The organism is Pedobacter sp. AC212 (genome assembly GCF_979258625.1).
Window position 1 is genome coordinate 3,287,276 of record NZ_OZ409870.1, and the last position, 115,343, is coordinate 3,402,618.

A 115,343-nucleotide genomic window follows, 5' to 3' on the forward strand; every position below is an offset into this window, starting at 1 on the left:
ACGTGATCTGTTTAAACTATTTTGATTCGCATTTCCATATAAATAACCGTTCGTTACATCAATCAAAAATCTATCTTGCCATAAACGTACACCTACTCTATCATCACCTGTAATGCCGACATTTACTTTTAATTTAAGAAAATTAATAAACTTTAGATATTCGGCATCTTTAAAGAAATTCTCCTGGCTTACTACCCAGCCTAAACCTGCGTTTGGTGAAACACCCCAACGATTTCCAGTAGCAAAGTTAGAGGATGCGTCTAAACGAGTGATTACTTCCAAAAGATATTTTTTATCGAAATCGTAATTGAAACGACCAAAGAACGAGCGTTTTGATACTGCTGTTCTAGCCAAACTTACCTGCGTCAGTGTCGTAGCATCATATGCCCAATACTGATCGATATTGGGAATTAATTGATTACTGTAACGAACTGTAGATTGTTGTGTAGTACCTTCACTTTGCTCACCACCAACCAAAAGGTTAACTGAATGCTTAGCGATAGTTTTATTATATTGTAAAGTAAAGAAACCTTGATAACTACTATTTTCTCCTACAGCAGGTGTAATGGTTGATCCTATTGCAGTAGTAGGTTCTATATAACCTGAAGTGGGTGAAGTATTAACCAACTGATCGGTAAATAATTGACCATTGTTACCTGTTCTAACAAAATTACCCTGTCTGTAGGGTGGGATATACTGTGTGCCTTTTGAAGAACCACTTGACTGTGAAATCTGCAACTTAGCTGAAAAACCTTTTAAAAAAGTTGGTTCGTAGGTAACTGCAGCATTTATGCGGTAGTTTTTTGTGCTACTATTATTGTAATATCCCGATTCCACCACGGCTCCTGGATTTATCCTGCTATTATTAGCATTAAAATCAACATAAGTGCCGTTAATACTGATAGGTACCCATTTTGGAATACTCACAATTCTTTCGAAAAATCCGGCATCACTATCTGTAGCATTATGATGTTGTTCTCTCGTATTATAGTCAACATTAAAATTAATATCTGCTTTCAAGCCATTGGCTATGTTAGCTACTACACCACTTCTAAAACCATATTTATCAAACTTCATACCTGCGTAATTAGCATTCTCACTTTGATAATTACCACCAGCAAAAAAAGTAATCTTATCACTACCGCCAGAGATGCCTACATTATGTCTTTGCATGGTTGATGCCTGCCAAACTTCATCATACCAGCTTTTGTAATTTAGTGTTTTGATATAGTCTAAATCTGCTGGTAAGAAGAAATTCGAAAGTCCTGATGCTGGTCCATTCTGATAACGGTATGTATCGTTCAATAGCACTGCGTGATCATAGGCAGACAACATTTCTGGTACCTGCGCTGCATCTGATATACCCAAGTAACCATTGTAGGTTAAACTTGGCTTACCAATTTTACCTCTTTTAGTAGTAACTAAAACCACACCTTTTGCACCCGCTGCTCCGTAAATAGAAGCAGAGGCATCTTTTAAGAAGGTTAAATTTTCCACCATTGATGCGTCAATATTATCGAATGCATCTCTCGTTACGGTTATCCCATCAACTACATAAAGGGGTTCGTCGGTTGCGCCGTTTAATCGTGCTTGGTCCGATACAGTCGAGTTCCTAATATTTAATGTGATTGGAGCGCCAGGCCTACCTGATACCTGTCCTACACCAACACCCGCAATTCTATTCCTTAATGCGCCAGCTAAATTTGGTGCAGGAACATCTTGAATTTCGGCACCGGTGATAGTTGCTACCGAACCAAGTACTTCACTACGTTTTTTTGTACCATAACCAACTACTACAACCGCATCGTTATCCAAACTTTGAGCATCTTCAACGAAGCTAATGGTGAGGTTTGTTTTGCCGGCTAATGGCACTACTTGCCTTACATAGCCGATATACGAAAACACCAATGCATCAGTAGCAGGATCTGCAATTAATGCAAAATCCCCTTTATCGTTGGTGCTTACATTGTTGGTTTTACCCCGTATTCCTACAGTCACTCCAGGAAGCGGTTGGCCGTCCTTTTTATCAACAACCTTACCAGTAATTTGTCGCTGCTGTGCAAACAACGAAGTACTGATAATTGTCATGAGTGCTAATACCCAAGATAATTTGCGTAAAAATTTTAAGTTCATATTTATTATTTGGTTAGTTTTTAATACTAATTACATTCAATTGAGGGTTGAACAAGCCGGCTTGTATCAAATTTATTTTGTTAAATATGTTATTGTGAATCAAATTTTATTTTGACTTTACAGCTGAATTAATGTTTGTTTACTAATTGAGAGATGAGTGACTTGATACTATTTTGATCTTCCGTTGGTTATTGTTAGTTAAACAATAAATTCGGTTGCAGCTTTTTTTCTAAGTATGCTGATCGAATTTTAACTAAGATGGCTCATATCCCTTTGATTCTGTTAATGTTTGTTTTGGTTAGAAAGTATAATCAAACTATTAAAGAAAGCTTAATTACAAAGTCTTGATAAAATTTAAAGCTTGTTATTGTATTATATTATCAATAAATAGAACAAGCAATAGTTACCGTTATTACAATTTTTAATTAGGTTACAATATAGAAATAAAATTCATATATAAATGAAATATTCTTAAATAAAAAATGTTAAAAAATTTTGGCTGCTTAATTACGTTAATTAAGCAGCAGAAAAACTAATTCCCTTGCGCCTTTGCTTTTCGTCTTTTCTCCCACTCAATGCCCTCCTTTTTCAAATCGTAGCCGGCAGCAGAAAGGTAATTATTAATTCTTCCTTTATATTTACCAAACCAGGCATGTTTCTTATCTGATGATTCTGCATCCATTGCATATTCACGGGCTTCAGTGAGCCAAACCAAAATTTGTTTCTTCTGTTCTTCAGTAAGCGTTAAAATTTCTTCCTGGTAAGCTTTATAAGTAATTGGCAAAACGTTGTAAGTCATTCCGTTTTTCACCAAATCAATTTGATCCTGGCTTAAATGAGCAGAAAGCTTGCTGATATATTTATTATGAAGTTTGGCTAAGGATTCCATCACCCCTCTATTTTGCTTAACCAAAGCAGAATCTCTTTCTACCTTGTTGCCTTCCAGTTTGCTTTTAATTTCCTTTGCTTTTAAATCTCTAACAGCATAAATATCATTTAGGTTGCTGTATTGATCTCTGATAATGTTTCTAACCTTTTCCGCTTTTTTCGCATCTGCAATTCCCAGGTTTGCCACAATCTTATCAGCACGTTCGGTAATTGATTTAACGTACTTCGCTTTTTCTTCAGGAGTCATTTTTTGAGCAAAAGTTGTTGCTACAGTAGAAAACGTTAACAGCAAAGCTAATATTGATAATTTCATGTTTGAGTATATTTAAATTAAATTCTGTTTTTTGATAAGTTGACATCACCACAAAAGTGCACTTTTAAACCCAATTCGTCCAAAGCTGCAGCTTTTATTCTACAAGCTTCATGCGCATTGGCTTCATAATTTGTGTAAACCACCTGAATGTGGTTGGCCTGATGCCTGGCCATTAACTGATCGCGACTTACACCTTTTAATATGGCATGCATAATTGGCCACTCTGGTGTGGTTCCATTCCACCTTCTTTCAGTTTCCTCTTTCGGCAGGGCGACCACTTCTCCCACTCCTAAATCGCAATGTAATTCGTTATCCTTCACATATACCCTACTCCAAACGATAAAGCCCGGTTTACTCACGCCTTTTAAAGAGCCACCGCCCAGGCGAAAATACATTGCCGGTTGCCGATCACTACTGGCACCAGCGTAACCATCAATAAAATGTGCCGGTGGAGCAGCACCCGAAATTAAAAATAACCAGACAAAACCATCAACCTCGCCACCTTTGTAATATTCTCCCCAACGGATATCGTGTAAAGTGGTTTCTCCAGACATCCCTAACTCGTTCCAAAGCTGATAAGTTACCAAAGCATCTAAACCAGCACATTCATCAACTTCGTTAAAATGTGGTAATGCTTTTTGAGGATAAAGTTCTTTCCCTGACTTTGAATAAACCGGAGGACGATCTTGGTTATTGAGTAATCCCTCAACCAAATCGCTGGCAACCGTTAAATCTTTTAAACCCTGTTGGTATTGGATTCCAATGGTATCACAACTAAAATCATCGGCAATGCGCAAGGCTGCAATATACATTTTGCACTGCTCTAGTGTTTGTTTGCGGGTAAGTTGGGTCACTTCATCTGTTCCCCAATTAAATGTCATTCCTTTTTTAAGCAACCATTGAAGAACCTCTTCAGCCTCATTCTCGGTAACCTCTAACATCGATGCGTAAAGTGCCGATTGACTCAATCTTTCCTTAAAGAAACCGGTTTTATGGAGCAGCTCATCAGGGATGATGGCGTTGTACATTCCCATGCACCCTTCATCGAAAACACCCATTATAACCTTGCGTTCTTTTAACGAACGGGCAAATGCTCTTCCTACTTTTTCGTCTTCTGCCGGTATTTTGTTTAGCGCTAAGCTTTTAACATGACTTTGATTGTAAGTGATTTTACCAGTTGAAATCCATTCTTGTAAGCCATCGATCAAGAATTCATCGGTGAAATTTTCGCTCCACAAAGTGCTATAAGAAACGCCCGCTTTGGTTAAGCACCCATTTAAATTGAGCATTCCTACTAAACCAGGCCATTGCCCACTCCAGTTGGCTACCGTTAATATCGGACCTTTATGCGTGATTAAACCTGCAAGAACGTGATGAGAATATTGCCAAACACTTTCAGCAACTATTAAAGGTTGATTTGGATCAATATTTCTAAAAATATCCATACCCATTCTTTGCGAGTCGATAAAACCATGTTTTTTCTCTGAATTATATTGATGAGCTCTTTTAACTTTCCCACCTAGTTTTTCAATGGCAGCAGTTAAATCTTTCTCCATTGCAACTTGCGCCGGCCAGCAATTTTGATTTGCTGAAAGTCGTAAATCTCCGCTAGAAACAAGCAGAATTTCTCCTTGATAACCTTCTCTCATAATTTATTAATGAACAAAAAATTTATATAAAAATAATTTGTCAGCTTATATTTTGGTTAAACCTTATTGGGCTATATACAAAACTCAACAATAGAAAACGTTATTTAATAATAGTTTTTATCAATTTAATATAGGATGTTACCATAAAACTTACTAACTTTAAGTCAATTAGCAGCACGATTAAATAATAATGATATTTAATCTTAACCAAATATTAGTTCAATAAATATGAAACCTCACTTTCATAAAGTTCCCGTTACGCTTCAAAGTTCATTTAGTATCCGTCATGATATTAAACCTGATTTTGGAAATATTTGGCACTATCATCCAGAACTGGAATTGCATTATGTAATCAAAGGAGAAGGTGTTCGGTTTATTGGAGATAACATCAGTAATTTTGAGCCTGATGAAATGATTCTGCTAGGCGAAAATTTACCTCACACCTGGCGCTGTAAGGATGAGTACTTTCAAAATAACCGGGAGCTTAACACCGAAGCAATGGTGATCCATTTTTTGCCCGATTGCCTGGGAAAATATATGCTCAATTTACCCGAAGCCTATTTATTGCCAAAACTATTTGAAAAAGCGAAAAGTGGAATGGTTATTAATGGAACGGCAAAAGAAAAGTTGGTTAAGCTAATGCGTTCTGCTATTGATGCGACAAATTTAGACCGCATCATTATTCTGTTATCAATACTGAAAACATTGGCCGAAACTGACGAGTATTCGACCATCGTGACGAGCAAAAATACTTTCTATCAATCGAACGAATCGGAGACTTTGCGTATCAATAAAATTTGCAATTATACTTTAAGCAACTATAAAAAGGACATTACACTTGAAGAAGTAGCTAATTTGAGCAATTTGAGCGTAACCTCGTTTTGCCGTTATTTTAAGTTGATGACCAAAAAGACTTTCTATGATTTCCTGATTGAGATTAGGGTAAGCCACGCCTGCAGGTTTCTAATAGAAAACAAGCTCCCTACCGAAATGATCTGTTTTGATTGCGGTTTCAACAACGTTTCGAACTTTTACCGGCACTTTAAGAAAGTTACCGGGATGACGCCGCTGGACTATAAACGAAAGTACTTGAATTAGCATCATAATTTCTGGGCTGCAGATTCGCAGATTGATTAAGAATAATTAATAATGATTTTTCAATTCACCTGATACGTAATCACAAAAAATTGTTGAATTTTGAATACTAAAGTGCAGAGATTAATACTAACAATTATCATTTTCGAATCTGCGGCCAAACTAAATAAATACCTGAATATTTAAATCCGTTCTTAAAGCAGTGTAATCGTCATATAATTTCTCTACCTCCTTAACTATGGTCGGTGTAAATGACCCTACATTTCTCCTCGTAAATGTTGAAATATTTAACCCTCGTTTTTGAAGAAAATATTTCGAAACTATTGGATAAACATTGTGCATTACATCCATATTATCGATTAAAAATTGTTGAACAGCATTTACTTCTTGAACCAGACTTTCGTCATTATAGTGGTCGCAAAGCCATACGATTAACTCTGGAAAATAATTGCCCTGAATGCAGGATAAACCAGACGACCCCGCCTTTAAAGATTCTACCGCATGAACAATATATGCATCGTATAAACCAAAAGCATTTCCTTCTGTTAACCGAAGTTTTTCTTTAATCTGTGTTAAATCCAGACAGGTATCTTTGTGATAGATTACTCTCCCTGTCGATACAAAATCTGCCAACTGTTCAGGTTTCAAAACTCTTTTGTAAGGCACAGGACATTCATAAAAGCCCATGGGAATTTTGCCAGTTTGATTCAGCAAGTCATAAACCCGATCATTAAAAACAGCGTCGCTCTCCCGCTCGTCTGCCAACAGACCTGTGATGGCAATTACAGCTTCAACGCCTAAATCACTCACTTCTTTAACAAAATCTGCTTGTTTGGCAATTGCACCACCAAAAGTTCCTGTTGCCACCACTGGCACCGAACCGTCTGCTACTTTTATTACATGTTTAATGGCTTGGATACGTTCCTTATCAGTTAATTCAAACATTTCGCTCGAAAGGCAATTGGCAAATAAACCAGAAGAACCCGCTTGCAAATAGATTTCGGTTAATTGCGTGAGGGCAGGATAATCTATCTCGCCGTTGCTTAAAAAAGGTGTGAGCATTACCGGGATGAACCCTTTTTGTGCATTTTCCATTTAATATTGATGTAGGATTTAATATGATAATTTGTGCAAATCCAGTGATGTTAATTTGCAGTTTCTAGTTTTTTCTTCTTGATTTTGGTAACGAAAATTCCAACTAAAAATATGGTCAGCGTGCCGATTACGATAATCATGTTTTTATGCAAGGGGTTCCTGAAATTTTCATATTCCGGTGGCAATAGGGTGGAAAATGTCATCCAGATAATAACTACAATTCCGATGATGGTTGCGATTATCGCTTCGTGGTTTTTTGTTTGTTTACTAATAATTCCAAGTAGAAATAAACCCAGCATACCAGCAGCAAATATCCCTGAAAGTTCCCACCAAACATCTAAAATGCTTTTAACGCCAATCATTGCAATTCCGGCAATCATCCCCAATAAGCCAAAACCAATCGTTGCAATGTGTAGCAGCGACAGGTTCTGTTTTTCCGTTACGTCGGGTTTGATGTAACGCTTGTAAATATCTTCAGAGAAAACCGTTGCAGATGCATTCATACCGGAACTGATGGTACTCATTGCCGCCGATAAAATTGCTGAAACGATTAATCCAACCAACCCCACCGGAATTTTGGTGACCATGAAATGCGGCATAATCTTATCGCCATAATCTGATGGAAGCAATGCATTTTGAAGTTTCAAAACCTCTGAGGCACTTGTACCAACGGGCAATCTTTCAAGTGCTACCTGATGTTTGATGGATTGCACCAAGTTGGGATTAACTTCATAGTAGGCAAACAAGCAAGATCCTATAATAAAAAACAATAGCGATGCTGGAATATATAACCATACACAAAGCCATATTGATTTAGATGCAGCTTTACTTGATGATGCGGTATGATAACGTTGAATATAATTCTGATCCATCCCGAAATTGTTCAGGTTGATAAAGAATCCATACAGCAACACCACCCAAAACGAAGAGCCGACAAAATCCATTTTAAAACTTCCCAGACTAAATTTATCTGCAGATTTACCAATTTCTACGATTTTAGAAACGCCGCCAGGCATATTGGTAATAATGAGGTACAGAATAAGTAGAGCGCCGAATGTTTTCACTACAGCCTGCACCACTTCTGTCCAGATTACTGCTTCAATTCCACCTAACACGGTATAAAAAATAATGCAGATGCCCATCACAATCATGATCATTTGCATGGAATAACCGGTTAGCGCCTGTAAACTTAACGCAATTCCGAAGAATATGGACCCCATTCTGGCGAGTTGCGTAAGTAAAAAACAAAGCACTGCGTAAACCCTTGCCCAAGCGCCAAAACGTTTTTCTAAATGTGTATAGGCAGAGATTTCTCCTGTATTGCGGTAAAAAGGAACAAAATATTTTGAGGCTACCCAAGCGGCAAGCGGCATAGAAATACTAAAAACAAATGCATTCCAGTTGCTTCCAAAGGCTTTCCCTGGAACACCCAAAAATGTATTGCTGCTTAAAAACGTAGCATAAATTGATAAACCTATTGCCCATCCGGGAATAAGGCCCGAAGCTTTTGTAAATTGTTCGGAATTTTTATTTTTTCGTGAAAAATAAACCCCAACTAATATCATCCCAACAAGGTATATGAAGATTATCGCAAGATCGAAAATAGGAAGACCTTTCATTACTTATTGGCTCGTTTATTAATTTGGTTAAAACAAATATGCATTTCTAAACATCAGCATTCATATAAGATTTTGGCTACATCTTGTACCATCTTATCTTTAAGAATAGTGTTACGGGTTGCGAGTTATCAGTTACAGGTCTGCAAGCCGAAAAATAAAAAAATCCTTAAAAAAAGAGCTGTTAAATAATAATTATAACTGAAGCAACTAATTTCTCAAGGATATTACCTACAACCTTCAACCCGTAACTAAACAAAAGCCCAAACAGGTAACTAATAACCGGTAACTCGCAACTGATGCTACCCTATTGTACATCCAAAGCATCAATCGCCAACTCTTTCGCATCTATTGCAATTAAACGAACTTTATAACTTCCTGCATTGATCATGCTGCCTGTATTGGTATTTAGATAATTCCATTTACCTGATTTTGTTGGGGCAAATTCGGCCTGTTCTGTTTTCATTAACGTGCCATCCGCAGAAAGAAATTCGATTTTAGCTTTTAAAATTTTTGAAAATGGATTATGGTATTTGATGGTTAAAGAATAAGTATCGGCCACTCCAACGCCTATCGACCATTCTAAAATTCCACCGCTACTTTCTTTAAAAATAACGCGTTGCTTATCCATTAAATTTTGCTTAACGATGCTCTGACCTGCTAGTTTTGCATCAATTGCTTTGTAGCTAGTCACCGTTTTTAAATCGTAAGCTGGCTCAAGTTCACTTGGTGGAACAATGGCTATCGTCCTCATTTTGCCACTCACTGAAACTTGGTCGTTTGCTGAAAACCTTTTACGGAAGACCATAAACTTTTCTCCATCGCTATTCGTAATCTGCGTTTTAGTATCCTCATAGTCGGCTGGCTTTTCATCGCTTTCATTTAAAGCCACGAAAACATCAGCTACTGCATTTATCTTAAAAACAAAATCTTTGTTGACTTTACTGGTTTGAATCCACTCTGCGCCATATAGATTTGGTGGCAAGGAAGTAAATTGCACAGACGAATCTATAAATTGTTTATCGCCAATATCCATCCAACTCTCTAATTTGTAATTTTTGCCAGGCTGAATGTTCACAATCGAATTAGACTGATTTTCAGTAATTTGAATTTTATCTAAGCTGGCAATGGCAATGGCTGAAATAAGCGCCTGCCCAACTTTGATCTGCGGAAAGGATATCGTCAACTGTCCAGCTTTGCTGAAAACCTTTACGGTTTTCTTTAAAACAGTATTAGAACCTGCTTCTTTCCAGATATCAACATCTTTTAGCACAGTTTTGTCGTTAATTGCTACATCAAACAACCGCATTTTTTCAGCATTCATGCCACCGCCGATTCCCAGCCAAGGTTCAATAAAATATAGCTCCACTAAATATTCGCCATCTTTTGGAACAGGAAAGCTAAACTTCAGCTGATCTCTACCATAACGGAAGGATTGGAAGAGCTTCCAATCTGAACTGCCCGCGATTGGCGAAAAGGTTCTTCGCTGACTAGCAAAAAATGAAGGTACTCCAGGAAAACCGGAAGTCCAGGAGGTTGAACCGTAATTTTTAGTATTGGAAACTAACTGTTGATCTGCCAACCATTGGTTTCCAAAATGATCTTGATAAGATGGTCCACCACAATTTAACCGATATAAATAGTTGTACTTATCTTGAGGTTTTAAAACATCGGTATTAATTACCAAGCGATCAAAGTTTGGAGATTTCGGAAGGCTATTTAACACCATTTGATCTTTGGCGACAGCCTTTCCATCAACATATCCCACTGCGTAAAGCACATTATATTTAATATTTGGCTTATTCCATTGGAAATGTGTTCCGATAGCGCCACGTTTTTGCTTGCCTAATGATGCTCCATTGATATCGTTAAAAAGCTCTACCTCATTGCAGTTGGAATAAACCACAATGCTGTCTTTTATCCCTGGTTTCGACCAGCGATTTGGCCAGGTATGAGAAACAATATAAACCATGGGTTCGGTAGCTTTTGGCGCATAATTGGCTCTGAACATGTAAAAAACGTCAGTCGGCTCTTCCCATGGGGTAAACATTCCTTTATAATTTACCGGACCAATGCGATCTAAATCTCGCAAGCCTTCTCCCCCCTGTACCCGACCCGGATTATCATGTGAACTGTATAACCAGAAGAAATGACCCGCAGTTTGATCTTTTACCGTTTCTGCCAAACGAACTTTCGTTTCCATTAAATCGGTCATTTTGTTTTCAGTAAAACCTTTCCCGTTTGCATCAACCTCATGAAGATCTATCGTTCTCCATGCACCATATTCGCCAACCAAAACCTGTCTTTTTAAATCTTCTCCGTAAGTTGCAGGATTGCCACCGTAAGTTCCTGTCCAATTTTGCGGCACATCCCAATCGGTCCCTTTGCCCCCATTGCAAGTGGTTACTTTTCTTTGCGATGATGCCGTTGGATCTAATTTTCTGATCAGTTCGGTGCATTCCCTTGCAAAATCTTCGGGTAAAGTACTCTCATTTTCTAAGCCCCACAATACAACCGAAGGACTGTTTCTTCGCTCCTTAACCCAGTCGACCAGTAATAATTTAAAGTTTTTTCGAAACTCTGGCGTATCATACCAGATATGAGCAGCCATTTGGGTCCAGCTTAAAATACCCAGCTCATCCCAATAGGTTTGATAAAGTAAATTATGCGGTTGATGCGCATCCCGGAATGCGTTGAAACCCGCAGATTTAATTTGCATTACCCGCGAACGAATCTGCTCATTGCTAAAAGCATGACTGTTGCCAATTAAGTGCTCATATTCTGCAATTCCATTAATAAAAACTGGCTTTCCATTTAAAAAAAATACTTTTTGATTTGCTTGTTCACCAATTGGCCAGCTGATCCATCTGATTCCATAAGGCGTTTTGATTTCATCTATTACCTTACCATTTTCGGTAATGGAAGTTTTTAAGGTGTATAAATATGGGTTCTCGAGCGACCATAATTTGGGATTAATAATCTCATCCGTTTTTTGATTTATTACAACCTCTTTGCCTGCAGGGATAACTATTTTTTTAGGCAGTGCTTTTTCAATAGTGCCTTCAGCATCTAACAACTGGTTGTATATCGTTACTGATTTAGGTTTTGAACCGTAATTTTTGACAGTTGTAGCAAAATTTAGCAGAGCAGATTTTTCAGAAATCCGATCATTATTCCAGATGTGAACACCAAAAGGCTCAATTCGCAACTCATTGGTTACGATGAGATGTACAGGTCTGAAAATACCCATAGGTTGCGAACCTTCGGAAAAACCCCTTTCGGTAGAGCAACCGCCATCTACCCAGGGTAAATCCTGGATGTTTGCAGGGTGATCCGCCCTAACAGCCAATAAGTTTTCCTGATTATTTAATTTGATAACATCGGTCACATCTAAAGTAAACGTAGTTCTTCCACCTACATGATAACCAACTTTGTTTCCATTTAGCCAAATGGTGGCGTAAGAGCCAACACCTTCAAAGTATAAGAAAAACCTTTTGCCGGTTTTAAGTTCGTTGCTTTTGAAGGTTTTTCTATACCAGGCGTAACCATGTTTATTGCCATGAAGTTTTCTTTGATATCCTTCGTATTGGTCCCAGTTGTGGGGAACGTTTACGGTTTTCCAGTTATTGGTTTTATAGGTGGTATTTTCAAACCCATTGTAGGCATTGATGTTTTTCTCATCAGCAATGCTTACCCAGTTGGCATTAAGTAGAATGTCTTTTCGGTTGTTTTGCGAGAAAGCACCGGATGCTAAACAAAGGAAAATGGCAAGAAATGATACTTTTAAATTTTTCATACAATAACATTATGCGTTATCCCGAGGCACGAAGCAATCTTATTCATTAATTTAATTTTGCAATTGCTTTAAGATTGCTTCGTGCCTCGCAATGACGATTTACATAAGATTTAAAGCGTTTTTAAATCCCCACTTAACTTATAAACTCCACCTGGCTGGGTCGAAATACTAATGGTTTGATTTTTATAGCGAATTAAACATGTTCCGCCAGCGTTAGAATTCACCTCGAGTGCTTCCAGTTGTCCATCCTTCCACTTAATATCTAGCTCGAAACCACCTCTGGCTCGCAAACCACTAACATCTCCCTGAGGGATTTCTGTTGGTAAGGCGGGTAAAATATCGATAAAGCCCTGGTGGCTTTGTACAATCATTTCTGCGATGCCGGCTGCACCACCAAAATTTCCATCGATCTGGAATGGTGGGTGAGCATCAAATAAGTTTACATAAGATCCGGCTCCACTTTTCGCTGGTTTCAGCAGCATTTTTACCAGTTCCATGGCATGGTCGCCATCTTTAAATCTCGCCCAAAAGTTAATTTTCCATGCTAAGCTCCAGCCTGTGGCCTCATCGCCGCGATAAAGCAGAGATTGTTTTGCGGCATTCATCATCTTTTCATCCTGAGTCCAGGTGATGTCATTTCCAGGAAATACACCCCATAAATGGGAAACGTGACGATGTTTATTTGTGGTGTCGTCTTTATCCTCTAACCATTCTTGCAACTGCCCGTATTTTCCGATTTGATTAGGTGCAATTAACTTCAGCTTTGCTGCCAATGAATTTCTCAAATCAGGATCAACACCTAAAATATCGGCAGCAGCAATGCAATTTTTAAATAAGGTACGGATGATTTGATGATCCATCGTTGGTCCGGCCACTAAGCCGCCGTTTTCTGGCGAGTTGGAAGGCGAACTGATTAACCAACCTGTTTTCGGGTCTTTAACCAAGAAAGTATCAAAAAACAACGCCGCTCCTTTCATCAAGGGATAAGCTTCTTCACTTAAGAATTTTTTATCCTGGCTAAACGCATAATGTTCCCACAAATGCTGACTTAACCAGGCGGCACCGCTTACCCAAATTCCATGATTGGAGGCATTGATAGGTGCCGTAGCATTCCAAATATCAGTATTGTGGTGCAAAACCCAGCCCGGTGCATCATAATACTCACGAGCGGTTTCTGCGCCCGCTTTTGCCAAACCTTCAATCTTCTTAACCAAAGGCTCATTTAATGGCGAAAGATTTAGAATTTCCGTTGGCCAGTAATTCATCTCCATGTTAATGTTTGTGGTGTATTTACTCCCCCATGGTGGCGTAAGTAAATCATTCCAAATCCCTTGAAGATTTGCAGGTTGTGTACCTGGTCGTGAACTAGAAATCAACAAATACCGACCATATTGCATGTAAAGTGCAGAGAAAGCAGGATCATTAGACGTTGCAAATTTTACTAAACGTTCATCAGTCGGCAGTATCTCATTTTCTGAGGTACCAAAATTAACTTTGAATTTATTATAGTAACTCTGGTATTCCTGAACATGATTTTTCTTCACTTCTTCGTACGACTTACCTTTCAACAAAGTTAGCGCTTGGATATTTGCCTTGGCTGGATCGCCAGAAACGTTTTGAGCATCTATAAAATTAGTTCCCGCTGTTAAGTATAATGTGGCTTCATCAGCATTGATTACCTCAATTTTTTTACCGATTGTTTTTATCGATCCATTTTTAACCTGAATATTCAACCTGCTTTCACCCCTCAATACGCCATCTTTCACATTTACGGTAAGTGAAAGTGTGTTATTCGGCAATACTTTTACCCCAGACTTTTGATGTAAACTAGAAAAAGCAGCAGTGAAACTAATTGATTTTTTACGGTCGGCAGTAAGATTTATCACGATCGCCCGGTTAGGCTGACTTGCGAAATACTCCCTAATAAAATTAACTCCATTTGCCTGATAAGCAGTGCGAACGGTTGCAGTGGCTAAATCAAGGGAACGCTTGTACTTGCTAATTGAACCTTGCTGAGCAAACTGTAAATTCAAATCGCCAAAAGGCTGATAACTGGCCTGATACTGTGGAACGGCTGGAGGATTTTGATCCTGAATTTTATATTTCCAGGTTTTCACTAACGAAACGCCCTGTTCAATTGTTGCACCTACGGGATAAACACCAATCTTTTTACTCGTATCCTTATATCCACCTATCCCACCACGATCATAGTAGTTAAGCACCTGGATCGCAATTACGTTCTTACCAGGTTTAATCAGTTTTGCAGGTACAGTATATCTTCTGGCATCGGGGCCATCGGTATTGCCAACCAATTGGCCGTTTACGTAAGTAACGTCCTGATCAAAAATTTTGTTAAGATCGAGCACCAAATCTTTACCCGCCCAGCTTTGTGCTACATCAAAGGTTGTCCTAAACCACACTGAACCATCCACATTAGCTAAACCCACAGTTTCCCAACCTTCGTAAGCGGGTACCGCAATCGTTTTCCAGAGTTTGTCGTCATAATTCGCTGAAGCAGGGTTTCCGGTCATTCCCTTACCTTCTTTCATTTCCGCTACCCATGCTTTACGATCACCTGCTTCGCTTTGCAGGCCCATAAATTCTTTCTGAGCAAGTGCTTCAGCCTCTTTTTGCTTCCCCTCGAAAAGTAGTTTTCTAATCTCCTGAAGATATTTATAGGCGCCCTTCCGATTGTAGTCGCGAGGCTTTCCGGTCCATAAAGTTTCTTCGTTAAACTGAATATGATCGTAAGTTACACCTCCATAAATCATTGCTCCAATTCTGCCATTTCCAATTGGTAAGGCATCGGTCCATTTCTCTGCAGGTTGTTTGTACCAGAGTTCCTGCTTGGCTTGTTGTGCAACAGAAACCTTGATGGTACATAAGAGCGTAGCTATTAAAATAATCGATTTAACTTTCATCAGGTTCTATTGTCCTTTATCACCAGAAACATAGTCTATCGCTTCGAAGGCGTCTTTTTCTTTTCTTACACCTACCCTGGCGTTTCTAAAATTGTTATTTCCTAAAGAGATATTTTTCGTTCCGGCACCGCTTAACCTTAAATAAGTGCCTGTTCCTACCACTGGAAAAGAGTTGTAAAGAAATAAATTACTTACATTTTTTAAGTCTACCACTGCTGCATCGTTATGCGGAGTATAGGTTTTAAGATTATTAATTACCAGATTATTTACTCTTGATGCCTTTAAAGAAGCACCCATTTCTGTGTTCACCTGTACATTATGAAATTCAATTTTATTTGAAAAACTGATATCAAAACCAGTTTTTGCATCCATATTAATATCGTTAAACGTGATATTTTCAATCGGCATTTCTTCTAAACCATTGAGGTAAGCTGCCTGGTTTACCTGGCCTGTGATATTACTGAAGTGGATATTTCTGAATTTTGGGGTTCGATCAGACACCGGTTCTACATTCGTTTTAGCATACTGCATATCTAAAACAATAGCTTGCTGCTTAATATCTTTCATGATGATGTTGCTCACCCGAATTTCTTCCACTACACCACCCCTTCCTCTTGCAGTTTTAATTCTGATTCCTCTATCCGTTCCATCAAAAACGCAATTAGATATGGTAATTTTCCGCACATCGCCAGACATTTCGCTGCCAATCACCACACCGCCATGACCGGATAACATCGTACAATTGGTAATTACATAGTTTTCGGCTGGAATTGCCATTCTTCTTCCAGGTTTATCCTTACCCGATTTAATCGTGATACAGTCATCGCCAACGCTAATATGGCAATCTGAAATGTGAACATTTTTGCAAGATTCCGGGTTAATTCCATCCGTATTTGGGGAGTGCGGATTATTGATTGTTACCGCATGGATCTTTACATTTTCGCAAAACTCAGGGTTAACCGTCCAGAATGGCGAATTCCGTATGGTAATGCCCTCAATCAATACGTTTTTACAAAACATGGTTTGAATAAACGGCGGACGAAGAAAACCTCGTTTCATTTGCTTCGGATCGTCTGGCAACAAAATGTCTTTGTTTAATTTATCGAATTCATATTGCCATTTAGATCGAGCTTGCCCCTCTTTATAACCTTCCACAAAATCCCACCACTTCTTGCCATGGCCGTCAATTAGTCCACGCCCTATGATGGAGATATTCTCCGCTTTGTAAGCATAAAATAATGGCGAGAAACTTTTAACGTCTACACCTTCATATCTACTTTCCACCATTGGCAGATAATCATCAAAGTTATCGCTGAAGTGCAATTCAGCACCAGCATCTATAAAAATGGTGATATTACTTTTTAAATGTATTGCACCAGTTAAGTATTTTCCTGCTGGGAAATAAACCGTTCCACCACCTGCTTTTGATGCCGCATCAATTGCCTTTTTGATGGCAGCAGTAGCCAATTTACTACTGTCGTTTTTCGCACCATATTTGGTAACATTATAAAACGATTGTGCGTTAACGGATAAATAAAAACCTGTTAATAGTAAAAAGATTAGCGACTTTAGGATGTGTTTCATTTTGTTTATTACTATTTATATTTTTAATTTATGATGTGATCATTTACAATTAACTAAGCCTAAAGCATAACATGCTGCTTTCAAATTTCTGCCGTCGCGAAAAGGAGGAACTGCCAACCCACATACTGGCTTCAGCTCTCTTTAGTTCATCTCAACTTTTACAGGCTTCAATGTTTTAGATCTATAAATTTCTTTTCCATCAACATACACCGCAAAACCTTTTCCTTTATTGTACTTTTTCCCGGTTTTATCCCAGATTAAAGTCACTATTTTATTATGGTAAGTTAGATTATCCAAAGCAAACCAATCCCATTTATTTTTCGGAATTAATGGATAGATTTCTAACATGTTATCCTGGCGAGGTTTTACTCCAATCAGATCGTTAATGATTAAATCGTTAAAAGTGGAGTGATTATAAAAACTACTTCTAGGATTATCGCCTTTTAGCCATTCTCCCGTTTTTTCATCCTGATATTCGCCAATATACCGTTTACCGTTTTTCACATGAGAAGCCGCGTATTGATGCAATTCCTGATAAAAGACCTGTGCATTCATTTTACCGTGATTTTTGTAATTGGTAAGCAAATTCGAAAGCCCTTTTAAGGTTTGCGAGCTTGCAAAAGGCCAAAGTGCACCATCCCATTCGCAGCTATGACCCGTACCACGGGTTCTAAAAGTTGGCTCCCGACGCTCGGCAGTGGTTAATCCCCATGGCGCTTTAAACCCAGCGGTATCCAGTAATTGATTCCATGCCTTTGCGTATTCTGCCTTATCATCAGGCAGGTTGAAGTCCCAGGGTGTAAAACCAATGGCTTCGCGTACATCAGACGAACCACCTTTTGCTTTCCTGGTTTCAAAAAATGATTCAGATGAATTCCACAAACTATCCTGCACTAAATTTTTAATCGCTTTAGCCTTTGATTGATATTTTGAAACCAAAGCCTGATCGCTAAACATTTCAGCAATCTTAGCTAAAGCCACAGCATTTCCATACATGTAACTGTTAATGGTAGGGCGTTGATTTTGATCCTTCCTTGATCCACTCACTGACTCTTCCATTCCATCTTTCACATCATGTTGCCAGAACAAGCCATTTTTAAGTTGTCGCTGAGTTTCCCATTTGGCATAATCTTCATCAAGTGCCGGAAGAATTTCTTTTAAAAAACCCTGATCAGGTTTTACCAGATAGTTCTGATAAACGGCATCATCAACCCAACTGCTAAATTGGTGAAAACGTTGCTTTGTTTGACCAGCATCGGCCTTATAAAGCCAAAATTTGATATAATCTTTTAAATAGCTATTGTCTTTTAACCAACGGCCTTCATAAATATGATGCCCTAAAGCACAGCTGATGGAATTATATTTTCCAGCATGTTTTACAGGTTCAATAAATTCGGTAAAAATGAATCCTTCCGGTGTCTTAACCAAATGCTTTCTAAAGGTCCACCAACGGTAATAATAATTTTGTTCCAGAACAGAATCAGGGCATTCGAATAAAGGCGCCTGATCTGCCAGCCATTTAAAAGCATCCGCATTTGGAATATAATTTTTTACTGCTTCGTCATCAATTGAATTAAAATACGATACATATTTATTTAATTTCTCAGTGCCTAAAATAGATTTTTGCTGTGCAAAGCCTGCAAACGCCATCACCGATAAGGAAATGGTCGCTATAAAATTTCGTGTATTTCTCATTATTCAAATAACCAGTCTATATCTTTTCCTCTACCATCTAAGCCTGCATTGAAGATACGCAGTTCTTGTTTATCATCAATAAAACCTAATATTAAACATTCGCCTTTACCCAGATTTAACGTATGCGTTCCTGCCGGGAATGAATAAGCATGTACGTTTGCCGGTGGAAAGCCGTTTAGCACCAAAGCATTCGAAATTTTAATTTCCGACTGGCCATAGTTGTTTGCACTTGCATCGGTTTCCAACTGCGGTGGCGCCAGGTATTTCGGATTTTTCTGATTGAAAAATCCCACCAACAACTTCACAGGCGCTTTGGTCGAAAATCTGATTTCGGTACCCGTTTTAACCTGCTTTTCCTTTGAAATTTTTATTCCTTTCAAACCGATTAATTGTTCGGCAACTTCTTTAATTTGAACGGTGGTATCTGTAAATACCTCCACATTTTTGTTGATGATGTAGTTTGCAGATTCGTTAAGCACATTTACTTCAGCAGCTTTGTAAGGCATAACTTTAGCAACAGCTGCTCCGCTTAATGATTTTAAAGAATCGATGCTTTTCTTAAAATGGTTTAATTCTTTTGTAAAAACAGGCAACATTTCTTTCCAATGGATAAAAGTTTTATCAACTCCTCGCATCGGAATTTTTCTTTGCTTGGTTTGCATGCTATTGGCATATAAATAACTGCTTTCAGTAAGCTTAACCAGTTTAGCATAATGATCCACACTTTTTTGGAGAAAAGGCAATGCCTGCTCTAAATCGGCAACGTTGTTAGAATATTTATACCTCAAAATCCATAGTGCTGATTTTACCTTTTCTGCATAGAAATTAGCCATTTCATCATAGCAATACATGTCGTTTTTTAGGCGATTAAATTCTTCAACATCTTTGGTTGCTTTTACCTTTTCGATAGATGCCAATGCCTTTTTACCATGTTCCACCACTTCTTTAGCAACCTGAACAGGCGTTTCGCCAATGTGACCTTGTTTTTTCCATTCCTTTTCGGCGTACTCAATAATCATCTCGCCTTCCGGCGCTTCCGATTCGTACATTAATGTAAATAAACCGTAACGGAAAGGGTTAATTAACTGCGTCATCAGCATACCTAAAGTTAAGGTTTGGCGGTTGCCATCGGTAATGCCGTACCGACGCAATAATTTTGGCGATATCTCTCCAGACTCTTCATAGGCATTCAAAATTGATTTTCCATCCGCCAAGCTCGAGCCATATTTATCAGCAAGCTGCTTGCCCCAATAATTAATTTCCTGTGGGCGATCACGTTCTGATTTCCAGGCATATCTTGCCCATTCCTTGTACCAAATCCAGTCGCGATCTACCTCTAAAATCCTTCCTTTCACATCATCGGCGGCATAAGGCCAATCCCAATAGCTGTGCTGAGGATACAAATGCAAACCTTTCGCGTTGTATATCTTATTCATCGCTATAACCGATTTCTTAATAAAATCTGCAGATCCATATCTAAAAGGTTCCAGATTTGCCAGGATGTGAACGTTTGAAATGTTCACCGTGCCTATGGCTGCCAATTTACGATTGAGCTCTGCCCATGCACCACGAGGTTCGTAAGTTGTTAAAGCCTCGCCATTGAATTTATTTTCGGTATATAAGTTTTTATAGAAAGGTAAAGCCGCTTTCATCACAGCTGGTGCATCGGTATCATGCGCCCGTAAAACAATTGGTGGCTCCTCTTTAATTCCGGCTGCCTTCAAACCATCCTTCACTCCAGGTATAATCGTTTTGGTAAACCAATCAATATCATCCTGGCCGACACCTTCCATAGCCTCGCCTAGTGCCACCATTAAACCCACATTTGGATATTTCGCTACAAAAGCAGAAATAGATTTCTGTGTATAATCAGCAATCAAAGGTATAATCGGGCGGTTCCTGTCTTGGGTCTTCAAGCCATGCTTGTCTGCAAAAGGTTTCGGAATAATGATGTTATAAAACATCTGAATAACCCAAATTCCACGCTTATCAGCCTCACTGGTTAGAAAACGGAAGATTTCTTCGTTCTTTTTTAAAGTCGCATCATCCACTTCAACCGCATAAGGATATTCTTTAAGCCTTAACAGGGACGAAAATGGATGCCCGTTCCATAAATAAAGAGAATTATAACGGTTTTCAACCATCATATCCAAATATTTTATCCATAGCTTTTTATCATATAACCATGGAAAAGACTCCTCCGTATAAGGATATTCATAAACATCATGACCCGGGAGATAATCGGGCTTTTGGAGGCCAATGCAAGTTCCCCTTAACACCATTTCCGGATGATCGGTATAGGAAAGCTTTGCTGGGAGAACTTTGTTTTCAGCAATTTTATCGATCAAATCCAAACAACCATAAAGGGTTCCTGAATGGTCTGCACCTATAATATAAAGTGTCCCATCCTGATCATAAGAGATAGAAAAACCTTCTTTACCAGCTGTAAAAGCCTTTTTGACAATTGAAACCGGGAATTGCGGTTTAAAAATTTTGTCGTCTGCAGTGCCGATAACAATAGAGTTTTTACCCTTTACAAACTTCTGGCGATAATCAATCACACTAAACTTAACGTTATAACCATTTGCAACTAACGCATCCGTCAGGCGTTTCAAGCCAAACTTTTCACGTGTACCACTTTGCGAGGATAAATAGATGGTTTTTGATTTTGCTACTGGCGTTACTGAATTCGCTATCGCACTGCTGGAAATAAAAAGGAAAATAAAAATCAGAAAATTTCTCATTCGGTTGGCTCTAATAACAAACCTTGAAAACAAGGCTAAGGGAATAACATTTGGTTAAAAAGCTTATTTAAATATAAATAAATTATTCAAATATAAGTATTATAGCCTTTAGATTTTGTAATATTTCTGCAAGGTAAACCATCTTTTAATAACTTTAAAGGCAATATGACAACATCAGCAAGTATTTTGATAAGAAGATCAAATTTTTAATCAAGAATATCTGCTTTATTTGTAAGTATAAAAACAACAACAAAGAGAAGCGTTGTATATATTTGCTTCTTACTCCGATTTCGATCAGGATTTTAACCAAATTATCAATTATTAATCTGAAAAAAAAATATGTTTTCATTACAAAATAAACGAGCTGTAGTCACAGGTGGTGGAAGTGGAATTGGAAAAGCCATAGCGACCATATTGGCAAAACAAGGTGCAGAAGTGCACATCATCGAGCTGGGTGTAGAACAAGCTGCCGGAGCGTTATCAGAAATTGAAGCGGCTGGCGGAAAGGCTTTTAGTTATGCTTGCGATGTCGCTGATCATCAGGCAGTAAAAGAAATTTTTAATCAAATCGGAGCGATTAACATTTTGGTAAACAACGCTGGAATTGCCCATATTGGTAAGGCCGATACCACTGAAGAATCGGATTTCGACAGGGTAATGCGTGTAAATGTAAAAGGCGTATATAATTGTTTATACGCGGCTATCCCACAATTGCGGGCAGCTGGCGGTGGTGTAATTATCAATATGGCTTCCATTGCTGCATTAATCGGCCTGCCCGATCGTTTTGTTTATAGCACTGCAAAGGGTGCAGTTAAAGCGATGACGATGAGCGTTGCAAAAGATTATATCAGCGAAAATATCAGATGCAACTCTATTTCTCCAGCCAGGGTGCATACCCCTTTTGTTGATGGGTTTCTACAAAAGAACTATCCGGATAACATCGATGAAATGTTTGAGAAACTTTCGAAAACTCAACCGATTGGAAGGATGGCGAAGCCGGAGGAAGTTGGTGCCCTTGCCTTATATTTATGTAGTGATGAGGCTTCTTTTATAACTGGCTGCGATTATCCTATTGATGGCGGCTTTACCACATTAAATAATTAGATACAATATAAATACTTCCTAAAATGAAATTAATACGATTTGGCGAACCAGGATTTGAGAAACCGGGTGTGATTATCAATGAAAAATATTACGATGCTTCATCATTGGTAGAAGATTATAACGAAGCCTTTTTTGGTGGCGACGGTTTAGAGAAATTAAAGAAAGATCTTGAGTCGGCTGATTTACCAGAAGTTGATCAAAATGTACGTTTGGGAGCAGCCCTTGCTCGCCCATCAAAACTTATTTGCGTAGGCTTAAACTATAAAGATCATGCTGCAGAAACCAATGCAGCCATTCCAACTGAACCTATTTTGTTTTTTAAGGCAACCTCGGCAATCGTTGGTCCGAATGATGATTTAGTGATTCCAAAAAACAGCAAAAAAACTGACTGGGAAGTGGAACTGGCTATCGTGATTGGCAAAAAAGCCAGTTATGTTTCAGAAGAAAACGTTTTAAATCATGTTGCAGGTTATGTTTTGCATAATGATTACAGCGAACGCGAATTCCAACTGGAAAGAAACGGGCAATGGGTTAAGGGTAAAAGCTGCGACACATTCGCCCCTATCGGCCCATTTATTGCCACGCAAGATGAAATTGCTGATGTCCACAATCTTCGCCTGTGGTTAACCGTAAATGGTAAAACCTTACAAGATGGAAACACATCAAATCTGATTTTCAATGTTCCTTTTATGATTTCATACATTAGCCAGTTTATGACACTTTTACCTGGCGACGTGATTACTACCGGAACACCTGCAGGTGTTGGTTTGGGCCAAAAACCTGAACCATGGTATTTAAAAGCAGGTGATGTGGTAGAATTGGGTATTGATGGCTTAGGCAGCAGCAAACAAACTGTTAAAGCTTACAGCGGAAATTAACATGAAAAGATACTGCTTTACGCTCGATTTGATTGATAATGACGAACTAATTGCTGCTTACAAGCAGTATCATCAATCGGTTTGGCCTGAAATTTTAGAAAGCATTAAATCTTCTGGGATAGATAACATGGAAATTTACCTTTCCGGAACCCGCCTTTTCATGGTGATGGATGTAAACGACAGGTTTACTTTTGAAAAGAAAACAGCAGCCGATTTAAAGAATTCAAAAGTGCAGGAATGGGAAGCGTTGATGTGGAAATATCAGCAAGCCTTGCCAGGTGCTTTACCCGGCGAAAAATGGAGATTGATGGACCAGATTTTTAAACTATAACAATTTTTATGATTGACTCTCACGTACATTTCTGGAATTTCGACCCGGTTAGAGACAGTTGGATTTCAGAGGAAATGAATGCCATCCGCAAAGACTTTTCTCCAAAAAATTTGATGCGCACTTACAATGAGCTTCAAATTTCTGGTTGTGTTGCGGTTCAGGCAAACCAGTCGGAAGCTGAAAATGATTTTTTGCTTACACTTGCGGAGCAAAATGACATGATCAAAGGAATAGTGGGATGGGTTGATTTGAAAGACAAAAATTTACCAGATCGATTAAGTCACTGGAAAAATTTTAAAAAGATTAAGGGTTTCAGGCATGTTTTGCAGGCCGAAAGCCACGAATTTATTGTCGATCCGAAATTTGTTAATGGCGTAAAGCAGCTTAATGAATTTGCATTAACCTATGATTTACTTTGTTACCATAACCAATTGGAAAGCATTTTGGAGCTTGTTGACCAACTTCCAGATCAACCGCTGGTTTTAGATCATTGTGCTAAACCCGATGTAAAATCTCAAGATCTCAAAACATGGTCTGGTCATATCAAAACGCTTGCGCAAAACACAAATGTATCATGTAAAATTTCTGGATTATTAGCAGAAGCGGATTGGAAAAACTGGAAGGAAGTCGAAATATTTAATTGTTTCGATGTGATTTTCGAAAATTTTGGCTGCCAGAGGGTGATGTATGGCAGTGATTGGCCGGTAATGCTCATCAGTCGCCCATACCAGGATTGGTTTAACCTGGTAAGTAAGTATGCGGTTCAATTTACTGATGCCGAAAGAAAACTTATTTTTGGAGAGAATGCAAGTGCTTTTTACAAACTCTGATCATTTAAACCAGGCCGATAGAGCAGGATGGAAAATTTAATTTAAAATATTAGTTTTCGCCTCTCGAACCAAACAATAGATAATGAACAAATTAATATGAGTAAAAAGATCACATTCCCTTATAATCCACAATATCCCTCCATTGCCGATTTAAGAGTTAAGGCGAAGTCAAGAATTCCAAAGTTTGCTTTCGACTATCTTGAAGGGGGTTGCAATGAAGGACTCAACCTCATTAGAAACGAAAACGATTTTGATGACATTTATTTAAAGCCAAACTACCTAAAAGTGGGTGGAGATATTGACATGTCTGTCGAACTTTTCGGTCGCCGTTATAGTGCGCCATTTGGAATTTCGCCGATTGGTTTGCAAGGTTTAATGTGGCCAAACGCACCGGAAATATTAGCGAGGGCCGCAGCAAAAGCCGATATCCCATACACGCTGAGTACGGTTTCTACCAGCAGCATCGAACGTATTGCTGAAGTATCGGATGGAAAAGCCTGGTTCCAATTATATCATCCGACAGAAAATAGCCTAAGAGATGATATTCTTAAAAGATTAAAGGCAGTAGAGTGCCCGGTTCTGGTCGTTTTAGTTGATGTACCGGCTTTTGGATTACGATACAAAGAAATTAAGAGCGGACTTTCCATCCCACCAAAAATGTCTATAAATAATATTCTGCAAGCTTTTGCCCGCCCATTATGGGGAATAAAAACGCTGCAACATGGCATTCCTTCTTTCGCGACATTAAAACCTTATATGGAAAAAGGCATGGATATGTCGCAATTGGGGCAATTCATGAACAAGACCTTTACCGGAAAAGTTGATATCGAAAAAGTTTCGGCTATCCGCGAGATTTGGAAAGGCCCTTTGGTACTTAAAGGAATTGCTACCGATGAAGACATGCAGGCAGCGATTCAAATTGGTGTAGATGGTGTAATCGTGTCTAACCATGGCGGCAGGCAAATTGATGCAGGCGAATCTTCGATTAATTCGTTAATCAAACTCGCCGCTAATCCGGCATACAAATCGAAGCTTAAAATTATGATGGATGGAGGTATTCGTTCAGGTGTAGATTTAGCAAGGGCACATGCCGTAGGTTCGGAATTTAATTTTATGGGCCGCCCTTTTATGTATGGCGTAGGTTCGCTTGGCAATGAGGGTGGCGATCACACCATCAATATGTTCAAGACGCATTTGTATCAGATTATGCAACAGTTAACGATTGAGAAAATTACTCAGTTTCCTGATCGGTTGTTGAAACCTTAAATGAGATTTGCGATTTAATTAACCACAGATGAACAGGATAGGTATAGATAAAATTATTTTTCAAATAAAATCTGTGTTTATCTATGTGCATCTGTGGTAAAAAAGCTTAAGTTGATGAAATTGGGGTTTACTTAGAAAACTTATAAGTAGAGCTGGTTTTGTAAGTTTCACCAGGTTTTAATACCGTTGAAGCAAAGTTCGGGTGATTCGGTGCATCTGGGAAATGTTGTGTTTCCAGGCAAAAGGCCGAACGGTGAGGATACGATTTTCCGCCTTTACCATCTTTATCTGCACCTGTCAAAAAGTTTCCGCTGTAAAACTGTAATCCCGGCTCAGTGGTAAAAACTTCTAATATAATTCCTGTCGATGGACTTGTAACCTTTGCAACAGCAGTTTTGCCATCATTTGCTTTAAGTGCAAAATTATGGTCGTAGCCTTTACCGTACTTTAATTGCTGGTCGTTTTCATCAATTGATTTGCCTATGGTTTTGGCGGTATTAAAATCAAAAGCAGTGCCTTTAACTGGCTGTAACTTACCTGTAGGAATCAACGTTGAATCAACAGGTGTATAAGCATCAGCAGCAATCATTAATTCGTGATCTAAAATCGTTTTGTTTCCTTCACCATTTAAATTGAAGTAGGCGTGATTGGTTAGGTTAACCACCGTTGCTTTATCTGTTGTAGCAGTATAATCAATTGTTAATGAATTATCCTCCGTTAGGCTGTAAACCACTTTCACATCAAGCTTACCAGGATAACCCGCTTCACCATCTTTAGAAATGTAATTAAGTTCTAATTTTTGTCCATCTAACTGCTTGGCTTCCCAAACTTTTGAAAAGAAACCATCTGCTCCGCCATGTAAAGTGTTTACCCCATCATTTAACTGAAGTTGATACTCCTTACCTTCAAGGGTAAATTTTCCTTTAGCAATTCTGTTACCATATCTACCGATTAAAGCACCGAAAAAAGGCTCTCCTTTTTTGCGATAGGCTCCGATACTATCATATCCCAAAACTACATCGGTAAGTTTGTTATCTTTATCGGGTACCATAAGCGAAACAATTCTCCCGCCATAATTAGAAATTGTAACTACGGCACCTTGCTTATTCTTTAAGGTGAACAGCTTCACTTCCTTGCCATCAAGTGTGGTATTATATTTTGATGAATCAGCCTGAACACTTGTTTCATCCTTTTTTTCACTTTTTGGATTGCAGGAATATAATGTGGCCGCTAAGCAAATTGCTGCCATTGGAAAGCCTTTTAAAAAAATTCGTTTCATAAGATTTATTTTGGTTAAGGCTAAAGTATGAAAAATAAATTAACGTTATTCCAACGATTATCAATTAAATTTAAGGTAATATTGATTGGATTAGCTCACATCTAAAAATTTCACATAATTTAGCGGTTTATGCAAAATTTCGACTTCAAACCTAAAGCATTTCTGTTTGATTTGAATGGCACCATGATCAACGATATGCAATATCACACCATGGCCTGGCATTCCATTATGAATGAAGATTTAGGTTCAAATTTAGATTACGAAACCGTTAAGCAGGAGATGTATGGCAAAAACCACGAAGTTTTAGAGCGGGTATTTGGTCGCAATAAATTTTCTCCATCAGAAATAGAAAAGCTTTCTATGGATAAGGAGAAAAAATATCAGGAAGGCTATTTTCCGCTTCTGGCTTTAATTTCCGGACTAGACAACTTTTTAGAATTGGCCAGGCAGAAAAATATCGCGATGGCCATTGGTTCTGCAGCAATTCCGTTTAATATCGATTTCGTTGTTGATGGATTAAACATTCGCAATTACCTTAATGCGATAGTGAGTGCAGATGATGTTGCAATTAGTAAACCAGATCCTGAAACGTTTTTAAAGGCCGCTGCAGCATTAGATATCTCGCCGCAAGATTGTTTGGTTTTTGAAGATGCGCCGAAAGGCGTCGAATCAGCATTAAATGCCGGAATGAAATGCATCGTACTCACCACCACCCACAGCATCGAGGAATTTGATGGATACTCGAACATCTTGGGCTTTATTAGTGATTATAACGACGAAAAACTTAACTCTCTTTTTTAATGGGAAAATATTTAAATCAAAAACCTGTCCTTGTTGCTGTAGATTGCATTATTTTTGGTTACGATGGTGATCAGCTTAAATTATTAGTAATTAAAAGGGCGATTGAACCGGTCAAAGATCAGTGGAGTTTAATGGGCGGTTTTATCGGCGATACGGAAGATTTAGATGGCGCTGCAAAAAGGATTCTTTTAGAATTAACAGGCTTGCATGATGTTTACCTGGAGCAGCTCCACTCCTATGGTCGCCCAGACCGTGACCCCATTGAACGCACTATTTCGGTCGTTTATTTCGCTTTGATTGACATTAATAAATACAGCAAACAGATTAACGATCAATACCATGCAGAATGGTTTAAGATAAAAGAAGTACCCGAACTGATTTTCGACCATAACGATATGGTTAAGGCTGCCATGGCCAAGATTCGCTACCAGGCAGCACTGCACCCAATTTTGTTTGAGCTGTTGCCAAAGAAATTCACCATTCCGCAATTGCAAGCACTTTATGAGCAGGTTTACGACTCACCCATTGATAACCGCAACTTCATTCGTAAAATTACCGCCAGCGGACTGCTAATTAAACAAACCGAAAAAGATAAATCGAATTCGAGGCGTGGTGCGTTTTATTTCAAGTTGGATAAAAACAAGCACAAGGCACAATTTCAATCGTTTTTGAACTTTATTCCAAGGACTATAAAATAATTTTAAAAAATTTTTCGAACGTTATGCAAGCTTACAAAATTCAAAATCAGCGAGTTGGCTTTACTTTTTTTTAACCTTAAAATAATTTTTTAATAATTATTTAAATTTATTTGCTCGATTAATTTTTATCTCTATATTTGCACCTCCTTAAACAAAAGGAAATGATTCCGTAGCTCAGCTGGTAGAGCATTACACTTTTAATGTAGTGGTCCTGGGTTCGAATCCCAGCGGGATCACCAGAAAGCCTCACATTTATGTGAGGCTTTTTTGTTTCAAAGATATGTTAAACCGCAATTCTGAAAACTTAATTCATTTCAGACCAGATAAAATGATGGCAATTGTAATGAGTAATGTTAAGCACCAAACATCCCAGATCGAATTGATATCATTGAGCTTTTGATCAAATGCTCCATTACATCAAAAAAAAAGTTTTATCCAATAAATTATCATAGTCAAGAGAGCACGTTTTGTAAAACCATAGTATAACTTGCGTCCTGAAACGCCATCCCCATTCTCAAAAAACTACTTACGATCTCTTCGCCATTGCGTTTTATTAGTTACGCATTTACTGTACAACTATTTGTGAAACAGATCTTATTTAAAAATTATATTACGGCTTTAATGTTTTTAGCGCTGCTTCAATATCGATAGGCGGCCCTACAAAGGTATTATTGGCTAAAAGCGTTTTCAGTTCATCTTTAGTAAAAAGCTTACCCATCTGCTCTTCGTTCATGTACCCGTTGTGACAGAATACATCATAGAATTTTTCAAGCTCGGGAGAAATAGGTTGATGAATGGTAAGCATTTCTCCAGGATTCTCTACAAGGTGGTTGGCAAATGTATGGGCCGTTCCCCTGGGAATAAAAACTGTATCTCCTTTCTTGATCAGGGATACCTCTTCATTAATCTGGATTAAAAATTCTCCAGAAACCACATAGAATATCTCATCGTCTTTGTGGTGTATATGCAATGCCGGGCCACCAACTTCCTTATTCGACAAATCAGCACTGGCACTCATATACAGTTGATTTTCGGTATCTACTGAGGATAACATACAACGGCCGTAAGTCTCTTTGGGAGAAGTCTTCTTTCCGAAAAACCTACTCTCAGATGCCTTCACGATAAACCCTTTCTCAGGCTTTGCCCAAGCTTTTCTTTCCGTTAAAAAGTTAAGTTTTGCCAACGCGGTAAACGGAACCGTCAGCAATGAGGTCAGCAAAAATTTACGTCGTTTCATAGAATGTTGTTCTAAATATCTGTTAAAAGGACTCTTAATTAATGTTTTAAAGTATCCTCCTTACTTCTTAAAGTATTTTTTAATATAGATATTAAAATCCGGCAAGGATTTGTCCTCAAATATTTTCACTATCTGAGAAAACTGGATAAAAGCATATTTATTGGGGTCTTTTAATAATTCGACATAATGCTCCGTGATATACTTTTTTGCATCGACATTTTCCGGTATAGGATTTTTAACTTTGGTAAGTACCCTTTTTGCCATTTCATAACATTGTCGAAGCTCTTTTTGCTTTCCTTTGCTTCTCCAATATAGAAGAGCCAATTCGTTTGCTTCATACTCTCCGTCATAATTATTTTGGGGAACATTTCCTGTATGAAACTGCAATGCATGCCCCACTTCGTGGGGCAGAAAAAATCCGTAAAAAAACAGCGCAGCTAAAGATTTACCCTTCTCTGTATTTCCGCCCACTTCTGTGAGAAAACTCTCCATAGGCGGACCACCTATTTGCCAGGTTAACTGGTAGATCTTATTTGTCCTGGACCTGAATTGCCCAGGCATAAACGTTTTTGGGATTTCTGTAGTAAGTCCTTTGAAACTAAAAGAAGACTCAACAAGTTTTACCCGTTCTTCTATATCACGGATGATATCATCGTTTTGCTTTTTCAATGCAGCGGAATCGGTATAGATTTCAAAATATCTGTTCTGCGCTTTTGCTGTTAAACAGAGCCATGATAGTAATAAGATTGATATTATGTTTTTCATATTATATAGCTTTATGGGTTAACTAAACCTTATTTTCAGTGGACGTCTACAAGCTTTATTATTGTTTTTACTAAATCTAAGGAAACAATCTGTTGATTATGAGCATTTAGCATATTTATTTTTGTCATTATTCCTTAATCATTAAGCCATTTTCTGAATCAAAATAACTGAAATTCTCCTCAAGGTTAATCTTAAACACCACTTCTGAAGTGATCTATAAGCTTTTCTCTCCATTGCAGAATTCGCCAGAGACATTACCACCAATTGTAAATATCAATATATATCGATTACAATGAGGGTTTGCCAATAACTTTGTTAAGTTTTCATGATCTTGACTTTTAAAAGTTGGTTAAAAACCTGCTATTACAGCTAAAATTTCAGGATTAATTGCTTAGCTTAATTTACATGCCTTTGGGAAGATATTTTTAGACAATGATTGAAACATGTATTTTAACGAGTGGAAGCTATTATAAAATGAGTAAAGCCACAGTTATTAATTTCGCCTAGCTCCTACAATGCAAAGCTTATTTTTTTTAAAGTTGAGCTTTTGGCTTTTTGGTCCCACTGTGCTACTTACACTGTCTGTGCTATGGGCACAAAAAACCTAATACCATCGACAGTAATTTTAACATAAATTAGAGTTCTTCCAAAGGACTCCCTATTGCGTCTAATAAAGAAATTGACGCTAAAACTGTGGTTAGATTTCATAAAATCTTCTCCTTAATTTGCAACCAAAAAGACTACCAAAAAACAGCAGAAAAAAGCGGTAGACCTGATCGGTTCTATTTAAAAAAATTAATTACAAGAAAATTTCAGTTTTGTGAGATTATAAATTTACGAAGAATAATTTGGTAGTCTTTTTGGTTGCAAAATGTTTGACCCATATTGACCCATTTTAAAAAACAAAACCCCCTAAATTCATCATTTAGAGGGTTTTTGATACAAACTGTATCTGTAGTTGTCGGGATGGCAGGATTCGAACCTACGACCTCCTGCTCCCAAAGCAGGCGCGATACCGGGCTACGCTACATCCCGAACTTAGGTATCACCTTTTTTTAAACCTTTTTTTTTGAAAGTAGGTTTGAACTTTTTGTCGGGATGGCAGGATTCGAACCTACGACCTCCTGCTCCCAAAGCAGGCGCGATACCGGGCTACGCTACATCCCGAACTTGGTATCTTCTCTTGTTAAACCCTTTTTCGAAGGGTTGGCAAAGAAACGATTTTTAAATGATAAATCAATTTTTTTGCCAAATTATTTTTTCTTTTTGCGGAGAGGGCGGGATTCGAACCCGCGGTACCGTTACCAGTACGACAGTTTAGCAAACTGTTCCTTTCGGCCACTCAGGCACCTCTCCAACTTCCTCTACTTTCTGTCCTACCGACGTTGTTTTGAGGTCTGCAAATATAGTAAAACAACCTATTCTACAAAAAAAAATTACAAAACTTGTTGATAATCTATTCGCACATGATAGATACTCATTAGCATCGTCTTGAAAATCAATTTGATAGTTTCAATATCTTTTAATGTTAAATCGCAATTATCTAACTGATTTTGCTCCAATTTATAGTTAATAATCCGTTCAACAATATCATTTATGTTCTGAGCATCGGGATTTTTCAGACTTCTAGACGCTGCTTCTACCGAATCTGCTAACATTAGAACGCCTTGTTCTTTGCTAAAAGGGATTGGTCCAGGGTATCTAAAAATATTCTCATCAACGAATTTTTCTGGTGTGTTTTTTAAAAAAGACTGATAAAAATAATCCACCCGGGTATTTCCATGATGCGTTCTAATAAAATCTATAATAGCTTCAGGGATTTGATTTTTCCTGAGAATTTCAATTCCTTTATGAACGTGTTGAATAATAATCTGTGCACTTTGCTCGTAAGGCAGCTTATCGTGTGGACTTATAGCTGTATTTTGGTTTTCTATAAAATATTGTGGATTATCAACTTTACCGATGTCATGATAAAGTGCTCCTGCCCTAACCAAAACAGAGTTTCCTCCAATTTTGAAGATTGCCGCTTCTGCAAGATTAGCAACTTGTAACGAGTGTTGGAACGTTCCAGGTGCTTTGAAAGCAAGCTCGCGAAGCAATTTGTTATTTGTGTTTGTAAGTTCTATTAGGGCAACATCAGAAGTAATACCAAAAATACGCTCAAAAAGGTAAATTAAGGGGTAAGCCAAAAGGGAAAGTAAAACACTGAAAACAAAAGGAATAAAATTGATCCATTCAATTTCCCTGAAACTACCTTCTCTTAATAAAGCAATACCCACAAAAGCAACGAAGTATGAAAAAAGTATAAACATGGCGGAAACTAAAAACCGCTCACGTTTTACGAAGTTTTTAATACTAAAAATGGCAACCATACCAGCAGTTACCTGATAAAACACAAATTCAAAGCTGTTGGCTACAAAAAAACCAGCAATTAGAATCACTAACATGTGCAGGTAAAGTGCCAGACGTGTATCAAAAAGAATCCTTATTATGATAGGAACGACACAGAATGGAATATAATATAAACTTGGAATTTCCATCTTAATGGCCCAAGTAAGTGCCAAAAGCATTCCTGTAGTTACAATAAGTATTAAGGATAGCTGGCGATTATCAGCAAAAATATCTTTCCTGAAAAGAAACAGAAAGGACATCAGAATGGCTAGAATGAAACTTACGAGAACTACCTGACCAAAATAAACTAACACGCTACTACCTATGGTTTTCGTTTGCGCATCGTAAGTAGTTTTGTAAGATTCGAGTTTTTGATAAATTTCTTCATCAATCACATCATTTTTAGATACAATTAACTCGCCCTTTTGCACCATGCCTTTGGTAGTAGAGATATTGCTAATCGTATTATCTTGAATAACCTGAGTTAGCCTTTCATCAAAAACGATATTGGGAGCTATGTGATCCATTGCAAGGTTTGCTACCAGATCAACCATTACTTGACTCGTGGCCTTGAAATTAGCCTTGAAAAACAAGAGTGCACTTTCTGCAGTAAAAACGTCTTGAGTATTTCGAGTTTTTGACACGTTATTTTCCATTAAAGAAAAATCGTAATTTTTTGCGCCACCTTGATGTTTCACATTTAAGCCGATAACTCCTTTTTGATAGATGCTTTTTAAAAGGTTGTAAGCTTCAGTTTTAAACTGAAAACGATCTTTTTCATCAAGTTGCGTTGATTTCCATTTAATATCAAAGTCGTTCGAAAATTCTTCTAAAGCGTTATCGGAAATTGCTTTATCAAATTGGTAAACAGGCAGAATATTTTTTAGGGCATTTTTTTTATCATTACTAACCTGTGGATTGGTTTTTAATATGGCGAAACTAAATGGCGAAATCAGATCTTTATTTTTCCATACAGTGTTCTTTTCGAATTCATATCTAAAACGCGGCTGTTTAGGAAGAAAAAGCGTAATGATGAAAACTGTAAAAATCATCATCACATACTTCAAGTTTGATGAATATTTACGGTAAAGGATTTTGTGTGAATTTTTCTTGATTTTGGCCAAAACGATAGGATTATTGTGCTTTCAAAATTAACATTTTTATCTAATATACATTTTACTGAATTTGTTTGCAATTACCATCTTTTATAATTTACTTTATGATATCAAATTAATATCAATTATGTATCAAGAAAAAATTATCAGTCCTCCATCAGGTTATTTAACCTTTGTATTATTTTTAGCGCTTATTGGTGCTGCTATTTTTTGTTTCGTAACTGAAAGCTTTCTATGGGGAGGTTTACTACTGGCGCTAGATATTTTCCTAATCTTTCCAGGTTTCTTAATTATCAATCCGAATCAATCTATGGTATTAACCTTATTTGGTAAATATATTGGCACCGTTAAGGCCGATGGATTTTTTTGGGTTAACCCGTTAACTGCTAAAAGAAGGCTATCATTAAAAGCCAATAACTTAAACGGTCAGCAGCTTAAGGTAAACGATAAGCTGGGAAACCCGATAGAAATTGCTGCCGTTGTGGTATGGAAGGTAAATGAAACTGCAAAAGCTGTTTTTTCGGTAGAAAACTACATGCAGTACGTTAATATTCAAAGTGAAGCTGCTGTAAGACACCTCGCCAATATTTTTCCTTATGATCATTCTGAAGGTGAAGAAGATAGCATCACTTTAAAAGACGGTGCTGATAAAGTTAGTGAGTTGCTCGAAAACGAACTAAACGATAGGCTATCAAGAGCAGGCATTGAAGTTTTGGAAGCAAGGATATCACATTTGGCTTATGCACCAGAAATTGCCAGTGCCATGTTGCAACGTCAGCAAGCAACTGCCGTCATTGCTGCCCGGAAGCTAATTGTTGAAGGTGCCGTAGGCATGGTAGAAATGGCCTTGGCAAAATTATCACAAAAAGGAATTGTTGATTTAGATGAAGAGAGAAAAGCTGCGATGGTGAGTAATTTATTAGTTGTTTTATGTGGAGATCGCCATGTACAGCCCGTAGTAAACACCGGCACACTATACAATTAATGCCATGGAATTTGAAGAAAAACAACAGTTAAACCTGTGGTGGCTTTATATTTTAATCGGCGTGGATGCCATAATGGTAGGTTCTATTGTGCTGTTCGATAAGGGCGGAATGAACTTCCAGGATTTAAAAAATGCATATTTCGCTCCCATTTGGGCGATTTTACTTCCTTTTTTGGTAGTTTATATTATTCAAAAAAACGTTTTGACCTTGAGAATAAATCAAGACGGAATTTTTTATAAATACTTTCCCTTCAAAACCAAATTAACACCTATCGAGTGGAGTAGTGTAGAAAATGTGTACATCACAAAGTATGATGCCTTCGGCGATTATGGCGGTTATGGAGTGAAAAACAGACTCTGGTTTAAACGAAACGATAAGGCTTACCTTTTAAATGATCAATCGAGGGGGCTACAGATAGAATTTAAAAATGGGAAGAAGCTATTGTTCAGTTCGAATAAAATTGAAGAAATGGAATTATTCCTCATTAATTTGAAAACAAGATATCAAATACGAGCAATAAGTTAAGGATGGCAGAGAAAGATAAAAAAGCTTTTGTTTTGAGAATTAGTCCTGCTTTGTTAAAGGAAGTAGAAAGCTGGGCAGCTGATGAGTTTAGAAGTACAAACGGACAGATTGAATTCTTACTTAATCAGGCGCTTAAATTGCGAAAAAAGGGAAAAACAAAGGAAGACTAAAAACAAACCAATAACGGCTCAACTCATCATCATTTGAGATGGTGTCAACCGTTATTAATTTTAATGCGACTAAGCTGACATTTCCTTCATGCTAAAATGGCCCCGTATTCGTTATTGCAATATTAAAAAATGTATAACTTAGCGGACTAACCAAAAATTCATAAAAATATTTATTCATGAAAGAAGTTGTAATTGTATCAGCTACCAGAACACCCATTGGAAGCTTTGGCGGTTCATTAAATCAATTTTCTGCTACACAATTAGGTGGCTTTGCTATTAAAGCTGCCGTTGAGAAAGCTGGTTTAAAACCGGAAGATATAGAGGAAGTTTACATGGGCAACGTGTTATCTGCAAATTTAGGACAAGCCCCAGCTACGCAGGCTGCAAAATTTGCGGGTTTGCCAGATCTTCCTGCCACTACCATTAATAAGGTTTGCGCATCGGGAACCAAGGCGATTATGTTGGCCGCACAAAGCATTGCCAACGGTGATCATGAGATTATGGTTGCAGGCGGTATGGAAAGCATGAGCAATGTTCCTTATTATTTAGATAAAGCAAGGAATGGTTATCGCTTAGGCCACGGGCAGCTTACTGATGGTTTGGTTAAAGACGGATTGTGGGACGTTTACAATGATTATCACATGGGTTCTGCTGCTGAACTTTGCGCTTCAGAATGCAATATCAGTCGTGAAGATCAGGATAAATTCGCTATAGAATCTTACAAGCGAGCTCAAAGCGCACAAACCGAAGGGAAATTTGCAGTTGAAATTACTGCAATTGAAGTGAAAGACAGAAAAGGTGAAATAAGCCTAATTGATACTGATGATGAGCCAACTGCCGTAAAATTTGAAAAAATTCCCGGTTTAAAACCGGTATTTAAAAAAGACGGAACGGTTACTGCAGCCAATGCATCAACCTTAAATGATGGTGCAGCAGCATTGGTGTTAATGAGTGCAGATAAAGCGAAAGAAATGGGAATTAAACCATTGGCGAAAATTTTAGCTTATGCAGATGCACAACAAGCGCCAGAATGGTTTACTACTTCGCCATCAAAAGCGATTCCTCTGGCCTTACAAAAAGCCAATATTGACATTAAAGATGTCGATTATTTTGAAATCAATGAAGCGTTTTCTGTGGTATCAATTGCCAATAATCAACTGTTAGAACTGTCAAACGATAAAGTGAATATTAATGGTGGAGCAGTATCATTAGGGCATCCACTTGGTGCTTCTGGTGCTCGTATTGTGGTTACTTTACTTTCTGTATTGGAACAGAATAACGGTAAAATTGGCGTCGCCGGAATATGCAATGGCGGTGGTGGCGCAAGTGCCATCGTTATCGAAAAAATTTAAAATTTGCCGGGCTTTATGCCCGGCATTCTTAATGTAAATGAAAATACAAAAAATACATCTTTTATTAATTTTCCTGTTTGCCGGGCTTTATGCTGATGCCCAGCAAAATACAAAGGCATTTGAAAATTTCCAGGATACACTAGTTAAGATATCGAAGGCTACCACCGCAGAAACTTTTGATGTAAAGAAGCTAGAATTGAATGGAAAGTTTGTTAAAACGTTAGTTGATGCACTGAAGACACCTCATTCATTTGGTTTTTCTTTCGATTCATTAAAAAATGTTTCCATCATTAAATCTCCAGATCAGGCTTTTAGAGTAATTAGTTGGTACCTTTTGTTGGAAAATGGTACCTACCGATACTATGGAGCCATCCAAATGAATAGCAACAACGGTCCACTGAAACTTTTCCCTTTAATCGATCAAACCGAAAACCTGAATGATCCAAATATTATAACTGACAACCAAAAATGGTTTGGGGCCCGTTATTACGAGATTATACCTGTTAGCAGTGGTAGCCGCCTGCCCTATTACATCTTGTTGGGATGGAAAGGCAATAATCAAACGACCACCAAAAAGGTAATCGAAATTCTTTCCTTTAGTAAGGATAAGTTAACCTTTGGCGCAACAGTTTTCGATGGAAAAAACATAAAAAATAAAAACAGATTCATTTTTGAATACACCAAATCAAATGCGATGCTTTTGAAAACAGATCGGAAAGCAGGTATGATTGTATTTGATCATTTGGCGCCTTTCGATTCTCAGATGACTGGTAGATATGAATTTTATGGTTCGGACGGAACGTTTGATGGCTTTAAAATCATAGGTGGAAAACTAAAACTGATGGAAGGTTTAGAATTAAATAATAATCCAAATGAAATGGATGAGTTATACGCCGATCCAAAGAAAAATGTTAAACCAGAACGAAAGTTTTAAAATTTAACGCTGCTTAACAACATCATTACTATTGCTATACGGTAAAAATTTGTGAGTTTGCCAATCGCTACCTATATTGCGCCTTGCAAACAGGCTTAAACAACACACAAATTCTGAATTCATAAACTAAAACCAACAAATGTTTTATGCAAACATCCATTGAAACCAAAGACGATTTCTTTAGCAGCAAAGTATTGGGTCATCCGGCAGGGTTATTCGTGCTTTTCTTCACTGAAATGTGGGAGAGATTTTCGTACTACGGTATGCGTGCCTTACTTGTTCTATTTCTTACTTCTTCTATGTTTGGCGATAACCCAGGATGGGGCTGGCCAAGAGAACATGCGCTTGCAATTTATGGCTCTTATACTTCTTTGGCTTATTTAACTCCTATTTTGGGCGGCTTTATTGCCGATAGATTTATCGGTTATCGTTGGGCGGTTATCTTGGGGGCACTTTTAATGACCCTGGGACACCTATCCATGGCCTTCGAGTTCAATCCAATTTTCATGTACCTGGGATTATGCCTTTTGGTGGTTGGAAACGGTTTCTTTAAACCAAACATGACTTCGATTTTATCACACATGTACAAAAAACATCCAGAGAAAAAAGATGGTGCATACACCATTTTTTACATGGGTGTTAACTCTGGAGCATTTCTAGGAATGTTATTATGCGGTTACATTGGCGAAAATCCAAATTGGGGTTGGAGCTATGGTTTCGGTTTGGCCGGTATTTTCATGTTTGTAGGTATGCTTCAATTCTATTTCACTAAAAATATATTTGGCTCAATTGGGCTTAAACCTGAGAAAAACAATGTAGTTATTGATGAAGATGAAGACCCTGCAGAGGCAAAAAGAAATCCTTTCTCCCTATTCGATATCGTACTTATTGGGCTAATATCAATCATTGGGCTAATCTGGATTATAAATGATCCGGTATCAAAAATTACCGGTTCAACGGTGTTTAATTTCAAAATCGGCAGTTTAACGGGAGACAACTTTGCTATTATCATCGCACTGGCCTTGTTTATTTTTATCTTGATTAAAAGGATTGCACAATACTCACCTAAGCTAAGAGATAAAATGATTGTTGTAATCGTACTTGCTTTTATCACTATCTTCTTTTGGGCTTCGTTTGAGCAAGCCGGCGGTTCGATGACGATTTTCGCAAAAGACTACACGGCAAGGTTATTAGAAGGAAACGCTAAAATTATCTTCAATGTTGCCAATACATTGATTACGGTAGTTCCTTTGGTTATCATTACTTATGTTCTTTTTAGTTTATTCAGAAAAACATTTGCAAATTTCGCGTTGGGGAATATTATTCTTGCAGCCGGTTTTGCTATCATTTGGGGATTGGTAATTTATATGCTTAAAAACCAATACAGCGATGTTAAAGCTGAAGTTCCTGCAACTTGGTTTGGTGTGTTGAACTCCTTATTTATTATTTCCTGTGCACCTATTGTATCAAAACTTTGGGAGAGCAAATTCAATCCTACCGCCACTGTAAAAAACGGTATCGGAATGATTTTATTGGGTATCGGCTTCGCAGCGTTGGCTTATGGTTCGAGTTCAATTCCACCAGGTGCAAAAATTGCCTCGGTAAGTATGATCTGGTTAATTCTAGCTTACTTTTTCCATACCATGGGTGAGCTTTTTATTTCTCCTGTTGGCTTATCGTATGTTTCTAAATTAGTTCCGGGAAGAATGATCGGGATCATGTTCGGTATATGGTACTTAGCCATCGCCATTGGAAATAAAATTGCAGGTACAATGGGTGGAATGATTGATAAAATTACGGCGCAGTATTCGATGTCGACATTCTTTCTGATTTTCACATTGATTCCAGTAGGATTAGGTATTTTCATTATGTTGTTAACACCGATCATCAAAAAATTAATGCACGGGGTTAAATAGCATGCAAATCGTGACAGAAAAAACGCCTTCTATTGAAACATTAGAAGCGATTCAGAATTTTGATGGTAAATATCCGAAGCAACTTTGGTATTTATCATTAGTAGAGATGTGGGAACGCTTCTGTTTTTATGGGATGCGAGGTGTCCTGGCCTTTTTCATGGTTGATCAATTGGGATTAACTGATCAAAAATCGAATCTCCAATACGGTGCAATTCAGGCTTTCGTTTATGCTTTTACCTTTATTGGTGGCATCTTTGCCGATAAAATTTTAGGTTTTAGGAAGTCGCTCTTTTGGGGCGGATCGTTAATGATTATCGGAAACCTGGTTTTAGCTTTTTCTCCGCAGGATTTATTTTATGTAGGGATTACACTTTCAATCATTGGAACTGGTTTTTTCAAGCCAAATATTTCATCGATGGTTGGCGAACTTTACCATGAAAAAGACAACCGAAGAGATGCAGGTTATGGCCTTTTTTATGCTGGGATAAATGTTGGAGGCCTTTTAGGTGGCGCTATGTGCATTTACTTAGGTAAATATGTTTCCTGGCATTTGTGTTTTCTTTCGGCAGCTGTTGTAATGGCTTTCGGATTGGGAACATTTATTTTTACCAAGAAGTTTTTAGGTCCTATCGGAAATTCTCCATTGCTTAATCTAGAAAAATCCAAAAGAACTGCTTACGAAATAGCCGTTTACATAGGCTCGTTGCTTTGTATTCCATTGATCTTTATCATGGTCAAAAATACAGCCTATACTGACTATTTTATGTACACTATCGGCATTGTAGCTTTGATCTATTTTATCTACGAAACCGCAATGGTTAAAGACATTAAAGCACAATATAAACTGATTGCTGCATTTGTATTCATATTTTGCTACTTCATTTTTATGGCAATATCCGAGCAAAGTGGCGGTTCCTTATCTCTTTTTGCTAAAGACAATTTAGATCACAGTTTGCTTTTTTTTAACATCGATCCAAATGTGGTGAACAACAGCGTAAACTCATTCTTCGTAATTGTTTTCAGTCCTTTGGTGGGTTTGTTATGGATTGGAATGTACAAACGCAAAATTGAACCCAATACGGTTGTTAAATTTGGAATCGGTTTTCTGTTGTTGGCGCTTAGCTTTTATGTTTTTTACGCGACGAGATTCTTTTCCAATGAGCAAGGAATAAGTTCGCTAAATATTTTCACCCTGGCTTATCTCCTACTTACTTTAGGCGAGCTATGCTTGGGTCCAATTGGCATGTCGATTATCACGAAACTTTCGCCAAAGAAAATGTTTGGTATGATGATGGGCCTTTGGTTTCTCTCAAGCGCATTTGGCCAGCTTGCGGCCGGCAAATTGGGTGCAGAAATGTCGAGCATTGATAATGCTTCGTTAATGACAAAGCTGGTAGCTTACACCGAAGGGTATAAAGCATTAGCACTTTACTCGCTTATTGCAGGTATAGCCTTAATCGCATTTTCACAATTGGTTAAAAAGCTAATGGGAGAAGTAAGATAAATACATCAATACAACACAACCAAAAGCCTGAAAGAAAATTTCGGGCTTTTGGTTTTTAATAACTAATTTCGCCCCCATACAACAATTACTCAATCGTAATTTTAAAATTATACCAACACGTGTCTGATAGTTTAGTAATCATCCCTACCTATAATGAAAAGGAAAACATTGAAAAGATCATTAGAAAGGTTTTTTCATTAACGCAACCTTTTCATGTGCTTATTGTTGATGATGGATCTCCGGATGGCACTGCAAACATTGTAAAATCGCTGCAAGTTGAATATGGCGGGAAACTATACATAGAGGAAAGGGCGGGCAAACAAGGCTTGGGTACAGCTTATATTTATGGTTTTAATTGGGCTTTGCAGCGTGATTATGAGTACATTTTTGAAATGGACGCTGATTTTTCTCATAACCCGGATGACTTATTCAGGCTTCGCGAAGCTTGTGTAAATGGTGCTGATCTTGCTATCGGATCTCGTTATGTTAGAGGGGTTAATGTTGTAAATTGGCCAATGGGAAGAGTTCTCATGTCGTATTTTGCATCAATGTACGTTCGTTTTATTACTCGAATTAACATTCAGGATGCGACAGCAGGCTTTAAGTGTTATCGTAGAATTGTACTACAAACTATCCCATTGGAAAAAATACGTTTTGTAGGCTATGCTTTCCAAATTGAGATGAAATTTACAGCCATTAAGTTTGGATTTAAGGTAGTTGAGGTTCCAATTATTTTTACGGATAGAACAGAGGGAACATCAAAAATGAGTACCCGTATTTTCAGAGAAGCTTTTTTAGGAGTGATCCAAATGAAGGTGAGCAGCTGGTTTAGAAATTACAGTCGGGAGAAAATTTAACTGCTGAAAGTTAAAAGTTGTAAGTATCGACCGACTTATGGTTCGAGACTATGGACTTAGGACTCAAGACTTCTTTTTTGGCTTGCCCTGATCATTGCTCCAAAGTCTTGCCCTTTCTCCATCGCCATAACTGTCATTGTGAGGCGCTTCGTTCTCGTTGGTTCGGTTTTAGCTTCGTTGATGTATTTAATAAAATAGTTTTGATGTGATTTTGAAAGTTTTAGAAATCGCTCTAATAAATCATCAACATCGGCCAGGCACATTTCTAAATCTTCGGGTATTTCTATTTTAAAGTTTTTATCTTCTTCCAGCCACAATTCAACTTTTGCCCCAGCCTCTTTTTTAATTTTTTTCGAAGTTCGGCTCGAAGTGCAATAATGAAATCACCTTCACCCATTGGAACTGTGGCAACGCCTGCGATTTTCACATCATCTATTTTTCCCCTTACCCTAAAAGAAACCTTACAATCGGCTTTAATTTGATTGGCTATTATCGCTGGAATAAAAACATAGCTCCAACCCGTTTTATCGGCCATTTGTTCAAACTTTTCTATTTCGGCTTTGATGTGGATCATGGGTTTAAGTTAAATTTATTTTATAGTGTACGCTTCTTCCTGCCCCAAAAGATTCCAGCACACCTAAATTTTCTAACTCTTTTAGATCTCTGGTTGCTGTAGCTTTAGATGACTTAGTTAATGAGATATATTTTTTTGCAGTCATTCCTCCTTCGAAACCATCAGGGCCAAAACTGAACATTTTTTGTAGCACCTTTACCTGTCTTTCGTTAAATTTATCTTTAAACAAGTCAAACATCTTAATTTTGCTAAGTGTAAAATCGATCATTTGTTTAGCATCTAATTGAGCAATCAATGCCGTTTCAACAAAATACGCCAACCAACTTGAAATTTCATTACTCGCTTGGGCCGTTTTCAATGCATCATAGTAAGCCCTTTTATTCCGTTCAATTATTTTAGATAAACTGAGCATCACTGGTCTTCCCAAAGTTTGCGAAAGCGCCTTCTCAGCAATAGCACGTCCTATTCGTCCATTTCCATCCTCAAATGGATGGATACTTTCAAAATATAAATGAGCAATGCCTGATCTAACTACCGGATCATCAATCTCTTTTTTCCCATTAGGCATTGTGTCATTAAACCATTCAATAAAAAGTTTCATTTCTTTTGGCATGTTGTAGGATGGTGGCGCTTCAAAATGTATTTTTTCTTTGTCTAAACCGCCGGAGACTACTCTCATCGGTTCATCGCTCATTCTCCACGCACCAACATTCAAAACCTTGTTATCTCCAAGCAATAACCGGTGCCAATGAAACAAAATTTGCTCATCTAAAGGTTTATTGAACGTGTTTCTTACATCAATCATTAAATCGGCAATGCCTAATGCTCTTTTATCTTTAATTACCTCTACAACCTTATTTATACCTAAGTTATTCTTGATAGAAGACATTACATCTTCTCTACTCAAAAATTCTCCTTCTATTGCTGAAGTTTTAATGGCTTCCGATAAAATTGTTTCTAAAAGGGTTTCTTGTCTAAGATCGGCTGGCAGCGATTTTAATAAGACATTAACTTCTCCGGTTTCTTGTGCAAAATTGTACAACTTACTTGCAATTTCTTTAGTTGAGTAAGCAAATTTTGGCCAATCTGGAAGTTCCCAATTATAGTTCATGAGCCGAATATACGATTTATTCGGCTCAAAAATTAGCTAAATCATGAGCCGATTAGCGAAATTAATCGGCTCAACCTAATCAACTGCTACCGGATTCATCCGAATATCCAACTTGGCAAACTTTAAAACTTCAACACTCTGAAAACCGAAGTCTTCAACAATTTTACCCAATATCAGATAACAGCCCTTTCCTTTGAAAGGATACATTGGAGTTGCGTTAGGAAAATGGGTGGTATCAAAAAAATCGCCGTTACTATCTAAAAAAGTTCCAAACCACATTTTAGTGTTTTTTACGGTTCGAACGGTTTTTTCGCAAACGTAATTCCCTACCATTCTGACTGTTTTCCCTACGTTCTTATTCATATCGGAAGCCATTATTTCTCCGCGGTAGCTGGTCTTCAAAAAATCGAACATTTGGTAGTTTAGCGGAAAACCCAATAGTTCCCATTCTACATATGCGTCTTCAATTGGCGAGTTGGCCAGTTCTGGCAGCGTATATTCTTTGCGTTCGAGGCTAAATAATTCGGCCGCATTTATTATAATTTTGTTCTTGTGTCCTAAATAGTTGTATATATCCCAGAGTAGTGTTTTCTTATCTTTTCCGGTAAACCTAAGGGCGCCTAAGCGAATCAATAGTATTGCTTGTTCTAATGTAATTTGAGTTCGTTTTACGAAATTCTCTAAATCTTTGAAAGGTCCATTCAACCTGCGTTCCTGAGGAATACTTTCAATAAATTTATGCTCCAAACCCTGAACCCCCGTGAAGCCTAAAAAAGCATCATTTCCTTTTATATTGACCACTTCATCGCTGTGGTTTACACAAGGCAAGTGTAGATTTGCCCCAGTTTTTTGAAGCTCGTGAACATAAACCCACCTATTGTAAAAACCGCCATAATTATTTAAAACCGCCACCATAAACTCTTTTGGATAATAAGTTTTTAGGTATAAACTTTGGTAACTTTCTACAGCAAAAGATGCAGAATGGGCTTTTGAAAAACTATAGCCTGCGAAAGAAGAAATTTGTCGCCAAACTTCGGTAATTAATTCTTCACTGTGTCCTTGCTTGCGGGCTGAGACAAAAAACTTATTCACGAGTTCTTCAAAAGCTAACTTAGATCGATATTTACCGCTCATCGCTTTTCGCAGCACATCGGCATCGGCCAAATCCAAACCTGCAAAATAATGACAAACTTTAATCACATCTTCCTGGTAAACCATAACCCCGTACGTTTCTTTAAGCTGTTCTTTCATCTCTTCGCAGAGATAAACCACCTTATCGGGCGCATGATAACGCTCAATGAAAGATTTCATCATGCCAGAACTCGCCACTCCTGGACGAATAATCGAACTCGCCGCTACCAGGGTTAAATAATCTTCGCACTTCAATTTCTTTAGTAATTGGCGCATGGCTGGCGACTCGATATAAAAGCAACCAATGGGCTGGCCTTCACGCAAAATAGCATTGAGGTTTGGATCATTTTTAAAAGTTTTAAAATCATGAATATCGATATCACGACCGCAATTTTTCTTGATCAGTTGCACTGCTTCACGAATATGGCCGATGCCTCGTTGGCTCAATACATCAAACTTTTCATAACCTATTGCCTCTGCCTCGTACATATCCCACTGTACTGTTACAAAACCTTTTGGAGGCAAATCTAAAGCAGTATAATAAGTAATAGGTTCTTCAGAAATGAGAATACCCCCTGCATGAATGGAACGTTGATTTGGCATATTTTGCATGTGATGGTGAACGGCAGCTAACTTTTGATAGGTAGCATTTTGCTGATTTTCACGTTCCTTTGTGGGGTCGATGAAACCATCAATTTCTTCTTTCGGCAAACCAAGCACTTTACCAATTTCTCGAATAATGGCCCGGTCTTTAAAAGTGCTCATCGTACCTAAAAAAGCAACATGCCACTTCGGGTATTTATTAAAAATATATTTCTGAATGGTTTCCCGCTCATCCCAGGCAAAGTCTATATCAAAATCTGGGGGGCTGGTACGTTTCTCATGTAAAAACCTCTCGAAGTATAAATCAAGATCAATGGGATCTACATCAGTAATGCGCAGACAATAAGCAACGATGCTGTTTGCACCCGACCCTCTACCTACATGGTAAAACTTGCATTTTCCCATGGCGTATCGAACAATATCGAACGTAATTAAAAAGTAGGCGCAGTAGTGTTTCAGTTCAATGATGCGCAACTCTTTTTCCATTCGTTCCCTGGCAACTGGATTATTTTTGCCGTAACGATTTTCTAAACCTTTGTATGCAATTCGCCTGAGCAAAATCTTGTCCAAATCTTCACCTTCCTTACAATAGGAAAAGCGGTTTTTAGAGACAGGCTGAGGGCCAGGCTCAAAATAACTGCTCAAATCGCATGCATTTAATAATTTCTGTGTATTCTCAACAATGAACGGAAATGCTTCAAACTTGAGTTTCAACTCTTCTTCGGAAACCAAAACTTCATTAAATCCGCATTTTGCATTTTCTGGCACCAGGGTTAATAAGGTATTCAATTCAATCGCTCGTAGATATTCATGTAAGCGATGTTCTACCCGGCTACCTACCGTAACCGGATGCCAGATTACCAACTTTTCCTTTTGCCCGAGCAAAGGGTGTTTGTAAAGGTGGTTTAACTGATCGCTTTTTATGCCGATAAACTCATTCGATTTTAATGTCCGATTAAAAATTTTAGTAAAAGGATAAATAAAATAAACATCGTTAAGAATGGGCGCAGTATCCGGAAGTGGAATATTTTCGATATTATGGAAGCTCAAAAACTCGTTGAGCGCCCGCATCCCTTCTCTGTTTCTTGCAATACCGATATATAAAAGCTGCTGGTCTTTTCTAAATTCTATTCCAGTGATGGGTTTGAGTGGATAGGGAATATTTCCTTTTTGAACATCATCTGCTTCTTTCGCAATTCCTTGTCGATAGCATTCCCTAATGAATTCGACAGCTCCGGTAGAATTGTTGATATCTGTTAAAACAAGCTGACCAATATTTAAAGCACGGGCTTTGGCAACGATTGTTTGAATATCCATCGTTCCGTATTTTAAGCTATATGATGAATGTACGTTAAGAAACATTTCAGTTGTCGGTTACCAGTTGGCAGTTGCCGGTTTTCAGTTGCCAGTTTCCAGTTGGCAATTAACAGTTGCCAGTTGTTAGTTGCCGAATTCCTTGCTGGTTGACAGTTTCCGGGCTTCCAGGTTTAGGGTTAAGGATAGATTATTAAACATTTAACCAATTGTAATGAAAAAAGCTATCCGTCTAATTTGGTAGCTGTTCCTAAATCAGCGTTAATAAAAGTTCTAATTCTCGATCGCTTTCTTTCTTCTCCATTTTCATTTTCAGCTCCAGGCAACTTTTTCTTTCGGGGATTATATTTGATGACTTTTCCATTTTCATCTCGTTCCGGGCCTTTAACAATACAGGCTTTTACAACCGATTCGATACCGTAATGATTCCTCACTTTATCCATCGCCTGGTATAAATCGTATTCTTCTTCTGAAGTATGATATAAACCAATCTGTTCGAAACCGCTTACCAGATGAGACAACCTCACACCGATTAAGCGTAACAACATTCTTTTGCTATATAGCTTCTTAAATAACTCGTGTGCTTTGGAAATCAGGAAAGAATCGAGTGCGGTATAAGGAATTCGGGCCTGTTGCGTTACGGTTTCAAAATTCGAATAACGAATGGTAACCGTAATGCAGGCGGTTAACTTCTGCTGACTCCGGAGCTCGTAAGTGAGGTTAGTGACCATGCCGCTTAAAATCGCCTTCATTTTTGCGATATCCATACTGTCGCTTTCAAAAGTCGTTTGTGTACCGATCGATTTCCGTTCACGGTAAGGAACTACTGGTGAAAAATCTATACCATTGGCTTTCTGCCAAATTGCCAAGCCCTGCTGGCCTAGAATTTTAAACATTAAATCTTGAGGAACTTCTGCTAAAGTTTGGATTTTCCGAACCCCCATTTCGCTTAGCTTTTTATAAGTTGCATCGCCAATACCTGGAATTTTGTGTACCGGCAAAGGGTTTAAAAAAGGTCGAACTTCTGGAAAGGGAATTTCCAACTCTCCATTTGGCTTACATTCATTGGTGCCGATTTTAGAGACGGTTTTATTTACCGACAAGCCGAAAGAAATTGGCAATCCCATTTCTTTGATAATCGTTTGCCGAAGTTCGGAAGCAAATTTCATACAGCCGAAAAACTTGTCCATACCTGTCATATCGATATAATGTTCATCAATACTAGCCTTCTCAAATAAAGGAACACGATCGGCTATAATTTCGGTAATTTCATGCGAAGCCCTGGAATAGTCATCCATATTTCCCCTTACAAAAATAGCCTGAGGACAAAGCTGTTTTGCCATTCGACCCGGCATTGCTGCATGCACGCCAAATTTACGGGCTTCGTAGCTACAGGAAGTCACTACGCCCCGATCTGCACTGCCACCAACAATTACTGGTTTGCCAACTAGTTTAGGATTCTTCCGAAGTTCAACTGATACGAAAAATGCATCTTGATCCATATGAATGATATGTTTGTCCTTGTCCGTCATGATTCCAACATTACCAAATTCTGCAAATTACCTCAAATTCAAAACCAAAAATACTAATTAATTTAGTTTTAATCTCGATTTATCGGATATTTTATCCACAAAATACTAACATTTTTAGTCTTAAAGAGTTCTCATATCTCAATCCAAAAAAATTAACCTAAAAAAAAGATGCCCTGACATCGCTACCAGGGCATCTTTTAAAGTAAAGATTAATTAAGACTTTTTTAAGTTCGTTGAACTGCTAAAAAGCATTTATTCAGAACCGCATTTTGAGCAAACACATTTTCATAATATTCTACCTTCTCTATAAATTATTGCTTCACAATTTTAAATTCGGTTCTTCTGTTCAACTGGTGGTCTGCATCGCTGCATTCGATGCCGTTGGCACACTTATTCAATAGCTGCGTTTCGCCATAACCTTTAGCCGTGATGCGGTTTCTATCAATGCCCTTAGAAATGATATATTGAACCGCAGATTCAGCACGTTTTTGAGATAATGTAAGGTTGTAGCTGTCTTTACCGCGACTATCGGTATGTGAGTCAAGCTCAATCCATATGGTAGGGTTATCGACCATAATCCTAACCAGCTTATCCAGTTCCATTGCGGCATCAGCACGAATGTTCCATTTATCAAAATCGTAGTAGATGTTTTCCAATCTGATTGCCCTGTTGATTTCGACCGGTTCGAGATGCAGATCCTGTCTAATCACCTCAGAAGTTGTCAAACCGATTGTGGCCAGATTCTCGGTATCCAACCGGTAATTGGTTTTTTCTGCGCTTACATTGTATTCGCTTTCTGCTGAGAGATTGAATTTGTAATTCCCATCGGCATCTGCTTCAGTTTTGATGGATCCACCGCCTACCCTGGCAAGCGTAACCAGCGCATTGGGTAAAGGTTGACTGGTCTTCTTATCGAATACCGTACCCTCCAGTTTGAAAGCGATAATCATTTTCTGATCGATGCCGTAAATATCGTCGCTGCCCAAACCATTGTTTCTGTTTGAAGACAGATAAGCGATGCCGCCCTTTTCATTCAGGCTAAAGCCAAAATCATCTTGCGGTGAGTTAAAAGGATAGCCCATATTCTCGATTTTACCAATACCTGAACCATCTCTCAGTGCCCTGAAAACATCCAGCCCGCCCATACCAACATAGCCGTCGCTCGAGAAAAACAGGTTGTTGTTGACATCAAAAACAGGACTGCGTTCGTTTCCAGCGGTATTGATTTCTTCCAGATTGACCGGCTTTCCCCACTCTCCTGCATCGGTTTTCAAAGAAACGTAAATATCTGTTCCGCCCTTTCCACCCGGCATGTTCGATGCAAAATATAGACTTGTTCCACTCGCAGAGATAAACGGATCGCCAACAGAATACCGGTTTACATCGTTGTACGGAAAAGCGACCGGTTCGCCCCAGCTTCCATCAGCGGCTTTTGTACTGCTGTATATTTCTACATTGACCGTGCTTGGCCTGTTTTTTACTTTTTCCAGATCGTCCGGAATGGGCGTCATGGTGAAATATACCGTGTTCCCATCGGCGGTAAAGGTTGCCGATCCAACATGGTACCGGGTACCTGTTTTTATGGGAAACAATTTCAAGCTATCCGTTGGACTACTATTGATGTACAGTTTTAAATATCCATTCCCGGTCCAACCATAAATATTTTTATCGGGAGTTTGAGCTCCGTCGAATTTTAAAAACGGTGTATTTTCTTTTGATTCCAGACCAGTCTCGGTTCTATCTGAGGTGAAAACTACCCCGCCCTGGTAAGTGGTAGCGCCCCAGTCGGACTGACTGCTGTTCAAGGATTTTTGATTGATCAGTTCCACTTGCTTCGGATGTCTCATCCATTGCAGAGCCGAATCACAAGAGGAAAGCCAAACGTCTTTTTGGCGCTCGGTAACATCTTTTTTCTGGTCGATATAGTTTTGATACTGAACCTTGGCTTCGCTATACTTGGAGTTATTTTGCAAAGCCTTTGCATAACCTAAAATGTTTTCAGGTTTTTTGCCATTTAGTTTTGAGGCAATAGCAAACCAGCTTTCCGCCTGTTTGTAATTATTCATGTAAGCATAAGCATTGGCCAGACGCTCTGCCGCATGCAAAGTTTCTTTCTTTTTATAAGCCTGTTCGTATAAATCTACAGCTTTGGCATAATTGAAAAGTTCGAACTGCTTGTCTGCATCTTTTAATACGTACTGTGCCCTTGCTGAAAAACCGACTGCCAAAAGGCAGTAAACAGTAAAAGCTGGTAAAATTTTGTTCATTATATGTTGATCGCTGTTAATTTATTAGAAAACCCTTGGTGTCGCCATTCTGATATTTGGCCTGATGAAGGAATAGGAAATCGAAATTTCGTGTGTGCCGCCGCTGTACCCCTGCAACGGACCGATCGAGAAATCGTACCCATAGCCAATTCTCAGCTTTTCGGTCGGAAAAATCTGAATCGCGGCCACTGCCGAGTTTCTGGGTGTAAGGTCTCTCTGAAGGTAGCTTTTATCGTAAAGCTTTACCCCCGTCCGGTAAGATCCCCCAACCCACAAAAATTGTTTGATCATCAAAAAAGCATTGACATCCAGACTTGTCGGTCCGCCCCTGTCATCCTTCAACAGGAAGGAGGGCTTGACCTGGAAATCTTCATTTATGGGAAACAGAGCCCCTGCAGTCAGGTAGTAATGGGGTTTTGGCTGAGGGATGAAGGCGTAACGATCAATGTTGATGTAGGTGGCAATCAGATTATCCACCGAGAAGCCGGCATAATATCTGTCATTCGCAAAATAAACCCCTGCCCTGGCATCCGGAACAATGGTGCTCTGTACGCCGACCGGCTGAAAAGGTTCTGGATCGTTGGGATTCAGCATCGAACCATCAATGCCCAGTTGGGCCATTCCAACACCTAAACCCAAAGCCAACCGCGAACTTCCGTCATCGTTTAACCGGATCCGGTAAGCGTAATTGCCATAAACGGCCAGATTGGTCTGTGCACCCAGTTTATCGCTCGATACCTGAAGCGCCAGGCCCACGTTGCCGCTGTTTGCAATCGCATCTACGGCGAGCGACATGCTTTTGGGTGCGCCGGTGATCCCCGTCCACTGACTGCGGTAAAAACTGTGCACATTCAAGACCTCTTTGTAACCCGCATAGGCCGGATTGATGTAGATGCCGTTGAACATGTACTGACTGTACTGTGCATCTTGCTGGGCAACAACCGGTCCTGCAAAAAACAGGATGGAGCACCCGAATAACAATAATAATTTCTTCATCATCTTAATATCTTAAGGGGAAATCAGGTTTGAACTCCTGATTTCCCTAAGCTTCATGTGTTAGTTTTTAAATGCCCTGATCAAAGTAATGTAGCCCTTGAACACTTCAAATTCATCGCTTCCTGCTTTTTTAACACGGAGCAGATAGTAATAGGTGCCCTCGTTCAGCCCCTCACCTGTCCAGTTGTTCTGGTAGCCTTTGGCCCTGAAAACTTCATTGCCCCAACGGTTAACGATCTGTAATTCGTTGGATTGGTATTGGTTCAATCCCCTGATCTCGAACACATCGTTTATGCCATCGCCATTCGGCGTAAACAGGTTTGGCACTTTGATGCCGATGAAATTGGCCGTAAGTGTTACCGATGCCACGTTGGTATAATAGCCGAAGGCATCTTTAACGCGGTAAGTGAACACATCTTCGCCGGTAAAGCCTGCATTTGGTGTGTAGGTTACCGTTCCATCGGCGTTTACCACCACTTTACCATTTTTGGGCTGAGTTACAATTTCAACCGATAATTTATCAAAGGCCGAGTTGCCCGGATCATCGTTCGCCAGTACACTGATCACCACCGGAGCATTTGCACTAGTAGTCCCCAGATCATCAACCGCTGTTGGCGATTTAGGGAAACTGATGACTGTTGCAGTGTTATTGGTTTCCGCTGTTCCCGATACATCGCTTACATTTATGCCGTTCAGCGATTTTGCGTTCACCGTAGCGGTATTGCTCACCGTACCCAGGTCTTTATCGGCCTGCGTTAAGGTGTAAACCGCTACATCTGAAACTGTTGCCCCCGGAATTAAACCGCCCGCAACTGTGATTGCTTTACCTGCGATTCCCAGTTTGGCATCAGTCAGAGTGATCGTGTTCAAAGTAACCGGACCGGTATTTTTGATGGTAAAGGTGTAGGTTACCTTATTTCCGCTGAAAGCTGCTGTTTTGACCAGTGCAATCGATGGATTAACGCTAAAGCTTGTTACCGTAGGCGTATCATTGCTTTCTGTAGTTCCGGAAATATCGCTTACCGAAAGGTTGGCAGGCGTTCTGGCGCTTACGGTTGCAGAGTTGGTTACGCTTCCGGCATCTTTATCAGCCTGTGTCAGCTGATAGGTAACGCTTTCGGTAGCTGTTGCCCCCGGAGCGAGATTGCCCGATAAGGTCCTGTTCAACCCAAGTTTTGCATCCACCAAAGTGATCACATGCAAGGTTACGTTTCCTGTATTTTTGATACTGAAATTATAGCTGATGCTATTGCCGTCTGCACTCACCACACCTGTTTTCACCAATGTAATGGTCGATGCCGGAGCGATAACAGTAACCGTTGCATCATCCACCTCTGGTGTAGCCGGGTTATCAGATTTTGATTTAGTTACGGCATTTCCGTTCGGATCATTTGCCGTAACGCTCGCCTGGTTGCTAAACGATCCGTTGTTAACATCTGAAAGCGTAACGGTATGGCGGGCGGTAACGGTTGCACTGGCGCCCGGACTCAGGTTGGCAATACCTGCAGGAGTTATCGAACCCACATCAGCACCTGCATCTACAACAGTGATATTGGTTAAATTAACATTGCCCGTATTGGTTACCACGATGTTATAGTTGATCACATCACCGGCTTTGCTTACCGCATTGGTTGCCTGTTTTGTTAAACCGATTGACGGAGCGGCAACAAGCGTTACGTTTACCGGAACTGTTACCACAGCTGTACCGCCCTTGCCATCGCTTACGGTAATGGAGAAGGAATCATTTCCTACATAACCAGGTTTTGGTGTGTAGATATACGTTCCATCTGCGTTAACGGTAACAGTACCGTTTGCTGGCGCAGTACTCAGCGTAAATGTTAGGGTATCGCCATCTACATCACTTGCCGTAACAACACCGGTTTTAGGTGTATTTTGTGGCGTAGCAATGGCCGGTGAAGTGGCTACCGGAACATCATTGACCGGGGTTACCGTTACACTGATGGTTACCGTTGTTGTTCCACCTTTGCCATCGCTTACTGTTACCACAAAACTGTCCGTTCCGTTGAAGTTGGCGTTTGGCGTATAAGTGTAGGTGCCGTCTGGTCTCAACACTACCGTTCCGTTTGTTGGAGCTGTTGTTGTGGTGAACGTCAATGCATCGCCATCGGCATCAGTTGCCGTGATTTTTCCGTTAACCGGAACATCTTCAGCTGTGGTGATTGCCGGAGCGGTAGCCACCGGAGCAACATTGGTTTGGGCAACGTTTACATTGACCGTTACCGTTGCTGTTCCGCCTTTGCCATCACTAACCACTACTGTGAAACTGTCCGTTCCACTGTAATTGTTGTTAGGTGTATAGGTAAATGTTCCATTAGGATTTACCACAACAGTACCATTTGCCGGAGGTGTTCCTGCTGTGAAGGTCAACGGATCGCCGTCAACATCAGTAGCGGTAACCTGACCGCTTACCGGCGTATTTTTATTGGTGCCAACGGTTACCGGAGTAGCCGCTACCGGAACATCATTGACCGGAGTGATTGTTACATTGATGGTTACCGTCGTGGTTCCGCCTTTGCCATCGCTTACTGTTACCGTGAAACTGTCCGTTCCGTTGAAGTTGGCGTTTGGCGTATAAGTGTAGGTGCCGTCTGTATTAACCACAACCGTTCCGTTTGTTGGAGGTGTTGTCGTGGTGAAAGTCAATGCATCGCCGTCCGCATCGCTTGCCGTGATCGTTCCGTTCACCGGAACATCTTCAGCTGTGGTGATTGCCGGAGCAGTTGCTAACGGCGCATCGTTCACCGGAGTTATTGTTACATTGATGGTTACCGTTGCAGTTCCGCCTTTACCATCGCTTACTGTTACCACAAAACTGTCCGTTCCGTTGAAGTTCGGGTTTGGTGTATAGGTATAGGTTCCATCTGGTCTTACCACTACCGTTCCGTTGACTGGAGGCGTGGTCGTAGTGAACGTTAAGCCATCTCCATCCACATCGCTTGCCGTGATCGTTCCGTTTACCGGAACATCTTCAGCTGTGGTTACCGCTGGCGAAGTTGCTGTTGGTGCATCGTTCACAGGGGTTACCGTTACGTTGATGGTCACCGTTGTGGTTCCACCCTTACCATCGCTCACTGTTACAACAAAACTGTCCGTTCCGTTGTAGTTTGCGTTTGGCGTATAGGTGTAGGTTCCATCAGGTCTCAACACTACCGTTCCGTTTGTTGGAGGTATAGCCGTAGTAAACGTCAATGGATCGCCATCGGCATCGCTTGCCGTGATGGTTCCGTTCACAGGAACATCTTCTGCTGTGGTGATTGCCGGAGCAGTAGCTGTTGGTGCATCGTTCACCGGATTTACCGTTACGTTGATGGTCACCGTTGTGGTTCCGCCTTTGCCATCGCTTATTGCTACAACAAAGCTATCGCTTCCGTTGAAGTTGGCATTTGGCGTGTAAGTGTAGGTTCCGTCTGTATTGACCACTACCGTTCCGTTTGTTGGAGCTGTTGTTGTGGTGTACGTTAATGGATCACCGTCTATGTCAGTTGCCGTGACCGTTCCGTTCACCGGAACATCTTCAGCTGTGGTTACCGCTGGCGAAGTGACTGTTGGCGCATCGTTCACCGGAGTTATCGTTACATTGATGGTTACCGTTGTTGTTCCACCCTTGCCATCGCTCACTGTTACAACAAAACTGTCTGTTCCGTTGAAGTTGGCGTTTGGCGTGTATGTGTAGGTTCCATCACTGTTCACTGTTACTGTTCCATTTGTTGGAGCTGTTGTTGTGGTGAAGGTCAATGCATCGCTATCCACATCGCTTGTCGTGATCGCTCCGTTCACCGGAACATCTTCAGCTGTGGTGATTGCTGGTGCAGTCGCTACCGGAGCATCATTCACAGGAGTTACCGTTACGACGATGGTTACCGTTATAGTTCCGCCTTTACCATCGCTTACCGTTACTGTGAAACTGTCGGTTCCGTTGAAGTTCGCGTTTGGCGTATAGGTGTAGCTTCCATCAGGTCTCAAAACTACCGTTCCGTTTGTTGGAGGTGTAGTCGTGGTGAAAGTCAATGCATCGCCGTCCGCATCGCTTGCCGTGATCGTTCCGTTCACCGGAACATCTTCAGCTGTGGTGATTGCCGGAGCAGTTGCTAACGGCGCATCGTTCACCGGAGTTATTGTTACATTGATGGTTACCGTTGTTGTTCCACCTTTGCCATCGCTTACTGTTACCACAAAACTGTCCGTTCCGTTGAAGTTTGCGTTTGGCGTATAGGTGTAGGTTCCATCTGGTCTTACCACTACCGTTCCGTTTGTTGGAGGTGTAGTCGTGGTGAAGGTCAATGCATCACCGTCCGCATCGCTTGCCGTGATCGTTCCGTTCACCGGAACATCTTCAGCTGTGGTGATTGCCGGAGCAGTTGCTAACGGCGCATCGTTCACCGAAGTTATTGTTACATTGATGGTTACCGTTGCAGTTCCGCCTTTACCATCGCTTACTGTTACCACAAAGCTATCGCTTCCGTTGAAGTTCGCGTTTGGCGTGTAAGTGTAGGTTCCATCAGGTCTCAACACTACCGTTCCATTTGTTGGAGCTGTAGTGGTAGTGAAAGTCAATGCATCGCCATCGGCATCGCTTGCCGTGATCGTTCCGTTCACCGGAGTATCTTCTGCTGTTGTGATTGCCGGAGCAGTGGCTGTTGGCGCATCATTGACCGGAGTTATTGTTACATTGATGGTTACCGTTGTTGTTCCTCCTTTGCCATCAATTACTGTTACCACAAAACTGTCTGTTCCGTTGAAGTTCGCGTTTGGTGTATAGGTGTAGGTTCCATCTGTATTGACTAAGACCGTTCCGTTGGCTGGAGGTGTAGTCGTAGTAAACGTCAATGCATCGCCATCCACATCGCTTGCAGTGATCGTTCCGTTAACCGGAACATCTTCTGCTGTGGTGATTGCCGGAGCAGTGGCTGTTGGCGCATCATTGACCGGAGTTACCGTTACGTTGATGGTTACCGTTGTTGTTCCGCCCTTGCCATCGCTTATTGTTACCACGAAACTGTCGGTTCCGTTAAAGTTCGCGTTTGGTGTATAGGTGTATGTTCCGTCTGGTCTCAAAACTACCGTTCCGTTTGTTGGAGGTGTCGTCGTGGTGAACGTTAATGGATCGCCATCCACATCACTGGCTGTAATCGTTCCGTTCACCGGAATATCTTCTGCCGTGGTTACTGCAGGAGAAGTTGCAACCGGAATATCATTGACAGCTGTTACCGTTACGTTGATGGTGACCGTGGTCGTTCCACCTTTGCCATCGCTAACAGTTACAACAAAACTGTCGGTTCCGTTATAGTCTGCATTTGGTGTGTAAGTGTAAGTTCCATCAGGTCTTACCACACCTGTTCCGTTTGTCGGAGGTGTTGTTGTGGTGTAAGTCAATGGATCGCCATCCGCATCGCTTGCCGTGATCGTTCCGTTAACCGGAACATCTTCAGCTGTGGTGATTGCAGGAGCAGTGGCCACCGGTGCATCGTTCACAGGAGTTACCGTTACATTGATGGTAACCGTGGTTGTTCCACCTTTGCCATCGCTTACTGTTACCACAAAACTGTCCGTTCCGTTGAAGTTGGCGTTTGGTGTATAGGTGTAGGTTCCGTCTGTATTGACCACTACCGTTCCGTTTATTGGAGGTGTAGTCGTAGTAAACGTCAATGGATCGCCATCTACATCGCCTGCAGTGATTGTTCCGTTAACCGCAACATCTTCAGCTGTGGTGATTGCTGGAGCAGTGGCCACCGGCGCATCGTTCACAGGAGTTACCGTTACGTTGATGGTTACCGTGGTTGTTCCACCTTTACCATCACTCACTGTCACAACAAAACTGTCCGTTCCGTTGTAGTTTGCGTTTGGTGTATAGGTGTAGGTTCCATCTGGTCTCAAAACTACCGTTCCGTTTGTTGGAGGCGTAGTTGTGGTGAACGTTAACGGATCGCCATCCGCATCGCTTGCCGTGATCGTTACGTTAACCGGAACATCTTCAGCTGTGGTGATTGCCGGAGCAGTTGCTAACGGCGCATCGTTCACCGGAGTTATTGTTACATTGATGGTTACCGTTGTTGTTCCACCTTTGCCATCGCTTACTGTTACCACAAAACTGTCCGTTCCGTTGAAGTTTGCGTTTGGCGTATAGGTGTAGGTTCCATCTGGTCTTACCACTACCGTTCCGTTTGTTGGAGGTGTAGTCGTGGTGAAGGTCAATGCATCACCGTCCGCATCGCTTGCCGTGATCGTTCCGTTCACCGGAACATCTTCAGCTGTGGTGATTGCCGGAGCAGTTGCTAACGGCGCATCGTTCACCGAAGTTATTGTTACATTGATGGTTACCGTTGCAGTTCCGCCTTTACCATCGCTTACTGTTACCACAAAGCTATCGCTTCCGTTGAAGTTCGCGTTTGGCGTGTAAGTGTAGGTTCCATCAGGTCTCAACACTACCGTTCCATTTGTTGGAGCTGTAGTGGTAGTGAAAGTTAAAGCATCGCCATCGGCATCGCTTGCCGTGATCGTTCCGTTCACCGGAGTATCTTCTGCTGTTGTGATTGCCGGAGCAGTGGCTGTTGGCGCATCATTGACCGGAGTTATTGTTACATTGATGGTTACCGTTGTTGTTCCTCCTTTGCCATCAATTACTGTTACCACAAAACTGTCTGTTCCGTTGAAGTTCGCGTTTGGTGTATAGGTGTAGGTTCCATCTGTATTGACTAAGACCGTTCCGTTGGCTGGAGGTGTAGTCGTAGTAAACGTCAATGCATCGCCATCCACATCGCTTGCAGTGATCGTTCCGTTAACCGGAACATCTTCTGCTGTGGTGATTGCCGGAGCAGTGGCTGTTGGCGCATCATTGACCGGAGTTACCGTTACGTTGATGGTTACCGTTGTTGTTCCGCCCTTGCCATCGCTTATTGTTACCACGAAACTGTCGGTTCCGTTAAAGTTCGCGTTTGGTGTATAGGTGTATGTTCCGTCTGGTCTCAAAACTACCGTTCCGTTTGTTGGAGCTGTGGTCGTAGTAAACGTTAATGGATCGCCATCCACATCGCTTGCAGTGATCGTTCCGTTCACAGGTACATCTTCAGCTGTATTGATTGCCGGAGCAGTGGCCACCGGCGCATCGTTCACAGGGTTTACCGTTACGTTGATGGTCACCGTGGTTGATCCACCTTTGTCATCGCTTACTGTTACAACAAAACTGTCGGTTCCGTTGAAGTTCGCATTTGGCGTATAGGTGTATGTTCCGTCTGGTCTCAACACTACCGTTCCGTTTGTTGGAGGTGTGGTCGTAGTAAACGTCAAGGCATCACTATCCACATCGCTTGCCGTTATCGTTCCGTTCACCGGAACATCTTCAGCTGTAGTTACCGCTGGCGACGTAGCTGTTGGCGCATCATTGACCGGAGTTACCGTTATACTGATGGTTACCGTTGTTGTTCCTCCTTTGCCATCGCTCACCGTTACAACAAAACTATCCGTTCCGTTAAAGTTGGCGTTTGGCGTATAGGTGTAGGTTCCGTCTGTATTGACCACTACCGTTCCGTTTGTTGGAGGTGTAGTGATGGTGAAAGTTAAAGCATCTCCATCCACATCGCTTGCCGTGATCGTTCCGTTCACCGGAACATCTTCAGCTGTGGTGATTGCCGGAGCTGTGGCCACCGGCGCATCATTAACCGGGGTTACATTTACCGGGATAGTAACTGTTGTACTACCACCGTTACCATCACTTACCGTAACTGTGAAACTATCCAGACCATTATAATTAGCAGCCGGCGTGTAAGTATATGTTCCGTTTGCATTTACAATTACCGTTCCGTGTAATGGAGCCGTAGTTACCGTATAAAGTGGTGTATCTCCATCAACATCAGTTGAAGTAATTACGCCGGTTTTAGGGGTGTCTTCACTCACAATAATTGAAGGTGAACTTGCTACAGGAGCATCATTTACAGGTGTTACCGTAATTAAAGTAGTTACATTTACAGTTCCACCGTTGCCATCGCTAACTCTGGTTACAAAACTATCCGTGCCGTTGTAATTAGCATTTGGTGTATAAACATAAGTACCATTTGCATTAAGCACTACAGTTCCCTTTGTTGGTAATGTAGTAACCGTAAATGTTAACGGGTCGCCATCAGCATCTGTAGCGGTAATTGTTCCATTTTTTGGCATGTCTTCAAGCGTTGATACGGCAGGAGAATTAACAACAGGAACATCGTTAACAGAAGTTATTGTAATTGGGATAGTTACGGTTGTTGTTCCTCCTTTGCCATCAGAAACCGTTGCAGTGAAACTATCACTGCCATTATAATTTGCATTTGGTGTATAAGTATAGGTACCATCCTGATTAGCAACTACAATACCATTTGTTGGTGGTGTGGTAATTGTAATCGTTAATGCATCTCCATCAGCATCTGAGACAGTAATTAATCCAGTTTTAGCAGTATCCTCTGCAGTATTAATTGCTGGCGATGTGGCTATAGGAACATCGTTTACTGGTGTTACGGTAACTGGAATATTTACAGTTGCAGTACCCCCATTACCATCATTTACAGTGATGGTGAAACTATCAGAACCATTGTAATTTGTATTTGGTGTGTAGCTATAAGTTCCATCTGTGTTTACCACAACGGTACCATTTGTTGGTACTGTGGTTAAAGTATAAGTAAGCAGATTTCCTTCCACATCACTTGCTGTAACCACACCATTTTTAGGGGTATCTTCTGCAGTTGAAATTGAAGGTGAACTAGCAACAGGCGGATCATTAACAGGTGTTACGGTGATAGTAACAGTAATTACAATTGCCCCACCTTTACCATCACTAACAGTTACTGTAAAGCTATCTGGACCATTGTAATTTGCATTCGGTGTATAAGTATAATTTCCATTCTGATTTAATAAAATAGTTCCGTTAGTTGGAGGTGTTGTTAAACTGAATGCTAATGGGTCGCCATCTGCATCAGCAGCATTAATTAATCCATTTTGTGGGGTATCTTCTAATGTGGTGATAGAGATTGGTATCGCAGAAGCCGTTGGTGCATCGTTTACCGAAGCAATGTTTATAGATAACGAAGCCGTCGCCGTAGCTCCATTTGTATCGCTTACGGTATAAGAAATAATCGGAACCGCACCAAAGTAATTGGCGGCAGGTATAAAGGTGAAACTACCATCTGCTAAAATGCTAATTGTTCCGACAGCTACGCCGCCCTGACCAGTAATGGTAATTGGATTGGAGCCTACGGCTTGTACACCAGCCATACCAGCAATGGTAAAGCCAGTTACGTTAAATGCATCTCCATCAATATCGAAATCATTTGCCAATAATCCATTGGCAGAATTTCTGGTTACAGTCTCATCTTCGTTAATGTTAACTGCATCATTGGTTGCTGTAGGGGCATCATTTACGGGAGTTACGGTAAATATTAAAGTAGCCGACGCCGTTCCACCATTACCATCGCTAATATTGTAGGTAATTGTTGGTGTAGTTCCGTTGTAGTTTTGAGCAGGAGTAAAGTTATAACTACCATCTGCACTAATATTAACGAAACCTACATTCGGAATTTCAAATGGTGCATCTACAGGCTGTGTTCCGGCAATACCAGCTACAGTAAAACCGGTAATTGTTAAAGTTTGTCCTTCTACATCTGTATCATTGGCTAACAACCCATTATTTGCAGTTTTTGTAACACTACCATCTTCCAACAATGTCGCTGTATCATCTGCGGCAACTGGCGCATCATTAATTGCATTTATAGTTAAAGTAAGTGTTGCTGTAGCTGTTAATGTTCCATCGCTTAGCGTGTAAACAATAACCGGAACGGTACCACTGTAATTTGCTAATGGTGCAAAAACATAACTTCCGTTTGCATTGATCGTGATGTTACCCACATTCGGAATTAAAAATGGCGTGCCAATAGTAGGTGTACCTGCTATACCAGAAACTGAATATGCTGTAATGGTTTTTGTTGGTCCATCTATGTCTGAATCATTTGCAACCAATCCGTTTACTTCATCTACCGTTAACGTAGCATCCTCATCCACATTACCGCTATCGTTAGTAGCAACTGGCGCATCATTTACAGCAGTTACGTTGATGGTTAAAGTACCCAGGTTAGTTGAGTTTGGTTGTGCTTGACCATCACTAACCGTATAAGTAATTACCGGAACTGAACCATTATAGTTCGCAACAGGCGTAAATGAATAACTTCCATCGCCACTAATATTAATTGTACCTATGTCTGGAATATTAAATGGTGTTGCTAAAGTTGGTGTTCCAGTTCCTGGATTACCGGCAATGGTATAGCCTGTTATAGCAAGTGAATTACCATCAACATCGCTATCGTTAGCTAAAAGTCCGTTTGCAGCAGTTTTAACAATACCCGTTGCATCTTCGGAAATATTCTCAATCTCGTTATTAACTAAAGGTTGATCGTTAACTGGAGTGATGCTGATGTTTACATTTGCGTCAACCACAGCATATAATGAACCGTCAGAGCCGTTCCATTTAAAGCTTGTAGAACCATTGAAATTAGCATTAGGTTCAAATGTAATGTTAGCTAAATTTGCAGCACTAATGATTTGATTTGAAGTAATGAGTACTCCACTCAACTTCAATGTTCCGTTTGCTGGTAAAGTAATTACTTTAATTTCAGCTAATGGATTAGGATCTACATCACTAAATTGAGCAGTAAAATCTGCCGCTGCAAAAGTGATCACTACATCCTCTAAACCAGATTTAGCTAAATCAGTTACTATCGGAGCATCATTAACTGCGTTAATTGTAATATTTAAAGTTCCGGTTGCTGTCGCATTTCCAGCTCCGCTTTGATCACTTACTGTGTATGTTATTGTTGGTACAGTTCCATTTTTGTTGGCATCTGGCACGAAGGTATAATTGCCATTTTGGTTGATGGTAATTACTCCAAAATTAGGAATGGCAAAGGTTCCAGGTGTTCCTGTTACTGGAATTGTATTTCCATTTACTACGAAACTGGTAATAATCAAAGTCGTTCCAGCATCAACATCACTATCGTTAGCTAATAAGTTTTTAGAAATGCCTTGAGCATCTTCATCTATTGTTTCTGTTTCGTTAACAACAATTGGCGTATCGTTTATAGGGGTAACTGTAATTTTTAAAGTTGCAGCTGTTTCTGCTGCAGTTGCCGAAGCGTTTCTTAGCAATGGATTATCTACCATAGTATAAGTGATGGTAGGTACAATTCCATTAAAGTTAAGTACTGGTGTGAAAGTATAACTTCCATCAGCATTTATTACAATTTGACCAACATTTGGAATGGTTGCGGTGTTACCTGGCAAATAAACTGTCGGACTACCATCAATACTAAAGTTTTCAACTGAAATTGGGTCACCGTCTGGGTCAGTATCTGGCGTACCATCCGTTCTTACATTTCCAGTTGCAACTACATCTTCATTTGTAGATTTTGTATCGTTTGTCGCAATTGGCGCCCGATTATCTATTGAAACAGAAATAGATAAGGTTGCTGTAGCTGATAATGAACCATCGGTTACTGTGTAGGTAATTAATGGAACGGCACCGCTGTAACCTGGCAAAGCCATAAACATCAAGCTACCGTTTACATTGATGGTAATGGTTCCTACACCCGGAATCACAACCGCGTTTCCTGGAATTTGAGTACCTGCAATACCTGCAATAGTATAACCGCTAATGGTCAATGCTTGTCCGTCTACATCAATATCATTTGATAACAAACCTGGTGTTGCAATAGTTAATTGTTCACCTTGCTTAATACTGGCCACATCATTACCTGCAATTGGTGCATCATTTACCGGTGTGATGGTAATGTTTACGTTCGCATCTATATCTGCATAAGTTGTCCCATCAAATCCATTCCATTTAAACGTGGTGCTTCCATTAAAGTTGGCAGCTGGCACAAAGGTGATATTTGCTAAATCGGCAAGTGTTATTTCTTGGTTTACCGTAATGTTAACACCCGATAATTTTAATTCGCCATTGGCTGGTAAACTAACAATCTTAATTTTTGTAATTGCATTACCTTCAGCATCTGAATATTTACTTGTAAAATCTGTTGCAGCAAAGCTGATGGTTGCATCTTCTGCTCCTGTTTTAGGTACATCAGAAACAAGTGGTGGGTCATTAACAGGAGTAACTGTAATTGTCAAGGTTGCTATTGCTGTTCCGCCACTATCATCACTTACAGTATAGGTAATTACAGGTATTGCACCATTAAAGTTAGCAACCGGTGCAAAAGTGTAACTGCCATCTGCATTGATAGTAATATTTCCAACACTCGGAATGGTAAATGCAGAACCAATAGTTGGCGTACCCGTAATACCCGAATAGGTAAAACCAGTAACAGTTAAGGTTGTTCCTGCATCTACATCACTATCGTTTGCTAATAAACCATTAGCTGCTGCTCTGATTAAGGTTGCATCTTCTAAAATAGTGGCTGCATCATTAACTCCAATTGGATTATCATTAACTGGTGTAATAGATAAGGTAAGTGTAGCGGTAGTTGATATTGTACCGTCACTTACAGTATAATTTATGATTGGTACTGGCCCGTTATAATTTAACAATGGAGTGAAAGTGTAACCTCCATCAGCCGAAATATTAATTATACCTACCCCTGGAATATTTACAGGGGCAGCAATGTTTTGAGTTCCGGAGATCCCTGCAATTGTATAGCCCGTTATAGTTAATGCATTTCCATCAGGATCTGTATCATTTGATAATAAGCCTGTAGTTGGCGATGCCGTAACAGTTAAGGTTGCATCTTCAGCAATAGAATTTGTATCATTAAGCGCAACCGGAGCGTCATTTACTGGAATTATGGTAATTGTTAATGTTGCTGTTGCTGTACCTCCATTCCCGTCACTTATCGTGTAAGTTATCACAGGTACTGCACCACTATAATTCGCTAACGGTGTAAATACATAACTTCCATTTGCATTAATGGTTATCGAGCCAACACTTGAAATAGAGAAAAGTGAACCAATTGCTGGCGTACCCACTATTCCAGAATAAGTAAATCCAGTAACGGTTAAAGTTGTTCCTGCATCAACATCACTATCGTTTGATAGCAAACCTGCACCAGATGCGGCATTTAACACGTTATCTTCCACAACTGTGGCAACATCATTTGCTGCAACTGGTAAATCATTCACCGGGTTGATGGTTATGCTTACATTATCTGTTGCAAGGGCATAAGTTGTTCCATCAAAGCCATTCCATCTAAATGTTGCTGTACCATTATAGTTAGGGTCTGGCACAAAAGTGATGTTAGCTAAAGCAGCCAAATCTATCTCTTGACCAGCAGTAATGTTAACCCCACTCAATTTTAGCAAGCCATTCGCTGGCAAGATTACCACCTGAATTTTAGTTAAGGTATTTCCATCAACATCTGTAAAACTGTTGGTAAAATCTGTAGCTGTAAAACCAATGGTCGTATCTTCATCTCCAGATTTTGCTATACTTGTTACTATTGGCGGATCATTTACAGGTGTAACCGTAATGTTTACGTTTACAGGGGTAGCATAACCGGTTCCATCATTTGCATTCCACCTAAAAGAAGTGCTACCATTAAAGTTGCTACCTGGTACAAATACCAAATTCGGAATATCAGCAGCTTGTATCTCTTGTCCGGCAGTAACCAAAGCTCCGTTTGATAGCAAAACCCCTTGAGTGGTTGACGGCAAATTGCTAATCTGTATTTTACTTAAAGCATCCCCCTCTGGATCTGAATAATTATTAGTAAAATCGTTTAAGGTGAAGGCAATTTGAACATCTTCTGCAGTAGTTTTACTAATTGGAGAAATTGTAGGCAAATCGTTAACAGATGTTAAAACGATGTTTACATTGTTATTGGTTGCTGCATAGTCAGTTCCGTCATTTCCGTTCCATTTAAAGGTAACCGGACCATTGTAATTAGCAAAAGGCTCAAACGTAAGCTGAGCTAAATTTGCTATTGGGATTTCTTGATTTACCGTTACCGCAACACCATTCAGTTTTAAGATACCCTGAGTATTTGGAGGCAATGTTTCAACTCTAATTTTTGTTAAAGCATCCCCATCTGCATCGGTAAATTGACTAGTGAAATCCGCAGCTGAGAAGGTTAAAATCACATCCTCCGCTCCTGTTTTTCCTACCACACCAATAACTGGTTTGTCATTTACTGCAGCTATCGCGATGGTGATATTTGCTGGTGAGGCAGCATAATCTACCCCATCACTTCCGTTATAACTAAATGATAAATTGCTATTGAAATTAGCTGTTGGCACAAAGGTGATTAGCGCTAAATCGGCAACTGATATTTCCTGATTAGCGGTAACATCTACACCATTTAATTTTAATAAACCTTGAGCTGGAGTTGGTAAAGTGATGATTCTAACTTTAGCCAAAGTACCATCTACATCTGTGAATTGATTGGTAAAATCTGCAGCTGCAAATGGAACCGTCGTATCTTCTGTTCCTGTTTTATTTATATCTGCAACTACTGGAATATCGTTAACTGCCTGAATATTTAATATTGTTGTTTTGGTATCTGTTAAAGGTGCACCACCTGTATTGCCCAAATCATTTATCAACGTAGTTAAAGTAACGTTTCCGTTTAGGTTGGCAAACGGGGTAAATGTTACTTTATTGGCAGCAACAAAGGCATTAATATTTGCAATGGACCCAGTAATGGTAACCAACCTTGTCCCTGAACCTCCAATTGTAATACCACTTTCACTAGTTGCTGCAAAAATACCCTGATTTGCAGGAACGCTTAGTGTAGCCGTTACTGAATTATTACCAGCATCACGATCTATAAAACTAATACCTGTAATTGTTTTCGGCGTATCTTCTGTTAACACAGTATTGGCTGGCACAGTTGCTACCGGAGGGATGTTATAGTCCTCTCTCCAATCTCTTTCTGCTGTAGCAGGTGTATCTAAATTAGGAAATGAAGATGGCGTTTGTCCATTAGTTGGATTAAAAGCAGCATCGTTGTTATCAAAGTTATTGTCTAGGCCATCTTTATCTGCATCAGCACCTGCTGCAATAACATTTGCTACACCATCATTGTCTGTATCGTATGCTTCTATCGTGTCGCTATCTCCGTCATTATCAGCATCTAGATCTAAATAGTCGGGTTGATCTGCACCGTCCGTATTTACCGGAGTTAAGCCACTTGTAGCTTCATAAGCATTGTCCAACCCATCGCCATCTGAATCAATCCCGGTTGGGGCGATATAGTTTGCAGTAGATTGCGCTTCAATGTTGTCAGGAATACCATCTCCATCAGAATCCAGATCCAGGAAGTTAGGGATTCCATCTCCATCCAGGTCACCAGCACCTTCAACAGCATCCAAAATTCCATCATTATCAGAATCAATATCTAAATAATTTGGAATACCATCACCATCGGCATCTTTCACCGTCATTGGTGTTCCCGATGGATCACCTGTTAAGCTACCCGTATTGTTATTATAATCATCAACCAGATCGTTGATTCCATCGCTATCAAAATCATTGGTAAAACCGATTCCAGCTTTTCCATCACCATCTGGATCTGGTCCGCCATTTTCTATTACATCAGTAATACCATCATTGTCAGAATCCAGGTCTAAGAAATCTGGAGTTCCATCACCATCTTTATCTCTCGGTGTATAACCGCCATTTGCAGCTAAAGGAATTCCGTTTGCATCAACCTTGTTCCCAACTAAGCCAATACCTGGCAAACCATTATTATCTGGGTCAGAACCGCCAGCTTCAAGTACATCCGGAATACCATCACCATCAGAATCAAGATCATGATAATTTGGCAAACCATCTCTACCGCCTGTATCCAATATACCGTCTACTGTATCTAAAATCCCGTCATTATCATCATCTAAATCTACTCCATCAGGCACGCCATCTTTATCATAATCTGTTGATGCCCTCCAATCTTTTTCACCGCCTGGAACTTGCGTATTTGGCATACTGGCAGGTGTTTGACCGCCATTTGTAGCATACCTGGTTACATTCGAATTCCCGTTATCATTATCATAAATATCTGCCAAACCATCATTATCTGCATCTGGCAAAACATCCATTATCCCATCTGAGCCATTTGCACCGGTTTGGTTGTTTTTTACGTCAACTTCTAGCGGACTCACTACTGCATTTTCCAACCAATCTCTAAACCCATCATTCTCCGCATCAGTATCTACATAATCCGGCGCACTACCTCCATCAATATTTGAATAACCGGAAGCAACACCTCCATTGTTGATGTCGTACGCATTATCTATCCCATCACCATCTGTATCGATACCTGTTGGTGCAACATACACCGTAGTAGGTAAACCTTCAATATTATCAATGATACCATCATTATCCGCATCGATATCCAAATAGTTAGAAAAGCCATCAAAATCGCGATCCTGATTAAACAAACTGCTAATTGCAACAAAATCTGGATCGTTTAAATCTGATAAACCATCTCCATCAGCATCTACTATCGGTCCAGTTCCAATGATACCATCGTTATCACCGTCTACAATGTAGAAAGCGGCTTCGTAATTATCAGGAATACCATCTGCGTCGGAATCAAGATCTAAATAATTAGGTTTTCCATCTTTATCTTTATCCTGAATTACTAATGCCGTTCCGCCTGCTGCCGGATCTAATGAATCCAGCAAGCCATTGCCATTCACATCTACAAAGGTTCCGATTCCAAACCTACCATCTTTATTAGGGTCATTTGCAGGATTTCCGTTAGATTCAATCGCATCAACAATGCCGTCATTATCAGAATCAACATCTAAATAATTTGGAATGCCATCACCATCTTTGTCAATATTACCTTCAACGATATCTGTTATACCATCGTTATCATCGTCCAAGTCAATTGTATCCGGCACACCATCTCGGTCTGAATCTATGGTCAAATTAATAGCGGTGGAATTAACTGCTGCACAAGCATTATCAGATTGTGTGATAGCCGCCCTGTACTTGTAACCTTCCATCGTTTGATCAACTTTGGTGATGGTTAGCGAGGTAGTTGTAGCGCCACTATAAATTGCATTATTTGCGATATTAGTAAAGTTTGCGCCATTATCTGTACTTACTTGCCATTGAATTTGGCGTGTACCAGAACCACCAGTTGCTGCTACCGTAATGGTAAGATTGCTTAAAGCCCTTACATTCTGGTTAACCGGTTGCGTAGTAATTGTACTTGCCGTACCCACTGTAATTACAACAGGAGTTGTAGTTGGAGATTGGCAAGTTACTGCCCCTACCGTAGAAACTGTAGTTCTGCGGTATTGGGTGGTTTGAGTTAAAACACCTGGTGAATAGGTTGCTAAGTTTGCCCCAGAAATAACTGTCCAACTTGTTCCGTTCAAAGAACTTTCCCAGATATAAGCTATTGTTCCGCCACCAGTTCCGTTAGCTGTAGAAGTAATTGGAGCGGCAGTAGTATTAGCACAAATAGTTTGATTAGCGGCAATTGTTCCTGCAGTTACTACGCTTTGTACAGTAACATCAATGTTGAAAGCAGTACCAGAACAGTTATCTAAAACTGGCGTTACCACATATCTTACCACAGCATTGGCTGATGAAGAGTTAGTTAATGTTTGACTGATTGGTGCAGAAACCGAAGTGGTTTGATTACTAAAACCTGTAACCCCTGTTCCACTTAATATACTAGCTGTCCAAGTATATTTAAGATTGGCATTTGATGTTGTTGGTGTAACCGAGAACGAACTGCTACTACAGATAGCAGCTGGATTAACCGCAGACGCTATAATTGTTGGTCCAACGGTAACAGTAATTGTAAACGCATTTCCAGCACAAAGTCCATTTGTTGGCGTTACCGTATAAATTAAAGTTGCAGTGGTAGTTCCTGTATTTGTTAACGTCTGACTAACCGATGTTGCTGCCGTTCCACTGGTTGCGCCAGTAACGGTTCCGCCAGAAATTGAAGGTCCCGACCAAGTATAAGTTGTTCCTGCAGGTGCCTCAACTGGTTGAAAATTGAAAGTGCCACTCACACACAAATTATAAGTTTGATTAGAGATAGCTGGTCTTTGTGTAACACTAACCGTAAATGGTGAAGATGCAGCTTCAACACAACCGCCACCTGTGACAATTGCCCTGTAGGTTGTAGTTACATTTAGATTGGTATAATTTAAAGTTGCTGTTGTATTTGCAGGGGTATAAGTAATCCAAGTTGTACCTCCATCTGTAGAATATTCCCATCTCACTACCGATGCGGTTGTTCCACTCAAAAGTAAAGTACCATTACTTCCACTACAAACACTTGCCGTACCAGTGATTGTACCAGTTGAGGTGACAACAATAGTATGTGTAGCAGTTTTAGGCGAACATCCAGCAGCAGAAGCGGTTACGATTGCAGTTCCTGAGAACAATGAAGAAAACGTTACTTCTCCAGTTGTGGCATCAATTACAGCTTGCTGACTTGTAGTGTTAATACTATAAGTTATCCCCGTTGAGTTAGTCGCAGTGGCCGAGTAAGTTTGAGTTCCTGCGCCTTGGCATCTGTTAGAAGCCAATCCTGCTGCAAATACCGGCGTTGCCACTATCCCATTTACTTGAATTGTTCCAGAAGCGGATACGTTAGGACTTCCACCTGTTGAAGTAACAACATAACCTTTTGGACCGGTTGTAGTAGCAGTTGGTGTACCAGAAATGGTTAGCACCTTGGTTGTACCGTTATAACTTGCAGTAACTCCAGCAGGTAAACCCGTTACATTCGCTCCAGTTGCTGTACCTCCAATTGCATAAGTAATATTGGTTATGGCAGTATTAATACAAACTGTTTGCGCATCACTAGGTGGTGTGGTAGATGAGGTTAGTGAAATTGAAGTAATAGGAACTACGGTTACAGTGCTTACATCATTGGCAGTATTTGGATCTGATTGAGAACCCGTGATTGTAGCAGTATTTGTGTAATTACCTGATGAATTTACTTTTGCAGTAATTACTAAGGTAGCTGATCCATTTGGCCCCAAAGACCCGATATTCCATATCCCATTTGTGCCACTATATGAAGTACCTGTTGAGGCAACACTGCTAATAAAAGTATAACCTGACGGCAATAAATCGGTAGCCGAAACACCTAACGCAGTACCTACACCAGTATTTGAGGCTGTTAAAGTAAAACGAACGGTACCATTTATTGGCGGATTTGGATCATCAACTGTTTTGGTAATACTTCTATCTACGTTACAAAGCGCAATTGTAATAGGCACAGATTGTGCAGATATTCCACAACCTAAATTTGTTGTTAATGAATAAGAACCAGATTCTGTAGGCGAAAATGTACGGTTAGTTGCACCTGCTATAGGAAGACCATTTAAGAACCATTGATAAGGCCCAACAGCTGTAGGATCAGCAGAAAGTGTTGCACTAGCGCAGCTACCTTGTGTTAAAATTGGTTTAATTGATTGTTCTGGTAATGGTGTGATAAAACTCGACATCGAGTAACCTGATCCACTTTGAACCAATACGGCATTTACCCTCGAACCACTTGTAAAAGTTAGAGACGCAGGTGAACCTAGATTTGTATTGGTAAAGTCGATTAAGTAAATACCCGTACTACCTAATTGTCTCCTAACTCCTACTCCCGCAACTGATTCTAGATCTACATTGGTATAATTTGTAGTCGCACTTCCTGTAGTAGTTAATAATATTTTGTCTGTCGCACTTTTGGTGGTGATGTAGCCAAAATATGGCAGATCTGATCCATCATTATGTCGAAATTTATATGTTTTAGCTATCAAACTTCCTCCGCAACTGGCAATTGGGGCCAAGGTTAACATATCAACCTCGCAGTTATTTGCCGTACCAGAATAAGCAACTACATTTTTTGTAGCAGAAATTTTTGAGGCAGAATACTGTACTCCAACCTGGTTAGAGCCATTAGCAGTAGCTCCAGGAATACCATTGGCAAAAGTGACAAAACTACCTGCGGCAACTAGTGTATAACTATTTGTTGAGGCTAAAGTTCCGTTTAGATTATAATTGGTAACGGTAACTGTTGTATTTGGCAATGTGGCAACCACAGTAGTTTGTTCTGCTACGTTGTTACCCGCACTTCTAATAACCAGGTATTCGTTACCCAAGGAGTTAACTGGCGGAACAGGGTTATAAACTCCATCGCCACAACCCAGTGGGGTATCAATATGTGCTCCAGAATTCATTACAGCTGCTGCCGAACTTTCTACCAAAGAGCCAATCGCACCTTGAAACAAATAACTCTGACCTGCATTTAAGGTTACTAATGCGGTACCATTTAACCTAACGGTAGTATTATTTTCAAGAGCCATGATACTGTAAATAGGCTTTTGAGTTGAACCATTTAAGTTTCCGTCTCGGTAATACCCTACCCTAAAAGCCGTACCAACAGCTGCATCTCCGAAACTAAATAATGCTGCATTTCCCTTACCATTTGCATCATTAAACTGATCTGACGCCACATTTCTAACATTCACAGAAATAGGATTTGTCCCTTCTACAATCATACCGCGGTCAGAAAGAACAGTGTTCAAACTATTCAGTACCAAGGTGTTTGGATCACCAACAAACCTGTAAACCGCTGGGGAGGTTGGTGTTGGTGTCAGCGTGGTTACAACTGTACCATCACTCTTTTTAACTGTAACAGTCGTATTCGCAACATTTGTTGTAACAATAAGCTCATTCGCTCTTGTCCAGTATTGCCAAGGCGCTGGTGCAATGTAATGTGTTTTGTAAGTTTGAGCGGAAGCTGTACCCAAAAATAACAATAGCGAAAAAACTAGAAAGATGAGCAAACAACTAAAACATTTTACAAACTTCTTCGTTAAATAATTGTTAATACGAGAAGAGTTTTGTGTGAAGCCACACAAAGAGGGTAAATTTTTATTCATACGGGGGACGATAAAGTCTACAACAATTGGGGTGATGTAGTATTTTTTAAGCTTGTCTGTTGGTTAAACGTACATACGTAGGTCTAAACACTATGGTTTTAAAAGACAAACTTTTATTTCCTTAGCTTACAGTTTGGGCATTAGGCCGCGAAGATATTACATTCCTTTGTCAAAATAATGTAACATGTATTTATTTTGTAGTATTAATAATACATAAGTTGGAATGTTTGATCTATGTCATTAAACTTATTCGATTAGACCGATTCAGACGGTGTTTTTGAAACACCAACTTTTAAGAATTATTGATCTAAATCAAATTTTTACTAACAACTGAAGGTTGTAATATTTTTTGACCCACAGTATTAGCCAAAATTTAGTTTAAAATTCCACCGATATAATAGTTTTGATCAATAGTTAAGCGTTAAACTAACGACTTACTCAATTTCCCTTTATTAAATTGGATACTGAAGTGCCTAATTTCGATTTCAAAAATATTTCGAATACTTTCCATCTAAACAAACAATTTCCCTAGCTATCTGTATTCTTAAAATGAGAATAATTTTGGCGCTTCCAATTGCTCTTTTAGCCATCGCCTGTCACAATACCAATCCAGAAAAGGGTTCGGGCGGGAATAAAGTCGATAAGCAGGTCACATTATCAAATGATGCGATTGTAGATTCCACCAAAGCACTGCTGGATCAATCTTTCGAATTGGACCAGAAACATATCGACGGAATGATCTCGAATACTGAATATGATCAAAATAAAAAATCTTTAATGACTACCTTTAATGTGCTTTATAAAAGTTTGTCTCCAGCCGATACGCTAAAAGTGACCGAGTATCGCATTCAGAAAGAGGCAATAATTAAAGAAGATTCTACCAAAAAGACTAAAGCATCAAGATGGGAATAGAAAAAGTGGAAGATCCCAAAGATCATCCAAAACCTGTTGGAAAATTCGCTCAAACATTCATCAACCTCTACGAGGTTTTCCGTTTTATTGGCCGTTTTTTTAAGGAAGCATTTTTGCCTCCGTACGAGTTTAAGGAATTAATGCGTCAATGTTACGAAATTGGTTATCGTTCAGCTTTATTAATTTCAACCACCGGCTTTATTACAGGATTGGTTTTTACAAAACAATCGCGTCCATCCTTGTCAGAATTTGGCGCAACATCCTGGCTCCCATCGTTGGTGGGAATTGCCTTATTAAGAACCCTTGCTCCGCTGCTTACAGGCCTAATTGCCGCTGGAAAAGTTGGTTCGAGCATTGGTGCGGAGCTTGGATCAATGAAGGTAAGCGAACAAATTGACGCCATGGAGGTCTCGGCGACAAATCCATTCAAATTCCTGGTATCAACCCGGGTAATGGCCGCTACCATTACCATGCCCATACTCACCTTTTATACAGCAATGGTAGGCATGTTGGGTGCCTTACTTAACGTGTCCGTTAACGAAGGCACTAGCGCAACTACATTTTTTCAAAGCGCCTTAGAAAGCATCACTTTCCTCGATATTATTGCATCAACCTTCAAAGCCATTCTTTTTGGTTTCACTATTGCAATAGTCGGTTGTTATCAGGGTTACAATTCATCAAAAGGCACTGAAGGTGTAGGTAAAGCTGCTAATTCATCGGTAGTAACGGCAATGTTCCTTATTTTTATTGAGGAAGTAGTTTGCGTACAAATTTTCAGTTTGTTTAACAGCTAATCGCATGGTACAAAAAGAAATCTTAAACAGCACCGAAAAGGTGATCGAGATCAAAAATCTCTATAAGGCTTTCGGCAGCTACCAGGTATTGGAAAATGCTTCTCTCGATCTTTACAAGGGAGAAAATTTGGTGGTTTTGGGTAAATCCGGAACAGGAAAATCCGTGTTGATTAAAATCATCATCGGTCTGCTCAAACCAGATTCAGGCCTGGTAAATGTATTAGATCATGTTGTAGATGATATTTCTTACGAACAATTATTGGCACTCCGCCTTCGGGTAGGTTTCTCTTTTCAAAATAGTGCGCTTTATGATAGTATGACGGTAAGGGAAAACCTGGAATTTCCTTTGGTAAGAAATCGCAGGGATTTGAGCAAACAGGAAGTTAAAGATTTAGTGGAAGAAATGCTTGATGCAGTGGGGTTATCGCAAACCATCAATCAAATGCCTTCCGAGCTTTCCGGGGGACAACGAAAAAGGATTGGAATTGCCCGAACGTTGATTTTGAAACCGGAAATCATGCTTTATGATGAGCCTACTGCAGGGCTGGATCCAATTACATCTAAAGAAATAAACAAACTGATCAATACCGTACAGGAACGTTACCATACCAGCGCAATCGTAATTACCCACGATTTAACCTGTGCTAAAGAAACCGGGAACAGGGTAGCCATGTTGGTCGAACGTAGTTTCGAACGTCAGGGATCTTTCGACGATATTTTCAATTCCGGAGATCCGCAAGCACAACCATTTTTTGATTATAATTTTATACAGTAACCATGAACGATAATAAGAAGAAAATAACTGTTGGAATATTTATTGCCATTGGCATTTTGATATTCGTTTTTGCCATTTTTACTTTAGGTAGCCAAAAGAAAACCTTTGTTAAAAGCTTTACCTTGAGTGTTGTTTTTAACGATATCCAGGGATTGAAAAAAGGAAACAATGTATGGTTTTCTGGTGTTAAAATCGGCACAATCAAAAAGATTGAATTTTTTGGAACCTCACAGGTACGCGTATTTCTGAGCATAGAAGAAGATGTGCATAAATACATCCATAAAGATGCGGGTGCAAGCATTGGTGCCGATGGTTTAATCGGAAATAAAATTGTGGTGATCACCGGTGGAAATCCAAAATTTCCTTTCGTGGAAGACGGCGACGTGCTGAAGGTAAATAATTCCTTATCTACTGATGACATCATGAAAACCCTTCAGGTAAACAATAAAAACTTAGTCGACGTAACCGGCGACTTCAAAATTCTTGCCCATAACCTGGTAGATGGAAAAGGTGCTGCTGGTGCACTCCTTTCTGATGAAAAGTTGGCCCAGGATTTTAAAACAATGGTTGCTAACTTGAATAGAATAACAGCTTCAACTGCGCAAACAGCACAAAGCTTAAACACATTCGGGAAAACACTGAATACCAAAAATGGCTTAATGGATAAAATGATGACGGACACGGCGGTATTTGCTAAGCTGGAACGCTCTGCCAGCACACTACAAAAAACTGCTCAATCGGCATCTGTAATGGCGGCTAACTTAGAAAAGGCTTCTGGAAAATTAAATAGTAACGATAACGCAGCAGGTTTACTGCTTAACGATGCTAAAACTGCCGATCAGGTAAGGGCAATTATGATCAATCTGGAAAAAAGCAGCAAGAAGCTAGATGAAGATTTAGAAGCTTTACAAAGCAACTTCTTGCTTCGCGGTTTCTTTAAAAAACGTGCCCGTGATTCAGTAAAAAACAAGTAAGAGATACTTCAATCGTTCATTATCCCAAACGCTGGCAAAATGATGAAGAAATGGCTATTGATTATTGGAGCAATTCTGATCCTTCTAATCTGCTTGCTCTTTACCCAAAGAAAGAACTTGCTGGAAATTGGAACAAGTCATGGAACATCTAAAAGTCCGTTAAAAAGATAGGCTCTCCTTAGATGAATCGCAATTAGCTAAAACTTTTAACTTTCGAGCTTTGTTAAACAGTTAAATAAAAGAATTATCATGGAAACGAAGGAAAAAGATCAAGATAAAGGGAAAGCTAAAACTTCAGGAACATCGAAAGAGAAAGCAAGTTTTGACCAGAATGGAAAAGGTGCTTCCGAAAAATATGGCCAGGCAGGAGATAGTCCTAACGAATCTGGTGAAGAAGGTACTGGAACAACAAATGAAAATAAAAAATAAGGATGCTTGGAGCAATCCTTATTTTTCGTAGATGCTCATCTTCTCGGCAAGTTCAATAATACTTTTAATTTTCAGCTTTTGGAACAACCTTAATTTATAAGTGCTTACAGTTCCCATTTGCAAATTAAGTTGATTGGAAATTTCCAATACGCCTACACCTTTGGTCAGCAATTCGGCAACTTCTAGCTCTCTTCCAGATAATTTTGTAAAAGGGTTATCTGCATCGTTACCTAAAATACTATTAAACATATTTTCTTTTACGTTGCGGCTAGAGTAACGGCTGCCCGCTAAAATGGTGGTAATAGCTGTTACAATTTCAGACTCTTCAGCGTTTTTAGTTAAATAACCCGACGCTCCTGATTTTAAGTAAGGTACCGCGTAAATGTTTTCATTTAGGGAGGAGAACACCAATATTTTAGCATTGGGTTGAACCATTTTAATTTGATCGATTACCTTTAAATTATTGCCTCCAGGCAAATTCACATCGATAATGATTAGGTTAGGTGCTTTCTCGGTTTCTATTAGCGCTTGCTCTAGTGTTGCCGCATGGATAATTTCTACTCCAGCCCAAAAATCAGATATTAAGCTTTTTAAACCTCTGCGAATAATCTCGTGGTCATCGGCAATTAGCACAGTAAAGGTACTTCCAGTATTCTTTGCTTTCATGTTAATTAGATATTTTGCAATTTAATAAATTGTTTCGTTTTTATAGTGTTTTGTCTGTTTTTTTATTCATAAAAAGACACTTTTTTATCAATTTAATCTGTAAATCTTATCTTACAGATTCCAGGATATGTATCTAAAATACCCTAGGTGTAGCCATTCTGATATTTGGCCTGATGAAGGAATAGGCAATCGAAATTTCATGTGTGCCTCCGCTATAGCCTTGCAACGGACCGATTGAAAAATCATATCCATAACCTATTCTTAACCTTTCGGATGGAAAAATCTGAATCGCGGCTACTGCCGAATTCCGTTGAGATAAATCTTTTTGAAGATAACTTTTATCGTAAAGCTTCACACCTGTACGATATGATCCGCCAACCCACAAAAATTCTTTGATCATTAAAAAAGCATTCACATCCAAACTCGTTGGTCCGCCCCTATCATCTTTTAAAAGGAAAGAAGGCTTAATCTGGAAATCCTCATTTATCGGGAACAAAGCACCAGCAGTTAAATAAAAATGTGGCTTTGGCTGTGGTATAAACGCATAACGATCAATATCAATATAGGCAGCAATTAAATTATCAGCAGAAAAACCTGCATAAAATTTATCGTTTGCAAAATATACACCTGCTCTGGCATCGGGCAAAATGGTACTCTGTACACCAACTGGCTGAAAAGGTTCTGGATCGTTTGGGTTTAGCATCGAACCATCAATACCCAATTGAACCATACCAACCCCTAAACCTAAAGCCAACCGAGAGCTACCATCATTATTCAATCTAATACGGTAAGCGTAGTTCCCATATAAGGCCAGATTGGTTTGTGCTCCCAGTTTATCGCTAGATACCTGAAGCGCCAAACCTACATTTCCATCGTTCGCAATAGCATCTACGGCTAACGACATACTTTTCGGTGCACCAGTAATCCCTGTCCATTGACTGCGGTAAAAGCTGTGAACATTCAAAACCTCTTTATACCCCGCATAAGCCGGATTAATATAGATGCCATTGAACATGTACTGGCTATACTGTGCGTCTTGCTGGGCAGAAACTGGTTTTACAAAAAACAAGATGGAACACCCGATTAATAATAATATTTTTTTCATTCTCACGATATCCATTAGTTTTTAAATGCACGAATTAACGTGATGTATCCCTTAAATACCTGCCAAGGCGAAGAAGCATTTTCTTTAACTCTCAACAAATAATAGTAAGTACCTTCATTGAGGCCTTCGCCAGTCCAGTTATTTTGATAGTTACTTGATTTATAAACTTCGTTACCCCAACGGTTTACAATAACCAGATCGTTTTGCGAGAACAAGTTAAGACCACGGATTTCGAACATATCGTTGGTACCATCACCATTAGGTGTAAATAAGTTTGGTATAAATAGATTGCTCCCGGAAATAGAATGCTTGGTAAAAAAAGCTCCATTTGCCGCCATATCTGCTCCAATAAGCACACTCGACCGGGTATGAACACCTAACGATGGGTTTGTCCCGGCTACGATATCCCAGTTGGAATTGCCTAAATAGCGGGCAATGGTTGCGGTGGCATCAACGAATTTAGAACCGTTTGTATTCTGATTGTGTTGAAGTGTAATCGTGGTTTGAACAGGTACTGATGAATAAATATTCCAGGTACGATCCATTCCCTGAACAGTGGTTATTCCAGGAAGGTTGGCACCCGTGTAATTTTGTACACTGACATAAAGTTTGCCTGCTGCCTGAGGAGTTAACGTTGCGGGAGTATAATCGCCTTCAGCAATACCAACTGGAAAAACAAAGGTTGAACTCGCTGAAAACTCTTTCACCATGTGCCCGGAAATACTGTTACCGGTGACTACCATTCTATTTTGGCTATAATTCGTAATTTTTCCGGCATCGTTAAAAACGAGGTTGCTGCCATTCAAGATAATGTTGGCATTGTTTTGAGCCAAATCTAAGGCACCCCCAATATTAAGCGTGGCTGCAAGCACACCCGATGGATTAGCTGTTCCATAACCTGGATCAGCAATATCACTCAGCGTAGCACTGTTTCTATTGTGATGCTCGATTAATAGATTGATGAAATTACTATTGTTTCCATCGATCATCGTTGAACTTGATGGCATATCAGCATAAAATGGATTGTCTACAGGATTATAAATTACAATCTTACCCGAGCCAGAGAATTTTGCTCCAGGTGCAATCCAAATGTTTTTACTATAAATTTCCAATGTTCCATCGATAACCCAGTTTGCATTCGGCCCGAAATAAGTACCTTCCGCATAACGGCTTTCCGTATTTCCCACCGAAACAATTACAGCAGAATCATCTACAGTTTTACTTCCTGCGCCGGTTTGCGCATAAATTTTTGCAGTTCCAATAGACAGAAAAATCAAAAGTAGAATAGGTATAATTTTCTTTATCATTTTCTGAGATTAATTTTTGATGATTTTTGCCGGAAGCATTGGATTAGTGATGATATTACAAAGTCGCACATCCATTATCGCTTCCGCAGAATACATTACACAACTATTAGCTGATGTTAGCTTTGCTCTAATTTTCAATTGATCAATATCAATAGAAGGATTATCAATGGTTAGAGTAGATCCGCTTGGCACCAATTGATTTTGAAAAGTTGCAGCAGTTAATGTTGTCCAGGCGCTTGTTGTGGTATTGAAATATTCCCAACTCACCTGGTTGGCATTGCTTTGAATAACTAAAGTCTGGATGTTGTCAGCACAAACAGAAAAATCTGTTAGGTTTTGAGTGATTACAGGCATTGCATAAACTTCTACAGTAAAGCTAACTTTTGGACCATAGCAGGTTACATTATTCTGCGTTGCACCTTCCGCTACCTGGTAAGTGTAAGTACCTGCTGCAGTTGGCGCCGGCGGATTGGTTAAAGGTGTTGTACTATTGTTATCGAAGTAATACAATTGATAGCCCTTGGTCGATCCTACAGATGACAATTGAACGTTAAGCGGTATCGGTGAGCCGACACAATATTGAATATTTGCAGCAGTTGGTTGAGTACTTACTATCTCTACTACCGTTTCTAAACTTAGGTAACACCCTATAGGCATTCCACTTAAAACTGCATAATATTTTGTTGCTATTCCAGTAGGATTTACAGCAAAATTGCCGGTAACCTCTGTAGCTAAATAGCCCGCTGTTCCTGGCTGTTGAGTATAAAACTTCGTTCCTGCGGGATAACTGGAAGTGATGGTAGGCCGAGGAATTACATTATTTACTACTGAACAAAATGCTTTAAATTGTTTAGAACCATTGATTACATCATTAGGACAAGCGTTTAAAAATGCCTGTGATGGTACAATAGTTAAAGTAAAAGGATCGCGAATTGGGGTGTTACCACAATCGGAATTGTAACCGATAACAAATCCATTATTAATGGGAATGCCTGAGTTGGTTCCAGTACCTGTAAAAGTTCCATCAAGATTGATAGATAAACCACATGCGCCACCAGTTTTAAGAATTGTACAATCATTGGTGACCCGGATGCTATATTTCAGTTGCGCAAGGATCGTATTTGGGTCTGTTGGCTTAATCAAATTACCTACTGTCCACTTCAATACCCCTCCTGGCGTAACGTTCGGGTCTGTTGCACCTGATGGGTGTGACCAGGTAACCGAGCCGCTTCCTACAGTTACGCTCGAGCTTACATAATGCGCATTAAATGGTATTGGTATTTCTACAACACCGTTACTAATAGGCTCAGTACCTTTATTATAAATTGTTGAGGTAAACTCTATGTTTTGATTTGGATCTACTGTACCTCCGTTGAGAACGCTGGATACATTTGCATTAAAAACCTGAACCTCCGGAATGTAAGCGTCAACGGCAAAAGTAATGTTGAAAATATTATAATAATCTCCACTGGACCCATAACGAAAAGATGTAGCGGTTTGATTATTATTAATTAATACATTACCAGTATTATTGAGATTGAACATAGCGATGTCAATCCCATCATTATCAACATTATTAGGAACCCTCGGGTTTCCTCCCGTAAAGATTGAGGAGTTGAAGAAATTATTGGTACTGTTCGATCCGTGAGATAGGGCAGTGAAGTTACCGGACAGCCTTTGTTGAATACTAAAATAATCACCGGTTAAAGATCTATCTCCTTCACCCGCCATCATTCCCATTTTTATATTTACGTTACCATTCTGTACAGCTTGAAATCCAGAAACATCTAATGTTCCGTAATTACTACTGGAAGAAGAACCTTTCACATAACCAAAACCATCGAACACCGTAATGTTGCGCCAAGGTAAAGCCGCATTTTCGTAAACAATCACGAGTCCCCAACCAGAATAATAACCAATCCTAGGATTGCTAAGACCATCTGAACCCTCAAAAGTTGCTATGTTGGCTACAGCGTAGGTACCTGTTTTTGCAGCACTCACTAAATCAGTTACATCATAAAAGCCCGCATACATTCCCGAAACATCCGATCCACCATAAAAAATATCAGTGGCGGTGAGGTCAACATAATTTGTTGCGCCTGGCACTTTAAATTTTACAGTTTTTTTGTTCATGCCATTGCCTGCATTCCCAACCTTACTAAGCACATCTCCCGAATTATCATCCCCTCTACCTGTCCAATAAAGACCAGCGAATACAATTTTTGTACAGGCTAAACTGGCGTTAGATGGTAGCACAAAATCAGCAGATGATGAGTTTTTAATACTCGTATTTAATAAGTCCCCTGGCAATTTATTAAACACCATATTAGAGGCATTATCCGGCCCGGTAGCACTTTTGGCATTTGCGTTTCCAATCATATTAAAATCTCCTTGGAGATTATAAATAGATTTACCTTGATAGCTCCCGGGTGCTAACGTAGAAATTCGTGGTGTGAACGCTTTCTTCACCAACGCTTGAGAGAACGCTTTGAAATTCAGACCAAGTAATCCAAGAATTACTATAATTCTTAATCCAGCAGTTAAGTTTATCTTTGAATTGATTTTCATGGCTGCTTGTATTAAGAAGATGTATTTGTTTTGTTAAGGATAACTTGTATTTGATCTGATAAAGCGGAAGAAGAGAGTAAATCTGCTAGAAGTTGCTTTACTTCTTCCACGCTTATTCCATCACTACTATTAATCAATAAATACTTAAGATTTGGAAAACCAGCTAAGTAACTATCGTCAAATTTAAATGCTTTACCCTTTTCTATATTCAATGAAATTACTTCTACTGTTTTGTAAGATTTTGACAACTCTGTGTTCTTAAGCTGTTCAATTTGTTGGTAGTTTAATTCCACCGTTTTAAACGAACCTTTGTCAGCCCACAGCAGGATTTCTTTACCAATTTCAGAAATAAAAATTTTAGGTACAGTACCAAAAAACAACATATTAATTTCATCCTTTTGTGTGGATGAAAAATCCTTTACGTGCTCAGTGTATGTCTCGATTTTAGTAAGCTGTGCTTTCGCTTTAATAGTAAAGCATAAAATCATTACCAATATTAATTGTGTTAATCTTTTCATGGTTTTGATTATTTAACAACAAATACAATGTTAGCGAATGATGTAGTTTTTGCTTTTCCGGTTACGTTATAGGTCATTATACCATTCGCATTAACCGAAGTAACCGTAATTACCGCAGCATCTACATAGGTAACATAGTATTCTAAATCTGTAGGATTTAACAGGAATGGAATGCTCTTCGCTGACCCGGTACTATTCATTGTACCTGGAACATTTTCAAATTGGGCCTTATAAAGGTTATAAAGATTTACAGTTTTTCCGGTGCTAATTGTTGCGACATCCAATACGATTGATGGCATATAAAACCACTTAGGCATAGCAGCATTGGCCAGTTTCAAAACTCCACTTGTTGGATCAGCCACTACAATTTTATCAGTCGTTGTGCCTGTTGTAGGTAAACCAGCGATAGCTAGAGTGTTTGATCCGTTTGTAGTAATGGCAGTTGGTGTAGTTAAAGCACCTCCAAGCTGAATATTGTTAGCTGTTTTGGTTAAACCATTGTTTGCAGTAGTATTGTCTCCCAATGTTGATTGATCAACCCACTGAGTTGTTCCAGCAGCATTTGTAATTAAAACCTGCCCGGTTGTTCCAGTTGTGATTTGATTATTAGTCACTTTACCCCCAATATTCGAGAGTGTTAAATTTGCTTCCACAACATCAACAGAAAATGCTTTCAAGGCAGCCCCTACCGGAGTTCCGCCTAACACTACTTTACTACTTCCAGCAGTAACATTTGCGCCAGTTGTAATCGCAGCAGCATTCACTGAAAGTGCACCATCTGTAGCAACAACTACTGAACCATTACCTTGTTTAACTACTCCTGAAGCAGTACCATTTGCTGTAGCAACGCTAACCGTATAAGCTGTATTTCCGGTTGCATTTGGAGCAGGCGGCGTTACCGAAACATTTGTACCTGCAACAACTGTTGTTGTTTTTTGTGCAGCCTGTATTGCAGGAGTTAAATCTAAAGCTGGCGTTGTGGCTTGTCCATTTACGGTACTGATTAATTTATTATTTGCATCAAGTGTTAAGGTATTGGAATTGATAATCGTAACACCTGTTCCTGTTGTTCCATTTACGGTTGTAGTTAATGTATTAAGGTTTGAGCTATTGCTCACAACCGTCGGCGGAACAAGAGTAGATTTATCTACCCACGAACCAACATTCCCTGCACCAACTACCATCACTTGCCCGGCTGTGCCACCTTTAATCTGGCTTGCATTCAAGTTTAATTTTGTTTCATCAACATCTATTGAGAAAGCTTTCAATGCTGCTCCTGCGGGAGTACCGCCTAATTTTATTTTATCACTGCCAGTAGTAACATCTTTCCCTGTAGTAATTGTATTTGCATCAACAGTTAAAGTACCAGTTGCATCGATGGCCAAACCTGTACCAGGCTTAACTGCACCAACAACCGAAGTAGTAGCCACATTAGTATTCACTACATAGTTAGTGTTTTTTCCAGCTGTGCTTGAAGTAACTGTAGTATTCACACCATTCGATAAAGAGGTTGTGAATTGTCCGGCCTGTATCGCACCATCATTTACTTCTACTTTGTATGCTGTGTTATTTCCAGCTAAAGTTGAACTAACCGTAGTCGTTGTACCATTCACTACTGAACTTGTTTTCTGAGCTGCAGCAATTGCTGGGGCTAAATCTAAAGCTGGTGTAGTAGCAATTCCGTTAACTGTACTGATCAATTTTTTGTCAACATCTAGTGTTAACGTATTTGAATTAATAATATTTACTGCCGCTCCTGTTTTGCCATTTACAGTTGTAGTTAAGCTATTCAAATTTGAAGTATTGCTTACTGTGGTTGCATCAACTTTATTAATCCATTCCGTAGCAGTTCCAGCGGCATTTGTTGTTAATAATTGTCCAGCTGTTCCTGGCTTAATAGAAAGACTAACATCTTTAAGCGTTGCTCCATTACCACCTGTTACATTAATATCAGTACCAGTGATTGCTTTTGTGCTGACTACACTTGCATCAGTAATGGCTTTATAAGTTACGTTTCCAGCAGCATCTGCAGTAGCTACTTTGTTTGCATCAGTTCCATCAGGTGCTGCGCCGAGTTTTGTCGCCGTCACCGCTTTATCTTTTATGTTGATGGTTACATCTTTTAATAATGAAGTAGCAGCATTTGCGGATAAAGATAAATCTGTAGAACTTAAAGCTTTACCGGTAGTGATTGCAGCAGCATCAACCGAAAGTCCGCCATCTGCAGCCACTACAACAGAGCCATTACCTTGTTTCACCACACCTAATGTTGTACCATTTGCAGTAGCAACGTTTACTTTGTATTGATCGGCTACAGTGCCAGAACCGGTAACAGTTGTATTGTTACCGTTCACCAATTTAGTCTCAGCACCAGTTACCAACGTAGTTAAACCAGTGTAGGTTACATTTCCAGCTGCATCAGCTGTCGCGATACGATTTATAATGGTGCTTGTTCCAGCTGTTAACTTAGCTGCCGTAACATTTTTATCTTTGATATCTGAAGTTTCAACCGCATCATTTGCAATTTTAGCAGTTGTGATTGCATCATCGGCAATACCTAACTTCACGTCTTTCAAAACTGCGTCTGTTCCGTCGCCGGCCGGAGTATTAATTGTAATTCCATCACCGGTAATCGATTTTTTATTCGCAAGCGATGTTGCATCAAACGTTTTGTAAGTTACACCACCTGTTCCATCTGCAGTTGCCAACTGACCAGCAGTAGCACCATCAGAATTTAACATGGCCGCTGTAATTGATTTTGATTTAACAGTGGCAACTACATTTTTCAAAGTTGCACCGGTACCATCAGCAAATGTAATTTGATCAGAAGTTAAGTTACCAGCATTCAAAACATCGGTAGCGCCCACTGTAGGTTTTTTACCTATCCAGGCTCCATTTTCGAAAGTTAATACCTGGCTAGCTGTTGGAGCAGTTGCACTCACAGGCGTACCTTGCAATTTTTCAACTTTGGTTGCATTTGCTGCTCCCGTTACGTCTCCTGCTAAAGTAATATTAGCCAGATCAGCTGCGACAGTATATGTTGTTACAGCTCCAGCAGTTACCGGTGTTACAGTTGTACCTGTACCAGCCGCTACAACTGTAGTTTTCTGACCAGCCTGAATAGCATCCTTTAAGTCAACTGGAGCACCTGTTGTACCATTTACAGTAGTTGTTAATGAAGTTCCTGTTACGTTATTACTTACTGTTGTACTGCCAGCAATTCCATCCACTGTTGACCAAACCACATTTCCAGCCCCATCATATCCTAAAACAAGTTTACTCGTACCTGCAGGAGCATTGATTTTTTTAGTTGTGATGGAGTTATCGTTAATTTTAAGATCAGTAGTTTCTAAAACAGCACCAGTTAAAGAATTTGTGTTGTTAACGCTAATAATTCCATCTGTAGTGATGTCCTTTTTACCAGTTAAAGTAGCTGGCGTAAGATTTTGATAAGTCACCACGCCACTTGCATCAGCAACCCCTACTCTTCCCACTGTTCCTGCTCCGGCATCAAGTTTTGTCGCAGTAATCGCTTTATCTACTACCTTTTCAGTAGTCACTGCATTATTTGCGAGTTTAGCTGTAGTAATCGCAGCATCTTTCACTTCAACCTTGTATTCTGTATTTCGTGGATTTGCAATACTTGCAGCAGATGTTACGCTAGTAGTTACACCCTCGACGACGCTAGCCGTTAATTGATTGGCTTCAACCAAATCTTTGACGGCAATTGTTGTTGAAATGCCTTTCGAATCGGTATAAGTTAAAACATTGTTTGTTTTATCATAAACTAGAGCAGTGGTGTTCAATGGCAATGAAGTCACCAAACCTTTCCCGTCTGTGTAGTTTAAAGTGTTCGTTACTTTATCATAAGCCAAAGCGCCATTGTTCAGATCAAGATCGGTTTTCAAACCTTTCTCATCTGTATAGCTTAATTTGTTTGTAGTCTTGTCGTAGGCAAGAACTGTTAAAGTTTCGTTCGCAGCAACCAGATCTTTAATGGCAATCGTTGTTGCAACGCCTTTCGAATCGGTATAAGTTAAAACATTGTTTGTTTTATCATAAACCAAAGCAGTAGTATTCAGTGGTAATGAAGTCACCAAACCTTTTCCGTCTGTGTAGTTTAAAGTGTTCGTAGCTTTATCGTAAGCCAAAGCGCCATTGTTCAGATCAAGATCGGTTTTCAAGCCTTTCTCATCTGTATAGCTTAATTTGTTAGTAACCTTATCGTATGCAAGAACGGTCAAAGTTTCGTTCGCTGCAACCAGGTCCTTGATGGCAATTGTTGTTGCATTACCTTTTGAATCGGTATAAGTTAAAACATTATTGGTTTTATCATAAACCAGAGCAGTGGTATTTAATGGCAATGAAGTCACCAAACCTTTTCCGTCTGTGTAGTTTAAAGTGTTCGTTACTTTATCATAAGCCAAAGCGCCATTGTTCAGATCAAGATCGGTTTTCAAACCTTTCTCATCTGTATAGCTTAACTTGTTAGTAACCTTATCGTATGCAAGAACAGTTAACGTTTCGTTCGCTGCAACCAGATCTTTGATGGCAATGGTTGTTGCATTACCTTTTGAATCGGTATAAGTTAAAACATTATTGGTTTTATCATAGACCAGAGCAGTGGTGTTTAATGGCAATGAAGTCACCAAACCTTTTCCGTCTGTGTAGTTTAAAGTGTTCGTTACTTTATCATAAGCCAAAGCGCCATTGTTCAGATCAAGATCGGTTTTCAAACCTTTCTCATCTGTATAACTCAGCTTGTTAGTAACCTTATCGTAGGCAAGAACGGTCAATGTTTCGTTCGCTGCAACCAGATCCTTGATGGCAATCGTTGTTGCATTACCTTTTGAATCGGTATAAGTTAAAACATTGTTGGTTTTATCATAGACCAGAGCAGTGGTGTTCAATGGCAATGATGTCACCAAACCTTTTGCATCTGTATAGTTTAATGTGTTCGTTACTTTATCATAAGCCAAAGCCCCGTTGTTCAGATCAAGATCGGTTTTCAAACCTTTCTCATCTGTATAGCTCAATTTGTTTGTAGTCTTGTCGTAGGCAAGGACCGTCAATGTTTCGTTTGCTGCAACCAGATCTTTAATGGCGATAGTCGTCGCATTACCTTTTGAATCGGTATAAGTTAAAACATTATTGGTTTTATCGTAAACTAAAGCAGTGGTGTTCAAAGGCAATGAAGTCACCAAACCTTTTCCATCTGTGTAGTTTAAAGTGTTCGTAGCTTTATCGTATGCCAAAGCGCCATTGTTCAAATCAAGATCTGTTTTCAGCCCTTTCTCATCTGTATAGCTTAATTTGTCAGTAACCTTATCATAGGCAAGAACGGTTAACGTTTCGTTTGCTGCAACCAAATCCTTGATGGCAATTATTGTTGCAACGCCTTTCGAATCGGTATAGGTTAAAACATTGTTGGTTTTATCATAAACTAAAGCGGTCGTGTTTAATAGTAATGAAGTCACCAAACCTTTTCCGTCTGTGTAGTTTAATGTGTTCGTTACTTTATCATAAGCCAAAGCGCCGTTGTTCAGATCAAGATCGGTTTTCAAACCTTTCTCATCTGTATAGCTTAACTTGTTAGTAACCTTATCGTATGCAAGAACGGTCAAAGTCTCGTTCGCCTTTACAATTTGGGCGATGTTGATGGTTTGCTTTACTCCGCTATTATCGATATAAGTAAAATTAGCTCCATCATAAAAAACATTACCGCCAGTGTTTTTAACAATATTTTCGATGATCGTTCTTACTGAATTATCATTTGCAATAGTTTGAAAATTTGAGATTACATCAGCTGGGATGTTAATCAAAGTTGTTTTACCGTCTTCTGCAGTGTAAGTGTAAGTTCCGTTTTTATTATCAATTAAAGTAGTGATGGTTTCATTCGCCTTTACAATTTGGGCGATGTTGATGGTTTGCTTTACTCCGCTATTATCGATATAAGTAAAATTAGCTCCATCATAAAAAACATTTCCACCGGTATTTTTAACAATATTTTCGATGATCGTTCTTACTGTATTATCGTTGGCGATAGTCTGAAAATTATTAACAACATCAGCTGGAACGTTAATCAACGTTGTTTTCCCGTCTTCTGCAGTGTAAGTATAAGTTCCGTTTTTATTATCAATTAGGGTTGTGATCGTCTCATTCGCCTTTACAATTTGGGCAATGTTGATGGTTTGCTTTACGCCATTATTATCAACATAAGTAAAATTGGCTCCATCGTAAAAAACATTCCCGCCAGTGTTTTTAACAATATTTTCGATGATAGTTCGTACCGAATTATCGTTGGCAATAGTTTGAAAATTTGAGATCACATTTGCAGGAACGTTGATCAACGTTGTCTTCCCGTCTTCTGCAGTGTAAGTGTAAGTTCCGTTTTTATTATCAATTAAAGTAGTGATTGTTTCATTCGCTTTTACAATTTGAGCAATGTTGATGGTTTGCTTTACGCCGTTATTATCAACGTAAGTAAAATTGGTTCCATCGTAAAAAACATTTCCACCGGTATTTTTAACGATATTTTCGATGATGGTTCGTACCGAATTATCGTTGGCTATAGTTTGAAAATTTGAAATCACATTTGCAGGAACGTTTATTAAAGTTGTCTTCCCGTCTTCAGCAGTGTAAGTGTAAGTTCCGTTTTTGTTATCAATTAGTGTAGTGATCGTTTCATTCGCCTTTACAATTTGGGCAATATTGATGGTTTGCTTTACGCCGTTATTATCAACGTAAGTAAAATTGGCTCCATCGTAAAAAACATTTCCACCGGTATTTTTAAAGATACTCTCTAAAATCGTCCTGACAGAGTTATCGTTAACAATTGATTGGAAATTATTAATTACATCGGCTGGAACATTAATCGTGGTAGTTTTGCCACTTTCCGAGGTATATAAATAAGTCCCATTTTCTTGCTTTACCAAAGAAGTTACAGTTTCATTTTTCTTAACAACATCTTTCAAATCGATGTTGGCTGGTAAGTTGGTGGCCGGATCAATATAGGTGATCGTATAGGTTACAGGGTTATATGTAATACCTGACGCCTGGCCTTGACGAGCCAAAATCCACTGTGTTCCGTCGTTATAGTAAATACCTGGAACAACATCAGCAATCTTTTGTGTGTTGTAAACCATCATACCTGCAGCATGAGCAGAAAGCGGAGCTGGATTTTTCGAATCCTTTCAGCATCACCCTCGAAAATAACAAACCCTTGTTATTACTCTCCAGTTCAAGAATTGCATCTTTGTTTGGTAAATTACTTTGTACAACTGTACCGTCTTTCATTTTTTGCTGAGCAACAGCGCTAAAAATGGTTAATGTAAGACCTAAAGCAAGCAGTAGATTTTTTTTCATTTTGATTAGAAATTGTGAGCGTTATAAATATTCTCAGTTTGTGGTTTAATCAGGTTTAATCCAATTAAAAATTCTTCTTAAAATTTAATTTATCTTAACAAAATTTCAATTTTAAAATATGCTGTATCTCGTTGATTTAAAACCAGTTTTAACATACAAAACAACCTAAAATTGACCCTTTTTTAAGGGCCGCAAAACTAAACTATTTTTTGGATATCCACAAGCACATAATTAGGCCAATTTTAGCGCTGCTATTTGTTCTTTTTTTGTCAAAAACTGTATTACCAATAATACAAACGAGATAAAAATTGACAATATTTTCTAAAAGCAAAATTATTGGACGAAATAGAGGGATAGATTATTTGACAATAATCAACAACATAATAACAAAATGTCGAATTTATATTACAGAAATAGGTTGATTTTGCAATTATTGAGCAAACAAAAAGGGCTAAGTTTTTGTATCAAAAACTTAGCCCTTCTAGAGATATTTGAGGAATTTATTTGTGTAATAAGCTTATTAAATTTTTGCTCTTATTCTGCTCAAAGTTTCCAATCGTATGGCTAAAAAAGATGCAATATGTTTCAATGATACACGATTGATTAAATCAGGGAAAGATAACAAGAATCGCTTGTATCGTTTTTCGGCAGACGAGATGCGGCATAAGAAGGCTCGCTCTTCAGCAGAACGGTAATAAAGCTCCATCATCTTTCGTCCAACAACGTTGGCCTCCGCAAAATTTTCATATAAATATTCTGAAAGCACATGCGGAATAGCAATGAGATCAACATCTTCCAGTGCCTGCAAATATTCTTCTGAATCTCCATCGATCCATAAATTCCTAATCGTGCCCACAATTTCATTCTCCATAGCAATCCAGGTAGTGATTTCAGAAGCCCCATCTTTAATAAACCCTCTTACCACGCCTTTAACTATTAAAAAAAGATATTTATTTCGATCTACAGGAGAAACCAGGAATTTATTTTTCTTATAACTTATCGGAAAAGTATGCTGATTAATGCGCTTTTCAATTTCATCATTCAGCGGATGAAATTTTTTAAATATTGAAATTAATGGAGAAAAATTATTGTATTTCTTCCATCTATCTTGGTCAGATAAATTAACTGCAATCATCGATAAAATATGGGGACAGATAAATTGTAATATCTATTGAAATTACTATGTAAGTATAGGAAGATAGATTGTAAAAAAGAAGCTTTTCTAGACTTTTCTTAATTATAGGGGCATTAAAGCACTTTCTCTACTCCTAACCCGAATAAAGCGAAATCATATTTCACTGGATCGCTATGATCAAACTGTTTTAAATTGTTAGTTAATTCAATTGCCGTTAACCAATCGGTTTGTTTTCTGGTGATTAAACCCAGTAACCGCCCTACCCTATCAACATGAACATCACAAGGACAGATCAAATGCTCAGGCTTTAAAGTTTCCCAAATCCCGAAGTCAACCCCCTTAGTATCCTTCCGCACCATCCATCGTAAAAACATATTTAGTCGCTTACAGGTTGACTTCTGTGCCGGTGAAGAAATGTGTTTTTTAGTTCGGTGAGGAAAATCTTCAAGAGAAAAGAAGTAGCTTCTGAAGTAGTTTAATGATTGTTCAATTGTGAAATTCAAATCGCTTGCAAAACACACTGCTGAAGACATTTCAGCGGAAGGCAAGTCAGACATTGTTTCCAAATAACCATTTTGAAATGCATTTTCGGGAATAAAAGCATGTTCTAAACTATTATATTTCACATAATGTGCTTTGAAAAAAGCTATAAAATAGAGTAGATCTGTATCGTTAAATGTTCTGTGCTTAAATTGCAGGAGCTGTTTCAGATCAGCATCCTGATGATGCAAAACGAAATCATGTGGCGAGTTATCCATTCTATTCAATAACTCTCTGCACTTATTGATGATGGTTTTACGTTGTCCCCATGCCAGAATAGCAGCGAAAAAACCTGCAATTTCAATATCTTGCTTTTTAGCAAATAAGTGAGGAATACAAATAGGATCGTTAGCAATGAACTCTGGTCGATTGTACTGTTCTACCTTACTGTCCAAAAAGTTTTGAAGTGCTAAGAAATCCATTCCATTTATACTAAAAAGTCATCCATCCGATCAGTCAAAAGCAGATCAAATGGATGACTAAAGTTATTAACTTCTTTTTTCAAATGCTTATTTTAAAGCATTTTCTAAATCTTCAAGCAAATCATCGATATCTTCAACCCCTACACTTAAACGCAAAAGGCTATCAATAACGCCCACTTTTTCTCGTTCCTCTTTCGGAATTGATCCATGGGTCATCGTTGCAGGGTGGTTAATTAAAGATTCTACACCACCTAATGACTCTGCCAAGGTAAATACTTTAAAATTTGATGCAATTCTAAAAGTTTCCTGTAAATCGGCTCCCTTTAAAGTGATGGAAATCATACCTCCGAAACCTCTCATTTGTTTTTTAGCAACATCGTGGTTTGGATGATCTTCAAATCCTGGCCAGTAAATTTTGTCCACTTTTGGATGTGATTTGAGGTAATGGGCAATGCGTTCGCCATTTTCACAATGCGCTTTCATCCGCAAATGCAGTGTCTTTATTCCACGTAAAACCAAAAATGAATCTTGTGGCCCAGGCGTTGCACCACAAGCATTATAGATAAACCATAAATCTTTGTACAATTGATCATCATTGGTCACCAATGCACCCATCACTACATCCGAATGGCCTCCAATATATTTTGTAACCGAATGCATCACGATATCTGCTCCCAAATCGATAGGGTTTTGCAAATAAGGCGAAGCAAAAGTATTATCAACTGTTAGTATGATGTTTTTTTCTTTGGTGATCTTTGCTACACCCTCAATATCAACAACTTGCATGGTGGGATTTGTGGGTGTTTCAATCCAAACCAATTTGGTTTTATCGTTAATATAAGGTATAATGTTTTCTGGTTTGGATAAATCTAAAAAGTGGAATTTAATTCCATACTTAGAGAAGATTTTAGTGAACATCCTGTAAGATCCACCATATAAATCATTTCCGGTAATCACTTCATCACCCGGCTGAAGCAGTTTTAAAACTGCGTCTGTAGCACCCATACCGCTAGAAAAAGCCAAACCATATTTGGCATTTTCTAAAGCTGCTAAGCAATCTTCTAATGCTTTACGTGTAGGGTTTGTTCCCCGAGAATATTCATAACCTTTGTTATCGCCTGGCGATTTTTGCCAATAGGTTGAAGTTTGGTAAATTGGTGTCATTACAGCACCAGTTGTTGGATCAGGTTCTTGACCTGCATGTATGGCTTTTGTTCCGAATTTCATTTTTTCTTTTGAGATGTGCGCTTCAAGTATCGAGATAAGATTGAGATTTCCCAATCTTATCTAAACAGTTTTACATTAATATTTCAATCGTTAAGAAGACTCAGGACTATCGACTGAAGACTTTTTAGTATGCTCTCGCAAATAAAACACGTTGTATTGATGGTTTCCCAGAATAAATACAAACCCCATCTTCCAATTTATTATCTAAAGGAATACAACGAATGGTTGCTTTGGTTTCTTCTTTAATTTTTTGTTCTGTTTCTGGAGTTCCATCCCAGTGGGCTGAAATAAAACCAGCTTTACCATCCAACAACGCCTTGAATTCTTCGTAGCTGTTCGCTTCAGTAATATGCTCATCACGATAAGCTAAAGCCTTGTTAAACATACTGGTTTGAATATCTTCCAGCAATTTCACGATGTATATATCTAAACCCTCCTGTGGAACAGTTTGTTTAACTTTCGTATCTCTACGGGCAATTTCAACTGTTTTGTTTTCTAAGTCGCGGCCGCCAATAGCAATACGTACGGGCACGCCTTTCAACTCGTAATCAGCAAATTTAAAGCCCGGACGTTGTGTATCTCTGTCATCGTATTTTACCGACACTCCCATTCCTTTTAAGCGCATTGTTAACTCATTTACATAAGCCGAAATCTTAGCTAAGTCTTCATCACCCTTATAAATTGGAACAATTACAACTTGTATTGGCGCCAATTTAGGTGGGATAATAAGTCCTGAATCATCACTGTGTGCCATAATGAGAGCCCCCATCAAACGCGTAGAAACGCCCCATGATGATGCCCAAACATGATCTAGCTTACCATCTTTTCCGGTGAACTTTACATCAAAAGCTTTAGCAAAATTCTGACCTAAGAAATGCGAAGTACCCGCCTGTAGCGCCTTTCCATCTTGCATTAGCGCTTCAATACAGTAGGTATCTAGAGCACCAGCAAATCGTTCATTTGGGGATTTTCTTCCCCTAACTACTGGAACCGCCAACCAATTTTCAGCAAAATCAGCATAGATGTGCAACATACGTTCTGTTTCTTCAATCGCTTCTTCAGCAGTTGCATGAGCGGTATGCCCTTCCTGCCATAAAAATTCGGCTGTACGAAGAAACAGCCTAGTGCGCATTTCCCATCGAACCACATTTGCCCATTGATTAATTAGAATTGGCAAATCACGATAAGATTGAATCCATCCTCTATAAGTATTCCAGATGATAGTTTCCGAGGTTGGACGAACGATAAGCTCCTCTTCTAATTTAGCAGTTTCATCCACCACAATACTGCCATTACCGTCATTTTTTAGACGATAATGTGTCACGACAGCACACTCTGTGGCAAACCCCTCAACGTGTGAGGCTTCTTTTGAAAAAAATGACTTCGGAATGAACAATGGAAAATAGGCATTCTGATGGCCTGTATCTTTAAACATTTTATCCAATACTGCCTGCATTTTTTCCCATATAGCATAACCATTGGGTTTAATTACCATGCAGCCTCTAACTGCCGAATGCTCAGCCAGATCGGCTTTTATAACGATATCATTATACCATTGAGAATAATCTGCATCTCTGCTTGTAATTTCTTTGCTCATCTTATGTATTTGGAACGTAATTTGTGTGTTAAAAAAGGTGAAATTAGATCACAAATTTATAAATTTATGCCTACAAAACGATTATACAGCGAAGGCATTTGCATTAATACAAAAATCTGACTAATTAAATAGTTGATTTTTAGTAAATTTGATCCATTTTTAGTAAATTAGTGAACACACACAACTAAATATAAACACAATGAAACCAATTAAATTTTTACCCATTGTAATGATTGCTGCTGCAGGGTTGGTGGCATCATGCTCTACAACAAAATTGGCCCAAACCAAAGCCAATGATGATGTATATAATTCCGTGGCGAAGGCGAGAGAGGTAGAGGCTTACGTTCCTCCTCAAAGTCAAGCCCAAGCACAGGCACAAGGACAAACCGAAGATTACGATGAATACTATGGCACTAGTAATCCTTATTACGATATGGATTACTCTTCCAGAATTAATCGTTTCTACAATGGCAGTAGCTTTCGTGGCTATTACGATCCGTATTACGAAAACTTTAATTATGGCAACAGTTATGGCGCAACCACTTATTTAGGTTATGGCATGGGTTGGAATAATGGCTATGGATTAGGTGGCTGGGGTGGTGGTTTTGGTTGGGGCGGTGGCTTCGGTTACGGCAGCATCTGGAACAATCCTTTCTACTATGGCAACATGGGCTACGGTTGGAATAACTGGGGCTGGAACAATTGGGGTCCATATTCATATTACGATCGCTTCGGTTGGGGCGGCGGTGGCTGGTACGGTGGTGGCTGGGGCTTAGGAGGCGGCTATTATGGCGGCGGCGTTATTACCAATAACAATTACAGACCTAGACCAGGAAGTAACGATAGAGGTGTTCCAAGATCTTATGGAAACGGTACAGCAGGGAATGTTGGAAGACCAAGTAGATCGGGTATTGCAAATCCAAACGGCCAAACAGGTCAAAGCTATGCGCCAAATAACAATGCGGGAAGACCTAGTCGTAACCAAGGACCAGTTAGTAATAATGCTGGAAGAGGCTACACTCCGCAAGGAACACAAGGTAGTAGACCGACCAGAAACGAAAATTATACACCTCAACAACCTCAAAGAACTGAAATGAGCAGACCAACATATTCTCCACCTCCATCAAGTAGTGGAAGCAGCGGCGGCGGTTCTAATGGCGGTGGCGGCGGTGGTGGTTCCAGACCATCAAGAGCAGGACGAGGTTAATATCTTACTAATAAAGCACATTAAATGAAAAAATATATATTGGCATCCATGGTAGCTACAGTAGCTACCATTGGTTCAGCATACGCACAGAGTTATGCCCCTGACGCGTTCCGATTTTCGCAAACAAATTACGGGAGTTCATCACGTTTTAAAGGAATGGCTGGTGCTCAAATTGGTGTTGGTGGAGACATAGGATCAATCAATGCGAATCCTGCGGGACTTGGATTATTCACCAAATCAGAATTTAACATTACTCCTGAATTTAATAGCGTTTCCAATGAAAGTTCTTACTTAGGCAACAACATTAAATCCAACAAAAGTCAAATCAATCTAAATAACCTAGGTGTTGTATTTTATAACCCAGCCGCAAAACTAAAAGGTTCGGATGTTAATAAAGGCTTGGTTAGTACTGTGTTCGGCCTTAGTTATACAAGAAACAATGATTTTCTTAATAACATCGACTATAATGGCATTAACACCAATAGTTCGATAAGAGACTCTTATGTTGATCAGGCTAATAGTTTTGGAACTGAAAATTCAGTTGCGGGTGATGCTTATGATAGTTATCTAATCAATAAAAATGCTCCAAACTATCCAAATGGTTTCTCGGCAGAACCTTATAATAATGCAAACTTCAATCAAAACTGGACAGAAAGCAGACTTGGATCTACTTCGGAATTCAATATAGCTGGAGCACTTAATTTTTCGAATAAATTATATATAGGTGGGACAGCGAGTTTTGTGAATGTTAGATATACTAGTGATGCTTCTTTTACAGAATCAGGTATTGTTAATTCTTATGATGATGCGATTCCTGCTTACACTGGCAACGAAAATTACACCTTAACTCATATTAGATATCAACAGTCTCGGGGTAATGGATTCAATTTAAAGTTAGGAATGATTTATCGCCCGGTTCCAGAGTTGAGGATTGGATTAAACTTCCAGACTCCAACATGGCTTAATATTCAGGATAATACAACCGAAACTTTGCAAGCTAGATTAGCTGGTAATGCAACTAATGCCGCTTCATCAATTAATAGCCCAAGCAGGTATTACGACTTTACTTATAATCTGCGTACGCCATTAAAAGCATCGGCAGGTTTAAGCTATGTAATCAGCAACATCGCTCTAATCTCTGCAGATGTTGATTATATCGACTATTCATCAATGCGTTTTTCGGCAGATGGTGGTGGAAGTTCATCAACAATTAGCGACAACAATGCGTTTGTAAAAGCTTCGTATAAAGAAGCTATAAACTATAGAGTTGGTGCAGAAGTTAAAGTAAGCAATGAAGTAAGTTTGAGAGGTGGTTACGGTGTAAATGGAAACGGTATCCAAGGTGGATCGAATTCTTTTTACCAAGGCCAGTTTTTAACAGGCGGTATTGGTTACCGCGTTGATAACTACTATTTCGATTTAGCTTATCAAAATTATAAAACGAATTTCAACTCTAGTCCTTATTTACTAGATGATTATTCTGAACCTGTTGCAGATGTTAAGAGCAATAGAAATAATGTATTCTTAACTTTCGGAGTTAGATTTTAAGAATAGATAACATTCATTAAAAGCTCTCGATTTGCATCGAGAGCTTTTTTATGGCCGCTTGATTGTGATGTAATGCTCACCATAAATTGGACCATTGGCAGTAACACCTTCCACTACAATCTTAAAACGGCCTGTTAAATCACCAGTTGTAAAATTTAGTCGAGCCTTTCCTTCAGAATCTAAAACTTGTTGATAATCCCAAAATATAGTTGACATATTAATAGGTTCATCCTTATTATCCAACTCGAATTTATAAAACTCCTTCCCGAGTTTTATCCCCCTCAAAATAGAAATATTGGCATCTTTCTTACGCTCTGCACAACCATGATAAATGGTAATTCCACCGTTTTGATTCCGATACTGACCTCCCTCTTTAGGGCTTTTGTTCTCAGAATTTCCAAAATGATTTACACAATTTAAAATGTTATTAGGACAGACATAATCACCACAATTATTCATATAACCATTATTGGCAAAATCAATTTTTTCGCCTTTGTCACTCTTGATCACAACTTCTTTTAAATTTATACCACGAGGATCAGTAAAAGCTTGAATAATTATTGGTTTTGATAAGTTAGCAACTACTTCTTCATAATGTTGCGCTCTAATATTTTTTTTCAGCTCTTCAGCCGGATCATGAATTTCAAATGTATAATCGGATGCGTTTTTATGGTTAAGGTTCACCCATACATCATCTTTATCATCGGTAATTAAATTCGAGTAAGGGATTTTGAATTTTCCAGTACTATCTGATGAAATGGTATGAACAGTACTCTTCGCGATGGTAAATAATTCCATAGGTAGCATTACGTTTTTCTTCCCTTTTCTGATCTGGCCGCTAACTTCCTCATTAATTATTTTCTTTTGCGCAAATAAGCTATCCCTTAACAGGGGCCAATGATACCGCCTCCACCCTTTCACCAGGAGAATATTATTTAAATACTCACGATCCGTAAGTTTGATTCCCATGGGATTAGCTGGTAAGTTTACCAATTCTCTTTCTAGCAATGCATAGTCTACAATATTTATATTGTTTAATTCAGAGAATCGGTTAGCTTGTGTACATGAAATGGATACCAAACCTTGAAGGGAGTTTTTGCTTCTGGTAATCGTACGGATATCCAATCGAACACTATCCCTCGTACCATATACATCCTTATCAGTTGAAATTTGCAATTGGTTCGTTTGATCGTAATGGCTAAAAAAAATCCGTTCCGCAAGAGGCTTGAAATCACTATCTAATAATGTTATGGCATTTAATCCCATCGGTACAGAATCCAGATCAAGTCTAACATTTTGAGTGACACCATGCTTTAAGGCAATCTCGCTGTGCAAATAGAGATCGGTATAATTATGAACCACAACATGAACTTGAGTATCAAAACTACTTTGTAATTTTAGACGAAAGTCTTTTTCAGCGATTACATTATTGGCATGCATCGTCACACCCGCACTCAAAATAGGTGGCAAATCAAAATGATCTCCTTCAATATCACCAGTTAATACTTTTAGGCTGTATTTGAATTTGATATTGGGTATGATAGAAAGAAAACCAAGCCCGGTAGAATTCGTATTAACCGTATCAATAGCTTTATCGTTTTCATACAAAACTGCCGTTGTAAGAAGAGGAGTACCCATTAGGTCTTTAATTTCAATCCCCACTTTACTAAACAATCCATTAACCAAATAGCCACTTTCAGGATAGAAACTAATCTGAAATTTTTTCCCGTTGATTATTGGCAATTTGTGCTTGAAGTATTTAACCTGGTTATCTTTTTTTATTGCAATGTTTAATAAATTGTTCTTCGCGTTAATTTTGTTTGCCGGGAAATCAATCATTAGTTCTCCAATCACGCTCGTTTTTGACGAAGCTCTTTTCAAAATCGAATCACGACCAATGTTGTACTTCACTTCAGCATTTTCAACAAAACGATTATCACTCGTCAAAACTTTAAGCAACATGGTTCCATTTTGAGTTTGATCATTGTAAGAATTAAAAACGGAAATGCTGGGTTGTAAAAGATTTTTCGTGGTCGATTTTATGGTAATGGGCTGAATAAAATCAGAAACGTTAAAGCCAGCTATTCTAATATTGGTACTCACTACAAACCGGTAAGATCCGCCGGGCAGCGAATCTGGCAAAACTAAATCTCCGAATGCAAAGCCTTCATGAATTAAAAATTTCTTTTGAAGAACTACCGAGCTATCAGCATTATTTACCAATGCAAGATGTAAAGTATGGTAATCGGCTATTGGTGCAATACCTTCGAGTAAATACCCGGTAAACCAAACCTGATCGTTATTGGAATAAACGTTTTTATCAAAGTGAACAAAGATGCTAGACGTTGCATTCTGCTTTCCATACTGACGAATTACCTTTATCAAACTGTCAACCTCTTGAGCGGACAACTTCATCCAGCAACAAAGTATTAATAAAATGATAGCTAAGGCACGCGAAAGTGAAGGTAAAATGCAAAACATGTACCTAAAAATGGGCAAATATTTTCAAATATTCAACTAAATTATTCCATGTAGCGGCATTCCTGGCTTGGCCAAAGCATCAATCTTTTCCTCCACATTTTTGTCTTTAATAAGTTCAGGAGCGTGATAAGGTTTTTTCCTTGCATCAATAATCATTGGGCCTTTGCAACCCCAGTGTTTATTGATAGTAAAATCGTTAACGCCATAAATATCGGCAGCGGGATTACTTCGGGTAAAAGTGATCCAAACTAAATTATCAATATTTGCTGCTGTAAATTCAGAATCATCGGCCAATACAATTAATGGTAATCCGGAAAGATCCTGATCGATTAATGTGATGTTTAACAAAGCAATTTCTGCTGCTGTTTTTTCCGCACTGATATATTTGTCGCATTCAATAACTAAAACACCTGGAATAGCTAGATGAGATTGATAGCAACCATCCCCTAACTTTAACCCTTCAGGCTTTTTATTCCACAAATTTCGCTTCTTCTCCCCTGTTGCCGCAATAACAACCTTCGATCCACTATTTAAACCATCACCACTGTAATCTAAGGTATCGATGGTGGTATTGGTATAGAAATGGATGTCTCTGGTTAAATCTACCCTTTCCAAAATATGGGTAATAAAATCCTGAATGTGATGTGTACTTAATTTTTCATCGTCCTCTTTAGCTGCGATGAAAACATATTTAGCTAAACTGAGTTGATTTTTACCCAGGATATGGTTGGCGATCGTTAAGATTTCCTGTGGTCTTCGCTCCTTTAAATATGGCGTATAACGTTCGCTTCCGATTGCAAACAGCAAAGGATGAACACCTGCTGCATCAACAGCATGTACCTCTTTCAATCCATGAATTTCTTGTGGAATGGCCGATCCTGTAATTTCGTGAATTAATGCACCGAAACTTGTGTCTTCCTGAGGCGGCCTTCCAACAACTGTGAACGACCAGATGGCATCTTTTTTATGGTATACGTTATGCACCTTCATCAAAGGAAAAGGGTGCGTGAGGCTATAATAACCTAAATGATCGCCGAAAGGACCTTCTGGCTTATTTTTATTTGGATAAACAGTTCCAGTGATAATAAAATCGGCGTCAGCAGAAATGCAAAATCCTTCATCATCGTAAAAATAGCGAAATCTCCTATCGCCTAATGCTCCGGCAAAAGTCATTTCTGATAAACCTTCTGGCAATGGCATTACCGCAGCCAGAGGATGAGATGGCGGACCACCGACAAAAATGCTCACCTTAAGTGGTAAACCTGCTTTGTTTGCTTTAGATTGGTGAACACCAATGCCCCGGTGAATCTGATAATGCAGACCGATCTCCTTGTCTTGAATATAATCGTTCCCGCCCAATTGAATGCGGTACATTCCTAAATTTGCATTTAGAACTCCAGGCTTATCAATATCTTCAGTATAAACCTGTGGCATCGTTACAAAAGGCCCTCCATCCATGGGCCAGTTTACAATTTGTGGCAATTTACTAATGGAGGTTTTTAAAAAATTATTTTTCGCAGATGGCGTTTTCATAGGCAGCGCCGACAATGCCGACATTGCTGACCCTGCATACTTGAAAGGATTTTTCAATGCTTTTATTGGATCATTTCGCAAAGAAACCAATTGCTGTACTTTTGGCAAGGTGTCTCTGAAGATGAATTTCGACCGCTCCAAAGTTCCAAACAAATTAGAAACCGCCGGAAAGGGACTACCCTTCACATTCTCAAACAACAAAGCAGGGCCTTGTTTCTCATAAACCCTTAAATGGATGGCGGCCATTTCTAAATGAGGATCGACTTCTTCTTTAATCCTTATTAGATGACCGTGTTTTTCAAGATCGGAAACACACTCTGCTAAACTTTTATATGCCATGCCCAAAGATAAATAAATAGCTATTCTATAACACAAAAAAGCCTCAGATAAACAGATTTGACAATTCATCCATTTAACTGAGGCTTTTAAAACCTACTTCAAAGTATTATTTCTTTCCCGCGAAAGAACGTAACATCCAGGTATTTTTTTCTTTAAACTGCATGAAGCGATTTACCATATCATTCGACCCATCATCGCCAGCTTTATCTGTCGCTTCTAATAGTTCTCTTTCAATTTCAATCAACTTAGCCATATCATCCAATACAGCATCAACCATATCTAAATCTTTCATGCCTATGGTGTCGATTTCTTTGATTTCAGATTCACTGATATAATCTGCAAAACGACTATGAGGTGGTTTCCCTAAGGTTAAAACACGCTCGGCAATTTCATCGATGGTAAGCTGTGCATTGGTATATAATTCTTCAAACTTAACATGAAGCGTAAAAAAATTCTGACCTTTTATATTCCAGTGGCAACCTCTTAATTTCTGATAATGAATATGATAATTTGCCAAATAATCGTTCAAAAGATCAACCACTGGTTTTACTTCTTTTTCATTTAAGCTTATTTCTTTAGCGTCCATTTTATTAATTTTTATGTGATATTGATGAGTACGTAACAACCCAAATTTATAAATGTTTTAATCTAAATTCTCATCTGTACAATACCTTATTTATTAGTTCGTTTATTAATCAACACGAAGCCAATTGTTTTCTTTCACAAGATATTGTGAATGAATATTATGACCATTTTTTTGAAATAAAGTTATCTTATTTTTACTCAAAAACGGGTTAATTAACTCCACAGGGTTAAATATTTTATTCGTATAATTGCTTCCTTTGACTAAGAAATTTATAGAAAATAAATGCACAAAATATACTTATCTGCTTTTGTTCTATTTGCTCTAAACATCGCAAATGCTAAAGCAAACACACTTAGAGACTCTATCGGCGTTGAAAATAATAACGGAAAGAAACTTATCGTTCATCAAATTGTAGCAAAAGACACGTATTATTCTGTTGGAAGAAGATATAACGTTTCGCCGAAAGATATTATGAGCTACAATGAGAACAAATACCTTCAAGTTGGGGTCATTATAAAAGTTCCAACCAATATTCCCTGGGGAACAACAAGCAGCACGCCCCCTGTTTCTTCGGGCAAAGACGGCGGCATCATTGAGCATACTGTTAAAGCAAAAGAAAATTTAAATATGCTCGCCGAAAAGTATGGAACAACTATTAATGAAATTAAAAGGCTGAACAACCTTAGCGGGAATAATTTAAGTATTGGGCAGGTTTTAAAAATAGCTACGAAAAATAGTATAGATTCCCCCGCTACGAGCGAGCCAGTAAAACCAGCAAAAACCACGGTAACCACTCCTGCTATTGAAAGTACTGTTGCAGAGCAAACGATGATTGAGCATACGGTAGCGCCTAAGGAGTTTCTTGGGAAAATAGCAGAAAAATACGGCAGCACAGTAGAAGAGGTTAAAAAAGCAAATAATTTATCAAACAATAATCTCAGGATTGGTCAGAAATTAAAGATTCCGGCTACAAAAAATGTTGATGAAAATAAAGTAATCAGCACTGCAGAACAAGCGCAAACCGAAGTTGCCAAAACGCCAACCGAAGCAACCAAAATTTCAGATGCTGCAGGTACCCATACGGTTTTGCGTAACGAAACCATCTTTACGGTTGCCAAGCAATATGGCATTACTGCTTATCAATTAAGGAAATTAAATAATTTGCCGGATAATGCGATTACGATTGGGCAAGTTTTAAAAGTGCCCGGAGGAGTAGTTGCTGAAGTAGAAGTACCGAAAGAAAAACAAGTTGAACCGGTTAAAACGTCGTCTGCTTCACCTTCAAAAGAAGAAAGTTTTATTCATACTGTAGCAACTGGAGAAAATATTTTCAGCATCGCAAAGAAGTACAATTTAACGGCATATCAAATCAGAACAGCTAACAAACTGGATGATAACGCCATTAAAGTAGATCAGAAATTAATTATTCCTAAGCCACCTCAACCAAAATCTGTAAATGAGGCATCGAAAGAAGAGCAGGAAAGTGAACCAGATAGTACAATGGTTAAAGATCCGAAACTTCGTCGCGACCCAAGCGTTTACGGCCTAAGCCAAATCGAGGAAAAAGGTGCGGCTGTATGGATTGCTGACGCAGATTTAGACGGCTCGAAAATGCTAGTTTTACACCGTACAGCACCAGTAGGCAGGGTAATAAAAATTACCAACCCAATGACTAACAAAACAACATTCGCAAAGGTTGTTGGTAAATTTACAGAGAACGAATCCACAAAAGATGTTATCATTGTAATGACTAAAGCGGTAGCCGATTCATTAGGTGCTTTAGACAAACGTTTTTTCTGCAATCTAACATATAGTGCTCAATGAGTTTGAATAAAAAACCTTTTATAATTGGTATTGCCGGTGGAAGTGGATCGGGTAAGACATTTTTCTTAAACTGCTTTTTACATCACTTTAAGCAAGATGAAGTAACTTTGGTATCCCAGGATGATTATTACATTCCTGCAGGCGATATGACCCAGGAAGAAAATAAACTTTACAATTTTGATCTTCCATCAACCATTGATAGTGAGCAGTTTTTAAGGGATATAAAACAACTTACAAGCGGGGAGGTTGTCTATAAAAAGGAATATAACTTCAATAATCCACTTGCGGTAGTTAAAATTTTAGAGATTAAATCAGCACCTATAATCATTGTTGAAGGCCTTTTTATTTTGCATTTCAAAGAAATTGCAGCCTTGCTAGATCATACCATTTTCGTTGATGCTGATGAACAAGTTGCGTTAGATCGCCGGATAAAAAGAGATGGCCTGGAACGTGGATACCCCGAAGATGACGTCCTTTATAAGTGGCATAACCACGTGGTGCCTGCCTACAAGGAATATTTGTTGCCTTATCGAGAGCAATGTAATAAGGTGATTATGAATAATACCAATGAGCCTGATGAAATCATTGCCATCACTGAAGATATTTCGAATGACTTAAGGAACAGTATTCTGGTTGATATAAATTAAAATAATAGATGTAAACAAAAAGAGGTCAAGCTTTAAAAACTTGACCCCATTTTTATTTTAAACCAATCGCATTTCCGGAATATCGCCTTCAGCAATTAACCTTCCTGCTGTAGATTGTTTAATAAAATCAACGCTCACTCCGGGTGCTCGTTCTAAAAGTTTGAAACCTCCTTCGGGCAGTATATCCAAAACAGCTAATTCAGTAACAATTTTTTTAATACACTTTACCCCAGTCAATGGAAGCGTGCATTTAGATAGCAACTTACTCTCTCCTGCTTTATTTACATGTTGCATGGCTACAATGATATTTTTTGCTGATGCCACTAAATCCATTGCACCACCCATTCCTTTAACCATTTTGCCAGGAATTTTCCAATTGGCGATATCACCATTCTCAGAAACTTCCATTGCCCCTAAAATGGTTAAATCAACCTTTTGCGCCCTGATCATTCCAAAACTCATTGCCGAATCGAAAATTGAGGAGCCCGGTAAAGTAGTGATGGTTTGCTTACCCGCATTAATTAAATCGGCATCTTCTTCACCTTCAAATGGAAATGGTCCCATTCCGAGCAGTCCATTTTCGGATTGCAATACAACATTTATTCCCTTTGGAATATAATTGGCCACCAAGGTTGGTATACCAATGCCAAGGTTAACATAGTAACCATCTTTTATTTCTTGCGCTATACGTTGCGCTATTTCTTCTTTTGAAAATGCCATTATGTAAATGAATGAATTTTGAATGAGAGGATGATTAAATAACTGGAGACTTTCTAACCGTACGCTGTTCTATTCTTTTCTCGTAATCTTTACCTTGAAAGATTCTGTGAACATAAATTCCTGGCGTATGAATATAATCTGGATCCAGTTCGCCTGCCTCAACCAACTCTTCAACCTCTGCGATGGTTATCTTGCCAGCCATTGCCATTACTGGATTAAAGTTTCTACTGGTCGATCTAAAAATCAAATTCCCAACGGTATCGCCCTTCCAAGCTTTTACAATTGCAAAATCAGCGTCGAACGCATATTCCATCAAATAATCTTTACCATCAAAATTTCTGATTTCTTTACCTTCTGCAACTTCTGTTCCTACTCCTGCTGGTGTAAAAATAGCAGGCATTCCATAACCAGCTGCTAAACATCTTGTTGCTAAAGTTCCTTGCGGAATCAAATCAACCTCTAATTCGCCACTTAGTAATTGCCGTTCAAACTCTGCATTTTCGCCGACATAAGAAGAGATCATTTTTTTAACCTGACGCTGTTTTAACATTAATCCGATGCCAAAGTCATCAACCCCAGCATTATTCGAAATACAGGTTAAATTCTTAACGCCTTTTTCTACTAAAGCATTTATACAATTCTCAGGAATTCCGCAAAGTCCAAAACCACCAAGCATTAAGGTTGCGCCATCTGATATATCATCAATCGCCTCTTTAGCGCCTGATACCACTTTATTAATCATTTTATGAATTTTTGGTTAGTTCGCTAATTTACAAATTGCGGCTACAAACCCAGCATGAAATCAGTTTAAATCTTCTACGAATAACTTTTAATTGGAATTGATCTAAACAAGCATTACCTTTGTACTGCAATGATTTACGAGAGAGAAGAAAACAATTTTATCCTACCTACCGATCCTGAGTTTCAAAAGGGAATGGGTTTCATTTTAAGCTGCACTGCAGAGCATAAAAAATGTTGTGAGAAGTTTAAAAAAGGTAAACGCTGTAAGAAATGTCCTGGGGATAAAAAGAAATAATTTTTCATTCCATCATTTACAAATCTCAACTTAACAATCCTTCCAGCAATTCACATTAGCCTGAGCATACCAAAAACATTAGCGATGAAATCGCAAAATGTTTTCGTAATGACGGCAAGAAAGTGGCATTAAAACTTCGAAATCTACCTTCTTCAAATAAGAAATTAAAGATAAATTTTAATTCAGATAAACATAGGTTATCCCATCCCCGCCTCTATCTGCGTGTTCATCTTCCATCCTATTCACCTGACTATATTTCCTCAAATACTCCCGAATCATTTTCCTCAATATTCCATCGCCTTTACCATGAATAAGTTTGATAGATGGAAAGCCCAACATAATCGCTTTATCTAAATATTTCTCTACTTCGAATAAAGCATCTTCCGTTCTTTTTCCGCGAAGATCTAATTCAGCTCTAAAGCCCGACACAGCATCATTCATTCTCCCCGCGAACGAGCCGGCACTGCTTTGGACTACCTTTTTCGCTTCCTTATTGCTGATTTTTTGAACCCGATTTTTTTTCACGTTCGAGCGTAAATCGCCGATAGCCAAAACCAGTTCGTTTCTGTTAATTTCCAGCACTTGCCCGGTTGTTTCGCTGTCAGTAAATTTTACCCAATCTCCAACCGTAATTTCGCCACCAACAATAACTTGAACAGGTTTTGGCTTTTCTTTTGGAACGGTGTTCTTAACTAACTCCTGATGCAAATTTTGCCTTAATTGTTTGGTTACTTCTTTATCAGCCTGCTTTTCTTTAATTTCAGCAATCGTATTTTCTACCAGTTTATTGGCATTTTTAATAATGTTTTGCGCTTCCTGCTTTGCTTCTTTGATTAAAACCCTTCTGTTTTCATCCAAAAAAGCTCTTAATTTTTCATTTTCGGCAACTAAATTTTTAGCCTTATTTTGTTGATTGGCCAGGCTCACTTTTGCATCGTAAATCGTTTTCTTTTCACGCTCTAAATCTACTAACATGGTATCAACGCGATTTTGATTCGAACCGGTTTTTTCCCTGGCAAGCTGAATCACCTCTTTAGGCAAACCGATGTTTTGAGCAATTTCAAACGCATAAGAACTTCCAGGTTTGCCCATTTCTAAAATGTACAAAGGTTTCATTTTAGCATTATCAAAAAGCATCGACGCATTTTCTAAACCAGGCGTATTGCCAGCAAAAAGTTTCAAATTAGAATAATGGGTGGTAATTACGCCACGCACTTTTTTATTGTTGAGTACTTCCAATACGGCCTCGGCCATCGGACCTCCAAATTGTGGATCAGTACCCGTACCGAATTCATCAATCAAAACCATCGTTTTTGGCGAAGCATGCTCAACGAAATAACGCATTTTCTTTAAGTGGGCACTGTAGGTACTTAAATCACTTTCTATCGATTGATCATCACCAATATCAGCAAATATATTTTCAAAAATACCCATTTCACTATTGGCATCAACCGGAATTAGTAAGCCCGTTTGCAACATAATTTGGAGCAAACCAACCGTTTTCATGCAAACAGATTTACCTCCAGCATTTGGTCCAGAAACTAAAACTACACGTGTTTCTGCATCAATATGGATATTTAATGGCGTTACTGTTTTCTTTTCGGCTGCAAAGGAAATAGATAACAGGGGGTGCCTTGCATTTATTAATTTGGTTTTTGGTTCTTTTAGTAAACCAGGCATTTCGGCCTCAATATCCAAAGCAAACAAAGCCTTCGCCCTAACAAAATCAAGTTTGGTTAAAAAACCATGATAGGAAAGCAATAGTGGCGAATAAGGACGTAGTTCATCAGTCAATGCAATCAGAATTTTGATAATTTCTCTGCGCTTATCAAATTCCAAATCACGAAGTTTATTGTTAAGGGTAAAAACTTCTTCTGGCTCTATATAAACAGTTTGACCAGTGGCCGACTCATCATGAATAAATCCCTTAAGCTTCCTTTTATTTTCGGCTAAAACAGGAATACACATTCTGCCATCGCGAATGGTTAAGCTACCATCGGCTACCCAATTGTTGGCAATAGCTTGTTTGTAAATCGAGTCCATCCGCTTGCGCACATCTTGCTCGGCTTTAGCAATAGATGAAGTGATTTCTTGCAATTCTTTAGATGCATTTGGCTTAATTTTACCTTTCGCATCAATAACTGTCTCTATCTTTCGAAGGATGTTTTTCTCGATCGGCAAATGTTCAAATAAGGCCTCGAGTGTTGGATACACTTCTGCTCTTTCTTCAAAAAAACGCAAAACAGAAAAAACGGTCTGCAGGGAAGTATAAACCTGAAACCATTCATCTTCCAAAAGGTAAGTACCTTCTACTCTAATCTTTTCGACTAGCGATTTGATATCAAAAAAGGTATTGATTTGTAGCGGTTCCTGATTTTGCAGGATGCTTTTAAATTCGTTGGTTTGGCGTAAAAATTTATCGATCTGGTCAAAACGACTCATCACCTGCATCTTTTGCACCATTGCCTGACCCATTGGGCTTAAGCAATGTTTGCTAATCAGCTGTCTTATCTCTACAAATCCTAAACGTTCTAAACAATTATCAGGGTATAACATATTATTGTACTGCCGCGGGCGCTAGTTGTAACGCTCCGCTAAAATTTCTTTTTGTATTCAATACCGAATCAGCCTTGGCTTTCTTCTTTTTAATTTGGTTTTCTGCTGCCGCTTTCGATGCAGAATCAGGTTTCATCTTTTTTCTGATGGCCAGAGAATCAGCTTTGAAGGCTTTAGTAATTTTAACAGAATCTTTAACAAAGGCTTTTCGTAGCATTAACGAGTCTGCTTTTTTTAAGCTTACTTTTTGATTCTCCAATTTTTTGGAAATCGCTTTATAGATCTCCTGCAATTGATCGGGGTTGCTGTTGTAATAATTTAAGCTTTTTGTATATTGAACGGAATCCGTATCATACTTTTTATAAATGCCGTTGTAATACGCTGCGCCAACTTTTCTTGCCGAATCTTGTATGTAAATGGTCGATAGATAGCCATCTACCAAATGTACATCATACAATATCTGCTCCATCGTTTCTCTATCAATAATGCCCTCTGGCGCTTTTGGCTTGCAACCGAACATAAAAAACAGGACTACTAAAGTCCAGACTAATCTCCTCATTATTAATTAAACATTATTTTTTTGCCCAAATTGCAGCAAGGTTGTTAATTTTACCCAAAAATAGTTATAAATGAGCATAGCTGATAATCTTAAACAATATAAAAGCGAAGTAGAGTCTGGCGGAGTTAAGCTAATTGCTGTTTCAAAAACACAAACGGTAGAAGTTATCCAGGAGGCTTACAATGCCGGACAACGTATTTTTGGCGAAAACCATGTACAGGAAATGGTGGAAAAGGAAGAAAAACTTCCAAAAGATATTGAATGGCATTTAATTGGTCATCTTCAAACCAATAAGGTGAAATATATTGCACCGTTTGTAAAGATGATACACGGTGTCGACAGCCTTAAACTTCTCCAGGAAATTAACAAGCAGGCTTTGAAGAACAAAAGAGTAATTGATTGTTTATTACAAGTTTACATTGCTGATGAAGATACTAAATTTGGTTTGGGCTATGATGAGGTGATTGAACTATTAAGGTCTGATGAATATCAACAGCTTAAAAACATTCGCATAGTTGGTTTGATGGGTATTGCAACAAACACCAAAAATGAAAAACAGATCACAATCGAATTTCATGAACTTAGGATCTTTTTTGATGGCCTTAAGGCTAGTTTTTTTCCGAAGGAAGAATCTTTTAAGGAGATCTCGACAGGCATGAGCGCCGACTACAAAATTGCCATACAAGAAGGTAGTACAATGGTTAGAATTGGAAGCAGTATTTTCGGGAAAAGAATAATCAAGCATTTTAAAAATATATCGCCAAACTAATGAACTTAAATATTAGAATAGCCAAAGCAGACGATTGCCCAAGGATTTTGGAATTGATCCATGAACTGGCTATATATGAAAAAGCTCCCGAAGAGGTAACTGTAGATATCAATCACTTTATCGATGCTGGTTTTGGAGAAAATCCTGTTTGGAAAGCTTTCGTTGCAGAAGTAGATACGGAAATTGTTGGTTTCGCCTTATTTTACACGCGATACTCTACCTGGAAAGGTTGTAGATTATACTTAGAAGATTTCATCGTAACAGAGGAAATGCGTGGAAAAGGTATAGGTAAAGTACTTTTTGAAAAGGTGATTGAGGAAGCCAAAAGTGAAAAATATACCGGAATGGTTTGGCAGGTATTGGATTGGAATGAGCCGGCAATAAATTTTTACAATAAATATGCAGCACATTTAGAAAGTGGCTGGTTAAATGCAGCACTTTCTAAAGAACAAGTAAAGGCATTTTAATATGGATATTTTTAAGTTTGGGGGTGCATCGGTTAAGGATGCAGCAGGGGTAAAAAATTTAGCCAATATTGTTCGCGATTATAGAAAAGGGAACCTTTTGATTGTGGTTTCTGCAATGGGAAAAATCACCAATCAACTGGAAGATTTAACCAAAGCCTATTTAGCACAAAGTGATGAAACACATGCTATTTTCGACGAGATAAAAAATTTTCACTTTCAGATCATAGAAGCGCTTTTTGAAGGTAAATCGAATCCGGTTTATGATGACGTAGCAAATTCTTTCGTGGAAATTGATTGGCTGATTGAAGACGAACCAGATAATGACGTCGACTATATTTACGATCAGATTGTTTCTATTGGCGAGGTGGTTTCAACTAAAATTGTAGCAGCATGGCTGAATGAAACCGGGAATAAATCAGTTTGGGTGGATGCGAGAAATTACATCCAAACCGACAACACCTATCGGGAAGGAAAGGTAGATTGGATAAAAACAAATCAAATTATTCAGCGTGACTTGGTGCCAATATTAGCGGAGAAGATAGTGGTTACCCAAGGTTTTATCGGCGGCACAAGCGAAAATTATACAACCACCCTAGGAAGGGAAGGCTCTGATTATTCTGCTGCAATTTTTGCATCCTGCCTTGATGCTGCTGCACTAACCATTTGGAAAGATGTACCCGGGGTTTTGAATGCTGATCCTAAATGGTTTGATGAAACAGAGAAAATTCCGCAATTATCTTATCATGATGCGATTGAACTGACTTATTATGGCGCAACTGTTATCCATCCTAAAACAATTAAACCATTACAAAATAAAGGGATTCCTTTATTGGTTAAATCATTTATTCAACCGGAAGGATCAGGCACTGCGATTACGGGCGAGAACAATCCCCTACCCATCCCCTCTTTTATTTTCAAAGTAAATCAGGCGTTAATTTCTATTTTTCCGAAAGACTATTCATTTATTATTGAAGAGAATTTGAGCAACATTTTCGAACTCTTTCATAAGCATAAAATCAAAATCAACACCATGCTTAATTCCGCCATTAGCTTTTCTGTAAGTGTTGATGATCATCCGGCTCAGATTGAAAATCTGATTAAAGACCTATCAGCAGAATTTACAGTAAAATATAATAAAGGCCTGGAGTTGGTTACCATCAGATATTACAACCAAAATACGATTGATCGGGTTACGGTTGATAAAGATATTTTATTAGAAGTTAAAAGCCGTCATACCTGCCAAATGGTAATGAGGAGCAAAAATAAAATGGACTCAATTTAAGCGCTACTTAAAAAGAATGAACAAAAATATTTTAGATGATGCAACTCAAATATACATCGATGCAAACCTAAATGCTGATGTAAATAAAATTGTTTTGTCTAGAAGTAGTTTTGAAAAAGTTTCTTCTGTTGAATTGGCTCAACAAATTAGTGCAAAGAAAAAAGCGCAAAAGAAATTGCCTACCTGGTACAACACACCAAAAATCTATTATCCAGCGCCGCTCTCGATTGAGCAAACTTCATCAGAAGTTACCGCCAAATACAAATCAAAACTTGCAGAAGGCAATACTTTGATCGATATAACTGGCGGTTTTGGTGTAGACGTGTATTACTTTGCACAAGAAATTAAAAAGGTATCGCATGCTGAATACAATAAGGATCTATCGCAGATTGCTGAATATAACGCATCGATTTTAAATGTTAAAAACATCGGTTTTTATGCTGGCGATGGAATCGAATATTTGAGAACAACGACAAAAAATTTCGATACCATTTATGTAGATCCAGCAAGAAGAGCTGATAGCGGCAAAGTTTTCATGCTGAAAGATTGTACGCCTGATGTAGTTAGCAATATTAATTTATTGTTATCTAAATCATCAAGGATTATCATTAAAACCGCTCCTCTACTAGACATTTCTGCAGGTTTATCAGAATTAAGAAACGTAAGTGAAATACATATTGTAAGTGTAAAAAATGAGTGTAAAGAATTGCTTTGGGTTATCGACAGCAACTCGGATAAAGAAGTAAAAATTCAAGCTGTTACCATAAACGATACTGAAAAAACCTTTTCTTTTCTACAACATGAATCAAATATCTCCGCCACCTTTATTGAAAGTGTTTCACCACAAGATTATTTATATGAGCCGGATGCCGCATTACTTAAATCAGGTGCCTTTAATCTGATAGGAGAAAAATATGGCTTAAATAAGCTTCATCCGCAAACACAACTCTATACCTCCGCAAAACTAAACACTGATTTTCCTGGAAGAATATTTATGGTAAATGAAATTTTATCAGCCAAAGATTTGAAAAAAGGCGCTGAATTAATTGGAAATATTATTGTAAGAAACTACCCTGCAAAACCGGAAGATTTAGCTAAAAAGTATAAAATAAAAGCGGGGAAAGATGAGTTTCTTATTTTCACCAAAGATATTTCAAGGAATAATATTATCCTAAAATCAACTATTCTTCAATACTACTAAAATGCAAAAAGCCTCTCCGTAGAAAGGCTTAATGTGAGGATGATTAAGTTTATATATTTTCGCTTAAATCTTTTTAACGTTTACTGCTTGTAAACCTTTTCTGCCTTCAGCTACTTCAAATTCTACTGTGTCATTCTCTTTGATGCTTTCAATTCCGCCCAAAACATCTTTAAAATGTACAAATAAATCCTTGTTGTCTTCTTGAACAATAAATCCAAAGCCTTTTTGTGTGTTGAACCATTTAACTTTTCCGGTTGCCATAAAAAATAAAAAATTGTATAAAAAAATAAACCCTTATGCTTTGATTCACCTCTTAATTAATCATTTTTTATCAAATAAATAAGCAAACAACCAGATTAAGCGCCAATTCCGAAACAAAACTATCAAATATAATGATTCGCAACCTTAAAACAACCTACCTGGCACAAATCAACAAAAATGTTGCGAACAAAATAACTGATTTACGAAATTACTTGTTAGGCTGAGGTGTTGTACGCAAATATGGCTTAATCACCTGGTGTCCTTTCGGAAATTTTGCCGGTATATCTTCCGTTTTTATACTGTTTACCACGATAACATCTTCCCCATCTTTCCAATCGGCTGGCGTTGCCACACTATAATTTGCAGTTAATTGAAGAGAATCGATTACCCTCAACACCTCGTTAAAATTCCTACCTGTCGAGGCTGGATAAGTAATGATCAGTTTAACTTTTTTATCAGGGCCAATGACAAAGAGAGATCGAACGGTTAAGGTTTCTGATGCATTGGGATGAATCATGTCATACAAATTAGCAACTACTCTATCAGGGTCAGCAATAATTGGAAATTCAACAGAGGTATTCTGCGTTTCATTAATATCACTAATCCAGCCTTTATGTGATTCAGCAGTATCTACACTAATAGCCAAGACTTTTACATTACGCTTTTCAAATTCATCTTTCAATGCAGCTGTGCGCCCAAGTTCAGTAGTGCAAACGGGTGTGTAATCTGCCGGGTGAGAAAACAAAACACCCCAGCTATCGCCCAGGTAGTCATAAAAATCTATTTCGCCAATGGAGGTATTTGCTTGAAAATTTGGTGCGGTATCGCCTAATCTTATACTCATAATATTCTTATTTTATAGTTGATTTAAACAAATCTAAACATTACTATACTAAATACATAGGCTTTGTATTATTTTAATACAATGAAATTATAATCGCAACAAAAAACCCTGAAGAGGTTAATCAACAGGGTTTCAAGAATATTAATTTGTTTGGGTAATTAATTATAAACTTTAATCATGAATACATAATCTTGCAATTTTTCAATTTGCTTAGTACGTTTTAAACCAGAAAGCAAACTTTTTTTACTACTTGCT

The 115,343-nt window shown here is 38.9% G+C and carries 72 protein-coding genes and 4 tRNA genes (2 of these 76 running past the window's edge); 30 read left to right on the forward strand and 46 right to left on the reverse strand.

Annotation, left to right across the window (positions count from 1 at the left end; all coding sequences use genetic code 11):
• The 3 genes from ACZZZC_RS14205 to ACZZZC_RS14215 all read right to left on the reverse strand — a co-directional run.
• Positions 1-2,133: the 5' portion of a SusC/RagA family TonB-linked outer membrane protein gene (locus ACZZZC_RS14205; RefSeq protein WP_463482643.1), read on the reverse strand. Its footprint begins 1,044 nt before the window's first position; the window shows 2,133 of its 3,177 coding nt (coding positions 1-2,133); the start codon lies at positions 2,131-2,133; the stop codon falls past the left edge of the window.
• A gap of 532 nt (positions 2,134-2,665) precedes the next feature.
• On the reverse strand, positions 2,666-3,334 hold the full coding sequence (locus ACZZZC_RS14210; protein ID WP_463482644.1) for a DUF3826 domain-containing protein: 669 nt from the start codon (positions 3,332-3,334) through the stop codon (positions 2,666-2,668).
• 17 nt (positions 3,335-3,351) lie between these two features.
• Entirely contained in the window at positions 3,352-4,983 is a 1,632-nt protein-coding gene (locus ACZZZC_RS14215; RefSeq protein WP_463482645.1) for a fucose isomerase, read from the reverse strand.
• Positions 4,984-5,211: 228 nt separating this feature from the next.
• Between ACZZZC_RS14215 and ACZZZC_RS14220 the strand changes: the two genes are divergently transcribed.
• Complete coding sequence (locus ACZZZC_RS14220) at positions 5,212-6,081, forward strand: AraC family transcriptional regulator (protein WP_463482646.1); 870 nt, start codon at positions 5,212-5,214, stop codon at positions 6,079-6,081.
• Between the two features lie 159 nt (positions 6,082-6,240).
• On the opposite strand, the gene ACZZZC_RS14225 is transcribed toward ACZZZC_RS14220, so the two are convergent.
• The 7 genes from ACZZZC_RS14225 to ACZZZC_RS14255 all read right to left on the reverse strand — a co-directional run bounded on the left by ACZZZC_RS14225 (position 6,241) and on the right by ACZZZC_RS14255 (position 21,529).
• Positions 6,241-7,173, reverse strand: coding sequence for a dihydrodipicolinate synthase family protein (locus ACZZZC_RS14225; RefSeq protein WP_463482647.1), 933 nt, complete (start codon positions 7,171-7,173; stop codon positions 6,241-6,243).
• A gap of 50 nt (positions 7,174-7,223) precedes the next feature.
• A complete protein-coding gene (locus tag ACZZZC_RS14230; RefSeq protein WP_463482648.1) occupies positions 7,224-8,738 on the reverse strand; it encodes a sodium:solute symporter family protein in 1,515 nt (504 codons plus the stop codon).
• A gap of 358 nt (positions 8,739-9,096) precedes the next feature.
• Complete coding sequence (locus ACZZZC_RS14235) at positions 9,097-12,585, reverse strand: malectin domain-containing carbohydrate-binding protein (RefSeq protein WP_463482649.1); 3,489 nt, start codon at positions 12,583-12,585, stop codon at positions 9,097-9,099.
• Between the two features lie 110 nt (positions 12,586-12,695).
• Complete coding sequence (locus tag ACZZZC_RS14240) at positions 12,696-15,506, reverse strand: glycoside hydrolase family 95 protein (RefSeq protein WP_463482650.1); 2,811 nt, start codon at positions 15,504-15,506, stop codon at positions 12,696-12,698.
• 6 nt (positions 15,507-15,512) lie between these two features.
• Positions 15,513-17,090, reverse strand: coding sequence for a glycoside hydrolase family 28 protein (locus ACZZZC_RS14245; RefSeq protein WP_463482651.1), 1,578 nt, complete (start codon positions 17,088-17,090; stop codon positions 15,513-15,515).
• Positions 17,091-17,231: 141 nt separating this feature from the next.
• Complete coding sequence (locus tag ACZZZC_RS14250) at positions 17,232-18,785, reverse strand: MGH1-like glycoside hydrolase domain-containing protein (RefSeq protein WP_463487451.1); 1,554 nt, start codon at positions 18,783-18,785, stop codon at positions 17,232-17,234.
• Positions 18,785-21,529, reverse strand: a complete 2,745-nt coding sequence (locus tag ACZZZC_RS14255; RefSeq protein WP_463487452.1) for an alpha-d-galacturonidase — start codon at positions 21,527-21,529, stop codon at positions 18,785-18,787. Before ACZZZC_RS14255 ends, ACZZZC_RS14250 begins: the two co-directional genes overlap by 1 nt.
• Before the next feature lie 339 nt (positions 21,530-21,868).
• Between ACZZZC_RS14255 and ACZZZC_RS14260 the strand changes: the two genes are divergently transcribed.
• The 5 genes from ACZZZC_RS14260 to ACZZZC_RS14280 all read left to right on the forward strand — a co-directional run bounded on the left by ACZZZC_RS14260 (position 21,869) and on the right by ACZZZC_RS14280 (position 25,938).
• Complete coding sequence (locus tag ACZZZC_RS14260) at positions 21,869-22,633, forward strand: SDR family NAD(P)-dependent oxidoreductase (protein WP_463487453.1); 765 nt, start codon at positions 21,869-21,871, stop codon at positions 22,631-22,633.
• A gap of 23 nt (positions 22,634-22,656) precedes the next feature.
• On the forward strand, positions 22,657-23,511 hold the full coding sequence (locus ACZZZC_RS14265; RefSeq protein ID WP_463487454.1) for a fumarylacetoacetate hydrolase family protein: 855 nt from the start codon (positions 22,657-22,659) through the stop codon (positions 23,509-23,511).
• Position 23,512: 1 nt separating this feature from the next.
• Entirely contained in the window at positions 23,513-23,842 is a 330-nt protein-coding gene (locus ACZZZC_RS14270; RefSeq protein WP_463487455.1) for an L-rhamnose mutarotase, read from the forward strand.
• 8 nt (positions 23,843-23,850) lie between these two features.
• The gene (locus tag ACZZZC_RS14275; RefSeq protein WP_463487456.1) at positions 23,851-24,672 is read left to right on the forward strand and encodes an amidohydrolase family protein; all 822 of its coding nucleotides are present in this window, start codon (positions 23,851-23,853) and stop codon (positions 24,670-24,672) included.
• 96 nt (positions 24,673-24,768) lie between these two features.
• Positions 24,769-25,938: an alpha-hydroxy acid oxidase gene (locus ACZZZC_RS14280; protein WP_463487457.1), complete on the forward strand. Its 1,170-nt coding sequence runs from the start codon at positions 24,769-24,771 to the stop codon at positions 25,936-25,938.
• Positions 25,939-26,065: 127 nt separating this feature from the next.
• Here the strand turns inward: ACZZZC_RS14280 and ACZZZC_RS14285 are convergent, their stop codons facing one another.
• Entirely contained in the window at positions 26,066-27,217 is a 1,152-nt protein-coding gene (locus tag ACZZZC_RS14285) for an aldose epimerase family protein (RefSeq protein ID WP_463487458.1), read from the reverse strand.
• 129 nt (positions 27,218-27,346) lie between these two features.
• Here ACZZZC_RS14285 and ACZZZC_RS14290 point away from each other — a divergent pair, with 129 nt between their 5' ends.
• From ACZZZC_RS14290 to ACZZZC_RS14300, 3 genes are all read left to right on the forward strand, one after another.
• On the forward strand, positions 27,347-28,018 hold the full coding sequence (locus ACZZZC_RS14290) for an HAD family hydrolase (protein WP_463487459.1): 672 nt from the start codon (positions 27,347-27,349) through the stop codon (positions 28,016-28,018).
• Complete coding sequence (locus ACZZZC_RS14295; protein WP_463487460.1) at positions 28,018-28,716, forward strand: NUDIX hydrolase; 699 nt, start codon at positions 28,018-28,020, stop codon at positions 28,714-28,716. The genes ACZZZC_RS14290 and ACZZZC_RS14295 overlap by 1 nt, the downstream gene beginning before the upstream one ends.
• Positions 28,717-28,879: 163 nt before the next feature.
• Positions 28,880-28,955: transfer RNA gene (locus tag ACZZZC_RS14300), tRNA-Lys, on the forward strand.
• A 371-nt stretch (positions 28,956-29,326) separates the two neighbouring features.
• Here the strand turns inward: ACZZZC_RS14300 and ACZZZC_RS14305 are convergent.
• The 6 genes from ACZZZC_RS14305 to ACZZZC_RS14330 form a co-directional block, all read right to left on the reverse strand.
• Entirely contained in the window at positions 29,327-29,953 is a 627-nt protein-coding gene (locus ACZZZC_RS14305; RefSeq protein ID WP_463482662.1) for a cupin domain-containing protein, read from the reverse strand.
• Positions 29,954-30,013: 60 nt separating this feature from the next.
• Positions 30,014-30,718 (reverse strand): hypothetical protein, encoded by a 705-nt coding sequence (locus tag ACZZZC_RS14310; RefSeq protein WP_463482663.1) that lies wholly within the window; start codon positions 30,716-30,718, stop codon positions 30,014-30,016.
• 961 nt (positions 30,719-31,679) lie between these two features.
• Positions 31,680-31,753, reverse strand: a tRNA-Pro gene (locus ACZZZC_RS14315).
• Between the two features lie 58 nt (positions 31,754-31,811).
• A tRNA-Pro gene (locus ACZZZC_RS14320) sits at positions 31,812-31,885 on the reverse strand.
• Between the two features lie 102 nt (positions 31,886-31,987).
• A tRNA-Ser gene (locus ACZZZC_RS14325) sits at positions 31,988-32,074 on the reverse strand.
• 80 nt (positions 32,075-32,154) lie between these two features.
• Complete coding sequence (locus ACZZZC_RS14330; RefSeq protein WP_463486269.1) at positions 32,155-34,161, reverse strand: HD family phosphohydrolase; 2,007 nt, start codon at positions 34,159-34,161, stop codon at positions 32,155-32,157.
• A 190-nt stretch (positions 34,162-34,351) separates the two neighbouring features.
• On the opposite strand from ACZZZC_RS14330, the gene ACZZZC_RS14335 reads away from it, so the two are divergent.
• The 8 genes from ACZZZC_RS14335 to ACZZZC_RS14370 all read left to right on the forward strand — a co-directional run bounded on the left by ACZZZC_RS14335 (position 34,352) and on the right by ACZZZC_RS14370 (position 42,468).
• Positions 34,352-35,209: an SPFH domain-containing protein gene (locus tag ACZZZC_RS14335; RefSeq protein ID WP_056849385.1), complete on the forward strand. Its 858-nt coding sequence runs from the start codon at positions 34,352-34,354 to the stop codon at positions 35,207-35,209.
• Between the two features lie 4 nt (positions 35,210-35,213).
• Complete coding sequence (locus tag ACZZZC_RS14340) at positions 35,214-35,735, forward strand: hypothetical protein (RefSeq protein ID WP_463487461.1); 522 nt, start codon at positions 35,214-35,216, stop codon at positions 35,733-35,735.
• A gap of 2 nt (positions 35,736-35,737) precedes the next feature.
• Complete coding sequence (locus ACZZZC_RS14345; RefSeq protein WP_463487462.1) at positions 35,738-35,905, forward strand: type II toxin-antitoxin system antitoxin; 168 nt, start codon at positions 35,738-35,740, stop codon at positions 35,903-35,905.
• 176 nt (positions 35,906-36,081) lie between these two features.
• Entirely contained in the window at positions 36,082-37,257 is a 1,176-nt protein-coding gene (locus tag ACZZZC_RS14350; RefSeq protein ID WP_463487463.1) for an acetyl-CoA C-acyltransferase, read from the forward strand.
• Positions 37,258-37,294: 37 nt separating this feature from the next.
• On the forward strand, positions 37,295-38,191 hold the full coding sequence (locus ACZZZC_RS14355) for a hypothetical protein (RefSeq protein WP_463487464.1): 897 nt from the start codon (positions 37,295-37,297) through the stop codon (positions 38,189-38,191).
• Between the two features lie 146 nt (positions 38,192-38,337).
• On the forward strand, positions 38,338-40,107 hold the full coding sequence (locus tag ACZZZC_RS14360) for a peptide MFS transporter (protein WP_463487465.1): 1,770 nt from the start codon (positions 38,338-38,340) through the stop codon (positions 40,105-40,107).
• A 1-nt stretch (position 40,108) separates the two neighbouring features.
• Positions 40,109-41,611, forward strand: coding sequence for a peptide MFS transporter (locus ACZZZC_RS14365; protein ID WP_463487466.1), 1,503 nt, complete (start codon positions 40,109-40,111; stop codon positions 41,609-41,611).
• A gap of 119 nt (positions 41,612-41,730) precedes the next feature.
• Entirely contained in the window at positions 41,731-42,468 is a 738-nt protein-coding gene (locus ACZZZC_RS14370) for a polyprenol monophosphomannose synthase (protein WP_463487467.1), read from the forward strand.
• A gap of 56 nt (positions 42,469-42,524) precedes the next feature.
• Here ACZZZC_RS14370 and ACZZZC_RS14375 read toward each other — a convergent pair whose 3' ends face one another.
• The 8 genes from ACZZZC_RS14375 to ACZZZC_RS14410 all read right to left on the reverse strand — a co-directional run bounded on the left by ACZZZC_RS14375 (position 42,525) and on the right by ACZZZC_RS14410 (position 72,798).
• Positions 42,525-42,785, reverse strand: coding sequence for a YdeI/OmpD-associated family protein (locus ACZZZC_RS14375; protein WP_463487468.1), 261 nt, complete (start codon positions 42,783-42,785; stop codon positions 42,525-42,527).
• A complete protein-coding gene (locus ACZZZC_RS14380; RefSeq protein WP_463487469.1) occupies positions 42,752-43,042 on the reverse strand; it encodes a DUF1905 domain-containing protein in 291 nt (96 codons plus the stop codon). The genes ACZZZC_RS14375 and ACZZZC_RS14380 overlap by 34 nt, the downstream gene beginning before the upstream one ends.
• A 4-nt stretch (positions 43,043-43,046) precedes the next feature.
• Positions 43,047-44,153, reverse strand: a complete 1,107-nt coding sequence (locus ACZZZC_RS14385) for a Fic family protein (protein WP_463487470.1) — start codon at positions 44,151-44,153, stop codon at positions 43,047-43,049.
• A 75-nt stretch (positions 44,154-44,228) separates the two neighbouring features.
• Positions 44,229-47,249 (reverse strand): DNA polymerase III subunit alpha, encoded by a 3,021-nt coding sequence (gene dnaE / locus ACZZZC_RS14390; protein ID WP_463487471.1) that lies wholly within the window; start codon positions 47,247-47,249, stop codon positions 44,229-44,231.
• Between the two features lie 176 nt (positions 47,250-47,425).
• A complete protein-coding gene (gene dinB, locus ACZZZC_RS14395) occupies positions 47,426-48,733 on the reverse strand; it encodes a DNA polymerase IV (RefSeq protein ID WP_463482674.1) in 1,308 nt (435 codons plus the stop codon).
• Positions 48,734-49,044: 311 nt separating this feature from the next.
• The gene (locus ACZZZC_RS14400) at positions 49,045-51,000 is read right to left on the reverse strand and encodes an OmpA family protein (protein WP_463482675.1); all 1,956 of its coding nucleotides are present in this window, start codon (positions 50,998-51,000) and stop codon (positions 49,045-49,047) included.
• Positions 51,001-51,024: 24 nt separating this feature from the next.
• Positions 51,025-51,999: a PorP/SprF family type IX secretion system membrane protein gene (locus ACZZZC_RS14405; protein WP_463487472.1), complete on the reverse strand. Its 975-nt coding sequence runs from the start codon at positions 51,997-51,999 to the stop codon at positions 51,025-51,027.
• 57 nt (positions 52,000-52,056) lie between these two features.
• The gene (locus tag ACZZZC_RS14410) at positions 52,057-72,798 is read right to left on the reverse strand and encodes a tandem-95 repeat protein (protein WP_463487473.1); all 20,742 of its coding nucleotides are present in this window, start codon (positions 72,796-72,798) and stop codon (positions 52,057-52,059) included.
• A 645-nt stretch (positions 72,799-73,443) separates the two neighbouring features.
• On the opposite strand from ACZZZC_RS14410, the gene ACZZZC_RS14415 reads away from it, so the two are divergent.
• The 5 genes from ACZZZC_RS14415 (at position 73,444) to ACZZZC_RS14435 (ending at position 76,778) form a co-directional block, all read left to right on the forward strand.
• The gene (locus tag ACZZZC_RS14415) at positions 73,444-73,806 is read left to right on the forward strand and encodes a hypothetical protein (protein WP_463482678.1); all 363 of its coding nucleotides are present in this window, start codon (positions 73,444-73,446) and stop codon (positions 73,804-73,806) included.
• Positions 73,797-74,600 (forward strand): MlaE family ABC transporter permease, encoded by an 804-nt coding sequence (locus ACZZZC_RS14420; protein WP_463482679.1) that lies wholly within the window; start codon positions 73,797-73,799, stop codon positions 74,598-74,600. The genes ACZZZC_RS14415 and ACZZZC_RS14420 overlap by 10 nt, the downstream gene beginning before the upstream one ends.
• Before the next feature lie 4 nt (positions 74,601-74,604).
• A complete protein-coding gene (locus ACZZZC_RS14425; RefSeq protein ID WP_463482680.1) occupies positions 74,605-75,375 on the forward strand; it encodes an ABC transporter ATP-binding protein in 771 nt (256 codons plus the stop codon).
• Between the two features lie 2 nt (positions 75,376-75,377).
• On the forward strand, positions 75,378-76,349 hold the full coding sequence (locus ACZZZC_RS14430; RefSeq protein ID WP_056850009.1) for an MlaD family protein: 972 nt from the start codon (positions 75,378-75,380) through the stop codon (positions 76,347-76,349).
• Between the two features lie 249 nt (positions 76,350-76,598).
• The gene (locus ACZZZC_RS14435) at positions 76,599-76,778 is read left to right on the forward strand and encodes a hypothetical protein (RefSeq protein WP_463482681.1); all 180 of its coding nucleotides are present in this window, start codon (positions 76,599-76,601) and stop codon (positions 76,776-76,778) included.
• An 18-nt stretch (positions 76,779-76,796) separates the two neighbouring features.
• Here the strand turns inward: ACZZZC_RS14435 and ACZZZC_RS14440 are convergent, their stop codons facing one another.
• The 11 genes from ACZZZC_RS14440 to proS all read right to left on the reverse strand — a co-directional run bounded on the left by ACZZZC_RS14440 (position 76,797) and on the right by proS (position 95,228).
• The gene (locus ACZZZC_RS14440; RefSeq protein WP_463482682.1) at positions 76,797-77,444 is read right to left on the reverse strand and encodes a response regulator; all 648 of its coding nucleotides are present in this window, start codon (positions 77,442-77,444) and stop codon (positions 76,797-76,799) included.
• 133 nt (positions 77,445-77,577) lie between these two features.
• Positions 77,578-78,549: a PorP/SprF family type IX secretion system membrane protein gene (locus ACZZZC_RS14445; protein WP_463487474.1), complete on the reverse strand. Its 972-nt coding sequence runs from the start codon at positions 78,547-78,549 to the stop codon at positions 77,578-77,580.
• 14 nt (positions 78,550-78,563) lie between these two features.
• Positions 78,564-79,856, reverse strand: coding sequence for a gliding motility-associated C-terminal domain-containing protein (locus ACZZZC_RS14450; RefSeq protein WP_463487475.1), 1,293 nt, complete (start codon positions 79,854-79,856; stop codon positions 78,564-78,566).
• 9 nt (positions 79,857-79,865) lie between these two features.
• Positions 79,866-82,424 carry a hypothetical protein gene (locus ACZZZC_RS14455; protein WP_463487476.1) on the reverse strand — a complete coding sequence of 853 codons (2,559 nt, stop codon included), beginning with the start codon at positions 82,422-82,424 and terminating at the stop codon, positions 79,866-79,868.
• Positions 82,425-82,435: 11 nt separating this feature from the next.
• Complete coding sequence (locus ACZZZC_RS14460) at positions 82,436-82,942, reverse strand: hypothetical protein (RefSeq protein ID WP_463487477.1); 507 nt, start codon at positions 82,940-82,942, stop codon at positions 82,436-82,438.
• A gap of 8 nt (positions 82,943-82,950) precedes the next feature.
• Positions 82,951-90,090, reverse strand: a complete 7,140-nt coding sequence (locus ACZZZC_RS14465; protein WP_463487478.1) for a beta strand repeat-containing protein — start codon at positions 90,088-90,090, stop codon at positions 82,951-82,953.
• Positions 90,059-90,307 carry a hypothetical protein gene (locus tag ACZZZC_RS14470; protein WP_463487479.1) on the reverse strand — a complete coding sequence of 83 codons (249 nt, stop codon included), beginning with the start codon at positions 90,305-90,307 and terminating at the stop codon, positions 90,059-90,061. The genes ACZZZC_RS14465 and ACZZZC_RS14470 overlap by 32 nt, the downstream gene beginning before the upstream one ends.
• Positions 90,308-90,827: 520 nt before the next feature.
• Complete coding sequence (locus ACZZZC_RS14475; RefSeq protein ID WP_463482688.1) at positions 90,828-91,442, reverse strand: Crp/Fnr family transcriptional regulator; 615 nt, start codon at positions 91,440-91,442, stop codon at positions 90,828-90,830.
• 113 nt (positions 91,443-91,555) lie between these two features.
• Entirely contained in the window at positions 91,556-92,404 is an 849-nt protein-coding gene (locus ACZZZC_RS14480; protein WP_463487480.1) for a TIGR02757 family protein, read from the reverse strand.
• Between the two features lie 87 nt (positions 92,405-92,491).
• Positions 92,492-93,631: a cystathionine gamma-synthase gene (locus ACZZZC_RS14485; protein ID WP_463487481.1), complete on the reverse strand. Its 1,140-nt coding sequence runs from the start codon at positions 93,629-93,631 to the stop codon at positions 92,492-92,494.
• Positions 93,632-93,755: 124 nt separating this feature from the next.
• Entirely contained in the window at positions 93,756-95,228 is a 1,473-nt protein-coding gene (gene proS / locus ACZZZC_RS14490; RefSeq protein WP_463487482.1) for a proline--tRNA ligase, read from the reverse strand.
• A gap of 199 nt (positions 95,229-95,427) precedes the next feature.
• Here proS and ACZZZC_RS14495 point away from each other — a divergent pair, with 199 nt between their 5' ends.
• Both ACZZZC_RS14495 and ACZZZC_RS14500 read left to right on the forward strand, forming a co-directional pair.
• Positions 95,428-96,435 (forward strand): hypothetical protein, encoded by a 1,008-nt coding sequence (locus tag ACZZZC_RS14495; protein WP_463487483.1) that lies wholly within the window; start codon positions 95,428-95,430, stop codon positions 96,433-96,435.
• A gap of 24 nt (positions 96,436-96,459) precedes the next feature.
• A complete protein-coding gene (locus ACZZZC_RS14500; RefSeq protein ID WP_463487484.1) occupies positions 96,460-97,983 on the forward strand; it encodes an OmpP1/FadL family transporter in 1,524 nt (507 codons plus the stop codon).
• A 48-nt stretch (positions 97,984-98,031) separates the two neighbouring features.
• Here the strand turns inward: ACZZZC_RS14500 and ACZZZC_RS14505 are convergent, their stop codons facing one another.
• From ACZZZC_RS14505 to ACZZZC_RS14515, 3 genes are all read right to left on the reverse strand, one after another.
• Positions 98,032-100,398 (reverse strand): hypothetical protein, encoded by a 2,367-nt coding sequence (locus ACZZZC_RS14505; RefSeq protein ID WP_463487485.1) that lies wholly within the window; start codon positions 100,396-100,398, stop codon positions 98,032-98,034.
• Between the two features lie 102 nt (positions 100,399-100,500).
• Positions 100,501-102,336, reverse strand: coding sequence for a UbiD family decarboxylase (locus tag ACZZZC_RS14510; RefSeq protein WP_463487486.1), 1,836 nt, complete (start codon positions 102,334-102,336; stop codon positions 100,501-100,503).
• Between the two features lie 106 nt (positions 102,337-102,442).
• Entirely contained in the window at positions 102,443-102,922 is a 480-nt protein-coding gene (locus ACZZZC_RS14515) for a Dps family protein (RefSeq protein WP_265799259.1), read from the reverse strand.
• A 282-nt stretch (positions 102,923-103,204) separates the two neighbouring features.
• Between ACZZZC_RS14515 and ACZZZC_RS14520 the strand changes: the two genes are divergently transcribed.
• Entirely contained in the window at positions 103,205-104,746 is a 1,542-nt protein-coding gene (locus ACZZZC_RS14520) for a LysM peptidoglycan-binding domain-containing protein (RefSeq protein ID WP_463487487.1), read from the forward strand.
• 2 nt (positions 104,747-104,748) lie between these two features.
• Entirely contained in the window at positions 104,749-105,393 is a 645-nt protein-coding gene (locus tag ACZZZC_RS14525) for a uridine kinase family protein (protein ID WP_056850047.1), read from the forward strand.
• 57 nt (positions 105,394-105,450) lie between these two features.
• On the opposite strand, the gene ACZZZC_RS14530 is transcribed toward ACZZZC_RS14525, so the two are convergent.
• The 4 genes from ACZZZC_RS14530 to ACZZZC_RS14545 form a co-directional block, all read right to left on the reverse strand.
• A complete protein-coding gene (locus ACZZZC_RS14530) occupies positions 105,451-106,113 on the reverse strand; it encodes a CoA transferase subunit B (RefSeq protein ID WP_463487488.1) in 663 nt (220 codons plus the stop codon).
• 34 nt (positions 106,114-106,147) lie between these two features.
• Complete coding sequence (locus ACZZZC_RS14535; RefSeq protein ID WP_463487489.1) at positions 106,148-106,855, reverse strand: CoA transferase subunit A; 708 nt, start codon at positions 106,853-106,855, stop codon at positions 106,148-106,150.
• A gap of 471 nt (positions 106,856-107,326) precedes the next feature.
• Positions 107,327-109,705 (reverse strand): endonuclease MutS2, encoded by a 2,379-nt coding sequence (locus tag ACZZZC_RS14540; protein WP_463487490.1) that lies wholly within the window; start codon positions 109,703-109,705, stop codon positions 107,327-107,329.
• A 1-nt stretch (position 109,706) separates the two neighbouring features.
• Positions 109,707-110,264 (reverse strand): DUF4296 domain-containing protein, encoded by a 558-nt coding sequence (locus ACZZZC_RS14545; protein WP_463487491.1) that lies wholly within the window; start codon positions 110,262-110,264, stop codon positions 109,707-109,709.
• A gap of 70 nt (positions 110,265-110,334) precedes the next feature.
• Here ACZZZC_RS14545 and ACZZZC_RS14550 point away from each other — a divergent pair, with 70 nt between their 5' ends.
• From ACZZZC_RS14550 to ACZZZC_RS14565, 4 genes are read left to right on the forward strand one after another with little or no spacing between them, the layout of a single operon-like run.
• Positions 110,335-111,033 (forward strand): YggS family pyridoxal phosphate-dependent enzyme, encoded by a 699-nt coding sequence (locus tag ACZZZC_RS14550; protein ID WP_463487492.1) that lies wholly within the window; start codon positions 110,335-110,337, stop codon positions 111,031-111,033.
• Positions 111,033-111,500, forward strand: coding sequence for an N-acetyltransferase family protein (locus tag ACZZZC_RS14555; RefSeq protein WP_463487493.1), 468 nt, complete (start codon positions 111,033-111,035; stop codon positions 111,498-111,500). The genes ACZZZC_RS14550 and ACZZZC_RS14555 overlap by 1 nt, the downstream gene beginning before the upstream one ends.
• Before the next feature lies 1 nt (position 111,501).
• Positions 111,502-112,782: an aspartate kinase gene (locus tag ACZZZC_RS14560; protein WP_463487494.1), complete on the forward strand. Its 1,281-nt coding sequence runs from the start codon at positions 111,502-111,504 to the stop codon at positions 112,780-112,782.
• 16 nt (positions 112,783-112,798) lie between these two features.
• Positions 112,799-113,983: a THUMP-like domain-containing protein gene (locus ACZZZC_RS14565; RefSeq protein WP_463487495.1), complete on the forward strand. Its 1,185-nt coding sequence runs from the start codon at positions 112,799-112,801 to the stop codon at positions 113,981-113,983.
• Positions 113,984-114,046: 63 nt separating this feature from the next.
• Here the strand turns inward: ACZZZC_RS14565 and ACZZZC_RS14570 are convergent, their stop codons facing one another.
• The 3 genes from ACZZZC_RS14570 to ACZZZC_RS14580 form a co-directional block, all read right to left on the reverse strand.
• Entirely contained in the window at positions 114,047-114,244 is a 198-nt protein-coding gene (locus tag ACZZZC_RS14570) for a cold-shock protein (RefSeq protein ID WP_056849985.1), read from the reverse strand.
• A gap of 208 nt (positions 114,245-114,452) precedes the next feature.
• On the reverse strand, positions 114,453-115,088 hold the full coding sequence (locus ACZZZC_RS14575) for a peroxiredoxin (RefSeq protein WP_463482705.1): 636 nt from the start codon (positions 115,086-115,088) through the stop codon (positions 114,453-114,455).
• Between the two features lie 158 nt (positions 115,089-115,246).
• On the reverse strand, positions 115,247-115,343 hold the 3' portion of the coding sequence (locus ACZZZC_RS14580) for a S1C family serine protease (RefSeq protein WP_463487496.1). The gene runs 1,052 nt beyond the window's last position; only the last 97 of its 1,149 coding nucleotides appear in the window; the start codon falls outside the window, past its right edge; the stop codon is at positions 115,247-115,249.

What these genes read in the sequence shown, in the direction of transcription:
- ACZZZC_RS14340 (WP_463487461.1), top strand. Translation starts at nt 35,214, where the DNA reads ATGGAATTTGAAGAAAAACAACAGTTAAACCTGTGGTGGCTTTATATT.
- ACZZZC_RS14455 (WP_463487476.1), bottom strand. Translation starts at nt 82,424, where the DNA reads ATGAAAATCAATTCAAAGATAAACTTAACTGCTGGATTAAGAATTATA.
- ACZZZC_RS14230 (WP_463482648.1), bottom strand. Translation starts at nt 8,738, where the DNA reads ATGATATTAGTTGGGGTTTATTTTTCACGAAAAAATAAAAATTCCGAA.
- ACZZZC_RS14210 (WP_463482644.1), bottom strand. Translation starts at nt 3,334, where the DNA reads ATGAAATTATCAATATTAGCTTTGCTGTTAACGTTTTCTACTGTAGCA.
- ACZZZC_RS14365 (WP_463487466.1), top strand. Translation starts at nt 40,109, where the DNA reads ATGCAAATCGTGACAGAAAAAACGCCTTCTATTGAAACATTAGAAGCG.
- ACZZZC_RS14485 (WP_463487481.1), bottom strand. Translation starts at nt 93,631, where the DNA reads ATGAAATTCGGAACAAAAGCCATACATGCAGGTCAAGAACCTGATCCA.
- ACZZZC_RS14515 (WP_265799259.1), bottom strand. Translation starts at nt 102,922, where the DNA reads ATGGACGCTAAAGAAATAAGCTTAAATGAAAAAGAAGTAAAACCAGTG.
- ACZZZC_RS14565 (WP_463487495.1), top strand. Translation starts at nt 112,799, where the DNA reads ATGAACAAAAATATTTTAGATGATGCAACTCAAATATACATCGATGCA.
- ACZZZC_RS14460 (WP_463487477.1), bottom strand. Translation starts at nt 82,942, where the DNA reads ATGAAAAGATTAACACAATTAATATTGGTAATGATTTTATGCTTTACT.
- proS (WP_463487482.1), bottom strand. Translation starts at nt 95,228, where the DNA reads ATGAGCAAAGAAATTACAAGCAGAGATGCAGATTATTCTCAATGGTAT.
- ACZZZC_RS14555 (WP_463487493.1), top strand. Translation starts at nt 111,033, where the DNA reads ATGAACTTAAATATTAGAATAGCCAAAGCAGACGATTGCCCAAGGATT.
- ACZZZC_RS14255 (WP_463487452.1), bottom strand. Translation starts at nt 21,529, where the DNA reads ATGAGAAATTTTCTGATTTTTATTTTCCTTTTTATTTCCAGCAGTGCG.
- dinB (WP_463482674.1), bottom strand. Translation starts at nt 48,733, where the DNA reads ATGACGGACAAGGACAAACATATCATTCATATGGATCAAGATGCATTT.
- ACZZZC_RS14495 (WP_463487483.1), top strand. Translation starts at nt 95,428, where the DNA reads ATGAAACCAATTAAATTTTTACCCATTGTAATGATTGCTGCTGCAGGG.
- ACZZZC_RS14415 (WP_463482678.1), top strand. Translation starts at nt 73,444, where the DNA reads ATGAGAATAATTTTGGCGCTTCCAATTGCTCTTTTAGCCATCGCCTGT.
- ACZZZC_RS14240 (WP_463482650.1), bottom strand. Translation starts at nt 15,506, where the DNA reads ATGAAAGTTAAATCGATTATTTTAATAGCTACGCTCTTATGTACCATC.
- ACZZZC_RS14450 (WP_463487475.1), bottom strand. Translation starts at nt 79,856, where the DNA reads ATGATAAAGAAAATTATACCTATTCTACTTTTGATTTTTCTGTCTATT.
- ACZZZC_RS14280 (WP_463487457.1), top strand. Translation starts at nt 24,769, where the DNA reads ATGAGTAAAAAGATCACATTCCCTTATAATCCACAATATCCCTCCATT.
- ACZZZC_RS14250 (WP_463487451.1), bottom strand. Translation starts at nt 18,785, where the DNA reads ATGAGAAATACACGAAATTTTATAGCGACCATTTCCTTATCGGTGATG.
- ACZZZC_RS14550 (WP_463487492.1), top strand. Translation starts at nt 110,335, where the DNA reads ATGAGCATAGCTGATAATCTTAAACAATATAAAAGCGAAGTAGAGTCT.
- ACZZZC_RS14505 (WP_463487485.1), bottom strand. Translation starts at nt 100,398, where the DNA reads ATGAAGTTGTCCGCTCAAGAGGTTGACAGTTTGATAAAGGTAATTCGT.
- ACZZZC_RS14225 (WP_463482647.1), bottom strand. Translation starts at nt 7,173, where the DNA reads ATGGAAAATGCACAAAAAGGGTTCATCCCGGTAATGCTCACACCTTTT.
- ACZZZC_RS14560 (WP_463487494.1), top strand. Translation starts at nt 111,502, where the DNA reads ATGGATATTTTTAAGTTTGGGGGTGCATCGGTTAAGGATGCAGCAGGG.
- ACZZZC_RS14445 (WP_463487474.1), bottom strand. Translation starts at nt 78,549, where the DNA reads ATGAAAAAAATATTATTATTAATCGGGTGTTCCATCTTGTTTTTTGTA.
- ACZZZC_RS14295 (WP_463487460.1), top strand. Translation starts at nt 28,018, where the DNA reads ATGGGAAAATATTTAAATCAAAAACCTGTCCTTGTTGCTGTAGATTGC.
- ACZZZC_RS14260 (WP_463487453.1), top strand. Translation starts at nt 21,869, where the DNA reads ATGTTTTCATTACAAAATAAACGAGCTGTAGTCACAGGTGGTGGAAGT.
- ACZZZC_RS14440 (WP_463482682.1), bottom strand. Translation starts at nt 77,444, where the DNA reads ATGAAAGCAAAGAATACTGGAAGTACCTTTACTGTGCTAATTGCCGAT.
- ACZZZC_RS14245 (WP_463482651.1), bottom strand. Translation starts at nt 17,090, where the DNA reads ATGAAACACATCCTAAAGTCGCTAATCTTTTTACTATTAACAGGTTTT.
- ACZZZC_RS14570 (WP_056849985.1), bottom strand. Translation starts at nt 114,244, where the DNA reads ATGGCAACCGGAAAAGTTAAATGGTTCAACACACAAAAAGGCTTTGGA.
- ACZZZC_RS14510 (WP_463487486.1), bottom strand. Translation starts at nt 102,336, where the DNA reads ATGGCATATAAAAGTTTAGCAGAGTGTGTTTCCGATCTTGAAAAACAC.
- ACZZZC_RS14290 (WP_463487459.1), top strand. Translation starts at nt 27,347, where the DNA reads ATGCAAAATTTCGACTTCAAACCTAAAGCATTTCTGTTTGATTTGAAT.
- ACZZZC_RS14425 (WP_463482680.1), top strand. Translation starts at nt 74,605, where the DNA reads ATGGTACAAAAAGAAATCTTAAACAGCACCGAAAAGGTGATCGAGATC.
- ACZZZC_RS14420 (WP_463482679.1), top strand. Translation starts at nt 73,797, where the DNA reads ATGGGAATAGAAAAAGTGGAAGATCCCAAAGATCATCCAAAACCTGTT.
- ACZZZC_RS14350 (WP_463487463.1), top strand. Translation starts at nt 36,082, where the DNA reads ATGAAAGAAGTTGTAATTGTATCAGCTACCAGAACACCCATTGGAAGC.
- dnaE (WP_463487471.1), bottom strand. Translation starts at nt 47,249, where the DNA reads ATGTTTCTTAACGTACATTCATCATATAGCTTAAAATACGGAACGATG.
- ACZZZC_RS14360 (WP_463487465.1), top strand. Translation starts at nt 38,338, where the DNA reads ATGCAAACATCCATTGAAACCAAAGACGATTTCTTTAGCAGCAAAGTA.
- ACZZZC_RS14435 (WP_463482681.1), top strand. Translation starts at nt 76,599, where the DNA reads ATGGAAACGAAGGAAAAAGATCAAGATAAAGGGAAAGCTAAAACTTCA.
- ACZZZC_RS14500 (WP_463487484.1), top strand. Translation starts at nt 96,460, where the DNA reads ATGAAAAAATATATATTGGCATCCATGGTAGCTACAGTAGCTACCATT.
- ACZZZC_RS14480 (WP_463487480.1), bottom strand. Translation starts at nt 92,404, where the DNA reads ATGGATTTCTTAGCACTTCAAAACTTTTTGGACAGTAAGGTAGAACAG.
- ACZZZC_RS14475 (WP_463482688.1), bottom strand. Translation starts at nt 91,442, where the DNA reads ATGATTGCAGTTAATTTATCTGACCAAGATAGATGGAAGAAATACAAT.
- ACZZZC_RS14270 (WP_463487455.1), top strand. Translation starts at nt 23,513, where the DNA reads ATGAAAAGATACTGCTTTACGCTCGATTTGATTGATAATGACGAACTA.
- ACZZZC_RS14310 (WP_463482663.1), bottom strand. Translation starts at nt 30,718, where the DNA reads ATGAAAAACATAATATCAATCTTATTACTATCATGGCTCTGTTTAACA.
- ACZZZC_RS14545 (WP_463487491.1), bottom strand. Translation starts at nt 110,264, where the DNA reads ATGAGGAGATTAGTCTGGACTTTAGTAGTCCTGTTTTTTATGTTCGGT.
- ACZZZC_RS14265 (WP_463487454.1), top strand. Translation starts at nt 22,657, where the DNA reads ATGAAATTAATACGATTTGGCGAACCAGGATTTGAGAAACCGGGTGTG.
- ACZZZC_RS14305 (WP_463482662.1), bottom strand. Translation starts at nt 29,953, where the DNA reads ATGAAACGACGTAAATTTTTGCTGACCTCATTGCTGACGGTTCCGTTT.
- ACZZZC_RS14335 (WP_056849385.1), top strand. Translation starts at nt 34,352, where the DNA reads ATGTATCAAGAAAAAATTATCAGTCCTCCATCAGGTTATTTAACCTTT.
- ACZZZC_RS14380 (WP_463487469.1), bottom strand. Translation starts at nt 43,042, where the DNA reads ATGATCCACATCAAAGCCGAAATAGAAAAGTTTGAACAAATGGCCGAT.
- ACZZZC_RS14430 (WP_056850009.1), top strand. Translation starts at nt 75,378, where the DNA reads ATGAACGATAATAAGAAGAAAATAACTGTTGGAATATTTATTGCCATT.
- ACZZZC_RS14355 (WP_463487464.1), top strand. Translation starts at nt 37,295, where the DNA reads ATGAAAATACAAAAAATACATCTTTTATTAATTTTCCTGTTTGCCGGG.
- ACZZZC_RS14215 (WP_463482645.1), bottom strand. Translation starts at nt 4,983, where the DNA reads ATGAGAGAAGGTTATCAAGGAGAAATTCTGCTTGTTTCTAGCGGAGAT.
- ACZZZC_RS14385 (WP_463487470.1), bottom strand. Translation starts at nt 44,153, where the DNA reads ATGAACTATAATTGGGAACTTCCAGATTGGCCAAAATTTGCTTACTCA.
- ACZZZC_RS14540 (WP_463487490.1), bottom strand. Translation starts at nt 109,705, where the DNA reads ATGTTATACCCTGATAATTGTTTAGAACGTTTAGGATTTGTAGAGATA.
- ACZZZC_RS14405 (WP_463487472.1), bottom strand. Translation starts at nt 51,999, where the DNA reads ATGATGAAGAAATTATTATTGTTATTCGGGTGCTCCATCCTGTTTTTT.
- ACZZZC_RS14575 (WP_463482705.1), bottom strand. Translation starts at nt 115,088, where the DNA reads ATGAGTATAAGATTAGGCGATACCGCACCAAATTTTCAAGCAAATACC.
- ACZZZC_RS14520 (WP_463487487.1), top strand. Translation starts at nt 103,205, where the DNA reads ATGCACAAAATATACTTATCTGCTTTTGTTCTATTTGCTCTAAACATC.
- ACZZZC_RS14220 (WP_463482646.1), top strand. Translation starts at nt 5,212, where the DNA reads ATGAAACCTCACTTTCATAAAGTTCCCGTTACGCTTCAAAGTTCATTT.
- ACZZZC_RS14535 (WP_463487489.1), bottom strand. Translation starts at nt 106,855, where the DNA reads ATGATTAATAAAGTGGTATCAGGCGCTAAAGAGGCGATTGATGATATA.
- ACZZZC_RS14530 (WP_463487488.1), bottom strand. Translation starts at nt 106,113, where the DNA reads ATGGCATTTTCAAAAGAAGAAATAGCGCAACGTATAGCGCAAGAAATA.
- ACZZZC_RS14470 (WP_463487479.1), bottom strand. Translation starts at nt 90,307, where the DNA reads ATGAAAAAAAATCTACTGCTTGCTTTAGGTCTTACATTAACCATTTTT.
- ACZZZC_RS14465 (WP_463487478.1), bottom strand. Translation starts at nt 90,090, where the DNA reads ATGATGGTTTACAACACACAAAAGATTGCTGATGTTGTTCCAGGTATT.
- ACZZZC_RS14285 (WP_463487458.1), bottom strand. Translation starts at nt 27,217, where the DNA reads ATGAAACGAATTTTTTTAAAAGGCTTTCCAATGGCAGCAATTTGCTTA.
- ACZZZC_RS14330 (WP_463486269.1), bottom strand. Translation starts at nt 34,161, where the DNA reads ATGATTTTTACAGTTTTCATCATTACGCTTTTTCTTCCTAAACAGCCG.
- ACZZZC_RS14275 (WP_463487456.1), top strand. Translation starts at nt 23,851, where the DNA reads ATGATTGACTCTCACGTACATTTCTGGAATTTCGACCCGGTTAGAGAC.
- ACZZZC_RS14400 (WP_463482675.1), bottom strand. Translation starts at nt 51,000, where the DNA reads ATGAACAAAATTTTACCAGCTTTTACTGTTTACTGCCTTTTGGCAGTC.
- ACZZZC_RS14235 (WP_463482649.1), bottom strand. Translation starts at nt 12,585, where the DNA reads ATGAAAAATTTAAAAGTATCATTTCTTGCCATTTTCCTTTGTTTAGCA.
- ACZZZC_RS14345 (WP_463487462.1), top strand. Translation starts at nt 35,738, where the DNA reads ATGGCAGAGAAAGATAAAAAAGCTTTTGTTTTGAGAATTAGTCCTGCT.